Annotated in this window: 64 protein-coding genes and 3 pseudogenes; 24 read left to right on the forward strand and 43 right to left on the reverse strand. The window is 66.4% G+C overall.

From position 1 onward, the window contains the following. Nucleotides 1-1,003: tetratricopeptide repeat protein (locus RM479_RS23700; protein ID WP_311513919.1), on the forward strand; the 1,003-nt coding region annotated here is incomplete at its 5' end. A gap of 3,106 nt (nucleotides 1,004-4,109) precedes the next feature. Here the strand turns inward: RM479_RS23700 and RM479_RS23705 are convergent. Beyond that, nucleotides 4,110-5,000: a hypothetical protein gene (locus tag RM479_RS23705; RefSeq protein ID WP_311513920.1), complete on the reverse strand. Its 891-nt coding sequence runs from the start codon at nucleotides 4,998-5,000 to the stop codon at nucleotides 4,110-4,112. 403 nt (nucleotides 5,001-5,403) lie between these two features. On the opposite strand from RM479_RS23705, the gene RM479_RS23710 reads away from it, so the two are divergent. After that, on the forward strand, nucleotides 5,404-6,726 hold the full coding sequence (locus tag RM479_RS23710; protein ID WP_311513921.1) for a hypothetical protein: 1,323 nt from the start codon (nucleotides 5,404-5,406) through the stop codon (nucleotides 6,724-6,726). Here the strand turns inward: RM479_RS23710 and RM479_RS23715 are convergent. The 14 genes from RM479_RS23715 to RM479_RS23780 form a co-directional block, all read right to left on the reverse strand. Further along, nucleotides 6,720-7,616: a phosphotransferase enzyme family protein gene (locus tag RM479_RS23715; protein ID WP_311513922.1), complete on the reverse strand. Its 897-nt coding sequence runs from the start codon at nucleotides 7,614-7,616 to the stop codon at nucleotides 6,720-6,722. The two genes, RM479_RS23710 and RM479_RS23715, sit on opposite strands and share 7 nt — an antisense overlap. 77 nt (nucleotides 7,617-7,693) lie before the next feature. Then, nucleotides 7,694-8,368, reverse strand: a complete 675-nt coding sequence (locus RM479_RS23720; RefSeq protein ID WP_311513923.1) for an HIT domain-containing protein — start codon at nucleotides 8,366-8,368, stop codon at nucleotides 7,694-7,696. 13 nt (nucleotides 8,369-8,381) lie between these two features. Further along, entirely contained in the window at nucleotides 8,382-9,314 is a 933-nt protein-coding gene (locus RM479_RS23725) for a DUF2797 domain-containing protein (protein ID WP_311513924.1), read from the reverse strand. Beyond that, nucleotides 9,311-10,342, reverse strand: a complete 1,032-nt coding sequence (locus RM479_RS23730; RefSeq protein ID WP_311513925.1) for a hypothetical protein — start codon at nucleotides 10,340-10,342, stop codon at nucleotides 9,311-9,313. Before RM479_RS23730 ends, RM479_RS23725 begins: the two co-directional genes overlap by 4 nt. Next, complete coding sequence (locus tag RM479_RS23735) at nucleotides 10,339-11,007, reverse strand: thymidylate kinase (RefSeq protein WP_311513926.1); 669 nt, start codon at nucleotides 11,005-11,007, stop codon at nucleotides 10,339-10,341. The genes RM479_RS23730 and RM479_RS23735 overlap by 4 nt, the downstream gene beginning before the upstream one ends. Further along, on the reverse strand, nucleotides 11,000-11,896 hold the full coding sequence (locus tag RM479_RS23740) for a hypothetical protein (RefSeq protein ID WP_311513927.1): 897 nt from the start codon (nucleotides 11,894-11,896) through the stop codon (nucleotides 11,000-11,002). Before RM479_RS23740 ends, RM479_RS23735 begins: the two co-directional genes overlap by 8 nt. Next, entirely contained in the window at nucleotides 11,893-12,585 is a 693-nt protein-coding gene (locus tag RM479_RS23745) for a pyruvate phosphate dikinase (RefSeq protein WP_311513928.1), read from the reverse strand. The genes RM479_RS23740 and RM479_RS23745 overlap by 4 nt, the downstream gene beginning before the upstream one ends. A gap of 209 nt (nucleotides 12,586-12,794) precedes the next feature. Continuing rightward, nucleotides 12,795-13,415, reverse strand: coding sequence for a type I-E CRISPR-associated protein Cas6/Cse3/CasE (gene cas6e, locus RM479_RS23750; RefSeq protein ID WP_311513929.1), 621 nt, complete (start codon nucleotides 13,413-13,415; stop codon nucleotides 12,795-12,797). Between the two features lie 53 nt (nucleotides 13,416-13,468). Continuing rightward, on the reverse strand, nucleotides 13,469-14,197 hold the full coding sequence (gene cas5e, locus RM479_RS23755; protein WP_311513930.1) for a type I-E CRISPR-associated protein Cas5/CasD: 729 nt from the start codon (nucleotides 14,195-14,197) through the stop codon (nucleotides 13,469-13,471). Then, nucleotides 14,190-15,377 (reverse strand): type I-E CRISPR-associated protein Cas7/Cse4/CasC, encoded by a 1,188-nt coding sequence (gene cas7e, locus RM479_RS23760; protein WP_311513931.1) that lies wholly within the window; start codon nucleotides 15,375-15,377, stop codon nucleotides 14,190-14,192. Before cas7e ends, cas5e begins: the two co-directional genes overlap by 8 nt. Before the next feature lie 18 nt (nucleotides 15,378-15,395). Beyond that, nucleotides 15,396-15,959, reverse strand: a complete 564-nt coding sequence (gene casB / locus RM479_RS23765) for a type I-E CRISPR-associated protein Cse2/CasB (RefSeq protein WP_311513932.1) — start codon at nucleotides 15,957-15,959, stop codon at nucleotides 15,396-15,398. A gap of 11 nt (nucleotides 15,960-15,970) precedes the next feature. Further along, entirely contained in the window at nucleotides 15,971-17,629 is a 1,659-nt protein-coding gene (gene casA / locus RM479_RS23770; RefSeq protein ID WP_311513981.1) for a type I-E CRISPR-associated protein Cse1/CasA, read from the reverse strand. Between the two features lie 412 nt (nucleotides 17,630-18,041). Beyond that, the gene (cas3, locus tag RM479_RS23775) at nucleotides 18,042-20,543 is read right to left on the reverse strand and encodes a CRISPR-associated helicase Cas3' (RefSeq protein WP_311513933.1); all 2,502 of its coding nucleotides are present in this window, start codon (nucleotides 20,541-20,543) and stop codon (nucleotides 18,042-18,044) included. A 348-nt stretch (nucleotides 20,544-20,891) separates the two neighbouring features. After that, complete coding sequence (locus tag RM479_RS23780; protein ID WP_311513934.1) at nucleotides 20,892-21,638, reverse strand: transposase family protein; 747 nt, start codon at nucleotides 21,636-21,638, stop codon at nucleotides 20,892-20,894. 282 nt (nucleotides 21,639-21,920) lie between these two features. On the opposite strand from RM479_RS23780, the gene RM479_RS23785 reads away from it, so the two are divergent. The 3 genes from RM479_RS23785 (at nucleotide 21,921) to RM479_RS23795 (ending at nucleotide 28,835) form a co-directional block, all read left to right on the forward strand. Beyond that, nucleotides 21,921-22,976, forward strand: coding sequence for a hypothetical protein (locus RM479_RS23785; RefSeq protein ID WP_311513935.1), 1,056 nt, complete (start codon nucleotides 21,921-21,923; stop codon nucleotides 22,974-22,976). A 665-nt stretch (nucleotides 22,977-23,641) separates the two neighbouring features. Further along, nucleotides 23,642-24,505, forward strand: coding sequence for a hypothetical protein (locus RM479_RS23790; protein WP_311513936.1), 864 nt, complete (start codon nucleotides 23,642-23,644; stop codon nucleotides 24,503-24,505). Continuing rightward, complete coding sequence (locus RM479_RS23795) at nucleotides 24,498-28,835, forward strand: WD40 repeat domain-containing protein (RefSeq protein ID WP_311513937.1); 4,338 nt, start codon at nucleotides 24,498-24,500, stop codon at nucleotides 28,833-28,835. The genes RM479_RS23790 and RM479_RS23795 overlap by 8 nt, the downstream gene beginning before the upstream one ends. A 137-nt stretch (nucleotides 28,836-28,972) precedes the next feature. Here RM479_RS23795 and RM479_RS23800 read toward each other — a convergent pair whose 3' ends face one another. Further along, nucleotides 28,973-30,088 (reverse strand): ISAs1 family transposase, encoded by a 1,116-nt coding sequence (locus tag RM479_RS23800; RefSeq protein WP_311513938.1) that lies wholly within the window; start codon nucleotides 30,086-30,088, stop codon nucleotides 28,973-28,975. A 248-nt stretch (nucleotides 30,089-30,336) separates the two neighbouring features. On the opposite strand from RM479_RS23800, the gene RM479_RS23805 reads away from it, so the two are divergent. From RM479_RS23805 to RM479_RS23835, 7 genes are all read left to right on the forward strand, one after another. After that, nucleotides 30,337-30,993, forward strand: coding sequence for an SMI1/KNR4 family protein (locus tag RM479_RS23805; protein ID WP_311513939.1), 657 nt, complete (start codon nucleotides 30,337-30,339; stop codon nucleotides 30,991-30,993). A 141-nt stretch (nucleotides 30,994-31,134) separates the two neighbouring features. Beyond that, nucleotides 31,135-31,329 carry a transposase gene (locus RM479_RS23810; RefSeq protein WP_311513940.1) on the forward strand — a complete coding sequence of 65 codons (195 nt, stop codon included), beginning with the start codon at nucleotides 31,135-31,137 and terminating at the stop codon, nucleotides 31,327-31,329. A gap of 3 nt (nucleotides 31,330-31,332) precedes the next feature. Then, nucleotides 31,333-31,968 (forward strand): IS5 family transposase, encoded by a 636-nt coding sequence (locus RM479_RS23815; RefSeq protein ID WP_311513941.1) that lies wholly within the window; start codon nucleotides 31,333-31,335, stop codon nucleotides 31,966-31,968. Nucleotides 31,969-32,048: 80 nt separating this feature from the next. Next, nucleotides 32,049-32,402 carry a hypothetical protein gene (locus tag RM479_RS23820; RefSeq protein WP_311513942.1) on the forward strand — a complete coding sequence of 118 codons (354 nt, stop codon included), beginning with the start codon at nucleotides 32,049-32,051 and terminating at the stop codon, nucleotides 32,400-32,402. 431 nt (nucleotides 32,403-32,833) lie between these two features. After that, a complete protein-coding gene (locus tag RM479_RS23825) occupies nucleotides 32,834-33,157 on the forward strand; it encodes a hypothetical protein (protein ID WP_311513943.1) in 324 nt (107 codons plus the stop codon). 12 nt (nucleotides 33,158-33,169) lie between these two features. Further along, nucleotides 33,170-34,837, forward strand: coding sequence for an alpha/beta hydrolase (locus tag RM479_RS23830; protein WP_311513944.1), 1,668 nt, complete (start codon nucleotides 33,170-33,172; stop codon nucleotides 34,835-34,837). A gap of 13 nt (nucleotides 34,838-34,850) precedes the next feature. Continuing rightward, on the forward strand, nucleotides 34,851-35,351 hold the full coding sequence (locus RM479_RS23835) for a hypothetical protein (RefSeq protein WP_311513945.1): 501 nt from the start codon (nucleotides 34,851-34,853) through the stop codon (nucleotides 35,349-35,351). Between the two features lie 193 nt (nucleotides 35,352-35,544). On the opposite strand, the gene RM479_RS23840 is transcribed toward RM479_RS23835, so the two are convergent. From RM479_RS23840 to RM479_RS23855, 4 genes are all read right to left on the reverse strand, one after another. Beyond that, a complete protein-coding gene (locus RM479_RS23840) occupies nucleotides 35,545-37,020 on the reverse strand; it encodes a tyrosine-type recombinase/integrase (protein WP_311513946.1) in 1,476 nt (491 codons plus the stop codon). Between the two features lie 8 nt (nucleotides 37,021-37,028). Then, a complete protein-coding gene (locus RM479_RS23845) occupies nucleotides 37,029-37,313 on the reverse strand; it encodes a helix-turn-helix transcriptional regulator (RefSeq protein ID WP_311513947.1) in 285 nt (94 codons plus the stop codon). A gap of 1,709 nt (nucleotides 37,314-39,022) precedes the next feature. Further along, nucleotides 39,023-39,535 (reverse strand): hypothetical protein, encoded by a 513-nt coding sequence (locus RM479_RS23850; protein ID WP_311513948.1) that lies wholly within the window; start codon nucleotides 39,533-39,535, stop codon nucleotides 39,023-39,025. Nucleotides 39,536-39,732: 197 nt separating this feature from the next. Continuing rightward, nucleotides 39,733-40,326 carry an ATP-binding protein gene (locus RM479_RS23855; protein ID WP_311513949.1) on the reverse strand — a complete coding sequence of 198 codons (594 nt, stop codon included), beginning with the start codon at nucleotides 40,324-40,326 and terminating at the stop codon, nucleotides 39,733-39,735. Nucleotides 40,327-40,597: 271 nt separating this feature from the next. Here RM479_RS23855 and RM479_RS23860 point away from each other — a divergent pair, with 271 nt between their 5' ends. Further along, nucleotides 40,598-41,455, forward strand: coding sequence for a helix-turn-helix domain-containing protein (locus tag RM479_RS23860; RefSeq protein ID WP_311513950.1), 858 nt, complete (start codon nucleotides 40,598-40,600; stop codon nucleotides 41,453-41,455). Between the two features lie 31 nt (nucleotides 41,456-41,486). After that, entirely contained in the window at nucleotides 41,487-41,681 is a 195-nt protein-coding gene (locus tag RM479_RS23865; RefSeq protein WP_311513951.1) for a DUF397 domain-containing protein, read from the forward strand. 12 nt (nucleotides 41,682-41,693) lie between these two features. Here RM479_RS23865 and RM479_RS23870 read toward each other — a convergent pair whose 3' ends face one another. The 7 genes and pseudogenes from RM479_RS23870 to RM479_RS23900 all read right to left on the reverse strand — a co-directional run. Next, a complete protein-coding gene (locus RM479_RS23870) occupies nucleotides 41,694-42,833 on the reverse strand; it encodes a lanthionine synthetase C family protein (protein WP_311513952.1) in 1,140 nt (379 codons plus the stop codon). Beyond that, nucleotides 42,820-45,624, reverse strand: coding sequence for a lantibiotic dehydratase (locus RM479_RS23875; protein ID WP_311513953.1), 2,805 nt, complete (start codon nucleotides 45,622-45,624; stop codon nucleotides 42,820-42,822). Before RM479_RS23875 ends, RM479_RS23870 begins: the two co-directional genes overlap by 14 nt. 69 nt (nucleotides 45,625-45,693) lie before the next feature. Further along, the gene (locus RM479_RS23880) at nucleotides 45,694-45,903 is read right to left on the reverse strand and encodes an FxLD family lanthipeptide (protein ID WP_311513954.1); all 210 of its coding nucleotides are present in this window, start codon (nucleotides 45,901-45,903) and stop codon (nucleotides 45,694-45,696) included. Nucleotides 45,904-45,931: 28 nt separating this feature from the next. Then, on the reverse strand, nucleotides 45,932-47,179 hold the full coding sequence (fxlM, locus tag RM479_RS23885; protein ID WP_311513955.1) for a methyltransferase, FxLD system: 1,248 nt from the start codon (nucleotides 47,177-47,179) through the stop codon (nucleotides 45,932-45,934). A gap of 239 nt (nucleotides 47,180-47,418) precedes the next feature. Continuing rightward, entirely contained in the window at nucleotides 47,419-47,946 is a 528-nt protein-coding gene (locus RM479_RS23890; protein ID WP_311513956.1) for an NUDIX hydrolase, read from the reverse strand. A gap of 19 nt (nucleotides 47,947-47,965) precedes the next feature. Beyond that, nucleotides 47,966-48,874, reverse strand: coding sequence for a tetratricopeptide repeat protein (locus RM479_RS23895; protein WP_311513982.1), 909 nt, complete (start codon nucleotides 48,872-48,874; stop codon nucleotides 47,966-47,968). A 147-nt stretch (nucleotides 48,875-49,021) separates the two neighbouring features. Then, nucleotides 49,022-49,432: pseudogene (locus RM479_RS23900) on the reverse strand (helix-turn-helix domain-containing protein); the annotation flags it as partial. Between RM479_RS23900 and RM479_RS23905 the strand changes: the two are divergent. Next, entirely contained in the window at nucleotides 49,431-49,916 is a 486-nt protein-coding gene (locus RM479_RS23905; RefSeq protein WP_311513957.1) for a hypothetical protein, read from the forward strand. The pseudogene RM479_RS23900 and the gene RM479_RS23905 overlap by 2 nt on opposite strands. Then, nucleotides 49,913-50,842 (forward strand): aminoglycoside phosphotransferase family protein, encoded by a 930-nt coding sequence (locus RM479_RS23910; RefSeq protein ID WP_311513958.1) that lies wholly within the window; start codon nucleotides 49,913-49,915, stop codon nucleotides 50,840-50,842. Before RM479_RS23905 ends, RM479_RS23910 begins: the two co-directional genes overlap by 4 nt. A gap of 85 nt (nucleotides 50,843-50,927) precedes the next feature. Here RM479_RS23910 and RM479_RS23915 read toward each other — a convergent pair whose 3' ends face one another. Next, nucleotides 50,928-51,191, reverse strand: coding sequence for a hypothetical protein (locus RM479_RS23915; protein ID WP_311513959.1), 264 nt, complete (start codon nucleotides 51,189-51,191; stop codon nucleotides 50,928-50,930). Nucleotides 51,192-51,294: 103 nt separating this feature from the next. Here RM479_RS23915 and RM479_RS23920 point away from each other — a divergent pair, with 103 nt between their 5' ends. Beyond that, nucleotides 51,295-51,786, forward strand: coding sequence for a hypothetical protein (locus RM479_RS23920; RefSeq protein WP_311513960.1), 492 nt, complete (start codon nucleotides 51,295-51,297; stop codon nucleotides 51,784-51,786). Between the two features lie 590 nt (nucleotides 51,787-52,376). Continuing rightward, nucleotides 52,377-53,123 (forward strand): DUF429 domain-containing protein, encoded by a 747-nt coding sequence (locus RM479_RS23925; protein WP_311513961.1) that lies wholly within the window; start codon nucleotides 52,377-52,379, stop codon nucleotides 53,121-53,123. Between the two features lie 89 nt (nucleotides 53,124-53,212). On the opposite strand, the gene RM479_RS23930 is transcribed toward RM479_RS23925, so the two are convergent. From RM479_RS23930 to RM479_RS23955, 6 genes are all read right to left on the reverse strand, one after another. After that, complete coding sequence (locus tag RM479_RS23930; RefSeq protein WP_311513962.1) at nucleotides 53,213-53,830, reverse strand: hypothetical protein; 618 nt, start codon at nucleotides 53,828-53,830, stop codon at nucleotides 53,213-53,215. Between the two features lie 936 nt (nucleotides 53,831-54,766). Further along, nucleotides 54,767-61,933, reverse strand: coding sequence for an RHS repeat-associated core domain-containing protein (locus RM479_RS23935; RefSeq protein WP_311513963.1), 7,167 nt, complete (start codon nucleotides 61,931-61,933; stop codon nucleotides 54,767-54,769). An 82-nt stretch (nucleotides 61,934-62,015) separates the two neighbouring features. Next, on the reverse strand, nucleotides 62,016-65,528 hold the full coding sequence (locus RM479_RS23940) for a LamG-like jellyroll fold domain-containing protein (RefSeq protein WP_311513964.1): 3,513 nt from the start codon (nucleotides 65,526-65,528) through the stop codon (nucleotides 62,016-62,018). A 975-nt stretch (nucleotides 65,529-66,503) separates the two neighbouring features. Then, nucleotides 66,504-66,890: a hypothetical protein gene (locus RM479_RS23945; protein WP_311513965.1), complete on the reverse strand. Its 387-nt coding sequence runs from the start codon at nucleotides 66,888-66,890 to the stop codon at nucleotides 66,504-66,506. A gap of 204 nt (nucleotides 66,891-67,094) precedes the next feature. Next, on the reverse strand, nucleotides 67,095-68,570 hold the full coding sequence (locus RM479_RS23950; RefSeq protein WP_311513966.1) for a tyrosine-type recombinase/integrase: 1,476 nt from the start codon (nucleotides 68,568-68,570) through the stop codon (nucleotides 67,095-67,097). 8 nt (nucleotides 68,571-68,578) lie between these two features. Then, complete coding sequence (locus RM479_RS23955) at nucleotides 68,579-69,277, reverse strand: helix-turn-helix transcriptional regulator (protein ID WP_311513967.1); 699 nt, start codon at nucleotides 69,275-69,277, stop codon at nucleotides 68,579-68,581. Nucleotides 69,278-70,380: 1,103 nt separating this feature from the next. On the opposite strand from RM479_RS23955, the pseudogene RM479_RS23960 reads away from it, so the two are divergent. Beyond that, a pseudogene (locus RM479_RS23960) lies at nucleotides 70,381-71,405 on the forward strand (IS5 family transposase). A 282-nt stretch (nucleotides 71,406-71,687) separates the two neighbouring features. Here RM479_RS23960 and RM479_RS23965 read toward each other — a convergent pair. From RM479_RS23965 to RM479_RS23975, 3 genes are all read right to left on the reverse strand, one after another. Then, entirely contained in the window at nucleotides 71,688-71,966 is a 279-nt protein-coding gene (locus RM479_RS23965) for a hypothetical protein (RefSeq protein ID WP_311513968.1), read from the reverse strand. Nucleotides 71,967-72,490: 524 nt separating this feature from the next. Further along, nucleotides 72,491-72,973 carry an ATP-binding protein gene (locus tag RM479_RS23970; RefSeq protein WP_311513969.1) on the reverse strand — a complete coding sequence of 161 codons (483 nt, stop codon included), beginning with the start codon at nucleotides 72,971-72,973 and terminating at the stop codon, nucleotides 72,491-72,493. A gap of 139 nt (nucleotides 72,974-73,112) precedes the next feature. Further along, on the reverse strand, nucleotides 73,113-73,397 hold the full coding sequence (locus RM479_RS23975) for a hypothetical protein (protein ID WP_311513970.1): 285 nt from the start codon (nucleotides 73,395-73,397) through the stop codon (nucleotides 73,113-73,115). Nucleotides 73,398-73,495: 98 nt separating this feature from the next. Between RM479_RS23975 and RM479_RS23980 the strand changes: the two genes are divergently transcribed. Together RM479_RS23980 and RM479_RS23985 are read left to right on the forward strand one after the other, a co-directional pair. Further along, nucleotides 73,496-74,257: a helix-turn-helix domain-containing protein gene (locus RM479_RS23980; protein ID WP_311513971.1), complete on the forward strand. Its 762-nt coding sequence runs from the start codon at nucleotides 73,496-73,498 to the stop codon at nucleotides 74,255-74,257. Next, on the forward strand, nucleotides 74,254-74,433 hold the full coding sequence (locus RM479_RS23985) for a DUF397 domain-containing protein (RefSeq protein ID WP_311513972.1): 180 nt from the start codon (nucleotides 74,254-74,256) through the stop codon (nucleotides 74,431-74,433). Before RM479_RS23980 ends, RM479_RS23985 begins: the two co-directional genes overlap by 4 nt. Before the next feature lie 303 nt (nucleotides 74,434-74,736). On the opposite strand, the gene RM479_RS23990 is transcribed toward RM479_RS23985, so the two are convergent. Both RM479_RS23990 and RM479_RS23995 read right to left on the reverse strand, forming a co-directional pair. Further along, nucleotides 74,737-75,471 (reverse strand): PaeR7I family type II restriction endonuclease, encoded by a 735-nt coding sequence (locus tag RM479_RS23990; RefSeq protein WP_311513973.1) that lies wholly within the window; start codon nucleotides 75,469-75,471, stop codon nucleotides 74,737-74,739. A gap of 9 nt (nucleotides 75,472-75,480) precedes the next feature. After that, nucleotides 75,481-77,154, reverse strand: coding sequence for an Eco57I restriction-modification methylase domain-containing protein (locus RM479_RS23995; protein WP_311513974.1), 1,674 nt, complete (start codon nucleotides 77,152-77,154; stop codon nucleotides 75,481-75,483). A gap of 242 nt (nucleotides 77,155-77,396) precedes the next feature. Here RM479_RS23995 and RM479_RS24000 point away from each other — a divergent pair, with 242 nt between their 5' ends. Then, complete coding sequence (locus RM479_RS24000; protein WP_311513975.1) at nucleotides 77,397-79,520, forward strand: GmrSD restriction endonuclease domain-containing protein; 2,124 nt, start codon at nucleotides 77,397-77,399, stop codon at nucleotides 79,518-79,520. 857 nt (nucleotides 79,521-80,377) lie between these two features. Further along, complete coding sequence (locus RM479_RS24005) at nucleotides 80,378-80,905, forward strand: hypothetical protein (protein WP_311513976.1); 528 nt, start codon at nucleotides 80,378-80,380, stop codon at nucleotides 80,903-80,905. Between the two features lie 199 nt (nucleotides 80,906-81,104). Here the strand turns inward: RM479_RS24005 and RM479_RS27705 are convergent. Continuing rightward, nucleotides 81,105-81,541 (reverse strand): annotated as a pseudogene (locus RM479_RS27705) (tyrosine-type recombinase/integrase); the annotation flags it as partial. Between the two features lie 239 nt (nucleotides 81,542-81,780). After that, on the reverse strand, nucleotides 81,781-82,011 hold the full coding sequence (locus RM479_RS27640; protein ID WP_397223021.1) for a KTSC domain-containing protein: 231 nt from the start codon (nucleotides 82,009-82,011) through the stop codon (nucleotides 81,781-81,783). A gap of 336 nt (nucleotides 82,012-82,347) precedes the next feature. Between RM479_RS27640 and RM479_RS24020 the strand changes: the two genes are divergently transcribed. Then, complete coding sequence (locus RM479_RS24020; protein ID WP_311513978.1) at nucleotides 82,348-84,273, forward strand: ATP-dependent nuclease; 1,926 nt, start codon at nucleotides 82,348-82,350, stop codon at nucleotides 84,271-84,273. A gap of 644 nt (nucleotides 84,274-84,917) precedes the next feature. Here the strand turns inward: RM479_RS24020 and RM479_RS24025 are convergent. After that, the gene (locus tag RM479_RS24025; protein WP_311513979.1) at nucleotides 84,918-86,393 is read right to left on the reverse strand and encodes a tyrosine-type recombinase/integrase; all 1,476 of its coding nucleotides are present in this window, start codon (nucleotides 86,391-86,393) and stop codon (nucleotides 84,918-84,920) included. Beyond that, nucleotides 86,380-86,679, reverse strand: coding sequence for a helix-turn-helix domain-containing protein (locus tag RM479_RS24030; RefSeq protein ID WP_311513980.1), 300 nt, complete (start codon nucleotides 86,677-86,679; stop codon nucleotides 86,380-86,382). The genes RM479_RS24025 and RM479_RS24030 overlap by 14 nt, the downstream gene beginning before the upstream one ends. Nucleotides 86,680-86,771: the final 92 nt, after the last annotated feature.

The raw sequence follows: 86,771 nt of genomic DNA on the forward strand, positions 1-86,771 counted from the left end.
CGCCACCGCCTACACCGAACTCCTCACCGAGATGCTGCGGGTCCTGGGACCCGACCACCCCCACACCCTCACCACCCGCAACAACCTCGCCGCATGGCTGGGCCAGGCAGGAAACCCCCAAGCAGCCGCCACCGCCCACAGCGAACTCCTCACCGAGATGCTGCGGGTCCTGGGACCCGACCACCCCGACACCCTCACCACCCGCAACAACCTCGCCGCATGGCTGGGTGAAGCAGGAAACCCTCAAGCAGCCGCCACTGCCTACGCCGAACTCCTCACCGACCGCCTGCGGGTCCTGGGACCCGACCACCCCGACACCCTCACCACCCGAAGCAACCTCGCTCGCTGGCTGGGCCAGGCAGGAAACCCCCAAGCAGCCACAGACGCATTCCGGGAACTCCTCACCGAGATGCTGCGGGTCCTGGGACCCGACCACCCCGACACCCTCATCGCTCGAAGCAACCTCGCCTACATGCTGGGCGAAGCAGGAAACCCCCAAGCAGCCGCCACCGCCTACGCCGAACTCCTCACCGACCAACTACAGGTACTGGGACCCGACCACCCCCACACCCTCACCACCCGAGGCAACCTCGCCGCATGGCTGGGCCAGGCAGGAAACCCCCAAGCAGCCACAGACGCATTCCGGGAACTCCTCACCGACCAACTACAGGTACTGGGACCCGACCACCCCCACACCCTCACCACCCGCAACAACCTCGCCTACATGCTGGGCGAAGCAGGAAACCCCCAAGCAGCCGCCACCGCCTACGCCGAACTCCTCACCGACCAACTACAGGTACTGGGACCCGACCACCCCGACACCCTCACCACCCGCAACAACCTCGCCCACCGGACCTATGAGTCCGGTGACACCACCCAAGCGGTGAAACTCCGGTCCACCCTGGCAAGAGAACAGGAACGAGTACTCGGTCCCGACCACCCCGACACACAGGCCAGCCACCGAATCCTGCAACGTTGGCGGAATGAACAGCTCAACGAATGACCCGGCCAGGGGACCTTTGATCCGATGGCCCTCGCGCCCTGGGTGCAAGGAAACCGCAGGTCAGGACGGGTGAACTTTCGTCCTCACTCGGGGCCAGCGGCCCTGCGGTGCTCCTGGTGTGCTCCCCTGAACCGGCTACCGCACCGGTACCAAACCACGCGCCTCAGCCAGCGCCACGACTTCCGCCCAGCAGGGCAGCCGTGACCTCGGCCGCTGCCCTGACCTCCTCCGGGAACACACTCACCCCAAGCGTGGCCAGGCAAGACACACCTACGCTCGGCCTCACCGAGGCGATCAAGCGGGTTCGCTGACAACAACCCAACCGCCCCCTTGCCCGATACGGGCGTTATGTCGCATTCCCTGTTCGCGGCCACCAACGCCCCCGCGTGGGGCCCGAACCCCGGGCTCGCCCCCTGGGGCGGGGCCGGGTGTGGTGGGGGCGGCATGGGGGCGCTGGTGGCCCCACACCGCCCCCACCGTCCGGGCAGACCGGGAACCGTCCGACCCGCCACCCCACGCCAGTCCCGAACCACGAACACGGCCCCGGACACGAAGGGCCACCCACGCCCCGTGCTCACCCCTCACACCCATACGCTCCTTGGGTTTTCTCCCTCGCCCAGTAGGAGAGCTGCTCCCACACCGGGACTTCGACACCCCGAACCTCACCCGTCGAAGAAGACACGCCCGCAGAACGGCGCCAGCAGCCCCAACAGACCTTGAACGGCGAAGGTCCCAGCAAGCTCGAACGCATCTCCTGCTACGGCCATGACCTTCTCGACCAGAGCGCTTCGCCGCGCATCGGATCCGTCTGCGGTTCCTCAGCCGTGCCCCGCCTCCGCTGCTGCCCGCCCACCTCACGGCGGCGCACCAGAGCACACGGCTGCGGCAGGGTCGTGCTCGGCGCGCACCCGCACGATCATTCCTTTAACGCGCGCACCGATTTTGGATGGCCGTCCAATCCCAAAATAATGGGTTTAGTGAGGTGAGTTAATAACATTTTCATAAGTGATAATGAAAGGCGAGGGGTGGGAGATGACGGGCAGGCCAGAGCGGAAGAAAGGGGTCGGGGTCGCCGGTCGGCCGACCCGTCAGCAGGCCGGGGCCGCCGCCCCCTACGTGAAGGTGACTACCCTCTGGGTATAAGTCTGGCCCCGCGAGTCAAGCTCAAACCCCCGCTGAACTGCAAGGATGCGGGATTTCAGCCTGATCGCACCACCAGGGGAATCGGCATAGTCACAGGTAGGCCTATCGGCATAGTCACAGGCATAGTCACAGGCATAGTCACTGGTAGGGCTATCGGCATAGTCACTGGAACCCCCTGTTTTCGCCCCCTTCCCGACCCGAGGGCTGGGTAGCCGCGCAAGAAAGGCCTCCTCTGATTCACCGAGCATTCTTTTATCTATCACTCAAACCGCCACACTGCACCGGGGCCAACCAGCAAGCCTCCGCACGCACGTACCGCGCGTGAAGCGTCCCAGGCCTCGTGCTCGCTCTGCGCCGTGATTCCTCACACCTGAGAACACATTATTGGCCACTCTATTATTCATCAGGGAATCGAATGTAAACAAGGATGAACTGATCAGGCCTCCACCCGGACCGAGGTCGAAGCATGCACTCTTGAACACCTAGAGGAATTGAGTAATGCAGGGACACTCAGGGGAGCGGAGGGGCGGGCCGGGGAGGAGACAGGAGGGGCACGTGGGGCGAGCGGGCGAGGGGTCACCGTAGGGGTCGCCGCCCCTATGTGAAGGTGACTACCCACTGGGTATAAGTCTGGCTTTGAGTCACACCCCTTAAACATACTCTGACCTGAGAAAACGAGTGTTTCATGGGGGCCCACAGGCGTGGAGAGGGTGTTGGAGTGATCGGTGGAGGGGGCGTTGGAGTACTGATTCACTGCCTCTCACCTACCCCTCAGCGCGGACCTGGGGCCGGAGACGGAGGGTGTGGCACGGCCCAGTGAGACCTCCGTGATTGACGGTGATAAGTTGGGCTTCTTTGAGCTCTTTCCAGCGCGGAAGCGTGGCGTCGAGTCGCTGAATAAGAAAACCCACAACCATTCTTCGAGATTCTTGTTATCGCACACAATCAGCGCCATCGCTTCATCGCCGTCGCAGGCCGCCCTCAGCCCGTGTGGGTGATGACCGAGTGGGTCTCGCTCACCGGCACCGCCTCGGTCGACGACCTCGACCGGTCCCCACGAGCCCACTGGCCCGGTGCAGGTGGGCCAGGGCATCGAACCAGGGCCGCTCCCTCGAAGGGAACGGCCCTGGATGCTTCTGTGCGAGGTCAGGCCACGGGCTGCCGCAGTGCCTGCCACTGACGTACCACTGCGGCCAAGTCGCTCATATCCAAGGGCGGCTCACCACCGCCTGCTTCTGTGCCCCCGGGCACCGAGCCCCCTCGGCGATGCACGGGTGGCACCGTCTTCGCACGACGCCGGGCGTGCTGGTTCTTCTCGTGCACGGCCAGGTACAGGCGTACCCCGCGCACCCCGTCATCGTCCTCACACCACCCACGCCGCCCCGTGTACAACTCACGCTGGTGGGGCGGCGGCCCGGCTGTGTACGTGCTCGTAGGTGCTTGCCCAGCTTGGGGCCGAGGAACCTCCACACCCATCTTGCACGCAGTCCTGCCCGGGCCAGGTTCACGGCCTTGGGCCGAACGCCGCGCCGGCAGCGGTTGATGCACCTCCACCACCGGGCGAGTGCTCTGCCCGGTCGGGCTGCAGAAGACGGCGGCGAGCGCCACCCCCAGGACCCAACGCAGGTGCTCGCCCCAGCCCTGTCGGCGCTTGCGGTGCCGCCCGCTATGCTTTTCCACGATCTCCTCCTGCTTACTCAGGTGGGGATTCAGCCCCGGCGCGGTGTTCACAGCACCGTGTCGGGGCGCCTCCACTTCTTCGTTCTCCATCAAGGTGTGGCCTGGTCGGGTGTCAATGGCCCCGGGGCCGTACGCCACCCGGAACTGCGCTTCCCACCCACACCACACAAAGGGCACAAAAGCCCCTAAAGCCCGCAAGGAATGCGCTGTTCCCGCAGGGCTGGTCGATGTTCGCTTTGGTGATCGAGGTTCTTCAACCCCGTACGAAAAAGGTCGGATTTCCTCAGCCCAGCACCGAGATCGCCCGATTGTCGGAGGATAGTCCCTTTTCCGTGCGGGCTTTGTTCACGCGGGCCCTGATGAGGTCCGCGTTGACGCTGAGTTCCCGGGCCAGAGAGGCGTAGGTCTCCCCTCCCTCAAAGCGGGCCAGGAGCTCGCTGTTGGGCACCCCCAACTCCTTGGGCGGGCGATGTCCCTGGTGGGGCACCATGCCTGCGGCCTTGCGCTTCGAGGCGCGCTGCTTGCGCAGCCGCACCAGGTACATCACGTTCTGGTGGCGCGCCCCGGGCCGGTCATAGCCCCACATCTTCGAGGGGGTTTCTCCCTCGTGCCACAGTGCGAAGAACGCCCGTCTGGCTCGGCCCAAGGTCCGGGTGAAAGCCGCCGTGTCCATGTTCACCGCGCGCTCGGCTCGGCGGCGGTCGTCGTGTTCGGCCAGCGCGGTCAGCACCTGGCGATGGGCCGGTGTGAGGGCGGCCCAGATCTGGACCAGGGCGATGCGGTCCACGAGCAGGTCCTCGTGGGAGTGAGCGGGTGCTGAGGCGCTGGTCCAGTAGCGCAGGAACGCCCGGGAGACCAGGGCTTTGTCCTTGCCGCCCAGTCCGTGGGCTTTGAGGTCCTGGTAGTGCTGGGCCTTCATCGCCTTCCACCCGATGGCGATCAGCTCGGTCTCCTGCGGACGGGCCGCGACCAGTTGCAGGTGCTCGGTGATCGCTTCCCAGGCGGTCTCGGCTCGGTGGACCATGTCCATGCCGTTCACCCAGCGGCACTCCCGCGCCGCCCACACCGCCAACCGCACCACTTGGAGGGCCGTGTAGCCGTGCCCGACCGGGTCATCGGCCCTGGGCCGGGGCAACAACGGTCCGAACTCGTTCGAGCCGCGCGGAGATCTCACAGCGCCCCTGGCGAGGTTGTGGTCGCCTGTTTCGGAGGAATCGGGTTCTGCCCTCGAAAGTGCCGGGGAATCGCAGTGTCCATCAGGGTCGGTGCTGTGTGCGGGCCCCTTACGAGTGCGGTGTGAGCTTCTCGCCACCACGGGGCCGGTCTCGGACGTTGTCGCTGGGGTCATAGAGCCACTGTCCGGAGAAACCGCTGACATCCCCATGACCGTGCGGGCATGGTGGTCATGACAAGCCGGTCATGGCGGAGCTGGAGTTGGCGCCCGTAGTCTTCTGTGCCACCCACCCGCCCCGAGGTTTCGAGTGGAAGGCACCCCCGTGTTCTGCGGAAACTGTGGTCGATGCCGAGGCAGTGGCGCCTGCTCGTGTGTTCCCGCGCGGTTCTGGCGCATCCCCCAGGTGCGGCGGGCCGCGGCCGAAGGGGACGCCAACGCGCTGATCCGCCTGTTGCTCCGGCACACCGACCTGGCCCAGGACGCCATCGCGCGGATGTGCGACTTGTCCCAGACGATGGTCTCCCGGGTCCTGAGCGGCCAGCGGGAGCTACGGAAGCAGGAGACCGTCCGACGGGTGGTCGAGGGCATCACGCACGGGTACGAGATTCCCTCCCCCGCGATGGAGCGCGTCCCACCGGAGCTGGGCCTTGCGCTGAACGGCTCCCCGCAGAAGACCGCCGAAGTCCTGGGGCAGGTGGCCGGTGTGGACGTGGAGGACGTCCCAGGTGTGGAGGAGCAGCCACCGGCCTCGGCGGTCAGTTCCGCGGTGCTTTCCTGGCTGGTGTCAGGGCCCGCCTCCGGTGGGGCCGAGGCTCACGTGGCAGAGGGTCCGGTCGCGGCGATCCGCAGCGCGTCAGCGACGTTCTCCGCCTTGGACAACCGCTTCGGCGGTGACAACGCGCGAGCGGCGGCGGTGCACTACCTCAACGGCACGGTGGTTCCGCTGCTTCGGAAGTCCCATGCGGAGAAGGTCGGCCGGACTCTGTTCGCGGTGTCCGCGGAGTTCGTGCTCTCGCTGGCGTGGATGTCCTACGACGCCCAGCGCAACGGCGCTGCCCGGCGCTACTTTGTTCAGGCTCTGGACCTGGCCGCGCATGCGGGCGACCGGCTGCTCGGGGCGAGTGTGCTCTCGGCGATGAGTCACCAGGCCAACTACGTCGGTGCGCACGCCGAGGCGCGGGACCTGGCCCGGGCGGCGTTGGCCGGTGCCGGGGAGCGGGCGACACAGACCATGCGGGCGCAGTTCCTGATGATGGAGGCACGTGCCCACGCCGCCGGACAGGACAAGTCCGCGTGTTTCCAGGCGATGAGCGAGGCGGAGCGGGCTTTCGGTCGACGTGACCCGGGGGCCGATCCGGAGTGGATCGGCTACTTCGACCATGCGGAGTACTCCGACGAGGTCGCCCACTGCCATCGCGATCTGGGCCATGCCCATGTGGCGCGGCGGTTGGCGGAGCAGAGCCTGGCGTCCTCGATCGGGGAGGAGTACGCGCGCAGCCGGGTCTTCACCCGTCTGGTGTTGGCGGCTGCCGTGCTGGGGCAGGGCGAGGTCGAGGAGGCCTGCCATCTGGGCTCCGTGGTGCTGCCGCAGGTGCGGGCGACGTCCTCGGCCCGGTGCGTGGGCTACCTCGACGCGTTCGCCCGGAGTGTGCGGCCCTACCGCGGGCAGCCGACGGCGGACCGGTTCCTGAACCAGGCACGGGCCGTGGTGTCGGCTGCTCAGTAGGGGTTCCACTCCCGTAGGCGTCGCGGGTCGGCCAAGTCGCTGATGCGCCGGTCGATCTCGGCGTCGATCTCGGCGCTCTCCCCGCGCTTTTGGGCGAGCCAGGTGGTCATGCGCAGTTCCCGGATCTGCTTGTAGAGGGGGTAGCCCTCCCAGGCGGTGACGTCGAACCTGTAGGCCTCGCAGAAGTCGGTGTACTCGGCTTCGCTGTGCCAGCCCAGGTCCCGGTAGAGAGCGGCCAGGACCAGGTCCCACTCGGGTGGACCCCAGCAGATGCCGTCCAGGTCGAAGAGCACGACACCGTTCGGGGTGGCCAGGACGTTGCCGATGTTGGCGTCGCCGTGGATGACGTGTATGCCCAGCACCGGCGTGGTGGTCGGGAACCGGGCAGCCAGGTCGCGATGGGTCTGACGTAGTTGGTCGCGTTGGGTGGAGCTGAGCCCGGGGGCGGTGTCGATGCGTTCGGCCACACGGTCGAAAGGGTCCAGCTCGGGGAGATCGAGTTCGGGTGGCGGGATGAGGCCGTGCAGCGCGTGTAGGAGCTTGGCCAACTCCCGGGGGACAGTCCACTCCCCTTGGACCCCCTCCCAGAGCGTGACGGCGGTGCCTTCGGCCAGAACGGGTTGTTCGCCGGGCAGGGGGCGGCTCACCGGCAGGCCCTGTTCGGCCAGCCATCGGGCGGCCCGCACCTCCCGGTCGGCCTCCGCCCATCTGGCCGCGGAGCGTTCGACCCGGGCGATGACGGCTCCGTCGCGCAGACGGAACACCGCACGCTCCCCCATGCGGATCAGTTCGGGCCCCCCGTGAGCCGATGTCTCGGGGGCGCCCAGGGCCTGGGCGGCGGTGTGGACGGCGCGCAGGGCGCGCTCGGTGAAGTCCTCGGTGTGGGCCACGGGCCCCAGCCTATGCCGGGGCCGTGCACCCGCCCCGCGTTCGAGCGGAGCATCCCGTGGTGAGGGGGCGAGACGGGTCACCTGGTGCTGAGGGCCGTGCCCATGCGGTGGACCCGGTCGGTCTGGGGGAAGGTGAGCCAGTCCCACTCCCCCTCTTCAGCACCCATCCAGGTGGCCAGGCAGCGGCGGAAGAACTGGGAGGGCGCTCCGGTGGCGGTGCCGATCCAGTCCTGGTCGGGTGTGCCCAGGGCGAGGTAGGAGCGTTGTTCCTCCTCAACCAGTCGGCGGGAGGCGCTGATCCAGTCCGTGCAGGGTCGCATGGTGACGGGTGCCGGAATGTGGTCGAGGAAGCGCCGGTGGTCGTGGTCGGTGGCCACGACGTGGATGTGGGTGTGGTCGTAGCAGGCACCGCCCTTGTCACGGAAGTCGAGGCTGCCGTGTTCGAAGACGAGGCTGTCCAGACCGCTGCGTCGGCGGATGAGGCCGGTGACCTGTGGGATGACGGTGCGCAGGTCGGCGTGTTCGTCCTCGTCCAGCCAGCCCACGGAGAGGGTGTGGCGTTTGGAGACGATGAGCAGGTACCAGTCGGTGAGTGCGCCGATGCAGGGCATGACGACGAAGTGTTCGCTCTCCAGGAGCACGTAGTCGGTGCGGGTCCGGGCCAGGCCCAGGTCGTAGAAGAGGTTGGAGTCGTCGCCGCCTTCCACCTCGCAGCAGAAGGTGCAGATCTCGCTCAGGGTGGTCTCGTGCACGGGGTCCTCCGGGTCAGAACAGGGTGGGCGCGCCGGTGGGAGCATCCTCGGCGGTGGCCGGGGCGAGGGATCGGCCGATGAGCCTGCTCAGGTCGGCGCAGTGGCGGGGCGCGTCGGGTTCGGGTTCGGTGGAGAACACGGCGACGGGGCCGGCGGCCCCGTCGATGTGCAGCCGGTGTGTGCCCTGGGTGAGATCGTCGGGGTGGGCGAGCACGGGGGCGGATTCGAAGACGGCGGTGGAGCAGGCGGGGCGTATCCAGGGTTCGGGGGCGGCGAGCACTTCGGTGCCGGGCTGTTCGTCGGCGATCTTGTTCAGGTAGGGGGTGACCTGGGCTGCGAGGTCGGTCAGCTTCGTGATGAGGGCGGTGGTGTCGATGCTGTTCTGCAGGCCGAGCACCTTGCGTCGGGTTTGGACTTGTTGGGGCAGCGCGAAGTGCTGGGAGACGGCGGACTCCAGGGTGCGGACCGTGGCCCCGTCCTTGGTACGGGCCAGGTAGAGGGCGGCGACGGGTCCCTGCTCGGCCAATCGACTGCGGCGGCGTGAGTCGGCTGCGGTGCCGACCTTGGTCGTGCCGTTGGTGAAGACGTCGAGGTAGAGCCAGTGCGGTTGCCGGAGGTAGTCGCGGATGTTCTCGGGCAGCGCCTCGGGGGTGCGGTGGGCCTGGTGGGCGGCGATGAACCCTTCCTTGTACTGGCAGCGTCGGCACTGTTTGCCCCGGGTGACGACCTCGTCGGTGCGGCAGCGCACGTGCCTGCCCTCGGCTCCGGTGAGGTCGAACCATCCGATGCAGCGCCGCTGCTCGCCGTCGACACGGAAGGCGTGCTTACCCAGGAGGGGGTGGAGCAGGCTGTGTTCGGGGTGGTCGGGGTCGGTGGTGCGCAAGCGCGGGGTGTCGAGGTCGCTCCAGTCCAAGCCGAGAAGGGTGACGGGTGCGGTCGGGTTCATGCCAGGCTCCGGTGCAGGATCGTTTCGATGTGGTGCAGGCAGCGGCGGCGCCGGGTGGCGACCGGGGTGCTGCGTTCGGCGTACAGGCCGTGGTCGTGGGTGCCGTTGAGGTTGTCGGTGACGATGTGCAGGTAGTCGAAGGGCACCTGGGCAGTGGTGGCGGCGAGGGCCATGTGCCCGATCTCGGGGTCCACCACGTCGAAGTGTGCACGGTGTTGCTCGAGCCAGGTACGGGTTTCGTCCAGGACGCTGGGGACCGTGATGTGCCGGGCCCGGTCGTGCAGTCCGGGCAGTGCCGGGTCGAGGTCCAGGGCGCTCTTCCAGGAGAGGGGGCGGCCCTTCACCTGGCTGGTGGTGCCGGTGACGATGACGGTATTGGGCTCCATGTCGGACTGGAGGCCGCCGAGTTTGCCGACGTAGAGCACCCCCGAGGTGTGACCGCGGGCGATCAGCGCGGTGACCAGGTCACCGGCGAGATCACCCCAGAAGCTGAACTCGCATCCCAGCAGAAGCGCGGTGGAGCGGCCGACGCGGGCGGTGCGCCAGCCGAAGCCGGGGCGGTGGTCCCAGCCGGTGCCGAAGGCCGGTGGCCGGGTGAGGAGGGGTTCGACGTAACCGAGGATCGCCAAGTCGTGTGCGGGCAGATTTCGTGGGAGCCAGTGGTCGACGAACACCAGCCCCTGTCCGGGGACGGGCTGCTCGACGGTGATCTCGGCCGGTAGGTCCGTCATGGCGCAGGCCGCGCGTAGAAGCTCCGCGTAGTGGTGGGTGTAGTCCTGGCCGGGAGGGACCACACAGTGCAGGACTCCATCGGCGAGGGTGAAGTAAGGGCGGCGCCAGTTGAAGCGTTTGCCCACGCGTTTGTCGCCGCCGAGGAGGAAGCTCAGGGAGCGGTTGGGGTAGACCCATGCCCGGCCACGGGCGGCGGTGAGCAGGTCCAGGGGGATCTTGGGGAGGACGTAATCGGGGAGGCGTTCGCCCATGGTGTGTTCGCTGGCCAGGACGGCGCTGGTCGCGGTGGTGTTCACGCGTTGACCTCTCCGCGCAGGAGGGGCAGGAGGGGCAGGAGATCCGTTTCGTCTGAGGTGCTCGGCAGGGTGTGCACGGGTGCCGGGTGTGTGCTGAGCAGTACCTCCAGGGCGCGGGCGGTACGGGTCTGGTAGTCGGTGAAGGCAGCGGAGGAGGTCGTGGCTCGCTTGGTGGTGAAGGCGCCGTGTTCGGAGGGCTTGGAGGTTCCGGCCCTGCGGGTGGTGGCCACCTCCGCCGTGGTGGTGAGCAGGACGACTCGGTCGGGCTGCGGCAGGGCCGAGAACACGTCTTCGGCCTGGGACACAAGGATTTCGTCGCCGGACAGGGCCATGCGGGCCTGGTGTTTGAAGTACCAGCCGTCGACCACCACCGGCCGGTCCCGGTCGAGTGCGGGTGCCACGTAGGCGTGGTGGAAGAGCGTGTACCAGGCCGCGAGGGAGTGCAGCCAGTAGTGCGCCGGGTAGTCCCAGACCGGTTCGGCGTGGTCGTAACCCCAGGTGAGGTCGTGCATGAGGGCAAGGCGCCGGTCCAGCCATGTGTTCCCGGTGTGGGGCGGATCGTCCTTGCTCAGGGCGGTGGCATGCGAGGGGACGGTGGTCAGGCGGGACAGCAGGTGGCTCTTGCCCGCTCCGTCGATGCCCTCAATAGTCCAGAACTCAGCCATGGGCGCTCCTGACGGTGATTCCGGCTTCGCGAAGGTTGATGGCCAGGTGCGAGAGCAGGCCTGAACGCAGGTACACCTCTTGTGTCCCGGCCCGGTGGAGCCGGTCGATGAACGCGGCCAGGCGGGTGTGCTCCTCGCGAGCAACGGACACGTCGAGCAGAACGGGGCCGTCGGGTAGAGGTGCGTCGGTCGAGGAGAGCAAGGCCGTGTTGACCGGAGGTGCGGGGGTGTCCTGTTGCCAGGTGTCGGGCTCGGGCACACTGCTGCGGATGTTCTGGGCGGAGAGCCCGTAGCGGCTGGAGTGGTGCAGCTTGAGACCGAACGGCCGGCCCAGGTCGTCGAAAAGGGCTGTCAGGTGGCGACGGTGTTCACGAACCCAAACCACCAGGGTGGCGATCTGCCAGTCATCAACACGGGCCGGTCGTTGTCGGGTTCCGTGGTGGGGGTCGTGGAAGCGAGCCTCCTGGAGACGGGTGTCCGGGATGGTGAGTTCGAGGCCATCGTCCTTCACCACCAGGACGGCGGGAGTGAGACGGCTGTCCAGCTCCCAGATTCCAGGAACGATCTCGGCCACCACCACTGACTCGTAGACCGCGAGTTCAACGGAGAAGAGCACCTGCTCATAGGGCTGCACCAGTACAGACAGCCCCGGAGCGAGATCAATGATCCACTTCGCCGCGGCTGCGGGTGTGGCACCGACCAGGCGAGGCAGGTTCCGTTCCTCGGACGTGGCCGCGGTGCGCAACACCAGGAGTCGGTGCTCGCTGAAGCTGTCGCGCAGGGCCCGAGTACTCATCTGGTGCGGTCGCCGCACGACACGGATCGGTACACGCAGTAGCCCGTGGGCTTCGAGGGCGTTGACGGCCTCGATCTTGTCCCAGTCGCTCATGAGGCCCACTCCAGGGCAGCCTGTGTGATCGGGCGTACCTGGAGCACCAGGACCATCGCGCCGTTCCAGGCCCACTCCACGTCGACATCGAACCCGAAGTGAGCGCTGAGCTGTTGGCACAAGGGGTGGAGCTGCGCGGTGAGGGCGAGGCTCGGGACCTGCTCGGGTCCGGTCGATGCCCTGAACCGGCGGGCGTCACGCCGAGCTCGCATACGCAACGGCATCCCGGCGGTGGCTCCGTCCGGATAGGGGGATGCTTCGACCAGCAGGCGATCCTTGCTGATGAAGGCCACACCGTACAGGGACGCTTCAGCCTGTTCCTGGACCAGAACGCACCCGCCCGGGACGGCCTCCAGCTCCTCCCGTGGGAGGAGATCTTGGTCGATGACCCGGGCCAGCGCTGAGGCATCGGGCGGACAGTTCAGCAGCGACACCGATCGCCCCGCGTGTGCGCGCTCCAGCCCGTCCTCCAGGGTCGAGCTCGTGCGCACCACGACTCGGCGGGGCCGGTAGAGCTTCAGCCAAGTGCAGATCGAGGTGATCGCCTCGCTGGTTCCGTGCGCCAGGCTGGCAGAACTGAGGCAGAGCCCCGGGGGCACGGGGAGCCCGAGGTCAGCGACCTGGCTCAACCGCGCCGCCTTGTGCCCCCACATGTCGGGGTCCAACCGCTGAGAGAGCAGGTCAGCCACCAAGGCGCCACCTGCTCTCGACGCGGATCGTCAGGCTGAATGCCGCTTCCTTGAATCCATCCATGCGCCCACTGTGGCCAGCCCAGAGGAGCGGTCCCATGACCAGCCAGTCATAGATTCACCGACGTGGGGCAGCGGCTCCATCGTGAGTGACGGGAGGCGATCCCGACACACACCACAGCCTCCACCACATCCGGCACGAAACATGGTCACCTAGAGAGAACGGATGCCAGGCTTACCAGTCCGCACCCGTAAGCCTTCGCCCGTCCGATCCCTGTCCGGACCGCCTCTACGAAGGTTTCGGCGTCCGTCACTACCAGTCGTCCATCGAACTGGGCAGGTGACACGGTGATCTTTGTGCGCCCCGAGGAAGAGAACTTGTACCCGGTCATGGGCGGTAGGGGGACCACGTCGACCGCCATAGCACCGTCAGTGGTCGCTGGGATCACGAACCCGTGCTGTTCCCCCTTACGGGCGATCCAGCCGAGGCGGCTCTTCTCGTCGTGCAAGGCCACCCGCCGCCCCCGGTCGGTCTTCGGGGCGGCCGGGTCGCGCACGATGCGCGTGGGGTTGGCTGTGCAGCGGAAGGACAGTATCCGCCCGGGAGTGATCGCCTCGAACACACCCCCCATGTCCCTGGTCTCGGCAGGGACGGCCAGGTAGTCGGAGGGCAACTTCCCCCAGTCGGGTTCGACAGCGCTCTGCACCAAGAGCACGTGGCCGGAGTCGGTCCTGTCCAGGCGCCACAGCAACCCGTTCTTCTGACGCGCAGACCCGTCAGAGGCGACCTCGGGGAACGCCGACATGAGGGTGCGGTGCATGTGCTGCACGTCAACGTGGTCGCGCCGGTAGGCACGTGAACGGAGGTACGGACGCAATCGGCTCAGGTACACGGTGCGGACCCTCCCTCTCTCGTCTCGGGGACGGCGACATGGCAAACACGCACGTACCGCTGGCGGAACTCACGGTTCCCCGACTCGAACGTCACAGGCACGTCGTAGCGGGACTCTGCGTCGGCTTCCGCCGCGGGAACCTCAACGACGGCACGCAGCATCGGGGCATCCTCTGCCCTATCCCACAGCTCTCGGTGCTCCTCCTGCCAGGGGTGCTCCGCCAAGGCCTCCTCCAGAGTGTTCTCCCGGCGAATCCCCGTCCCAAGTCCTCGGCTCTCGGCGAGGATCAACGGGGACGCTGGCACGTGGGCCTTGCGCCCGAAGAACAGGGGCCACCGGGGGTGGCACACCGCCGCAGCCACCTGCTCCAGAAACACACGCTCTCCTTGCAGCAGCACGAGAAAGAGCGCATCAGCCAAGTAGTAGCGGTGGCTAACGACGTTGCGGTGGCCAGCGCCTTTGGTCGTGGGGACGTCGGTGGTCACCTGGTAGTCGCGCTCGACGATGCCCTCGCGATCGACTCGCACGGCCATGCGCAGGCCTGCCAACTCCGCGATCCGGCCCCGGTCGGTGCGTTCGGTCCCCAGCGCGGCACCCAGCAGTCCCACCACCCCGGACTTGGAGGGTTCCCGCATGGTGTCACGGTGGGTGAAACGCGAGCGCATGCCCCAGGACTGCATCGGCGCGTCGAAACGCAACGCCAAGACCGCCTCAGTCACGGACCTCTCCCAGGACCTTTCCGGTAAACTCAGGTAGGCTTCCGGCACGCTCATCCTCCGGGACCCCCATCTGGCCGAGATCGCTGGACAGGGAGGCCACCGCGACCGCACGAAGCTCTTCGTCGCCGTAGAAGCCGCGTAGCTGCTGGAAATGCTGCCACATCCGCTTCGTCGATTCCCCCATGACCCCTTGACCGGGGACCGGGTCGAGAAATGCGTTGGCCAGGTTCCAGGAGCCGCTGTCGCGCACAACGGCAAGGAGCGTGTCGGGCATGGTGAGGGCGGCCATGGAGTTCTGCTTGCCGCTGGGAACGGCCCGGATGAACGCGTTGAGCCACGCGCTGGTGGCCCGCCTCAGCAGGTCCTCGTCGTCCTCGTCCGGTTTCGCTTGCTTACCGAACAGGTTGCGGCGCAACTGACCCAGGTCGAGATTGGCGTAGCGGTAGTAGCAGGCGGCGTTGAAGTCGACTGTACCGATCATGTCCGCTCCGGCCTCGCCCTCGGGTTTGAGGTCGTCAACGGCGGTGTAGAAGTCGAACTCGTTCGCCACCGAGTGGGTGGAGATAGCGTGGGCGACCTGGGAGGCCGCATCGACGTTGAAGTCCTTGTTGTCGGTGACCATGCGGCCGAAGAGAGCGATGTCGACCGCACGCCGGGCATCGAGGATCCTCTCGGCGACCTTCTTCGCGTCGTCGGTGGCCTTCTTCTTGGCTGTTCCCTTGTCCTTCTTGGCCTTCTTCTCCTTCTCTCGGGCCTCGGCATCCGCGAGTAGTTTCGTGCGGTTGTCCCGACAGAATGTGGCGAGGTCGTCGACAGCTCTGGTACCGACGAACAGCAGGTACTGGGTCAAGTCGTTGGCGTCCAACTCGAACCCCATCTGACGGAGAGCCTCCCGCACAATGGTGCGCTCCTCGTCACCGGGCTCCTGGGCCCCGCCCTCCCCAATGCCTGGGGTCAGTTCCCGTGCCGCCTTCAGTAGCAGCCGTTTGGTGCGCCAGGCGGTCTCCCCTTCAGCGAGACCGACCTCGGGGAAGAGTGAGCGCGCGGCCTTCTTGAGGCTTTGGCTGGAGACGCGTCCCCTCAGGGCTCCACCGAAGGTGACTGACTTGGGTTGGCCCAGGTCATCGCGGTTGAGGTTGCTCGCCGGGAAGGACTGGAGGAGGTGCAGCTCGATGATCATGGTCGTCAGGTCGCTTCCTTACTCACTGGAGGTCTGGCTCGTATGCACCTGATGGCGGAAATCCCGTGCCCACCGACGACGGACGGTACGCGCCTTGGTTTCATCATGGCCCTGAAGGTTGATCAGGTCCCACAGGAGTTGTTCGTAGTCAAGCGGGCGTGGTACCGGAGCGGTACCAAGGAGCCGAACCGCTTGACGCAGGTAGTGTTCCAACCCATCGGTTGGGGAGGCGCCGATGAGCTGACGCACCCTGGCGTCCGCAGCTGAGACAGACCCTGTCTCGGCCAGCGCCGCACACAACCGCCACCGCCGCCGCTGGTCTGTCTCGTTGTCGGGGTTGAGCGCGAAGAGCCCGGCGACGAGCAGACACTGGTCCTCGTGATCCTTGGGGACCTCGCACGGCAGAAGGATCTCGTACACGTCCCCTACGAACCGTTCGTCGGTGAGGCTGCGCTGCCACCGTGCCCGCTGCCGCCGCGCCCGTGCGAGCACGTGTCGGTTCGGTGAGTGCAGTGCCCTCCCCAAGGCGTAGAGCTCGCGCACGAACGCCCGGTGGGGGGACTCGGGTTTCTTGTTCTCCACAGCTGTGTCTTTCACCCGATGTGCTGATCGGTCTCGTGTTCGTACACCTTGAACACCTTCTTCAGGTTCGACTGCGCGATCATCTCGACCCTGGCCACGGCGAAAATCTGGCGGGGTGATCCTCCGGGAAACCGGTCCACCCACGTGTGGAGGGCATCGTCAACCGTGTTCCGCACGTACTCACCCCACGTGGCGAAGAGCCGACGGAGTTCGTCCTGAGCCCCAGGCTCGTCCGGTTCACGATCGGCCACGAGGTCGCCGACATCATGGAGCAGGCGCGTGAACCCGGTTTCGAGGTGCGGCCAATAGCGTTCGGCGAGGAAGCTCCAGTGCTTGTGAGGCTCAAACTTGGCACGAAGTTCCTCGCGGTAGGTGCGCAGCATCCGTTGGAGCTCGGTCCCGATGTCGTCGGCCAGCTTCACCGCCTGTCCGAAAAGCTGGTCCAGCGTCCAGCCATGGTCCTGCGCCACCAAAAGGGCGAGCTTGACGGGGAGGGTCTCCTCCGACCAGTACTCGACAGCGCCGGGGTTGGACATGAGCTTCTGACCGAAAACGCGGAGCGTGACCTCCTTGTCCTCGCTCAGCGCGTCGTGCACGACGTGTCTATGGACGTCGTCGATGGTCACAGGCCTCCGGCGCCCGCTTGTACTACCGGTCGATATGAGAAGGTCGGCGGCATGGCGCCACACCCCGCGCAGCATCTCCAACCTCACAGGTGTGGAGGCCCCCTTCTTCCCTCCGCTTTCTCGGAAGGCCGCCATGGGTTCCTCGGACAGGCGGTCTTTGTCGAGCTGCTCCCCCGGTGAGATCACCACCCCATCCACGTGTGGCACGCCATCCTTGTCCACGGCACGGAGGAGGACATTACGCGAAGGCAGGGTGAGCAGCCGGGCCCATCCCCGCGCACGCGCGTTCTCATCGGGTTCCGGGCCAGGCGGATGTTCACGTTCCCAGACGGCGCAGTCACGGGGATCCCCCAGCCCCTTCGGCATACCCGCGCCAGGATCGTAGATGACTGCGTTGAGCATTAGCGTCTCCCACAGCGTCGCCCCCTCAAGAAGGACGGTGCCGAACAGGTTCCCGTGGGAGGGTCTGGCACTCTTGCGCCCCTGTCCCCGGTAGAAGGTCTTGATGCCTCCGGTGTCGTAAAACTGCACCGCCACCAGCCACCGGGCCGCCGCATCGGCCGGCAGCAGCGGGCGATCAGAGTCCACGGTGTGGTCGAACAGCGTCGTGTTGTTGCCCTTGGACCTGTGCAGGAGCAAGTGGGAGGCGGGTTTCGGCTCTACCTCGGACAGGCCGGGGCACTGGAAGAAGGGGCGTTTGCCTCCCAAAAGCCAGAAGGCCTCTCGGTAGTTCTCCTCGTAGTCCGACAGGCGCGCGATGTGGGCCCCGTTAGTCCACAGGTGCTCCCATTGTCTCTCAGTGGTGGGGCCCTCGTGGACCCGGTGCAGGAACGCCAGAAGCAGACGGTAGAGGGCGGCGGTCACCACGGGGGACTCTCCGCGGATACAGCGCAGCTCGCGCGCGTTCCGGAAGACGTCGCTGATGCCGAGCAGTTTCGACTCACCCGTGGTCGTGACCACGGGGACCCATGGTTCGTCGAGCAGGTTGAAGCAGCAGGAGGACACCAACACTCCGAGGGGGTAGGGGATACCGACTCTAACCACTGGGGGGACAAGAAGCGGCGACAACGCTGAAACGTTGCCGCCGCTGGCGCATCCCCGCCTGCGCGGGGCGTTCGTCGTCCAATGCGAAACACAGGGACCACCCCAGGATGAGCCCGGGATCATCGGCGACAGTACCGGATAGGGCTCCGGGAGGTTGTAGTTGTGAGAGGTGACCTATCAAGTAGCCTTTGCAAGACACACTTCATGTAGTCTACAAGCCACCAACAGCCAGCGAGCGGAAGGACCCCCTGTGATCTCGATCGACGGCCAGCCGGCGCTTCCCGACCGGCTCACCCTGTGCCTCTCGGGCCGTGTGAGTGTAAGCACCGTCTGCCTGATGATCATCATCCTGGTCGTGCTTCTCCCCTGAACCGGAGGCCCACCGGTGGGTCTCCGGACCGGAGACCCACCGTCATCGGCCTCGGCGCTCAGCGAAGGGATCGCTCCCCGACGACCGGCGGGTGCTACCCGCGGGCGCGCGCCAGTTGGTCAGGCGGTCGATTCCCGCAGGTTCCTTGAGCACGGGAACCAAGACCTTACGGGCCTCGTCCTCCATTGCCTCGAGCTCCTGCTCATACCCTCGTTCAGCAGCCTCCCAGGCTCTCTCCCACCCCTCTTCGACGAAGGACTCCGAACTCACGTAGACCCGGTGGATCTGCTTCCCGATCTCACGCAGAGGGTTCCACTTCCCCTTCCGGAGGGTCCCCTGTAGAAGAACGCGAGTACGCCCGAGGATCCACGGCTTGTAGACGCTCGCCACCCCCGCGGTGAAGCCGAGGCTCGTCCGTCGGCTCGGTGTCCGAGCCTGACGCTCGGCCGGATCAACGTCCGCGACGAACAACTTCGGTGCGCTCAGGTGGGAGGGACGACCAATACGCTCGTGCCGGTGCAGTCGTCCAGCCCGTTGGAAGAGCAAGTCGATCGGGCACAGGTCCGAGATCAGCACATCCGCGTCGAGGTCCATCCCGTGTTCCAACACCTGTGTCCCCACCACGACAACGTGCCGGGTCTCCGGCGAGTCCTTCCCAAGGTGCGCGTCGATCCGCTCCTTGATCGCCCGGCGTTCCGCTCCCTGGTGGTCGCCGTCGAAGTGGATCAGCTCAGGACGGCGGTCGGCGTTGGCGAAGTGGGCCTTGAGCTCGTCGCGGACCGCTTTCGCCCGTTCTCTGGTGTTGAGTACGACCAGGGCCGTACCGCTCTGTCCCACGAGACCCGCTACCCGGACCGCGATCACCGCGGGTGCGTCCCCGATGTGTTCGACCCGCAGCGGCCCCCTCCCCCTCGTAACCGGCGAGAGCTCAACCTCCCGAGGCCCCACGGTGTCCTGGCTCCAGGTCACGTTCCACGACATCGGGGAGGTCACCGCCGAGACCTCGGGGTCCGCCACACGGCCCTCCGCGCCCGCGTGCCAGTGCTCGATCAGCTCGGCACGCTGGTCAGCGGTCAGGGTGGCGGACATCAGCACCACCGGGGAGCCCCACCACCCGCAGAACCACAGGAGCTGCTTGACGATGCGGGTCGTGTAGGCGTCATAGGCGTGCACCTCGTCGATCAGCACGACCTTGTTACTCAGGGCCGCCATACCGAGAAAGTTGTGGCCGCTTCGGATGACCGCCTTGAGCGCCTGGTCGACGGTACCCGCGCCCACGGGGAAGGCAAGCCCCTTCTTTCGGGCGAACCAGTCCTCGGGATCCAGCGCGCACCCCTCGCTTCCCGCATCGTCCTCGGCCCCCACGTTGCTCGGAGTGATGGTGGACGGCGCCTTCGCCTTCTCCTGATCCTTGAGCTGCCTCTGCTCCTTCGCGGCGCCACCGAAGACGAGGTTGACGTCGAGATCAGGGTCGGTTCCGTCAAGCAGGACCCGCACGTCGTCGTAGGCCTGCCTGCTGAGTTCCTTGGTCGGGGTGGAGTAGTAAAGACCGCCCAGCCCCAGTCGGTGGGCGAGCCGTGCCGCAGCTTGAAGACCAGCCTTGGTCTTGCCCTCACCGGTAGGCGCCTCGATCACCAGGACACCCGGCTCTTCGCAGGCTGCGACCGCCTTCTCCACCTCGCGTTGGAGGGGGCGTGGCTCGGCACCGAAAATCTGGGCGAACCTGGTCCGCTCACCGGGGTCCCATGGGCGCCACCCGGTCAAGCGCAGAGCCTTTTCCGCGCACATCTCGGCACTGGAGCGGTACGCTTCCAAGGAACCGGGGTTCTTCGCGTACGGGAAGAACTGCGTGTCGGAGGCGATCCAGTCAGAGATCGTGGTCAGGCCCGCCAGTCCGATCATGGCGCGCGAAGACACGCGCACCTTGTCCCAACCGGAGTCGTCGAAGTTCAGCCCGGCGAGTCGGGCCAGTTCACGCACCACGGCGGACCGTCCCCTCTGCCAGAGCCCGTCCCCGATGTCTTTCTTGTGACGGTGGTTCCTCGATCGGCCCAACGTCCTGATCTCGGAGCCCGACGGAATATACCCGTGGTGTCCAGCCAGCACCTGGCTGAGTACGATGCTGTCGGATGTTGGGACACCGCGCTCACGAAGCATCAGATCGAGATGCACCCCGGTGGTCAGTCCATGCTTGGTGTCCAGGTTCGCCAGCGTGCGGGCGGGCGCACACTTCTTCAACAGTTCGTGCTCACTCTGTGGAAAGCGCTCCTGGGCCACGTCCAAGACCAGGGACTGGAACGCGGGCGAGTACTTGCCCAGGTCGTGCAGGCCGCACAGCAGGGCCACCCACCGCTCGGCGCTCCCGGTTAGCGGAGCGAAGACACGCTCCAGCTCCTCACGCACCCTGGGGCCGAGGAAGCGACCATAGAGGAGCCGCGCAACCTCCGTGGTGTCGATCAGGTGGCAGACGAGCGGATGCGCCCCGATCTTCGAACTGTGTTTCGCCCAGGGCATCAGCAGCGGGTCATCGTGAGACGTGCTCACACACTCACCTCTCCGGGACCGGTTCAGGGGGTCGAACAACATCGAAGCACCTGACAGCGACATTCTGAACGCCCCCAGTCACAGGCCCAAGGCACCGACCCTGGCCCCGTGCGATGACGCTGCCGAAATGGTTAGGAAAGCCCCGGGTTTCGCTCTCGCCCTCCTCAGCGGTAGCCAGCTCAATCTCGCCGAGCGTGCGTCGAGGGCAACGGGTTTTGGTCTCCTAGTCAAAAAGCAGCCCTGTGGAAACGCGCCCCCCCAGGGCCATCCCCACTTGCGCGGGGAGTAGATTTTCTGACCTGGAATTTTACTCTCTCCAGTGAGCCTTTTTCATCCTGTTTCTCGGATCTAAAGGACGAGCACGGCGCGGGTGATCTGGCCGGCGCGTTGTGGGCAGCAGCGTAGGCGGCGCAGGATGTCCCACTGCTTGAGCTGAGCGATCGCGCGCTCGCCGGGTGAGCGGAGCCTGGCGTGGACGGAGTTGGCGTCCTTCTTCCACTGCGGCTTGCCCCGGCCCTTGAAGGGGCAGAACACCACGTCAGAGAGCCCGACGTAGCCCTTGTCCCCCAGTCCGATCAGCCCGGCGGCCTCGATGCGCTCGGCGATCGTCCAGACCCGGGCGGCCTTGGTGTCGTGCACCGCACCGGGCAGCGACCACGATGTCCAGAGGGGTTCTCCGTCGGATGCGGACACGACCTGGATGTTCATGCCGTGGTGCTTGTGCTTGCCGGAGTAGAAGGGCCGATCGGCCGCCAGGCGGTCGCAGGCGATGAGGGTGCCGTCCACGATCACGTACGCCCAGCCCTTGCGGCGGGCGCGGCGCAGCCCCTGTTCCAGGGTGGGTGCTTGGGCGGCGAGTAGGGCCGTGGTCTCGCGCACGTACCGCCAGGCGGTGGTGGTGCCGACACCGAAACCGGCCGCCACTTGGGCGAACGGTTCGCCCTTGTACAGGTGGACCAGCACGAGCAGGGCCTGGGTTGCCGGGTCCAGGCGCCGCCATCGGGACCCGGCCGTGGCGCGGTGGGAGCGGATGGTGCGGGCGGCCAGGTTCAGGGTCCGGCGTGACAGGGGCAGCACGGCACGGTAGAACAGCATGTGGAGCCTCTGGTGGGGCGGGTTTTCTTGGTCGTTAATCCATCTACCAGGGGCTTCTTGCTGTCAGGGGTGCTCACGACGAGCTACTACGGGGCTGTGACCTGCACGTTCAGGATGAAAGAGACTCAGTCGACCCGGTCCTGTCCGGGCCTCCCGTCATCCGGCCGGAGTCGCGGAAGACCAGCAGCGCCGACCCTGACGTCCCGCTCCAGCAACCAGCGGAACCGTGTGCGCATCCCACCCCGAGCGCACCCACATCCACCGACGAGAGGCCGCCCCACCGTGGACTCCCCTCAGCCCGAAACATCCTCCTCCGACGAGCCCGCCTCCACCGACAACTCCGCATCGCCCCCGCGCCCCGCCCCTTTCCTGGGCTGTGGCGCGATCGCCGCCCTGCTCCTCGGCGGAGGGCTGTACATGCTCATCCTCTTCGTCGGCCCTGGCCTGGCTGCGCTCCTGGTCGGGATCGAGGCCTCCTACACGAACCCCTCCGACTCGGACCCGGTGGCCACCGTGTTCGGATCCACCGCCGTCCTGCTGATCTGTGCCGGGTTCGCCCTCCTCTGGCCGCTGTTCCGGTACATGGGCCTGCCCCGCCCAGTCGCCACCCTGTGCCTGCTGACCGCGGTCGTGGGCGTGGTCTACCTCCAACTGTTCATCACGGTCTCCCTGTTCGACGTCTCCTCCATCGACTGGCCCCTCTGGTCCGCCGGGTGGGCGACCGCGCTCAGCGGCCTCGCCGTCCTGGCCGTGCTCGTATGGACACAGGGGCACGGGTTCCGGTGGGCGGCCACGGCCATCATCATCGTGGCCGTGCTGCGGGCCCTGGCGGACCAGAGCACGTCCATCCGGGAGGAGCGGGAGGAGTTCGACAACGTGGCGCAGACGGTCTCCGGCTACCCCGGTCACATCGCCCTCGTGGAGTCCGAAGAGTGGTCGGCCGTCCAGGCATGGAACTTCCAGGACGAGTACCTCAGCCTCGACTACGAGACCTCCGATGGCGACAGGATCGAGGTCACCACCTGGATGGACTTCACCGCCGACGCCCCCGGTGACCCGGACCCCGCGGACCCGATCCGACACCGCTGCGACTCCGAGCACCTCACCTGCGAGATGACCGAGGAGACCGGACTCACCGTCGTGACCGTCCAGGACAAGGACCACCTGGAGAGAGACCTCGTGCGCGTGCAATGGCGCCCGGGGGTCTACGTCGAGATCCGCTCACGTGAGGGCGCCGGGCTGGAGGACCTGCGCGCGCTGGTCGGCCGACTGCGTCCTTCCGAGGAAGGTGACGCCGTCGCGCTGGCCGAGGAGATCACCGGAGGACCCCGCCGGTAGAGCTCGGGCAAGGCGCACACGAGAACCTCGCGAGGTGCCATCGGACGCCACCGTCGGTCCGCGCGTGCTCCGTTCGTGCTCCGCGGTTTTGGACCAGGGCGACACCGCGCGGCATGACACAGCACAGGGCGGCAGATCGGATCGGATGGGGTGGCATGAAACGGTAAGTAGTGACACGTGACGGTACACAACCAGGGCACTTCTAATCCGATGGCCGCAGGTTCGAATCCTGCCGGGTGCGCCACAAAACCCCAGTTCAAAGGGGTTCCACGAGGACCTCGCAAGAGGTCCTCGCCGCATTCAGGGCCCCTGCGTGCTCCAAGCGTGCTCCCCAGTACAAGGCCAGTACAGGTGGACACCCACCTCGCGGAGCATTCTGCCCTCCCGTGACCCTGCCGTCCCCGGTCGGGGACGGCCCGTGTCCGCCCACCAGCGCCCCACAGCCGCTCTGACCCCCGCGCTGGCGGTCCTGTGGCGCTGCACGCGCCCGCAGGCCACAAGCGGCCGTTTCCGCTGAAACCCCTTACCCCACAGGGCTCCAAGCGCCACAATCGGATTGCATGACAGGGCAAGGTGGACCCGGTCAGCAACAGCGACATGCTGCGATCTCAAGCATCTTCCGCGAGGGAGACGGCTCCCCCAACAGAAACCAGGAGAGGGCCCAGATGGCACGATTGGTGATGGTGCATGGCATCGGCCAGCAACACAAGGGCGAGCACGCGCTACTCACTACTTGGTACCCCGCCCTCCTGGACGGGCTCGCACACGCCCGCAGCGGCCTGGCACTTGCACGCGACGATGTCGCGATGGGCTTCTATGGTGACCTGTTCCGGCCTCCCGGCCGACGTCTCGCCGCCGCAGATCCGCACTACACCCACCGCGACATCTCTGAAGGCCTGGAGACCGATCTACTCATGGAGTGGTGGGAGGCCGCCGCACATGCAGACGATCGAGTAGTCCCGCCCTCCGCGGCCACACTGGCTCGCAGTCCCCGCTCAGTACAGAACGCGCTTCGCGCATTGAACGGTTCGGCCTTCTTCAGCGGCATCGCACAGCGCGCACTGATCTTCGACCTCAAACAGGTCAGCCGCTACCTCTCCGATACCGATCTACGCCAATCCGCTCGCAAGCGGATACTGGAGCGCATCACCCCGGATACGCAAGTTGTCATTGCGCACTCACTTGGTTCGGTAGTGGCATATGAGGCCCTGTGCTCAATACCCGACCACTCCGTTCGAGCGCTCGTTACTCTCGGATCACCACTTGGATTGCGGTTGATCTTCGACCGCCTTGACCCCGCACCGAATCCTCAGGGAGCCTGGCCCAGCGGGGCTTGGCCAGGGTTTGCCTGGACGAATGTGGCCGATCCCGGGGATGTTGTAGCAGTCGTCGCCGATCTGAAGCCTCAGTTCGGTTCTCAGGTGAGCAGCGTGCAAGTGCACAACGGGCCGCACGCTCACAAGGTCGTTAATTATCTGACTGATGCCGCCACTGGCAACGCGATCGCCAACAACCTCGCCCATGGCTGAGTCCACCGAGCAACCTCGACGACTCCTACTGACCACCGCCGTCTCACGCTATCTGCACGCCCCGGAGTGGGACCGGCCGGAACTGATTGACGCACAGCAAAGCATCGTCAGCCTGTTTACTGAGACACTGGGATACGAGCATGTCGACGTGCTGGGTAACAACCCGACTACCAACAAGCTTCGGCAGCGCCTCAACACATTCATCCGCTCACCCGAGCGGCATGAGGAAGATCTGATCGTCGTCTACATCAGCTGCCACGGCGAGGTTGTCGAGAGCACCGGGGAGCACGTGCTCCTCGTAGGAGACACTGATCCCGAGGACCTGAACGATCCTGAAAACACGATCGCTACCGCTGATCTAGCGAAGGTGCTACTCGACGGCACACGGGTACGGAATCTACTACTGCTCCTGGACACCTGCCACTCCGGCCAGGGCGCCCGAGACCTGGTCGCTGCGGCAGCCCAGCGAATGGACCGGTGGTGGGGCCGCCGCAGCGGCGGAGGATTCGTCATGATGCACTCGGCTCAACCTTTCGAGCAAGCCGAGGCCGGTGCCTTCCCCCGCCTACTAATTGAGGCTGTCGACGACATCTCTACCGCCGGTCATGCGCCTGAAACCATCGCACTCGGAGCAGTGGCAGCGCATATAAATACCAACAAATCCAAACCCGGCCACCAGACCATCGGTTGGGACTCGGTTGGCCTCACCGGCGAGCCCCCGCCCTTTCTGGCCAATCCTCGACACGACACCCGATTGACCGAAGTAGATCTGGCCTTGCAGCAGGCCTCTCTCTGGGACGAGCACACTCAACGCCGTCACACCGAATTCCTTAACCGGTTCCTCGTCCGGGCCATGGCCGACCACCGTAGGGCGGGTTCCCCCGGCTGGTGGTTCGAAGGCCGCACCAAGGCCATCAGCGATATCCATATCTGGCTCGCCGGCCAAGACTCACCATCCACGAGTCCACTGCTCGCAGTCACGGCCAACCCTGGATCAGGAAAGACGGCTCTGCTCGGACTCACCGCTGCGCTCTCCCACCCCGAACACCGCTTAACCGTCCCTCTTCATACTCTCGGACTGGTCGCCGATGAGGTACCTGCGGTGGAATCAGTGGACGTCGCGATCTATGCCCAGCGTTTGAGCGATCAGCAGGTGCTGGACGGCATCGCCGCAGCGGCAGAAGTGCCGTCCTCCACCATCGGTGAACTCCTCGATGGGCTCGGGAAACGAGGCTACGGCGAGGAACAGCCGTTCACCGTACTCATCGACGCGCTTGATGAGGCCATGACCCCTCGAACATTGTGTGCGCATGTCCTACGTCCACTCATCGACCATGCGGCGGGGCGGATACGTTTCCTCGTGGGCACTCGCCCCTTTCTCCTCCCGCATCTTGGCCTGAAACGTCAAGCTTGCATCGACCTGGACGACACGCGCTACGCCGATCCCCAAGCCCTACGGGCGTACGCCGTCCGCAACCTTCTCGGCGCCCACCAATACTCCCCCTACCTTCACCAGCCCTTCGAATACGTCCGCGCGGTCGCCGAGGCAGTCAGCGAAGCCTCAGACACTTCCTTCCTCGTCGCAAGGATCGCCGCGAGCACTCTGGCGGCATCACCAACGCTCCCTGACCCCACCGACCGACAGTGGCGCGATAACCTGCCCAGCCATGCAGGCGAGGCCATGGCCACCGACTTGGCCACGCGCCTGGGCGATGAAGTCCAGCGTGCCCAGGACCTGCTCCGGCCTCTAGCCTTCGCCGAGGGCCAAGGGTTGCCTTGGGAAGACATCTGGGCAGCACTGGCCAGCGACATATCAGGGCGCACGTACACCGACACCGACTTGCATTGGCTGCGGAACAACGCAGGATCGTACGTCGTCGAGGCCGTGGAGTTCGGCCGCTCGACCTACCGGCTCTACCACCAGGCCCTCGTCGAACACCTATGCGAGGGGGTCGACGAGCGGGTTGCCCATCAGGCATTCCACGACGTACTCACCGACCGGGTGCCCTACAGTGCTTCCGGTAAGCGCGACTGGGCGCGCGCCCATCCTTATGCTCTGCGCTATCTGTCCCAGCACGCGGTTCATGCTGGCTGGTTCGACCGCGTACTCACCGATCCAGGTCTGATGGCGCACGCGTCCCCTGACGGACTCTCCCCGCACCTTCGACGTGCTTCGTCCGAGGAGGCGCGGTTGGCCGCAGCCGTTTATCGTGCATCCATCGATGTCCACCGCCCGCTGGATGCCCCTCAGCGGGAGCGGCTTTTGGCCGTAGACGCAGCACGCTACGGCGCTGCGCGCTTGCGTCAAGCTCACACTGTCAACGCATCGGGTTACCAGCCTGAGTGGGCAACCGGTTCAGGACTGCCCTCGCCCGCCCTCATCACCACGTTGACAGGACACACCAATTGGGTTCGCGCCAGCGCTGTCACCACACTCGCCGACGGCACACCCATCGCTATCACGACCAGCGACGACGGCACCGTGCGCCTATGGGACCTGAACACCCACCGCTCCATCGGTGAGCCCCTCACCGGACACACCGGCTGGGTACGAGCCGCCGCTGCGACCGCGTTTCCCAACGGCACACCGGTTGCGGTTACAGGTGGAAACGACGGCACCGTGCGCCTATGGGACCTGAACACCCACCGCTCCATCGGTGAGCCCCTCACCGGACACACCGGCTGGGTACGAGCCGCCGCTGCGACCGCGTTTCCCAACGGCACACCGGTTGCGGTTACAGGTGGAAACGACGGCACCGTGCGCCTATGGGACCTGAACACCCACCGCTCCATCGGTGAGCCCCTCACCGGACACACCGACTGGGTCAACGCTGTTGCCACCACCACACTTCCCGACGGCACACCCATCGCCATCACAAGCGGAAGCGACGGCACCATCCGACTGTGGGACTTGCACGCTCGCCAACCTATTGGCGAACCCCTCACTGGACACATCAGCCGAGTGGACGCTATTGCCACCACTAAACTCCCCGACGGCACACCCATGGCAGTTACAGGAGGAAACGACGGCACTGTGCGCCTATGGGACCTGAACACCCACCGCTCCATCGGTGAGCCCCTCACCGGACACACCGACTGGATAAACAGTGTCGCCACCACCACACTCCCCGACGGCACACCCATGGCAGTTACAGGAGGAAGCCACGGCACACTCCGCCTCTGGGATCTACACAACCGCCAGTCAATCGGCGAACCCCTCTCCGGGCACACCAGTCAAGTAAACGCTATCGCTACCGCCACCCCTGCCGGCGGCACACCGATCGCCATTACTACAAGCGATGATCACACCATTCGACTGTGGGATTTGCATAACCACCAGCCCATCGGAAAACCCCTCACCGGGCACACCAGTCAAGTGAACGCTGTTGCCACCACCACACTCCCCGACGGCACACCCATCGCCATCACAGGAGGAAGCCACGCCGTCCGGCTGTGGGGCCTGGACAATCACCAGCCCATCGGGAAACCCCTCACCGGGCACACCAGTCGAATACGTACTATCGCCGTCATTACATTTCCTGGCAGCGCTGCCATCGCCATCACTGGTGACGATGGCAGCGTCTATCTGTGGGACCTGCACACCCACAAACCGATCGAACATCCCTTCAAGGGGCACACGGGATGGGCGAACGCTATCTCCGCCACCACACTCCCCGACGGCACACCCATCGCAATCACTACGAGCGATGACCACACTGTCCGACTGTGGGACCTGCACAACCACCAGCCCATCGGAAAACCCCTCACCGGGCACACCAGTCAGGTGAACGCTGTTGCCACCACCACACTCCCCGACGGCACACCCATCGCCATCACAGGAGCAGGCGACAACACCATCCGCCTATGGGACCTGGATAATCACAGTGCTCTTGGCGATCCTCTCACGGGACACACCGGCCGGGTGGACGTTATCGCCGCCACCACACTCCCCGACGGCACACCCATCGCCATCACAGGAGCAGGCGACAACACCATCCGCCTATGGGACCTGGATAATCACAGTGCTCTTGGCGATCCTCTCACGGGACACACCGGATGGGTACACGCTATCGCCGCCACCACACTCCCCGACGGCACACCCATCGCCATCACAGGAGCAGGCGACAACACCATCCGCCTATGGGACCTAAGCAGCCGTTCATGCTTGGATGTAATATACTTCCCCGATTCAATCTCTGCGCTAGCCCTCCAGGGCAGAGACATCGTCTGCGCCTGCAATAAAGATTTTGTCGTTCTCCGCTTCAGTGACAGCGCACCCTGCGCGAAATTTGCGAATTTCGAGCAACAAGAAGATTTTCATTTAAGATGAGCGAATGAATCAAATATCTCTGGCAGACTTCAGGAAGAATCCCACATTCTTCCAATCAATCTGCAGGGATATATGCAACCAGAGGACCTTTGATCCAGGGCTGTTTCATTCTCGGCGAGTGGTGATGTTGGCGCTGGTCAGCGAAGCCCGATCACGTCCAGCGGGCGGGTGAACGCCTCGTACGGCACCCACCGGATCGCGTCGGGCACCGTGTCCTGACCCAACCGGCCCAAGAACACCAAGGCGAGCGCTCGCAACACCGCCAGGTTGTCGGGGCCGTGGCCGGAGCGGACCTTGTAGGCGTCCTCGCCCATCGATACGTCCTTGACGTGGTGCCAGGCCTCGATGTTCCAGTGCCCCCGCACCAGAGCACTGATCCGGGCCGCGTCCGCCTGCCCGACCTCCAACGAGGTCACCGCATAAGCCACGGTCCACGACACCTTCCCTGTGCGCAGATCCCTCACGTAACGGCGCACGCGCACCGCCTGGACCGCGTGCGGGAAACCGGTCCTGCCCTCAAGGTCGATGGCCTTGACCGTACGGGTCTCGGCCCGCCCGTGGCCACAGGCCCGAGTGGTGCCCAGTGCGGGAGCCTGCGCCCGGGGCAGGGTCCTGAGCTGGTCGAACAGCGTCCGCTGGTTGCGTTTGACGGTCAACACGTAGTCGGCGTGCAGGTCCTGGACCAGGTGGGTGACGGTGTCGGCCTGAGTGTGCAGGGCATCGGCCGTGACCACCACTCCAGCCAGATTCACGCCCGCCAGCAGGACGGCCAAGGCGTCGATCTCGCTGGTGCCGGCAGGGACCCGCACCTGGGCCGCCAGGTGCCGGTCCGGGGTCAGGGCGGCGAGCAGGTGCACCGCCGCCTCGGTGGCCGTGGCCGATCCGCGCAGGGTCTTGCCGTCCACCGCCACCACCTGGAGGGTGCCGGGTCTGGTCAGGGCGGCCAGGGTCTCGGGGGCCAGGGCGAGCAGGACCCGGCGGATGGTCACCGGGGACGGAGCAGAGCGCGCCCCCAAGGCCGGACAGGAGATCCGGCATCCCAACCGGGCCAGGGTGTGCTGTGGTGCGGCGTCGGCCCACTGGCCGACCGCCCGCAGGTGGCGGGCCCCGGCGACCATCGCACACAGGGCGCACAGCAGGACGCTGGCCAGGCTGTGACGGCGGCCCCGCGGCGAGCGGGGATCGGCCAGGTGGGCGAGCTTGCCGAGAAGGTCAACAGAGGCGGTGACGGGCATGGCAGACTGGGAGCGCAACGGAGTCCCTTGGAAGTCAGAGATGTGAGAGTCCCTGATCTTCTAGCGGGCTCCGTTGCTCGTTGGTGCGGGTTTCGACCGGATCGCTACAGGGCTGTGATCAGCGCCGATGGGTCGGAATCCTGACTTTGAAACAGCCCTGGGTCGCCGGTGGGTGTCGGGGTACGGTCCACGGAGTCTGGCCGCCAACGCTTGTCGGAGGAAGTCAGGGGAACGTGTTCGTCACGGCTTGCGGGCACACTGGGCGCGTGACACATGATGACGACGCGGTGTTCGAGGCCGTACGCGCACGCGTGCTCTCCGGTGAGTACCTGGACCACCGGCTCGGCCTGCCGGAGGACGACAGCGATGGTGCGGTTCGGTGCTGTGCCGACCAGGGCTCGTGGCGAACGGTCTACTTCAGGGGCACACCGGAGTACGACACCGCGCTCGCCGCGGGGCGGCTCGACTTGCCGCCGCCGTTGAGGCCTGTGGCTGAGGATGTGGTCAACGAGTGCGAGGAGCTTCTCGGTCGCCCTTTGCCACCACTCCTGCGGCGCTGCTACCTCGAGCTTGGCGACGGGGGATTCGGTCCGGGCTACGGCCTGTTGCCGCTGTGGGATCCGGAGAACGGTGTCTCCGTCATGGACGCCTTTCGGCGGCGGGAGGGGTGGCCCCAGGAGTGGCGGCCGATGGCGGACTCATTCCTGACGCTGTGCGACTGGGGCTGTGGTGTCGAGTCGCTGATCGACTTCCGGAACCCGTCCGGCGGGATGTGGGCCATCGACCCCAACTCGACAGCCGGGGACGACCCGGGCGTCATGCTGTTCCCCCAGGAGTTCACTTTTCCCGAGTGGATGCGTCGGTGGGCGGACGGAAAACTTCGACAGCCTCAACTGCTTCTGGGAAAGGGCGCAGGAGGTTAGCGGGTCTGTTTCGTGCTGTGAGCGGCGGAAGCTGCGGTGCGTGCCGGGATCGCCTCCCGGCACTCAGAGCGTGTTTGAGAAGGGGTAACGGTCCGGGCATTTCGCCCACGCTGCTGCCATCAGGTCGCGAACATGGCCACCATGCCGCGACGCCCGACCTACCCCTCTGACCTGACCGATGAACAGTGGGCCCTGATCGAGCCCCTGCTCCCACCGGCCAACACCGGCGGCAGACCCGAGAAGCACCCCCGCCGTGACGTGGTGGACGCGATCCTCTATGTGGTGCGCACCGGCTGCTCCTGGCGGCACCCGCCCGTGGACTTCCCGCCCTGGTAGACCGTGTACCGGTACTTCTCCCGCTGGGAGGAAGCCACGGTGACCGAGCAGGTCATGGCCGTGTTGCGCCGCCGGGTGCGCACCGCGCAAGGACGTGGGGGCGAGCCCTCGGCCGGGATCATCGACTCCCAGAGCACGAAGGGCGCCGACACCGTCGGCGAGCAGACCAGGGGCTATGACGTGGGCAAGAAGGTCAACGGCCGCAAGCGGTTCATCGTCACCCTGGGGCTGTTGCTGGTGGTGTGCGTCATGGCCGCCTCTGTCCAGGACCGGGACGGGGCCAGGACCACGTTGTTGAGCCTGTACCTGTGTACGCCGGTGCGATTCGTGTTCGCCGATGCGGGGTTCGCGGGACGGCTGGTGGCCTGGGCCGAGAGGTTCGTGGCCACAACGGTGCACATCGTGCGCAAGGCTCCTGACCAGGTGGGGTTCGCGGTGATCCCGCGCCGGTGGGTGGTCGAGCGCTCGCTGGCGTGGTTGACCTCCCACCGGCGTCTGGCCAGGGACTACGAGCGCAACCCCGCGGTGTCCGAGGCCATGGTGCGCTGGGCCGCGATCGGCCAGATGGCCTGCCGCCTCGCACGAGGACGTGACGCCCTTCGTCAGCGTGCTTGGACTGGCCAGGGCCTCATTTCCTGACCCTTCTCAAACACGCTCTTACGAGTTTGGTGCGTGATAGCGGGTGAGGCTCCGCTGAGAAGTCGTGGCATGCTCTGGCCGTGGCGATCAAGCTAAACCGCGCGGCCCTGGCCCACCCCTGGCTCACCGGCATCTCCCGACACCATCTGGCCGCGCTCGTCGAAGAGTTGGCCCGCCCCTGGGAAGTGGCCGTGGAGGACCACCGGGACCAGGTCCGGGGCGGGGCGAGGAAACGGGCCGCCGGGACCGGCGCCCGGCACCGGCTGGTCTTCGTCGACCGTCTGGTGGCCGCCCTGATCCACCTGCGCCATGACCTGCCGCACGCCGTCCTGGGGAGTTCCGCGAGCGGTGGAAGCACCACCGCCACACGCATTCCTCAGATCGGATCACCATCGAGAACGCCTTGGCCGACCACAAACGCTGGAAACAACTGATGCGTTGGACCCATCGGCGGGAGAACCTTCCGGCGACCTACCGCGCCATCGCCGGACTGGTCTCCGACCGCACCGCGAACATCTGACAAGCACCACGAGCGGGACCACCATGCCTCACCCGCTATCACGCACCAACTCGTTAGCGGCGTTACTTCTTGACCACTTGCGGTCACCATCGAGAAGCCTTCGGCCGGCAGGAGGAACCCGCGCCGCTCACGGGCCGGAAAAGAAGCAGGTCGAAGACCCCAAGAATCATGAATACCGTTGTCATTTATTCGTTTTAACAAGAACTTGCTGTTCGCATAGCAGATACCCACACAGCGTGGAAACACAGCGGAGCCAAACCCCAACCCAGTGCTTCCTTGCCCTTTCCAGGTGCCTTACCATCCTTGGTCGTCCCTCATCCTTGCTTTTCTCCCCTAGGAGCCCGCATGTCCGTAGCAGGTGTGAACCTCCCGGAAGCCATTGCGGGGAGCCGGTCCGCCGAAGAGATGGCGGAGACCATGTCGGGTCTGTCCGGGCCGCTCTTCGAGGCTTTCAGCGATCTGGTGCACGGCGCCTGGGAGATCGAGTCGGCGCTGTACGACTTCGAGGCCGAAGCCAGCAGGCAGATCAAGACCGCCGCCGCCAACGCCAACGCCCTTGCGGAGAACACCGGCGGCGCGGCCGGTGAGATCGGACAAACCGACAGGACCGCGGGCGACGATTTCGCTTCGACCACGGCCGTTCCCTCACTTGAGATCAACTTCTTCTAGAGAGGCTCTTTCGTGTCGATCGCCGGACTGAAGTTGGGCCTGCCCGAAGACATCGAATCCGATGCCGAAGAGGTCAGGGGCGGCGCCGAGCAGCTGTACGAGCTCAGGAACACGATGCTCGGCCATACGGGAGAGTTGGACGGAACGTTACAGTCCACCGCCACCGAGTTCGCCGGGGCCGTCGCCTGGGACATCAGCGACGCTTCCCAAACGGACATCCAGTCCTGGCAGGACCTGGCCGAACTGCTCACCGGTACAGGCCTGGCACTCGGCTTCTACGCGGACGCGGTGGAAACGTACAAGGAGGTACGCGAGGACCTGGAACGGCGCTGGGAGGAGCACAAGGCCGCCGCCCTGCTGCGCATCGAAGAGGCGGACGGCATGCTGACCGCCGCAGGCACCTCTGCGGAGACCGCTGAAATGACGCACGCGCTGACCGTGCGAGCGGGCCTGCTGAAGGAGCACGACACGGCCCGCGAGGAGTTCAACGAGGAGAAGGAGAGGACCGAGAAGGTCCTCACCAACAGCCCCGACCAGGCCCTGTGGGAGCGTGCGGTGGACCGTGGCCTCATCAGCGGCCGGGACGTTCACCTCCTGGGCGGCGAGATACCTGCCGAGATCGAGTTCGGCCCGGCCGAGGACTGGACCCCGCAGGAGGTCGCCGACTGGTGGCGCGACCTCGCCCCGCACCAGCAGGAATGGGCTATGGAGGACTACCCCGAACTTCTGCGCGACCTCGACGGCATTCCTGTCGTCGTGCGCGACCAGCTCAACCGGGACCACCTCGATGACGAGATCGCCCGGTTGGAGGAGGAGATCGAGGCCCTGGAACAGGATCGCCAAGAGGCCCTGGATGCCCTCGCCTCCGATGGGTCTGATGAGGACGTGGACATCCCCACGACCAACCCGGCCGACCTCGAAGAGGAACTCGACACGCTCATCGAACTGCGCAACGACCTCAACGACGAGGACGCCGACCGGTATCTGCTCGCTCTGGACACCGAGAACCGGGGACGCGCCATCGTGTCCACCGGCAACCCCGATACCGCCGACAACGTCGCCACCCTCGTGCCAGGGACCACGACAACCTGGCAGAGCATCGACGAACAGATGAACCGGGCCGAGGCACTGCGTCAATCGGCAGTGGCCGCGGACGAGGACGGCGAGCATGCCGTCATCAGCTGGATCGGCTACGACGCGCCCAACGTGGCCGAAGCAGCATTCCCGGGACGGGCCGAGGGTGCGGTCGACGAGTTGAGCAGTTTCCAGGACGGGCTTCGCGCCACACATGAGAACACGACCGCGTCGCACAACACCGTCATCGGGCACAGCTACGGATCCACCGTCGTCGGGCACACCGCGCAGAGCGAGGCCGGTCTCAACGCCGACGAGATCGTCCTGGTCGGCAGCCCCGGAGCGGACGCCGATCATGTGTCCGAACTCGGATTCGCCCCCGAGAACGTGCACGCTTCAACGGCTGGGAACGACAAAATCACCGACTTCACCGGGTTGACACACGGCGCCGACCCCACCAGCCCCGACTTCGGAGCAAGTGTATTCACATCCGATAAGGGCAGCCAAGGAGGCAATTGGCCCCTCGGAGACGCACACTCGGAATACTTCAACCGCGGCACCGCCTCCTTGGAACACATGGGCGAAGTCATCGCCGGAAAGCACTAGGACCTATCAAGACATGAAACGACTGAAACAGGTGGCCTGTCTGGCCTTGGCCGTCTTCGCGATGACCGCCTGCAACCCCGACACCGATCAGGAAACGGCGATGGAAGAAACGATGACCGAGGACGAAGCGGCTGCCAAGGTCGACCAGCACATCACCAACGCCGCATCTGCCCTGCCAGAAACCGTCGAACTCGAACCCCTCGGTCCGGTTACCTTCGCTTCCTGCGACGACCCCACCGACGGTGGCCCCCGGGGCCGTGTCACTGTCGGTCAGGATCAGTGGCTGCGTGGGCTGCCGATGGAGGAGAACGAACAGAACGCCGAACTGCTTTACGAGTACTGGACCACCAACGGCTACCGTGTCATCCGCGACGAACGCCCCGACAAACTGTCGATCGCGGTCGAGAACGAGGAGGACGGCTTCCTCATGTCCCTGCGCGTCAGTATTCAGGGAAGCCTTTCCATCGGCGCGTCCTCCCCCTGTGTGTGGCCGGAGGGCATCCCGGAAGCCTGACGTTGCGAGAACGCCCGGTCCGGCTCTCCCGCATGAGATGGCCTCTCGGACGGGGTACCAGGCATCCAGGAGACCTTTGATCCGATGGCCGACCGCCTCCGCCCACGGCGAAGCCCCAGGCCGGGCGGGGTGAACCCGCCATAGGCCCGGGGCCCGGGGTGTCCAGGTGCTCCCGGTGTGCTCCCCCGTCCCGCTACCCGACCGAGACCGGGGTGCCGCGCAGCAGCGCGGCGGTCGCCTCGGCCGCGGCCTTGGCGACGTCGGGGTACACCGATTGGTAGGTGTCCTGGGTGAAGTGCGTGGTCGCGTGGCCCAGCTCGGCGGACACCACCTTCACGTCCGTTCCTGCTGCCAGCGCCAGGGAGGCGGCACCGTGGCGGAGCCCGTGCAAGGTGATGGGCGGGAGCCCGGCGGCTTTGGCGATGCGGCAGAACCAGTCACTGACCTGCCCCGGGTGCCACCCCGACCCGTCCTGGCGGGTGAACACCAGCCCCGTACCGGTCCAAGCGGATCCCGCTGCGAGGCGTTGTTCGTTCTGGAACCTCTTCCACCCGCGCAGGATCTTGATCGTGTCGGCGTCCAAGGTGATCGTGCGCTGGCCCGCCGCGCTCTTGGGGGTCGAGGTGACGGTCTCCCAGGCCAGTTGCACGACCTGGACGCGGATGTCGATCTGGCCGTCCACCAGCCTCGTGTTCGCCCACGGCAACCCCACCGCCTCACCCCGGCGCAGCCCCTTGACGGCGATGAGGTGGAACATCGGGAACAACCACGTGTACCTCCTCGCATGTTGGAGGAACGTCCGGGTCTGCTCGGGGGTCCAGACCATCACCTCGCCGGGTACGGTCCCGCCCTTCTCCCACTGGCGCACCCGGTCGGCGGTCCACACCAGGGGGCGTTTCCTCGGGCAGGACGGAAGCCGTACGTGGGAGGCGATGTTCACCGTGACGGGCAGGTCCGGGGAGCGGACCGCGTCCGACAGCGCGCTGCGCAGCGTGGCCCGGATCCGGTGCTTGGTCGACAGCGAGATCACCCGCCTCCCCCGCACCGACCTCTTCACTTCCGGGTCCTCGGAGTCGCGGCATTCCAGGATGTGCACGTTGGCCTCCTCCACCGCTGCGAACATCGCCTCGACCTGTCGGGCCTGCAATCGGTCCACCCGGACCTTCCCCAGGTGTGGGACCAGGTACTTGCGGATGTGGCCGTCGTAGGAGGCACGGGTACCCTCCGCGAGATCGGGCTTGCCGTCCAACCATTCCCTCAACCACACCCCCACAGGCGGCGGCTCCCGCCGAACATCGACTCCCCCACCGATCCTCTTGCGCACCTCCTCCACCTCCGGCAGAGGCCGGCGGCCCTTGAGCGCGGTCTGGATCAAGTCCGCGACCTGGACTTCAAGCTCCGGCTCCCCCTCGGCCAGGGCCAGCAGCGTCTTCACGTGGTCGAGCTGGCGCCGGGCCTCCTCCTGCGAGGCCAGGCCACCCCTGCGCGCCTGGCGACGCTTGCCCTCAACCGTGCGCGGCAGTTCGAGCTGGAACCACCAGTTCCCGTGCCGGGGATTCCACGCCCCATCCTCCCGCCGCAACCGCGAGCACTTCACCCCCAACGCCCGGCCACTGTTCTCCTCCCGGCACCCGCACCGCTTGAACACCGACCCCTCGTACGCACCCATACAGTCACTCACCCCTCTTCCGTGGTGTTCATACGCGCACCGCACCCGCACCCGCCGCTGGCGGCGGTGAAGGTGTCCGGAGTGTCCAGGCCGAGGTAGGTCAGCACCCCGGCGGTCGGAACCACCCACGCCTTCCCCACCCTCCGGACAGGGACCGGGAAGGTTCCCCCGCGGAGCAGCCGGTAGACGGTGGTGCGGCCCAGGCCGAGCATCCGCCCCGCCTGAACCGGGCCCAGCACCACCGGCAGCGAGGCGACATCGGCCAGCACGACCGGAGCATCCCGCTTCACCACACCCAACCTCCCCACCACCTCTGAACTGCACGAACACGGCACGCGACCCCGCCGACGGCGGGACACTGTGCATCCACGCTCGACCTCGCCGAGCAATGCAAGCGGATTCACCGAAACATCCACCGGACCCGCGCTCCACCCCGCGAGCACACCCACAAAAGGGCGCAATGCCCGATTCCGCGGACACGGCCCACAGCGGCCACGTCCGTACCCGAAACCACGGCACCGCCCCCACGGGGTCAGCGCCGGGCATCCGGGCCGTGTGGGTGCGTTGAACGCCCCACAGCCGCCCCGCACCGATTTCGGGCGCGAGCCCGCAAACGACCCCGTCCCCAGCAGGGAGCTGCCCCTGGACGCCCCCGGCGAAGCCGTGCCGGGCACCCCCGGAGGCGGGCTCGGCTTCTCTCTTTCTCTTCATGTCCCTTCAGGAGGACGTCCCGCCCCGTCGATGCGACACCGCGCGAGGAGCAGTCCAGCGACACGCTCCCGTCCGCCAGGAGCAGCACCCCGGCGCACCGACCAGGTGGCGGCCGGCGCACCGCCTCGGTGGATCCATGAACCAACTCGACCTGCCAGGTCGGCCACCGCCCCGAACCGGTCGCTTTGAAGCCTTTGCGGGGGTGTTCTTCCAAGAGACCGAGAGCAGAAGTGCGGAGCAAGGACGGCAATCACGCGGGGGAGAGGCGTGACCCGCACGGCGGAGGGCCGTCCAGGACACGGGCGAAGGCCCGCCGCCCGGGCGGGGGTACCCGCCGCCCTACGTGAAGTGGACTACCCACTGGATATAAGTCTGGGCCCGCGAGACGGGCTCAAACGCGCTGTGAGCTGCAAGGATGCGCGAGATGCGGGTGGTCGTGCCCGAGGGGGCATCGGCGTGGCCACAGGAGTAGGCAAGGGAGGAGTCACAGGCATAGTCACAGGCACGGCCATTGGCGTAGTCACAGGAACCCCCTCTTCAAGCGGGGATGTCACCACGCTCGAGAACCCGACGCAGCACCCCTGCTGCCGCTGGATCCGACCAGACCGACGGTCTCCGTACGCTCGCCATCTTCCGCTCCCGGACCGCGTCAGCGAGAAGCCCTCGCACAGCCCGCCCCGATCCGCCAGGAGGATCACCCCGGCGCGCGGACCAGGTGACGGCCCGCGCATCGCCTCGTGTGTGCATCAACCACCTCGACCTGGCAGTCACCACCCCGGAACGGTCGTTTTCCAGCGTTCTCGAGAATATGTTTTCAGAGAATGAAGACCAGGGAATCCAGAGCGCTGGAGAAAACAGCACAAGGGGAGGCGACCCGCATGGAAGTGCGCCGCCGAGGGGCGCGGGCCGAGACCCGCCGCCCTCGGGGCCGCCCCGCCCCACGTGAAGAGGAACTGCCCCCTTGGGTATGAGTCTGGATTGCGAAAGGCCCACCCGGAGCGGCTTCGACCTGCACTGATAACGCGCACAGGGTGGGCCGTTCTAATAGGCCCACCCATCGGCCCGGTCACAGGCCCCCCGAAGGGCCCAGTCACAGGCCCACCCCACAAAAGCCACAAAACCGACACACCGAGAAGCCCAACCACCGCCCCGACTTCCCGAAAAGCAACCAGGAATGCTTTCCTCGCAGCCATTGATCGAGAAATCCTGGAGGGCACTCGAGGGACACAGAAAAGCACTGAGGGGCGTCCCCTCCCGCAGGAGAAGACACCCCAGTCCGTTCAGGGCGTTCTCAGCCCCGCAGCGCCAGGTAGGCGCGGATACGGTCGGTCAGTTCGGCGAACTCCTCCTCCACCGGCTCAGGCTCGACACCCGAAGGTGTGGCCGGGTAGTCCTCCGGTTCGTCCGGGCGGGGATGAGGAACGGACCCGAGGTCGAGGTAGGGGCGCACCAGAGCACCCGCGACCAGGTCGGGTTCGGCGTCCACCCTGTCCTCAAACTCGAACGAGGCGGAGCGGTCGCGGTAGGCCTGCTTCCAGCGGGCCGAGGCGGTCCAGGCGCCGGCCGCCCAGGTGTGCTGTTCGGGGAAACCGAGCTGGTCGGCGAGCAGGTCGCCTTGCCTGAAAGTGGTGGGTGCCGGGGGTGCTGCGGGCAGCGCGCGCGGGACCCGACGGGGCAACGGGGTCGGTCGAGGGCTGAAGAGTACGGCCAGGGCGGCGGCCAACAGCGCGGCGGTCAGCGCCCACACACGCCCGGCCATGCTGTCGCAGGGCCGCCGGTGACGGCCGGTAGTAGGGTGTTCCACGGTCTCCTCCTGGAGCTATCAGGTGGTGATCGCGCCCCGGTCCGGTGTTCGCGCACCGGTCGGGGCACCTCTATGTTTTCAGTTTTTGAAGCGGCTTCTCGTGCGGGTGTCCTTGGCCCCGAAGGGCTGCGCTTCCCGCGTTGCCGAGCGCCTCGAGAGGTCCTCGCCCCGTTTTCCGGGGTGCCCGAGGGCCCTCTTCAGGGGGCCTGGGTCCACCGGCTGTCGGTGAGGTCGTAGGCGAGGAAGAACCACACCTGCCGCAGCTCCGCGATGCCGCTGTCCCCCCACCCGGTGGCCAGGGCATCGAGCATGGCCAGCCCACGACCGCGCTCAGCGCCGGGGTCCAACCCGTGCGGGTCGGGAACCAGGTGGTGGGTCTCCCCCGCCGGGGTGGTCCGGCCCGAGGCGTCGCCCTGGTCGGCGCAGGTCAGGTGGAGCCCGTTGCCTCGGCGTCGGCAGGTGAGGGCGTAGCGGCCGTGGGGGTGCCCGGAGCGGGAATGGGTCAGGGCGTTGTTGACCAGCTCCGAGCCGAGCAGGGTGAACAGGTACCGGTAGTCGGCGTCGCGGTGGGCCGCGCAGGTGTTGAGGAATGCGCGCACCAGCGGCAGGAGTTCGAGGCTGGACCCGAACTCGTAGCGGCGGGTGGTGTAGGCGCCCCGGTCGGGGGCGTGGTGGAAGTAGTGCCGGGCCCGGGCGGGGACCACGTCCCACAGCGGCAGGGTGGCCTGCGGCAGCGGCGGGAGTTCAGTGGCGCCCGGGTCATGGGGGCCTACGGCGCTCATGGGAACCATGGCGCGATTCCTTTCTCAGAGAAGAACGTTCAGGTCGGCCCATCGGGGCCGGCCAACGCAAGCGGTGGGCAACCCGGCATCCGCTCCCCCAACAGTGGGAGCGACCCGGCGGGCTCAGTCGCCGCACCACCAGCATGCACGACTCAATTACGTTCAGCAATATTTTCTGAGAGAAAAATTTACGAACAGGAACTATGGCATTCTGGGGCCAAGCCACCTGCGGCCCGACCAGAGAGGGCCGTCTCCGCGATCATGACCACCAGGAGCTTTCGTGCCCGACGAACCGTCCCTGCGCCAACGCTGGTTGGGAACCCGCCTGGAAGCCCTGCGCCGCGAAGCGGGCTTCTCTCTCCAGGAGGCCTCGCGCGCGGCCCAGCGGTCGACGGCTTCTCTCAGCCGCATCGAGAACGGTGTCGTCGCTCTCCCCGCGCGCGATGTGCGTCCCTTGCTCGACGCCTACGGGGTGGAGGACCGTGACGCCCGGGAGACCCTGATCGCCGTCGCGGGCGAGGTGGAGGCCGAGCGCAGGGGCTGGTGGGTCGCGCACAGCGACACCCTGTCCCCCTCCTACCTCGACCTGCTCCGTCTGGAGGCGACGGCGTCGGAGGTGCGCACCTACGAGACCAGCGTGATCCCGGGCCTGCTTCAGCACGAGGACTACGCCAGGCGAGCCGTGGCCCTCACCAGCAGCACGGCGCTGAGCGAGGACGCCTTGGAGCGGTTCATCGCCGTGCGCAGGCAGAGGCAGCAGATCCTCCACCGGGACGAGGAGCCGACCGCCCTGCACGCGGTCATCCACGAAGCCGCGCTCCACCAGACCCTGGACGCCCCCGAGGCGCTGGCGCAGCAGCTGGAGCTGCTGCGGGAGTTGATGTCCCACCCTCTGATCACCGTGCAGGTCCTGCCCCTGTCCGCTCCCCACCCGGCCTTGGCCGGCGCGTTCACCCTGGTGGAGACGCACCGTCTGACCTGGGTACACGTGGAGTTGCAGACCAGCGACGTCTACTTGGAGGCGCCGCAGAGCGTCGTCCCCTACATGGCCTGCTTCAAGGTGCTCTCCGAGCGAGCGCTTTCGCCCACCGAGTCCGTCAAGGCGATCAACGCGAGGCTCGACGCCCTGACACCCTGACGTCCACCGGCTCTACCGCAGAATGATGATCATGAACAGCACACTCCGTTCTTCCTGGTACAAGAGCAGCTACAGCACAGCGCAGTCGAACTGCGTCGAGGTGGCCGAGAGCGTGGCGGGGAACGCTGTACGGGACTCCCAGCACCCCGAACTCGGACATCTGGACTTCCCCGCCGAGGAGTGGTTCGGGCTGCTCGCCCCGCTCAAGCAGCGAGTGAACCCGTAGCCCCTACCGCGTTCAGACGAGGAGCATGCAGCGGTCCCAAGCCAGGGCCGATGCTCTGCCCGCCAGCGCCATGGTGGTCCCCTCTTTTCCTTCCAGCAGCCCCGATTCCCGGTGCGGGAACGGGGCCGCGGCGTGTTCGCGTACGGCCGTTAGATGCCGTTCCAACCGCTGCTCCGGTCGAACTGCGGGCTGGTCTTCGGACATGCGGCGAAGGACTTGGAGCAGTCCGGCGGGGCCGTGGCACAGGCCGCCGTAGGTGAAGTGGTTCACGAGGCGGGGGTCGGACAGGCAGGTGTCCATGGCCTGTTCGGCGTGGAGGCGGCGAGGGGTGTCCCCGAGGGCCAGGGCGGCGAGCTGCCGGGCTCGGGCGATGCCCGGGGTGCCGTAGCACCAAGAGGGCGGACCTGGCGTGGTGAGCGGCGCGGGGTGGCCGGTGGAGACCCATCCAGGCCACCAGGTGCGCTCTCCGTCGTGGTGCTCGTGCTCGTCCAGCGCGGCGCACAGCCGCTCCAGCGCTTCGGTGTGTCCGTCGACGGTGCGTCCGTCTCGGTGGGTGAGGGCGAGGAAGCCCAGTACTCCGCTGATGCCGTGGGCCAGGCCCAGGTTGGCGTGCCCCTCGGGAAAGTCCGGGTCCGGGTGTGCCTGGGGTCCGTGGTGGACCCACCATCCGGGTCGTTCGTGGTGCTCGTGGCGGATCGGGCGGGTGAGCCGCACCAGGTAGCGCAGAAGGTCATCAAGAAGGTCGCCGTCAGGGTCGATGCTGCGGAGGGCGACGCCGATGCCGGTGAGTCCGGTGATGAGGTCGTACTCGGCGAAGGAGGTGAGACGTCCGTCCTCGATGCGCCGGGTCGCGGCCGCCAGGCGGTGGCGGGTGAGGGCGATCAGGTGCTCGCGGACGGTGGTGCGGGCGCTGCGGTAACCCTCGGGAGGGGTCAGGGAAAGAAGGAAGGCGACCGCGGGCAGCCCGTGGAACAGGGTGTTGCGGCTGGCTGGGTCGATGGGGCCGTCGGCCAGCGCCGTGCGTAGGAGGGTGTGCACGGTTTCGGGTGGGGAGCCGGTGGCCAGGTACAGCAGGGCCGTTCCCAGCGTTCCGCCGTTCAGGGACAGCGGCGACGTGTCCGTGGCGGTGAGGATGCTGTCAGGTGCGGTCATCGTCGGGGTGCTCCAGGTGACGGCGGGCCAGGCCGAGGGATCGGGTGAGGGCGAGCAGGTCGTGTTCGTCATCGCGGTCGGGGCCGTGGGCACGGTTGTGGTGCATGTGCCACAGGGACGACACGACCCGCAGCGGGTGATCCAACCGCTTTCGGTAGGCGGCCAGGACGTGGTCGCGTTCACCCCAAGTGGCAGTGACCGGGGCGGGAAGGTCTTCGGGGTGGGTGAGCAGGTGTCGGGCGATGGCCAGGGTCGCGCGGTCCACGGGGTTTCGGGGGCGGGGCAGGGCAGCGACGGTCCATTTGGTGTCGGCGCCCATGGCGTCGGCGATGCGCAGCAGGGACAGGGCCGCCAAGGCTCGACCCTGGGAAGGGTCGCCGTACGTGGTGTGGTGTTGCGCGATGGCTGCGCGACTGTCGTGGACGAAGGCGTTCTCGGCGACCTTCATGACGGGGCCGTGGCCGTAGCGGTCGTATTCGGGGCGGTAGGTGTGCAGGGCCAGGTCGTGGAGCAGTCCGGCACCGACCAGGTCGTGGCCCCAGGAGGTAACGGCCTGGTGGAGGGCGGTGTGGCCGGTGGAGTGCAGGCGGAGTCGTAGGTGCGGGCCGTGGTGGTCGCGGTAGCGCACGAACCAGAAGCGGAGTTCGTCCCCGGTGCGGTGTTCCAGAGCGGGGAGTTCGGCCAGGATCTGGGGGAACAGGGACGGGTCGGCGTACAGGTGCGCGGAGACCCATGCGTTTCCGGTGGCCTCGCGTTCTACTGCGGTGCGAACGGTAACGGTGGCCGGGAGTCGTGTGGGTGGTGTGGTGGTGCCGATGGGAAGGACGAGTTCGTGTGCGTGCCCGTCACACCAGGCGAAGTCTTCGGGGGACGGTGTCTCGGTGAGGATCACGTGGCCGTGTCGGTAGAGGTGAGTGTCCACGAGGGAGCGGTGGGCGGCGTCTTCCAGGTCCAGGGGCAGGTGGCGTTCGCCTTCGACCAGTGCCGCGTAACGGGGTAGCGGCAGGTGGGTACGAGTGCGGGCGGTCGACCAGGTGGCGGGGGTCAGGCGCCAGCGGGCCGGTGCCAGGACGGTGCGGCCGGCGCGGAGCCGGGGAAGGAACGGCAGCCGACGCAGCGGTTCGGGCCAAGGATCGCAGGTCAAATAGAGCGCAGTGCGAGCGCGCGGTAGTTCGGTGACGAACCGGGCCAACGGGTGGGTGTAACCCAGGACGTTCAACGCGGTGGGGTGGAACGGCTCCAGCACCCGTCCGGTGGGGGCGTGGACCAGCCGCAGGTGATCCGGATCGATGCGAACGGCGAGATCCTCGGGGTGGAGGACCTCGGTGTCGGGGTCGGTGGGCGGGTGGACGTCGATGGGCAGCACCGTAGGGGCGAGAACAGGTGTCCTGCACAGGTGGGCGGCGGTGTCGGCCATGGGCGGGGCGAGTACCTGGACCGGGAGAGCGCCCTGGGTGAGGGTCGGCAGGCCGGAACCGGCAACAGTGGTGTCCATGCCGTCGAGGTGGGCGAAGCGTCCGGTGAGAGTGCCCGCCCCTTTGGAGATACCGGTGACCCACAGCCGGTAGCGGCCTTGGTCCACGTCGGCCGGTGAGGCGGCGGCCAGGTGAGAACGGATCTCGGCGTGGGCGGGGACGTCTTTCGGTGTGCGCGCCATCAGGTGTGCCCAGGTCGGGTCGTCCAGGTCCAGTTCAGTTTGACCGTGGAGTGCGGCGGTGGCCGCGGCTTCCACAAAGGCCGCGTCGAGTTTCCCGGACGCCGGAGGTGGTGCGGGAAGGCGCGTGTGCCGGTAGGAGGAGGGGTAGCCCAGGCCCGCCGGGCCGGTCAGGGTGAGCAGGTCGACCCGGGCGTTCTGGCCGTAGGTCTCCAGACAGCGCCGGTGGTAGTCGGCCCAGGCGGGCGGGCCTTCGGGATGTGGAGACAGTCGGGCGGCAACGGCGGTGGCGCGGGCCGCTTCCTGTGCCACGTTCCGGTGAACGGTGACGGTGGCGCGGATACGGACATCGACCGCCTCCGCGTCCGAGTCACCGTGGGACAAGGCGCTCTGAGGTGAAGGCGGTGCTGTCGCCGAGTCGAGGAGCAGGCGCTGGTCGAGGAGGTGCTCCACCAGAGCGGTCGTCTTCTCCTCGGGAGCATCGGGGAAGGCTGTGGCGAGTGTCTTGTGCAGGTGTGCGAGCGGGACCGGCGTGTGCGCTGTTTTCGCCAGCAGGGAGACGGCCGAGGTCAGCCGCAGTGAGACGGCAGCGGCCTGGTCAGGGGCGTTCGGGTGGGGGCGATGGTCCAGGCACAGGCGTTCCCCATGGACGCGGACGGTCTGCGCCAGCACCACGGATCGCTCCACTTCCCCACTGGCTTGCGAGAACTGGCCCCGTGCCTTCCCTGTCCCGAGCCGGGGTACCTCCTGGTGATGTCCGCACCAGGTCACGGAGGTCTCAGCTCCCAAGGTGAGAGGGGCGACTCCGGCGAACAGCCCGAACGGTGTCGCCCGGCAGTGGGCGCGCAGCAGGTACCGCACCAATGCGAAAGCGGTGCGCCGTACCCGCGTCTCCTCCATCCGGTCGGAGTCGACCAGGCGCTGTAAGGCCTCGGTCAGGGAGGGGCTGGCGATGCTCAGCGCTCTCATCAGTTCGCGGTCGCCAAGGAGGCCGACGGCCCAGGTGCGCAGCTCGGCCGACGAACCGGTGGCGGGGTCGGGACACGCGGGAAGGCGGGTCCGCGGTCGGGTCGCCGCACGCAGGGAAGGCGCGATCGTGGTGAGGGGGACGTACACCGGCACTCCGTTCCACGTCATAGAGGGTGAAAAGTGGGGCGCGCCCCACTCCGCTGGAGTGGAAGGGCGCGCCCCGGTGCGCGGGGTGGTTCAGCCGTTGTCGGTGCAGCTGGGAGCGCAGGCGGACTGGCAGGTCTGGCCGCAGCCGTCGTTGGTCATCGACCACAGGGACTGGTCCACGACCGGGACCTCCACCCGCAGGTCCAGGTCGAACGGGTCGGTCGTCGTGGTGCGCAGGGCGCGGTCGCGTCCGAGGGGCACCAGTCCGGTGTCGGTGCGGCCAGCGAGGAGGGTGCTCATCAAGGGCTCCTTACGTGTCGTTCGAGGGTCAGCGGTCCCAGTTCAGGACCGTGTGGGTGTGGCGTTTGGTCACGACCCGCCCTGGGGGCAGGTCGGCGGCGGGAGTGGAGGCGGGAAACAGTTCGATGTGCGGGCCGGGGCCGCCCCGGTGGTCGCCGTCCCAGCGGCTGATCAGGTCGGTCAGTTGCTGGGCGACCCGGGTGGCGTGGGGGCCCTGGCCCACGGCGCCGAACTCCCACCTCTCCTGGCCGGGGATCCGACGCAGGATGCGATAGGCGAAGCTCGCCCCGGCGGTGTCGACCAGGGCCGGGGTGCCGGTCAGGACGATGGGGCGGATCAACCCGGCCTGGATCGCCCCGCGCTGGGCGGTCAGCAGCGCCCAACCATCGGCCGCCGAGGCCAGGAACAGGTCCAGGCCGTCGGTGGCCTCCTCGGCTCCGACCGTCACCCCGGACCAGGCCTCGGCCAGGTCGGTGTTCAGCGCGGTGCACAGCGCGTCGATGTCGGGCCGGGGCCCGTCCTCCAGGCGCAGGCCCACCTGGGCGCCGTCGGGTTCGTGGAGCAGGGGCATGGGTTCCCAGTGCTCGCCCGCGCCCTGCATGCGAACGAACCCGCACGGGTCCACGGCCAAGGCTCGCCAGTGGCCGTAGGCGGCGGTGCGTTCCAGGGTGAGGCAGCGGGTGAGTCCGCGTACTCGCATCGGGACGACCAGGCGCCCGTCGGGGGCGAGCTGGGCGTCCCAGGCTGGGGACAGGTCCCAGGCCCCGACGGTGACGATGATGCGGTCGAACGGGGCACGGACCGCGAAGCCGTGTTCTCCGTCGGCGACCGCCAGGTGCACGCTTTCGACAGCAGCGTCGGCCAGGCACTGTGCGGCGCGGGCGATGACGTCCGGGTCGATGTCGATGGAGGTGACCTGACCGGTGGGACCGACGAGTTCGCGGATCAGGGCGGCGTTGTAGCCGCCGGAGCCGATCTCCAGGACGCGCTGGCCCGGGTGCAGGTCGGCCCGGTGCAGCATGGTCGCGATGATCGAGGGTGCCGAGACCGAGCTGAGGGCCAGCCCGTTCTCCTCCTTGGTGACCACCGCCTGCTCGTGGTCGTAGGCCTCAGCTGAGGGAAGCCCCGGCAGGAACGTGTGCCGGGGCACGGTCCGCAGCGCCTGCTCCACGGCCCAGGACAGGGATCGCTGCCCGAGCCGGGTGTGGTCGGCGACGATGGCGTCGACCATCGCCTCACGCGCCCGGGTCGTATCGGTCGTGGAGGTGGCGGACACAGAGGTCTCCCAACGATCGGCGGCTGCCGACGACCGACCACAAGGGCCGTGCCGTTCGGCGGGACAGGGACGGTTGCAGTGTCCCGCGCCGGAGGGTGACGACCTATGCGCACGCGCATATTCTCTGTGTTCGATTTATGCGCGATGTTCGATTCAGGGGACCCCACTTGGGGAGATGGCCTGATCGGCGCAGTCGGAGTGCGGACCACCGATCGGGTTGAACCCGGTGGTGGAGGTGCTCATCTGTCGGGGGTGAGATAGACGGTGGTCCTGTTCTCCAACGCGAACAGGGCCCGGCGTGTGCGGGCCCAGACGTCTTCGCGAAGGCACTGGGACGCCTGCTCGGGGGTGAACCATCCGATGTCACCGACCTCGGGATCCACCGGGTGCAGGTCCGCTGCGCGCTCGGGGGTCAGTGTTCCACCGTCGAAGACGAACATGAGCAGGTCATCCCAGGGGTCGCGGGGCGGGGCCCACTCCACGCACAGCAGATCCCCCAGGACGAGGTCCAGACCGAGTTCCTCGCGCACCTCGCGCAGGGCGGCCTCATGAGGGGACTCGTTGGCCTCGGCCATGCCACCGGGAAGGTCCCAGAAGGGTTTGTAGGTGGGATCGACCAACAGCAAGCGTCCCTGTTCGTCGTGCAGGACGACTTTGGCGGCGACCCGCTTTCGGGCCTGGAACCGGTTGCCCTCAGCCAGCGTGCGGCGCCAGGCCGCCGGGTCGCGAACGTAGAGGGGTTCTTCTTCTCTACCGTCGTCGGCCATCGTGTACCCCTTCGCCTGTTCACCCGCTCCGGTTCAAGGTCGGTGCCGGCGACCCGTGTGGAGCTTTCCCCGTCTGGGACAGCACGGTAGCGACCGCAGGAACGTTGCGATAAGAGGCCAACGCCGCACGCACCTCCTGGAATCGGGCGCTGGCCACGGCCGACCCCACCTCGGCGATCGCGGTCCCCGCTTCAGCGACGAGGCCGGCCGCCTCATCCACTTTGTGCTGGCCGATCAAAGCTCGGGCCAGGGTCAGGGAGGCGAGCACGCGGGCTCGAACCCGTTCGGGGGAACGCAGGTTCAAAGCGTGATGGGCGTGTTCGACGGCGGCGGTGTGGTCGTCCAGGTCGCACATGCTCCGGGCCGTTTCACTGGCCAACGATGCCAGGTCGAAGGGGCTGGTCCATTCCGAAGCGGGTGGGGAGATCGGTACGGACAGCAGGTGCTCTCCTTGACGGAGAAAGGTTCGGGCGGTGGTCGCGTCTCCGCGGGCGGCGTGGGCACGGGTGAGCATGGCCAATGCCCTGCCGCGTAGCGCGGTGTCCTCGGTGCCATCGAGTTGTCGCCAGGCTTGTTCGGCGGCGAGCAGCGCGTTCTCAGTGTCATCGCGATGCAGTGCCAGGTGGGCGCGACTGGCCCAGATCTGTGCGGTGAGGGAACCCGCTTCTCCGGCTCGGGCAAGGTTCAACGCCCGTTGGAAGTGGTTGGCGGCGACGTCATCGCGGCCTGCGTCGTGGGCCATCCACCCGGCCATCTCCGTCAGCCCCGCCGCAGCGACGAAGGTGGTGGGGGTACCGCTTTCCGAGACCAAGGCAGGACCGACCCGGGAGGAGAGATAGCGCATGACCAGCGCGTAGAGGTGGCCGCCGCCCGCGCGCCGGTCCGCCAGCCGGAAAGCGGTGACGGCTTCGGCGGTGGTTCCCTCCACAACGTTCCGCCACAGAGAACCGAGAGCAGCGGAACCGTCAACACCAGCCCCTGCACCGATGTCCGTCTCCAGCGTTGGCGACTCGGTAGAGCTGATGGCTCGGGGCTGAGGAAGGTGAGGTCCTTCCGTTTTCAACGGTGCCCCGAGTCCTCGAAGGGCCTCGATGGCTTTGCGTCGGTCGGTCAGCCCGTGGCCCGCTTCAGCTCGGGCGATCGTGCTCTGGGCCACCCCGCACATCCGGGCCAGCGCTTCCTGTGATAGGTCCTCAACGTGGTGTCGCAGGAAGCGGATCACACTCCGAGCATCACGGTCTCGAACAGCGGCAACGACCTCAGGGTCACGCCACATCAAGGACGGGATACAGGTGCAGCCTCCTTGTCCTTCGCCGCGTGGACGACCGCAGTTACCGCACACAGGGGGCTCCTTTGGAAGGAGAAGCGCAGGGATGACCACAGTAACCAAACTCCAGCGAACTCTCCGGAGCTGAGCACTCCGGTTCCTGTAACTGGGACAGATCGCCGCCCAGGACTCCGGATGCGAGCGCACCGTGGCACTCATGTGCGCCAACGCGGCATGGGCCTACGCCGTTCTCGATGACGAGAAACGTTCCCTGGACTCCCTCGCCCGGGCCCACGACGCCTTCGCCCGCGCCGATTCGGACACCACACCGTGGGTGCGGTTCTTCCACGAAGCCGACCTGGACGCCCTGTCCGGCGTCGTCAACGCCGCGCTCCCCTCACCCTCGCCCCGCACGTACACGGCCACGACCGAGCACCTGTACCGGGCCGTGGAGGCCCGCAGCCCGGACATGGGGCGCAGCCAGGCCTTCGAGCTGACCACCCTGGCCACCGCGCACCTGCGCAACGGCGACCCCGACCAAGGAGTCCGCATCGGCCACAGGGCCGTCGACCTCGCCCGCCGCGTCCGCTCCGTGCGCGTCATCGACCGCCTCGCCCCGCTCCAGCAGGCAGCCCTGGACTACCGGACCCGAGGAGAAACCGCCGATCTGGCCGCCGACATTGCTACCCTTCGCACATCATGAGCACCACTCCCGCCCCCTCCGCCGGCCCCCGCTTCGCCCTCACTCGCGACCGCGTCCACGAGGTCCTCGCCGCTTTGTGCGAGGAGGCCGGGATCGGCTCCCGTGCGGCCGATGACGCCGAGCTGATCAAGTTCACCAACAACGCCGTCTACCGCCTGCCCCGGGCGGGGCTGGTGGTGCGCATCGCCGGATCGGCGACCGTCGCCGAACGCGTCCCCGTGGTCATCGAGGCGGCCCAGTGGCTCGCCCGGCACGACGCCCCAGCGGTGCGGCTGGTCGAGGAGATCCCCCAACCAGTCCGGGCCGCCGGGGCCACGGCGACCTTCTGGCACCTGGTGCCCTCCACCGGGCCCGAACCGACCGGCGGCGACCTCGGGCACATCCTCCAACGCATCCACGCCCTGCCCGCCCCAAGGTTCGCACTGCCGTCGTGGGAACCGTTCGACCGCATCCGCAGCCGCATCGCCGACGCCGAAGGACTGGCCGAAGCCGACCGGGCCTTCCTCACCGAGCGCACCGACCACCTCGAACTCCAAGTCCAGGACCTGGAGTTCGAGCTCCCCGCCGGGGTGCTGCACGGAGACCCGTTCATGGGCAACCTCATCCCCGGCCCCCAAAGGCCGGTGATCTGCGACTTCGACAGCCTCAGCCACGGCCCCCGCGAATGGGACCTGACCCCCGCCGCGGTCGGCAAGGTCCGCATGGACTACCCCGTAGACCACCACACCCCGCTCGCGGCCGAGTACGGCTTCGACGTCCTCACCTGGCCCGGATTCCCCGTCCTGCGCCGACTTCGCGAACTCCGACTCGTCACCAGCGTCCTACCGGTCCTCAATACCAGCCCCGGCCTGCGCACCCAGTGGCAACACCGCATGAACACCCTCCGGCACGGCGACACCACCACCCGCTGGTCCACCTACCGGTAGGCAGCAACGGATGCGTCGGGTGACAGGAGGCGATTCCGACACACGCCACAGCCTCTACCAAAACCGCCACAAAACACCCCCCACGTCACGGTGACTGCGCCAACAAAATCCCCTGGTCCGTCAACTTCCCGAACGTGGTCACGCGCAGTTGGCCATCAGCGTTGATCGCCTGCACCTCCTCGATCAGATCCCCTTCTCCAAGCCTGAGCACGCATTCGTGCACCTGATCCGCTGTCAGGCTAGTTTGGGAAACGATGTCGTTCGGGTTCAGCCTGCGCCACTGGCCCGTCTCGTCGTGATCGGCGAGCATGAATCGAGCGACTTCCTGATCCGTCCTGGTGTAGTTCATGCCGCCTATCCTGCCGTGCCCGACGCCTGCACGGGGCAAGGAAACCACCGTAGCCGGAAGCGGACACCGAACACGGCACCCCGAACACCGCTACCTTGGTGCCATGGACTTCCCCGAAGCCCTTAGAGACCCTGCCTGGTGGAGCGTAGCCATTTCGGCAGCAGCGTTCTTCGTCTCTGCCTATGCCGTTCTGCACGCGAGGTCTTCTTCCAGATCAGCGAAGATCTCTGCCTCTGCAGCCAAGGAGCAACTACGCCTCGAGCACGGCAAAGCCCTGAGCGACATCGCACGCTGGGACTTCAAAGAACTCCCTGAGCCAGAAAACCAGCACCCGGACCAGCCCCGCCGAAAGGGCATCCTTACCAACATCGGAAAGGAGGTCGCCGTCAACGTCCGCGTCACCTGGACTGGGCAAGCCCTCGGGATGCGCCCAAAATCAGTTCACGCGGGCGATTCGATCAACGTCACACGCTGGTGGGATGGGCACGACCCACTGTTCGACAAGGTGATTGTGACTTGGAATCGCCCCGACGGTCTTAGCGAGGAGGACCAGGTGCAGGTGATACCCCACGTGCGGCCGGGACTTCTAGAGTGAGCTCTCATCCGATGGCCGCAGGTTCAAATCCTGCCATACGGCGCCAGCGGGACGCCCTGCAGAGCGGTTAACACGAACCCCCTCGTCCCACCCCTGCTTGCGGTCCTCAGCTTCCTTCTGCTTGCACCACTGGTCGAGGCACAATAAAGCCCGTAGTGTGGCGTGGGCCAGCACAGCCATGCAGCGGCTCGCGGCGCTCTTGGGCGCCAACTCCACCAACCCAACCATATGGGCTTGGAGTTGGCGCTCACTGCTCAACGTGCCCTTGATCAGATCGCTGTCGAGCCAGCGCAGGGCCACCACCCCCACAGCCAGTCTGATCCCCAGGGTCGTACTCGGAGGCGGGAGGAATGAGGAACGACGACGGGCGGTCTTCGGCGCGCCTGAGGCTCGCCCTCAGACAGTCCGTGGATCGATGACGCCTTGACCCGGATCTGTCATGCGGGGGCTGTAATGGAAGCCCTGGCGTGAGCCGAGGCCGGACCAAAACCGGTTCCGGGTCGTGGCCGGCAGGCACGGTTCGTGGTCTGCGTGCCATGCTCACGCGCGGCCCCTCGGCCGATGAACATCGAAAACTTCCCGGAGGGCCGATGCGCACAATCGGAATCGACCTGGCCGTCGCGGACCTCAACACCGCGGCCGCCACCATCACCTGGCACGAACACCGCGCGACCCTCGACCACCCGCACACGGGGTGCACCGACACCGAACTCCTACGCCTGCTGACCAACCTGACCCCCGGGGACCAAGCGGGGATCGACTGCCCCTTCGGCTGGCCAATCACCTTCACCCGGGCCGTGCACGCCCACGCCCACCTGCAGCCCTGGCCCGGGCGCGGGCTCGACCACAGGTCCCACTACCAGGCCATGCGGTTGCGTCTGACCGACCAGCGCGTGCACCGGGTGTCGGGGGTTCGTCCTCTGTCGGTGTCCTTCGACAAGCTGGGGGCCGTCGCCGCACGCTGGGCGTACCTGGCCGACGCCCTGGCCGCGGCGGGCACACCCGTGGACCGCAGCGGAGTCACCGGTCGGGTGGTGGAGGTGTATCCGGCGGCCTCGCGCACCATGTGGGGACTGGGCAAGAACCGCGACATGGCCGTGCTCTTGGACGCGGCGCCGTGGCTGGAGTGCTCTGCGCAGGTCCGGCACGCCTACGAGGCCAGTGAGCACGCCTTCGACGCGCTGATCGCGGCGCTGACCGCCCGGGCCGCAGCGGTGGGGCTCACCGCCCTGCCCGAGGGTGAGGAGGCCGGGTTCGCCCGCGAGGAGGGATGGATCCACCTCCCAGAACACGGAACCCTCGAAGCCTTGAAGGACCCAGGCCCGGTGAAGGATTGAAGGCGCGGACCACCTGCGACCAGTTGCAGCTTCGGTGTTCGTGACGGCGTCGAACAGCAGCGGGGGTCATCGGTCCTGGACCGGGAAGGTCAGCAGCCGGAACTCGCCCCGGAGCCCTTCCAGGCGCGAGTAGGTCGTCCACCCGCACCGGTAGGGGCCGCGCAGCCGGATGGGCTCGGTGCGTTTGCGCATGGTGCCCCGGCCGGTGCCGGGCCCCAGGCCTGGACCCCGGAAAGGTGGGTGCCCTCATAGAGGCGGAAGGCGTCGGCGTTGGTGGCCCGGCCGTGTCCGGGGCGGTTCCAGTAGCCGGGGTCGTTGGACACCACCAGCACGCCCCCGCTCCAGCCCGGTGACGGTGCGGTCAGCTGCTCCACGCGGGCGATGTCCTTGACGACGTCGTAGCCGCGGATGTCCTGGGCGCCCTGGTCGGCGAGGTCGAAGCGTTCGCCGGCCAACGTGCCGGTCCAGGCGGCCTTGAGGTACTTCAGCTCCAGCGCCAGGTGGCGGTTCTGCTCGGGGCGGGAGATCAGCACGTCCAGGTGCCCCACCGCGGTCTTGACCTCCAGCTGGACCCGCAGGGACGGCTCGAACAGGTGCGCCGTCCAGGCCAGGGCGTGCTGGAAGTCCGCCTCGGAGTGGAACACCGGCCGCGCCCGCCGCAACCCGCCCAGCCACGCCGCCACCCGCGGCCCCCAGTAACCCGCCATACACAAAAACTAGCGGGGCTACGGGCACCCACAGAAGGCTCCTCCGGCACCGGGGACACACCCTGACGATGGCGCGCCGACCATGCGGGATCGTCGCTCCCGTCTGAGTGACGGGAGGCAATCCCGGCACACGCCGCATGCTCCAGCTCAAGTACGGAACACCCCCGACGACCTGGCCAAGCTGCGGACTCTCACCCTGGCGTTCTTAAGCCGGTTGGACCAGGACACGGTGCCCGAAGCGATCCGGTGGGTTTCGTATGAAGCGTTCACTCACCCGCTGGACGTGATCGGTCTTCGCTGACCAGCGTCAACTCCACTGCTCACCGAGAATAAAACAGCCCTGTGCATCCAAAGGGCTCCTCCGGACGACGCACGAAGTAAGAAAACTTATGAATTAATTAGTCCTGCGACCGCACCCTGATCTCCTTCGCGAATGGCGACCATTGGGCGTTAGCCGCAGCGGTGATCCTGCATGGGACAACCTGCATTCCCACCACAGCAGGAGGATAAAGACAGGGATCAAGAACCGGGAGCGACTGGAGGAAAGTAACTTCCCGCCTGAACCCCGGAGCCAAACGAAGCCGTCCAGTCAAATCTGAGTCATCTACAGTACCAACCTGACCCTTTGGACAATTTCCTTGCTCACATCGGACTTCAATCCAAAACTAAATAACTAAATATCAAATTCATCCAAAGGAATAGTCAACCCAGAGGAATCCTTCAACTGTTCAATTCCAGCCTCCAAACATTCGGCCAAACTTACACCCTCAATGCGAACAAAATAAGCACTCCCCACCCCAGGGCCAGAGAAAACCAAGGTCCACGGCTTAAATCCAGCACCCCTTCTCTCATGGTCAAATTTAAGAATAACGGTGATCCCATAACTCCCCAAGCACTCCAACAAGCCTTCGATATTAGGCCGGCGAGGAGATCCCACTAGTAACCCCTCAACCTCGAAGCAATCCCGTCCACATCCATCGTGTGGCCAGGCTTTCTCGAATCACTCACAGTAGCAATCACCCTCCAAAGATCATCATTAGTGGGGCCGCTGATGATGTTATTTCGCTCCATGAGATTTGTGACGACAGCGTGAGCAGTACGCTTGTTTCCATTGTCGAACATGTGGCCACCTGCGACATCTCGAATAATCACAGCAGATTTCCGCCAAAAACCCGTGTACCTACTTGCATTGGCCAAGGTCCCCTCGGGGGATCCATGCAATAGAGTTCTTCCCCCGAAACTCTCATTGATATCGCTTATCTCACTGGCTGTGACTGGGTTTTTAAAACCACCATCATCACAGTTGTGGTTGAGGACGTCGAGGGACCCCGCAGCAACATGGTAGGTGTGAACACCCTGGACGGTCAGGTTGTGAACCGTGGCGGGCAGGGACCAGGTCTGGATCGCGTTGATCTGGACCCAGGTACCGGCCGAGGTCTGCAACCACATGCCCGGGGCGAGGTCGATCGCGTCGACCCAGGCCTTCAGGTCAGGGACCCAGAAGGGGTGACCGTCGGTCGCGACGATAACGTCCCCGGCCGCCACCGGACCCGGGATACCCGCGCTCTCGGTGTCGACCTGCACCGCACCTTGGGCAACGGTCTCGTCCCCGGGGGCGTCACGTTCGGTGGTCGGATCGATGGTGATCTCCACCAACGCCTTCGCACCCGAACCGACGATCGTGGCCAACACCGTGCGCGCGGTCTGCTCGCCGGTTTCCGGGTCAGTGGCCAGGACCTCGTCCCCGATCTCGACGTTCTCAATGGGCTTGGTCGATCCGTCGGCCATCACCACACGGGTCCCCGGCACGAAACTGTTCCCGATGGGACAGGACGTCGGCTCTGGTAGGGCGTCGAGTTTCTTCTTCGCCCCGATCAAACCCTTGATCCCGTCGACGAGCTCACCGCCCAGCTCCGCGATCTTGCGACCCAGCTCCACCGCCTTGCCCCACCGCAGCCCGTACTTCGCCGCGATCTTCGCCGGCAACCCGCCCACGAACATCAACGCGATGTTCAGCGCCGTCTCACCACACGCCGCCAGGTTCCCCGTCGTGAAGCACTCCAGCCCCGCCGTGATCCCCAGCTCGTCGGCCACCAGCTGCGCCAGACCCGTCGCGGCCTTGATCAGCTTCTGCTTGGCCTCCTGGATCTCACGCTGCGCCGCCAGATGCTCAGGCGAGGCCTGCGACTGGTACGACGACCCGCCCGACCCGCCGCCGCGCGAGACGACGTTCGGCTTGGAGTACCACTTCGTCCACCCCGTCTGCGGGCTGTGGTACTTGATCTGCTGGTTGGAGTAGTCGTACATCGAACCCGGCCGGTTCCCGGTCGGCGGGCTGATCAGATACCCGCCCGGACCGCACACGTCGATGCACAGCATCAGCCCCGAGGAGTCCTCGAACGTGGCCGGGTTGTTGTTGGCATAGCTGTAGCCGTGCATCTGCTGGTGGTCGGTCACGTCCATCAGCGGGTCCACCGAGATGAACCGACCCAGAGATGCGTCGTAGGCCCGAGCGCCCAGCTGGGTCAGTCCCGTGGACTCGTCGACGGTGCCGCCGACGAAGCCCTTCTCAGACGGCCAAGCCCCCTGCGCCATCCGGTCCTGGCCGAACACCGTCATGTATCGGTGCGTCTCCGCGCCGGTCCGGGCGTCAACGGCCACCTGGCCGGTGCCGTGGTGGTCCGAGTGCAGCCACGACAGAGTGGCATCGTTGTTGCGGACCGCGACCCCTTCACCCGCGAAGCTGTAGAACCGGGTCGCCTCCTTGATCAGCGAGGTCTTGTCCAACCGCAGCTCCATCCCCGGCAGGTACAGGGTGGAGGCGTCCGGGGCGTGCCGGATCAGCCGGCCGCCGTCCGCGTCGTAAACGTAGGAGGTGACTCCCCCGTCCTCCTCGGTCACCGACGCCAGCTTGCCCTCGGCGTCCCACTCCAGCTCCTGGTCCCGGGCCGGTGTCGTCCGGCCGGTCATGTTGCCGGAGGCGTCGTAGGCGTAGGTCTCCAGCGCGGTCCCCGCCGGCCCCGATTCCTGCACCTGGGTCAGTGTCTGCGGGCGCAGCCCCGCGGCGTCGCCGTGGGTGTAAGTGCGCACCGTGTTCCCGACCGGGTCGTGGCGGGTCTCGGTGGTGCGGTTGCCCAGGGTGTCGTAGGTGTAGGAGTGCCAGTACGGGGACGCCCCGCCCAGGTTCTGCTCCGACGGCGCCGCCTGGCAGGCGTTCTCACCGGTGGCGTCGGGCGTCCACACGTCGGTGAGGCGCCGCATGTGGTCGTAGTCGTAGCACTGCACGTCCGCTTGGAGGTGGGCGGCGGTGGGCTCGTTGCGCAGGTTGAGGATGTTCCCCGCGTCGTCGTAGGCGTAGAACTGGTGGGCCAGGGAGCCGGTGACACCGAGCTGCGGGACCATGCTGGTCTCCGACATGCGTCCCGTGGTCGGGTCGTAGTGCCGGGTGATCCAGGTGGCGTGGGTGCTGGTCTGGTCGGTGTCCAGTTCGATCTGGCGCAGCTCGCCGAGCTGGCTGTAGACGGTGTCGGTGACGACTTCGTCGTAACCGCCCGCGGTGAGGGGCAGGCCCAGATCGTTGTAGGTGTAGGTGAAGGTCTCCTGCCCCAGGCCGCCCGCGGCGGGGTAGGTCTGGGACTTGAGGGTCCCGTCGAGGTTGTAGCGGGACACGAACCGATAGCGTCCCGCCAGTCCCACCTCGCTGGAGGGGATCAGGACCTCGGTGGTGGTGGGCCGGTAGAACGTGTCATAGGTGACGACACGGTTGGTGTAGGCGTTGCCGTCGGCGTACCGGGTGGCCGAGGTCAGGTGTCCCTTGGCCAGGGTGTCGTACACCCACGAGGCCCGCAGCGTCCCCTGGGGGCTGTCGTCGCGCAGCTCGGTCTGGCGGCCGACGGCGTCGTAGACGTAGGCCAGCGTCTCACCGCGGGCGTCGGTCTTGGTGACCATCTGGTCGAGCCGGTCGTAGGTCATCGTGGTGGTGCCGGCGACCGGGTCCTCGGTCTCCACCAGGCGACCGCGCAGGTCGTAGCCGTGGCTCCAGGTGTTGCCCTCGGGGTCGGTGACCGTCTCCAGCCGGCCCTGCGGGGTGTACGCGTAGGTGATGGCGTCGAAGTCCCCCTCGGGGGTGCCCCCGGTGTAGGTGCGCGACTCCACCAGACGCCCGTGGGCGTCGCTGATGGACGCGGTGGCGATACCACCGTCGGCCGGGGTGAGCAGGGAGATCTCTCCCCGGTACTCGGTGCTGACCCGCCAGCGCTCCTCACCGAACGCGACGTGGAGGACGTCGGTGACGCGCCCGTGCCCGTCGTAGACCGTCTCGCTCTGCTGGGGGATGTGGGCGTCGTTGGCGACGACGAAGAGCGTGTCGGAGGGCTCCGCCGCGTTGTGGTAGCTGCTCCGGACCTTGACGACCTGGCCGCGGCTGTCATGGAAGGTGTCGGTGATCAGACGACCGTCGTTGACCGCGGGCGCCTGGGTCTGCCGGAGCCGCAGGTGCGCGTCGAAGATCTCGTAGCCCGTGGTGTACCCGCCCTGGGCGTTGAGGGTGTGGGTGACGATCGAGGTGGGCGCGTCCTGGCGGATGTGGTACTCGAACTTGGCCGTGGGGGTGTCGAGGTCCCTCCTGCGGTCCGGCAGCCACACGGAGGTCAGACGGCCCAGCGGGTCGTAGGCCATGTGCATGGTGCGGCCGTTGGCGTCGGTCTGGGACAGCGGCAGACCGCGGGCGGGGTCGATGACGCTGCTGTTGACGTGTCCCAGCGGGTTGGTCTCGGTGACGCCGTTGGGCAGCCCGGCGGCGGTGAACGAGTAGGCGGTGGTGCTCACCCCGCCGTTGGCGTCGGTCTCGGAGACGGTGTTGCCGCGGGCGTCGAAGGCGGCCTGGGAGACGGTCTGGTAGACCGGGTTCCCGCTCGTGTAGGTGTCGAGCTTCTCGGTCTTGGTGGGCAGGCCGCGGGTCGGGGCGGCCCCGTGGGCTCCGCCGTCGTAGAACACCCGCTCGTCGGTGACCACGTCCCCAGGACGCTGGGCGGTCTGCTGGCAGTCGATGGCGAGGGTCTCACTGCGTGAGACCAGGTTGAGGATCCACTTGTCGGTGTTGTGGACGTAGGTGGTGTTGACGCACTTCTCGTCGCCGGTGACGTCCACGTCACCGAAGTCCCGGACACGTGTGACCGCGCCCCGGTCGTTGATGGTGTTGTCGAAGCGGGTGTGGAACCAGGTGCCGTCGGACTTGACGGCGAAGCGGTCCACCCGCTGTGTCTGGATCATGTGGGCGGACTGCGAGCCCCAGGAGTGGGTGACCTCCGCGGTCTTCTTCAGCCACGGGGTGCTGATCTCCCGGGAGATCACCTCGCCGCCCGCACCGTCGCGGACGATGGTCTCGCGCAGGGTGCCGTTGAGCTCCTTGTGGTCGGTGTGCGAGACACCCCGGGAGTCGGTGACCGACACGCTGCGGGTACCGCTGGGCTGCTTGTCGCCGTCCATGCCCTGGAAGTACAGGTACTCGGTCTCACTGATGGGGTCCTCACCGCGGCCGGTGCGGACGATGACCCGGTCGTAGCCGCGCCAGTCCCCCCAGGTACGGTACTTGTCCTTGACCATCCCGTCGGCCTCGGTGTACCGCCAGGCCGGGGTGCCCACGTAGTCGTAGCTGGTGGTCATCGCGGGCTGGTCGGTGACCAGGTCGAGTTCGTTCACCTGGGTGACGACGTACTTGTGGAACCAGTCGGTCAGCTCCACCCCGCCCTCGGGGGTCCACTTGACCGGGTAGCAGCGTTTGGTGTTGTTGTGAGGTTGCGGCGTCTTGCCCGGTTCGCACTCCGGTTCGGAGTAGGTGATGTCCAGGTGGCCGCCGGTCTCGGTGTAGATCGAGGTGATGCGCCAGCGCAGCATCGGCGCGATGTCGTCGGTGGGCGAGTCGACGCGGTTGGGCAACTGGGTGCCCGCGAAGGTCACCTTGGGCAGGGTCGCGGTGCCGCCCACGTGGCCGGTGTGCTCGATGGAGTCCAGCCACAGGGTGGGCCCGGTGCCGTCCCCGGCCTCGGGGAAGGAGTGCTCGAAGGCCCAGGTGTCGACCTTGGTGTACTCGCTACCCTCGCGGATCTGGGTGGTGATTCCGTCCAGCTTCTTGGTGGACCAGAAGGTGGGCGTGTGCCGTCCCGCGCAGGAGGTCCCCGACTTGCAGTCGAGGTCCAGGGGGACGTCGGGCCAGTGCCGGGCCTGACCGGAGGTGCGCTTGTCGGCGGCGCAGTCGAAGGAGGAGGTCGGCAGGCAGCGCTCGGAGGTGGAGAACACCACGCGGGCCGGGGCGGTGGCGTACACGTCGCTGCTGCGCAGCCCGTACTCGATGCGGGCGATGTTGGCCGCCCGCACGTACGGGGTGGCCGTGGTGGTGAGGTTGCGGCCGTAGTTGTTGGTCTCGGCGGTGTAGTAGAACGTCATGACGTTGCCGTGCACGTCGACGACGTAGTCGAGGTTCCACTTGTAGGCCTGCTGGCACCAGGACTGGGAGAACGTGGAGTTGTAGCAGGGCTGGCCGGACTTGGTCGAGTAGACCGGCATGGTCTGTGCCGACTTCGTCTCCGGGTCGCCGCTGGCCCACCCGGGCAGGCGGTTGCGGCCGAAGAAGTACTGGGTGCCGTCGGGGGTGGTGACCTTCCAGTACTCGCCCTGGTGGGCGCCGTTGGTGGCGCCGGTGAGGCGCTCGACCTTGGTGCCGTCGTCGTTGGAGAGCCGGTAGGTGCCGTCGGAGTGCTTGATGAGGGCGCCGGAGTGGCCGCTCATCGACAGGGTGACGTTGTCGGTGTTCCAGCACAGGTCGCCGGTGTCGTGGCCGGCGTCGGAGCAGGCGGCGTAGCGGCGCTCGATGGCGCCTGGGGCGTAGGCGAAGCCGTCGCCGATCCAGGAGGTCTGGTTGTTGGAGGTGGCGATGCGGCCGTCGATGCCGCCGGAGGAGTAGCCCACCCCCAGTGACGGGGTCAGCTGGCTGGGGGCGGGGGGCACGTTCAGACCGTAGGACCAGGAGAAGTCGCCGGCCTGGGCGTTGACGTTCCAGGTGGAGGACGCCGACAGCTGGGTGGCGCCGTAGTCGCCGTTGCCGCCCGCCGGGGCGGCGGCCAGGGCGAACAGGGCACCCTGGGCGGGTGCGGCGGTGACCACGGCGGACAGGTTCTGCTCACCGACGTTGTTGTCGATCAATTCCGTGGAGTCGAAGGCGACGGTGTCGTCTGCGGCGCAGGAGTCGTCGAGCACGCAGGGGTCGAGTTCGACGACGTGCAGGCGGGAGGCGTAGTCGCCGCCGAACGCGGCGGCGAAGTCGGAGTAGTCGACGTCCATCCGCACCGGGGCCAGGGAGGCGGAGTCGTCGGTGCGGGTCACGTGCACCAGCAGACCGTTGACCCCGACCTCCTCGGCCGTCTCCCGGTCCAGGACCTCGACCTGGACCGCTTCGACCGGTTCGGGCTCCAGAGTGGGGTCGAGGGCGGGCTCGGACTCGTCAGGGGTGAGCGGCTCGCGGCGGTTCTCCTCACGCGACGGCGAGGGGTCCGCACTCGGAGAAGGTTCGGCGTCACCGTCACCGCTTTCACCCCGAACCGGGGAGTCGGCGTCGGGCTCGGTACGGGCCCCCTCCTCCCCGCCGGTGTCCGGTGTGGTGGGCTCCGGCGTCTCCTCGGCCTCCGGGCCGGGTTCGTCCTCCTCGGGTGCGGGGGCGAACTCCTCCCAGTGCTCGGGAACCTCCCAGTCAGCGAGTTCCTCCCCCGTCAGCGCGGTGATCGTGACCGGGGACTCCTCCTGGACGGCGAACGTGCGCGCACGGTCCCCCGCCAGGTCGACGTCGAGCACCGCTTCCTCGGGCCAGTCGACGCTCTCCGGCTCCGTGACCGCGGCCTCGGCCACCGCGTCATCCTGCGCGATGGCTTCGGACACCAGGTCGGAACCCGCTACGGAGGCGAGATCCTCGACCTCGGGGCGCGGGTTGTACGCCAGGGCGGAGGCCGGGAGCGCATTGAGCAGTCCGGCCACCACGATCAGGGCGGTGGTGTAGGTCAGACCCTTGCGGATCCGGCCGGGGCGGGCGGGGGAGTCACCGTGCGGGGTCACAGCGTTGTCCGTTTCCTTCCGTCCCCCGCGCTCGTGGGCGCGGGGGACGATCACAGGGGGTGAAGGGGGATGTGTGGAGGGCTCAGATCTGGATGTTGGGGAACTCACCCAGGTACACCCGGTCTCTGTCCCGTTCGTTCAGAACACCCTGATAGGCGTGGACGTCGTCGACGTCACCGCTCCAGTGGTAGGTGTTGGTGCCGGTGTGCTGGGCGCTGCCGATCCGTAGCGGTCCGTCGGCGTGCCAGGCGTGGTCGACGGGTGTTCGGGACTCCTCGAAACCGTTGACGTACAGGATCAGTTCGCCGCGGGTGTGGTCGTAGACGCCCACCAGGTGGGTCCACTCCCCCAACCGGGCGGGAGAGGCCGAGTAGGCGTAGGTCCATCCGGTCGAACCGGAGGTCGGGCCGTCGTCGTGGGGCGCCATCTTGAACGTCCAGGCGTTGCGCGACCCCTGGTAGCCCAGGTGGAAGCCGCTCTGGAAGGTTCCGGCCTGGCTGACGGCAGAGGTGTTGAGTCCCTGGCCGGTCTCGTCCAGGCGCACCCAGGCCGCGACGCTGAAGCTGCGGTCGCTGCGCAGAGCGGGCCCGGGGGCCTCGATGTACTCGTCGGTGCCGTTGAGCCGTACGCCCGGTGATCCGGTGGCGCTGTTCTCCGCGAGGTTCCACGCGGTGAGCGGGTCGCCGTAAAGAGTGGCGTCCAGCCCGTGGTCGGTGGAGTCGGCGATCTCGGTTCCGTCGTACTCGTCCAACTGCCAGCGCCCTTGCGGGGCGACGGGGCGGTTGGCCAGACGCCAGACCTCGTTCTCGAACTCGCGGTCGGAGACGGCCTGGTCGTAGACCATGCGGTCCCACACGCGGACGTCGTCGATCGAGCCGGGCCAGTAGTAGTTGCCGACGCCCTGGAACAGGCCCCGGCCCACGGTCAGCGGCCCGGTGGCGTTCCATCCGCCGGTGTGGGTGGCCTGCCCCTGCTCGACGCCGTCGACGTACAGGGTGAGCTTGCGGGTGACCTCGTGATAGGTCCCGACCAGGTGGGTCCACACCCCGATCTCGGCGGGCTCGGTGGACATCACCGAGGCCCACGGGCGCGAGCCGTCCCAGTACTCGTCCTCCGGGGACATCTTGAACACCCACTGGCCGGTGTTGCCCTGGTATCCGAGGTGGAAGGCGCTCTGCTGCGTGCCCTCCTGTGCGACCGCGGTGTGGTGGGCGTAGGCGCGGTCCAGCTTGACCCACACCGACACCGAGAACGTGCCGGAGGTGTCCACGGCCGGGTAGTCGGCGTTGATCTGGTCGTAGGGGCCGGGGTCGCCGTCGGTGTACCCACTGGTGTGCACGGCGGTGCCGTTCATCCGCGGCGTCGGGTTGGAGCCGGGGTTGTCGGTGGTGCCCACGCGGCCGCGCACCCAGTCGACGCCGTCGGAGAGGGTGGCGCCGCGGTCGGGGTCGATGGCGTCGGCGGCACGGTCGCCCTGGCCCTCGTCGAAGCCGATGTGGGCGACGGGGTCGCTGGGCGGAGCCACGAGGAAGGAGTACACCAGCACGCAGTCGGAGGAGTTGCCGAAGCCGTCCACCGTGCGGGCGTAGATCCAGTTCGGGCCCTCCTGGCGGGGGGTGAGGGTCAGTGTGACCGAGCCGCCCTGCGTGGACGGGGTGGCCTTGGTGGTGCAGGAGTCGTCGTTGAACCCGTAGTGGTACTCCTGGGCCGTGTCCACCCCGTTGTTGCTGAAGGTGAACTCGCCCGGCAGGCCCGGGGAGCCGTGGAAGTCCTCACCGGCCGGGTAGTCCGTGGAGGCCACCGCCGGGCCCTGGTCGGGGCGCGAGGTGTTGACCATCAGGTAGCACGACCCGGTCCACCCCGACCAGGAGGTGCCGTCGTTGGCGTTGGCCTTGTAGGTGATCAGGACGTTCTCGGGCAGGGCGGTGGCCCGCGCCGACTGGAAGGACCCGGAGTTCCACACGGCCACGTCGGTGGAGGGGCTGTCGACGTCGTCGATGCGCACGCCGTCCACCCACCAGGCGAAGCGGGTCTTGACCTTCTGGCGGCTGGCGGAGGTGGAGTCGCGGTCGCGGACGTAGGCGGTGAACGTGGGGCGGGTCTCGTTGATCAGCCGCGGCTTGGCCGGGTCGGGGGAGCAGGCGCCGCCGTGGGAGTCCGAGACCTGGACGGGCACCTCGGGCGGGTTGTTGTAGTCGACCTGGAGCGTGGGGTTGTGGTCGAAGCGCCGCCAGTCGTAGTTGCCGGAGGACTTGGTCTCGTTGCCGCGCAGGCCCAGGGTGGTGGTCTTGTTCCCCGCGTCGCGGCTCCACACGTACCCGGCGGTGGCGTTGAACTCCACCGTCGGCGAGGCGCCGCCCGGGCAGGTGGAGCGGCCGGCGTTGATGGTCTCGGTGTCGAGCTTGGTCTTCCAGGCGGTGGTCTGGGAGTTCCAGGTGGTGGAGGAGGTGATGGCGTTGGTGCGCCACAGCTCCACCTTGGCGTTGCCGCAGCCGTAGGCGTGGGTGACCCTGGCGCGGAAGGTGACGTCGGTGATGGTGGCGTTGACGGTGCGCGAGTCGACGGAGAACCGCCAGAAGGCGCGCTTGGTGGTGCCGTCCTGGGGTTCGTAGCCCACGCCGGGGTCGTGCGAGGTCGGGTAGTTCCAGTACGACTGGCTGGGGTACTTGGCGTCGACGTAGGTGCGGCCGACCCGGCTGACCGCGACCGAGGGGTCGATGTAGACCGGGTACTCGGTGGCGGTGTCGGTGAGCATGGCCCGGTCGGGGACCAGGCGGATGGCGTCGGGGGTGACGTCGACGTCGAGGAGTTCGGTGCGGGCCGAGGCCGGGGCCATCAGGGTGGGGTCCTCGCCGGTGTCCTCGACGCCTGCGGAGTCCCACATGGCCGGGGCCACGGCGGTGAACACGCTCTGTCCGCCCTGGTCGCCGACGGCGTCGAGGTTGCCGTTGGCGCCCTGGTGGACGGTGACGCCCTCGGAGGACAGGGCCAGTTGGAGTTCGGCCAGGTCCGGGTGCTCGGCGGCCTCGGGGGTGTGCACGACCAGGACCTGGCCGAAACCGTCCACCCCGGCGGTCATGACCAGGTCGACGTCGGGGAGCACGTCGGGGTAGGTGGCCTGGTCGCCGTCGACGACCGGTGCGGGCAGGTCCTCGTGCCAGCCCAGGGCGACGCTGTTGGAGCCCAGGCCGATGCTCACCAGGTCCCGGTCGCCGCCGCCGGAGAAGACGATGTCGGCGACCGCCGCTTTGGGGCGCAGGGCCCCGTCGGCGCCGGCCACCAGGCCGGTGTCGACCGGGGTCCAGCCGTCCTCGTCGCGGACCCGCACCGGGAGGGCGCTCTGCTCCATGGTGAAGCCGCCGTCGGGGTTGGCCAGGTGCCGGGTGGTCTCGGTGGTGGCCGCGGTGATCTCGACCGGCTCGCCGGTCTCGGCGGCCAGGGTGAGGGCGGCCTGGTCGTCGATCAGCCCGGTGGTGGAAACGGCCGGGGTGTCGGAGTCCGGTTCCTGATCCGCGTGGGCGGGGGTGGACATGGCGGGCAGCAGGAGCACAGGGGCCAGTACGGCGGCGCCCCACGCCCGAGCACGGCGGGGCATGGCGGGGCTCTTCCTCGTCCCAGGGTCGGGGGATCACCGAGCAGGGGTGCCGCGCCATCGGGGCGCGACCGGTGGCGGTCGTCCTGGGACAGAACGGGACATTAGCAACCAGGAGTGAACACATGGATAGTGATACAGTTCACATCCGTGACGAGACTGCGCCGCTGACATGTGGTTTCCGCGAACCAGATGGAACGAGATCCCACCCTGTCCCATTGAGGACACGTCCGAAGGGTTTGAAGCCCCACAAGATCAGGAAGAAAAATTGTCCGTTTTCGGGCGCTTCCAAGCGAGACCGTTCACATCCACCGCCCCGCCCAGACGCACGATTCAAAATCGCGGGACGACCATTCGACCCACATCTCACACCCGAAGCCTCGCCCTCATACCGAACCCAGCCGAAGAAAACCGGCAACAAGAGCGCTTCGACCCACAAGAACGTGGAGGCACCACCGGACGCCGCCGACAGGGCATACGTGCTCCGTTCGTGCTCCGCGGCTTTGGACCGGGGCGACACCAGGCGGCATGACATGACACCAAACGGCACGGCGGATTGGATGGGGTGGCATGAAACGGTACGTATCGACACGTGAAGGCACGCAACCAGGGCACTTCTAATCCGATGGCCGCAGGTTCGAATCCTGCCGGGTGCGCCACAAATCCCCAGGTCAGATGGGGTACCCGAGGACCTCGCAAGAGGTCCTCGCCGCGTTCCGGGGCCATGTGTGCTCCTGGTGTGCTCCCCAGTACAAGGTCCGTACAGGCAGGACACCCACCTCCCGAGCACTTTGCCATCCCGTGACCCTGCGGGCCAGTGCTGGGGCTCCCCCGTGTCCGCCCACCAGCGCCCCACAGCCGTCCCGACGCCCTGTGTAGGCATGTATCCGCCAGCGCCCCGACCGGGGCGACCAGGAGCCGAAACGACCACGTCCACACCGAACACCCCATCCTGTCCCAGGCGGCAGGGTTCCCAGGTCAACGGATCACCTGGATATCCGGCAGAGGATGGTCCCACCTACCAGTCAACTCAATGAGGACATGGCGAGCGAGCCGTCGGGCCTGGTTCCATCCCTTATCGCTGGACAGGGCACTCCTCGTCCACCGGTCGCTGTTCCCCTGCCCACTCATGATCATGAACAGCGTGTCGATCTCACGTAGTGCGTCTCCGACGCTTTCATCGATCTGCCGTTGCTCGATCGGTATCTCAAGCATGCGAAAGACATCGTCGAAGTTCAGCGCGATCTCATCCACCACGACTTCGTGTCGATCCACCCAGGCTGTTTGATCCGAAGCGTCAGCCGCGACCACTGCCAGTGCATCGATGAGCAGTTGTTGAAGGGGCGAAGGAGCTGGGTAGTCCATCCCCTGATTGTGTCGCACACGCGCCGCCCTTCAACGACATCAAGACCACAGAAGCACTTGTTTGAGTCCTCACTCCCATCAGACCTTTGATCCGATGGCCGACCGCCCCCGCCCATGAGGAAGCCCCAGGCCGGGCGGGGTGAACCCGCCGCACGGCCCGGGGCACGGGGTGTTCAATCGCTCCTGGTGTGCTCCCCCGTCCCGCTACCCGACCGACACCGGTGTCCCGCGCAGCAGCGCGGCCGTCGCCTCCGCAGCGGCCTTGGCCACGTCGGGGTACACCGTCTGGTAGGTGTCCTGGGTGAAGTGCGTCGTGGCGTGGCCGAGCTCGGTGGAGACCACCTTCACGTCCGTACCCGCCGCGAGCGCCAGGGAGGCCGCCCCGTGGCGGAGCCCGTGCAAGGTGATGGGCGGGAGCCCTACGGCTTTGGCGATACGGCAGAACCAGTCACTGACCTGCCCCGGATGCCACCCCGACCCGTCCTGACGGGTGAACACCAACCCCGTACCGGTCCAAGCGGATCCTGCTGCAAGGCGGTGTTCGTTCTGGAACCTCTTCCATGCCCGCAGGATCTTGACGGTGTCGGCGTCCAAGGTGATCGTGCGCTGGCCCGCCGCGCTCTTGGGGGTGGAGGTGATCGTCTCCCACGCCAGTTGCACGACCTGGACGCGGATGTCGATCTGGCCGTCCACCAGACGGGTGTTCGCCCACGGCAACCCCACCGCCTCACCCCGGCGCAGCCCCTTGACCGCGATGAGGTGAAACAGAGGATGCAGCCACGTGTACCGCCTCGCGTGCTGCAGGAACGTCCGGGTCTGCTCCGGAGTCCACACCATCACCTCCCCCGGCACCGTCCCGTCCTTCTCCCACAGGCGCACCCGATCCGCAGTCCACACCAGGGGCCGCTTCCGGGGGTAGGAGGGAAGGCGCACGTGGGAGGCGATGTTCACCGTGACGGGCAGGTCCGGGGAGCGGACCGCGTCCGACAACGCGCTGCGCAACGTGGCACGGATCCGGTGCTTCGTCGACAGCGAGATCACCCGCCTCCCCCGCACCGAAGCCCGCACCTGCGGATCGGAGGATTCGCGGCACTCCAGGACGTGCACGTTCTCCTCCTCCACTACCGCGAACATCGCCTCCACATGACGCGCTTGAAGCCGATCCACCCGGATCTTCCCCAAGTGTGGGGTCAGGTATTTGCGGATGTGCCCGTCATAGGAAGCCCGGGTCCCCTCCGCGAGATCGGGCTTGCCGTCCAGCCACTGGCGCAACCACTCCTCCACCAGCGGCGGCTCGCGCCGGATGTCTGTCCCCGCGCCGATGCGTTTACGGACCTCCTCCACCTCCGGCAGAGGCCAGCGGCCCTTGAGCGCGGTCTGGATCAAGTCCGCGACCTGGACTTCAAGATCCTGCTCGCCCTCGGCCAGGGCCAGCAGTGTCTTCACGTGGTCGAGCTGCCGCCTGGCCTCCTCCTGCGAGGCCAGACCGCCCCTTCGGGCTTGGCGACGCTTGCCCTGGTCGGTTCGGGGCAGTTCGAGCTGGAACCACCAGTTCCCGTGCCTGGGGTTCCACGCCCCGTCCTCCCGCCGCAATCGCGGGCACTTCACCCCCAATGCCCGGCCGCTGTCCTCCTCCCGACACCCGCACCGTTTGAACACCGACCCCTCGTACGCGGTCATCGATGCCCTCACCTTTCTTCCGTGGCATTCACGCGCGCACCGCACCCGCACCCACTCGCTGGGGTGACCGAGGCGGGGGTGGCCAGGCCGAGGTAGGTCAGCACCCCGGCGGTCGGAACCACCCAGCTGCGGCCGACCCTCCGAACCGGGACCGGGAAGGTTCCCCCGCGGAGCAGCCGGTAGACGGTGGTGCGCCCAAGCCCGAGCAACCGCCCCGCCTGAACCGGGCCCAGCACCACCGGCAACGAGGCGACCTCGGCCACCGTCACCGGAGCATCCCACTTCACCACACCCACCTCCCCACCACCTCTGAACTGCACGAACACGGCACGCGACCCCGCCGACGGCGGGACACTGTGCATCCACGCTCGACCTCGCCGAGCAATGCAAGCGGATTCACCGAAACACCCACCGGACACGCGCTCCACCCCGCGAGCACACCCACAAAAGGGCGCAATGCCCGATTCCGCGGACACGGCCCACAGCGGCCACGTCCGTACCCGAAACCACGGCACCGCCCCCACGGGGTCAGCGCCGGGCATCCGGGCCGTGTGGGTGCGTTGAACGCCCCACAGCCGCCCCGCACCGATTTCGGGCGCGAGCCCGCAAACGACCCCGTCCCCAGCAGGGAGCTGCCCCTGGACGCCCCCGGCGAAGCCGTGCCGGGCACCCCCGGAGGCGGGCTCGGCTTCTCTCTTTCTCTTCATGTCCCTTCAGGAGGACGTCCCGCCCCGTCGATGCGACACCGAACGAGAAGCAGTCCAGCGACACGCTCCCGTCCGCCAGGAGCAGCACCCCAGCGTGCAGACCAGGTGGAGGCCAGCGCACCGCCTCGGCGTATGCATCAGCCTCCTCGACCTGCCAGGTCGGCCACCGCCCCGAACCGGTCGCTTTGAAGCGGGAGTGTTCTTCCAAGAGACCGAGGACGGGGCGCGGAGCGACGAAGGCAACAGGAGGGAAGGGCGACCCGCACGGCGCAGCGCCGTCGAGGACACCGGCCGATCCGCCGTCCTGTCGGGGGTGCCCGCCGCCCTACGTGAAGTCGACCACCCACTGGGTAGGAGTCTGGACCCGTGAGACACACTCAAAAGCGCTGTGAGCTGCAAGAATGCGCGAGATCCGGGCGGTTGTGCCCCTGGGGGCACCGGCGTGGCCACACGCGCAGGCAGGGGCGTAGTCACAGGCGTAGTCACACGCACGGCCACCGGCGTAGTCACAGGAACCCCCTTCAAGCGGGGATGTCACCACGCCGGAGAACCCGACGCACCACCCCTCTTGTCGCTCGGTCCGACCAGACCGGCGGCTTCCCTACGCTCGGGATCTTCCGCCCCCGAGCCGCGTCAGCGAGAAGCCCTCGCACAGCCCGCCCCGATCCGCCAGGAGGATCACCCCGGCGCGCGGACCAGGTGACGGCCAGCGCATCGCCTCGTGTGTGCATCAACCACCTCGACCTGGCACGCCACCACCCCGGAACGGTCGTTTTCCAGCGTTCTCGAGAATATGTTTTCGAGAGACCAAGTCCAGGGAATCCAGAGGGCTGGAGAAAACAGCACAAGGGGAGGCGACCCGCATGGAAGTGCGCCGCCGAGGGGCGCGGTCCGAGGCCCGCCGCCCTCGGGGCCGCCCCGCCCCACGTGAAGAGGAACTGCCCACTTGGGTATGTGTCTGGATTACGAAAGGCCCACCCGGAGCGGCTGCGACCTGCACTGATAACGCGCACAGGGTGGGCCGTTCTAGGGCCTGTATCGAGTCGTGATCAATCTGCTGGATCCGCCCCGGCGACCAGGGCGGATCCGGTAGTCCAAAGCGCATGACACGCGCGCAGTTGACCGATGAGGAATGGGCGTACATCCAGCCGTTCCTGCCGATCGGCGAGTACGGCCCCTACCCCACCCGGCTGCGGCAGCAGTTCGAGGGCGTCATCTGGCGGTTCCGCACCGGAGCGCAGTGGCGGGAGATGCCCGCCGAGTTCGGCGCCTGGCCCACCGTGCACAACCGGTTCCGACAGTGGCGGGACGCCGGGGTCTTCGACACCCTGCTGGAAGGACTGATCGCGACGGCGGCCGAGCGGGGCCGGGCGGACCTGTCGCTGGTCAGCGTGGACTCCACCACCGTGCGGGCCCACCACGACGCGGCCGGGATGCACCTGGACGCCACCACGCTCGCCGCCCTGACCAAGGCCGCCGCCCACGAGGAGAGGACCCGCTCAAAGGGGGCGGCGAAGAGGGACGAACCGGGCGGGGCGCCCCGGACGGAACCGGACACGACACCGACGACGAGGCCCGGGCCGAGCGCGGGCGCCTGCGGCGGCGCCACCGGGGTCGGCTGAAGGCCGCCCTGCTGGGCCGCTCACGGGGCGGGCAGACCAGCAAGATCCACATCGCGGGTGAGCGCGGATGCCGCCCGCTCGTGCTCACACTGACCGCGGGGCAGGCGGGCGACAGCCCGCAGTTCATCCCCGTGCTGGACCGGGTACGGGTGCGCGGACCGGTGGGCCGTCCCCGCACCCGGCCCGACGCGGTCGCCGCCGACAAGGCGTACTCCTCCCGCAAGAACCGCGCCTATCTGCGCAGACGGGGCATCAAAGCGGTCATCCCGGAGAAGCGGGACCAGGCCGCCAACCGGAAGAGGAAGGGCCGCCGGGGCGGCCGTCCCGTCTCCTGCGACGCCGATCTGTACAAGGAGCGCAACACCGTGGAGCGGCTGATCAACAAGCTCAAGGCCTGGCGCGGTATCGCCACCCGCTACGACAAGACCCCCGAGAGTTACCTGGCCGGTCTCCATCTGCGTGCCTGCATGATCTGGATCAAGGACCTCATCCGAGCCGATCAATGATCACGACTCGATACAGGCCCTAATAGGCCCACCCATCGGCCCGGTCACAGGCCCCCCGAAGGGCCCAGTCACAGGCCCAGTCACAGGCCCACCCCGAAAAAGCCACAAAACCGACACCCCGAGAAGCCCAACCACCGCACCGACTTCCCGGAAAGCAACCAGGAATGCTTTCCTCGCAGCCATTGATCGACGAATACGAGAGGGCACTCGAGGGGGCAAAGAAAAGCACTGAGGGGCGTCCCCTCCCGCAGGAGAAGACACCCCAGTCCGTTCAGGGCGTTCTCAGCCCCGCAGCGCCAGGTAGGCGCGGATACGGTCGGTCAGCTCCGCGAGCTCCTCCTCCACCGGCTCAGGCTCGACACCCGAAGGTGTGGCCGGGTAGTCCTCCGGTTCGGCCGGGCGGGGGCGAGGAACGGACCCGAGGTTGAGGTAGGGGCGCACCAGGGCCCCGGCGATCTGGGCGGGTTCGGCGTCCACCCTGTCCTCGAACTCGAACTCGAACTCGAACGGGGCGGAGCGGTCGCGGTAGGCCTGCTCCCAGCGGGCCGAGGCGGCGGACACTCCGCTCTCCCAAACGTGCTGTTCGGGGAAACCGAGGTGGTCGGCGAGCAGGTCGCCCTTCCTGGAGGCGGTGACGGACGGGGGTGTTGCGGGCAGTGCGCGCGCGGGACCCGGCGGGGCAGCCGGGGTGGGCGGGGGTCGAAGAGTGCGGCCAGGGCGGTGGCCAGCAGCGCGGCGGTCAGCGCCCACACACGCCCGGCCATGCTGGGGCAGGGCCGCCGGTGGCGACCGGTAGTAGGGTGTTCCACGGTCTCCTCCTGGTTGGATCAGGTGGTGATCGCGCCCCGGTCCGGTGTTCCAGCACCGGTCGGGGCACCTGTCTTCTGTTGGTCGTTCAGCGTGTTCATGCAGGTCAGGTGAGTGTCATTGGCCCCGGCGGCGTCTACCGCCAGAGACTGCGCTTCCCACCCGAGTCCCCCGCGCACACGGCTTCCCCCACCCGCCGGGTACGTGCTTCCTACGGCGGGCTGGTCGATGGTCGCTCTGCCTCGCGAGGTCCTTCAAGCCCGTTGGGGGATGGGGCCCTACCGGTTGTGGTCGCGGATGTGTCCTGATCGGGCGAAGGCCGCCCGCACCGTCAAAGCCTCGCCCGGATCTCCCACGAAGTCCCAGTACAGGGCCATGGACTCCACCAGTGCCAACCCGTAACCGCCCTCAGCGGCAAAGCCTCCTCCTGTCGCTGTTTCCGGGTGGTGGATCACCTCCGGCAGGGCTGGGGCCTGTGTCCCGGGTCGAGGCCCGTCGTCGGTCACCTTCAGCAGGAACAGCGCGGGGCAGCGTTCGATCTCGATGCGCACCCGGCCTCCCGGCAGTCCCGAGGCGGTGTGCGCCAGCGCGTTCGCGTGGAGCTCGGCCAAGGCCGCGACCAGGGGCCGGGATGCGCACGGTGTGCTGCGCAGGGCCTGGGTCGCCCAGCGCCGCGCCGGGCTCAGGTGGGAGGGGTGGTGCCCGCACAGCAGACCCGAGGCGTTCGGGTCGTCCAGGCGCAGACGCCGGGGCGGGGGCAACGCTTGTTGGTCGGGGTGTGGGGGCGGTGCGGCCGCCATCAGTCCGCCTCCCGGGATCGTGAACCGGGGCAGGAGAAGAGGGTGGTGTTCCCGCGCTCGACCCCCTGCCACAGGTCGAGGGCACTCGGGCCGTACCCCTTCATGCCGACCCGCTGATGCGCCCGGCGCGTTCCCTGACCAGCCGGTTGACGCACTCTGCCGGGTCGGTGACGGGAACCCGCACCCGGGGTGTGGTGATGTCGAGGAAGGTGTACTGGTCGTCTTGGACCCGCACGGCGGCCTGGCCCAGGTACGGGTCACAGCATAGCGTGGGGGTCAACTCGCCCTGGTACACGGTGACGGCGAGCCTGCTGCCCAACTGCCGGGCGGCCAGGGCGTTCTGGAGATCCCGCAGATAGATGACGCGTTCGTCTTCAAGTTCCATGACGTCAGCGTCTCCCCAACAGGGCTTCTTACCTCAGTACGTGCGCCATTCTCGTAACTTCCTGACAGCACGCGGGAGCTGCGCGTAATATCACGCGTATGAGCGAACCCCCCTTCCATGAAGTGCTCACCACCTACCGCGAGCTTGCGGGGCTGACCCAGCAACAGGTGGCCGGCCACCTGGGGTGCTCGGCAGCGTCGGTGTCCCGGTGGGTGTGCGGGCACGCGCTGCCGTTCCGGGAGACCGCCGAGCAGCTGGACCGGCTCTTGGACGCCGAGGGCAAGATCATCTCCGCGTGGCGGATGGGAAAGTCCGGCAAGTCCACCCCCGAGTGGGCCCGCCCGCTCATGAACATCGAGACCCGGGCGCGGCACGTCCAGGCCGCCTCCCCCGCCCTGGTGCCCGGATACCTACAGAGCCCTCTGTACGCGGGGGCGGTGTTCCGGGCCTGGCACCCGGCGGCCTCGGACGCGGAGATCGCGCGTCTGGCGCAGATCCGCACCCAGCGGCTGGGCCAGTTGCCCGAGCTGCGCATCACCGCGGTCTTCCCCGTGTACGGGATCACCGGCTTCGACGACGCCGCGCGCACCGAGCAGGCGCGCCACCTGGTCGAATTGGTCGAACAGGGGCGGGTCCGCGTTCATCTGGTCCCGGAGGGGTCGATCCTGTTGAGCGTCACCTCGCCGGTGCTGGTGTTCCGTCTGGATTCGGGGGAGATGGTTATTTCCAGCGATCACATGGACGGTAACGTCATCTACGACGCCGACCGCAATGACCGGCTCGCCGCACTGGTCACGGGGGCCATGGCCGACGCACTTCCCGCCCGGCTCTCCCTCCAAGCCCTGAAGGAACTCGCATGAACACCGACTGGCACAAGAGCACCTACAGCAACACCGGGGGCAACTGCGTAGAGGTCCGCGAGCTGGCCACCAGCGCCCTGGTACGCGACACCCAGAACCGGGACGCGGGCCACCTGGAATTCCCCGCCAACCAGTGGGCCGGCTTACTGGCCGGGGTACGTGCCGACCAGTCCTGAGCGGAAGCGACCGCTCTGCCTGGGCCGATACCGCACGGGCTGAGGCCAAGCGCAAGCGCGCCCACCGAACAAAAGAAAGCGGCCCCGGAAACCTCTGCAGAGCGTCTCCGGGGCTTTCGTGTGCGGCTTGGTAGGCCGCTGACCGGGCTCGTGCCTGAGGCGATCGCAAACACTACGAGTCCACGCGTGACGGAAGGTGATCCCGACACACGCCGCAGACTCAACCAACCCCGGTATGAGACACCCGTGGCTTCCGCCTTCAGATCAGCATGTGACGGTCTTTGAATCTCCCCCTGGTCAATTTCACCCCTCGTTGGGATATCCCAGCTCGCCCAGGTAGGAAATCCTGCTGCGCACCCCGGCTGCAAAGTGCGCCCAGTCAAGCTGTTCCACCGGCTCAGATGGAGCCGGAGAATTTTTTGAGGATGTAACGTAGCAGACCGAATCATACAGAGACTCATCAATGAGCCTCTGACAGAAAATACCGAATCTATCCTGATAGGAGGTATTATCCCAGATGGATTCAGGCGGAAGAGCCGCACCCTTTGCTATTCTCACTGGACCCTGGGAACCTTTGGCATCTTCCATGATGAAAAAATACCCCAACCATGGCTTCTCACCTGGATACAGCTTCGCCAGGGCCGCGTGTCGAAGGTCCACAGCGCTACCCAGGGCCTCTTCAACACGGTTATTGTAGTTGTTGCCGAACGAGGGCCCACCGAGCCCTTTGAGCTCAAAAGCCGCCACGAGAGTATTGCGCATACTGACGACCACATCCCATTGTTTCTGTGGACGAAAGTACCCAGGAAGCTCCAATCCTTGCTTCTTCTCAACTCGAATATAATCTTTGGGGTAACCGGCTTCGAGAAAGAACTTTGCTATCAGCCCCGCGACGCTATCGAAGTGTTTACCGGCTCGTACGGAACTGGCGGTTCCAGCACCGACGGCGTCTTTGATCTTGGAGAGATCGTTCTGTGTGCTTTTCACACCCCAGTACTGGGCGATGGCATCCTCGAAGTCCTGACGAGTAACCGCCAACCTGTCCTCCTAGTCGGGAAGATGATCCAGACCGTAGGCGTCCAGCGCCGCTCGTGTTGCTGCGTCCACGTCACGGTTCCTGAAGGCCTCGGCCAGTTGCAGCCGGACCTTATCGCTCAGGCCGGACGGTTGGGGAACCCGGATCTTGCGCAAGTACTGGGCTTGGAACCTCAGGGTGCCACCACGCATCTTGACCGCGTAGGCCTGAACGAAGGCCTGCGCGATCTTGGAGATCAACAGCCCTCCCAAAACCTCCAGGTCCCAGACATCGGAGACGATGTAATAGAGGTTGTGGTGAGGGTAGACGCCCTCCTTGTCGAGGACCGGATGGATGGTGGTCTTCATGTCCGGGAGCAACAGCTTCGGTTTGCCCACCAGGGCATGATCGACCTTGTCGATGGTCTTGTACCAGCGCTCGGGCTGTTGGACCGCGACGTAGCGTTTGCGAAGTAGGTGGGCGTTTTGTGCGAGATAAGTCCGCAAGCGCGGGAACCGGTCCAGGTCAACCAGTTCCCCGTTACGGGTCCAGGGGTTGACCAGGTAGTACCCCTGCCATTGGTAGGTGCCGGTCTTGGTGTCCCGGACCATGGCCAACGGCAGTAGCCGGTCTTCCTCCACCAGGTGGGCATCGGTGGTGATGAAGACCTTGTCCGCGCCGGTGGCCACCCCGATGCCCACCCGTGTGCCGGCCGTACGGTCTTCTAGGACACTGAACCGGTCGTTGAGGTCTTCCAGCATGGCCAGACGCGCTGGTGAAGCTGTAGGCCAGAGTTCGTCTCCGGAGAACCAGTGCGGCAGCCGAGCTGCTTGGTAGGTCGGTTTCTCGATGACCTGGCTCTTGGGTTCCAGACTCCAGTCGTAGAGCTCCCGCGCCTCAGCCTGAGAGAAGCCCTTCCTGGTATCAGCCGCCACCGCGCTGCCTTGCTGTTCCTTGCTGATGATGGTGATGGCGGGGTAAGCGGAGACCTGTTCTTCGAAGGCATCCACGTCATGCATGGTCAGTACGAAGTCAACGCTGAAGCCTGAGGTCACGAGCTCGCGAAGACGTGCCCCGTACTGGTTGTGCATCCATCGGTCTGCACAGATGAATCCCAGCCGCCCCTGTTCCCGGAGGGTGCGCAAGGCTGCCTCGTAGAAGCCGACGTAGATGTCAGCTCGGCCGCCCATGGTGGGGCATGCTGCCCGGTATCGCGCCATGCGCTCGCGGGGGACGTCTTCGAGGCGGATGTAGGGCGGGTTGCCGACGACGAAATCCACAGCCTGGCCGCGGTGATGCATAAGGAGGTAGTCGCCTTGGGTGACCCAGGCTTGAACAGCACTCTCAACCGTTGGTTCGTCCCACCCTTGAGCCTGCACCTGGGACCGGACCAAGTTTCGGCTGGCCTTGACGTTCGCTTCGAGAAGGTCGAAGGCTCGTAGCGCTTGCCTGGCTTCGCCCAGGTCGCGATTGTGGAGCTTGCAGGATGCGCTGAGCCGTTGCACGATTGGGCCGAGGAACGCCCCGCTTCCGCACGCGGGCTCCACGATCGTGAACGTGGCGAGGTCACGCTCTGGGGTGTAACCCACCAGGTCCAGGATGAGCTCAACGACCCATCCCCGGGTGAAGACCTCCCCATGGGTGATGGCTTCACGCATCGAGGAAGGAAGTCGTTCGGCGGCATCTCGCAGGTCAACGGTAGTCACGAGCCGACCCTATAGCGTTACTATCCCTTCCCGCCCCCGGCAGAAACCATGGCTTCGACGTATGCCTCAGGGGCGAGAGCGACAGGAGGCGATACCGGCGTAAGCCGCAGCCTCTACCGCCCCCGATACGAGACTCCCTGGGTGGGCTCCACCCTCCAGGCAGGAGCCGACACACCACCCGCTTCGATACGCCCGAGGGACTTCGACCCAAAATGTCGGGCGGGTGCGGAATGATGGGAGGCGTGGAGACTTTCAAACGGACGCCGCAGCAACTATTCAACCTGCCGCAGCATTTCGTGATCCCGCTGTTCCAGCGCCCCTACGTCTGGAAGGAGGACGAGCAGTGGGAGCCGCTGTGGAAGGACATCCGGCGCATCGCCGAACTCCGGATCGAAGAGCCCCATCGGAACGCCACTCACTTTCTCGGCGCGGTGGTCATCCAGTCCCATGAAGCTCAAACCGAGCAGCTGACGACGTGGAACGTGATCGACGGCCAGCAGCGGCTGACGACCTTGCAGATCTTCTCGGACGCCACGTGCGCACTCCTGGCACAGACGGGCAACACTCAGCTCGCCGGCCAACTCGAACGTCTCACCCACAACGACGATGTCTACGTCGAAGAGGGCCGCATCCGGCTGAAGGTGCGCCACCTCAACAAGGACCAGGCGGCGTTCGACGAGGTGATGTCGGCTGAGCCGCCGGTCGACCACACCGCCCTGGCCCACTCGGAATCCCAGATCGTCGCCGCGCACGCCTACTTCTCCACGGTCGTCGAACAGTGGCTCGGCCCGCCCGAGTCGGACCAGTACACCGCCAAGGCCAAGAACCTCACCGACGTACTGCTCAAGGGCCTTCAGCTGGTCTCCATCGAGTTGGACGCCTCGGAGAACTCCCAGGAGATCTTCGAGACGCTCAACGCTCGCGGTACCCCGCTGACCGCGGCCGACCTTGTGCGCAACTTCGTGTTCCAGCGGCTTGAAGCCGAAGGCGCGGACACGAAGAAGGCCTACCGGGAAGACTGGCCCTTCGAGACCAAGTTCTGGACGAAGGAGGTCAGCGTCGGGCGCAACCTCATCAGCCGCAGCTCGCTGTTCCTCAACCAGTGGCTCGTATCGCGCACCGGCGAGGAGATCAGCCCGCAGGCGACGTTCAGCCGATTCAAGTCCTACGTGGAGCTCGAGTCCGGTCACAAGATGACCGGCCTGCTGCCTGTGATCAAACGGCAGGCACAGCAATACGAGGCCTGGACCGAAGCCGCTGCCCACCCCGGGGGAAGTCTCGGCTCCGCCGAGATGGCGGTGTACCGCATGCAGGCCGGCGGCGTCGAGGTCCTCAAGCCGCTGCTCATCTGGTTGCACGAGCCGGGCCGCGACCTCCCGCGGGAGTCCGTCGACCAGATCATCCGGGTGGCCGAGAGCTGGGTCGTCCGCCGTCAGCTGCTTCGTCTGTCCGGCAGCGATCTGGGGCGCATCGTCGCCGACCTCATCGCCGCGAACTCCGCCGTGCCCGCCGATGAACTCGTGGAACGCATCACCGGGCACCTTGCCCGGCTGAACGTCACGAGCACCTATTGGCCGGGAGATGAGGAAGTTCGTAGGACGCTCACCACGGAATCGGCATATTCACGGTTCCCGCGGGGACGGCTCCGCATGATCCTCGAAGCGGTGGAGGACCTCTACCGGGCGGAGACGGGCCAGCCGCAGATCGAGCGGATGGGTTACCCGATCGAGCATCTGCTTCCCCGGAAGTGGCACGACAACTGGGCCGTACCGGCGCAGGACATCGAGGAGCGGCAGCTGCGTGTCCACCGTCTGGGCAACCTGACGCTCCTGACACAGAAGCTCAACGCGAAGGTGTCCAACGGAGCGTGGTCGGCGAAGCGGTCGGCGCTGATGGACCACAACACGATCACGCTCACGGGTCGGGTGATCAAGCGGACCGAGCACCATGCCTGGGACGAGGAGCTGATCGACGAGCGGACAACAGAGCTCATCGATCGGATCCTTCAGGTGTGGCCGGTCCCGGAGGGCCATCACGGCAAGGTGATCGATCCGCAGACGAAGGCCGGTGACTGGGTCGAGTTGAAGCACCTCATCGATGCAGGGCTTCTCGCGCCTGGTGACAAGCTGATGGCAACACACAAGGATTTCAAGGGAAGGGAAGCCACCCTGACCGGCGACGGCGCCATCGAGCTGGCCGGCAAGCGCTACACGTCACCGTCGGCCGCCGGACGCGCATTGCGCAAGAGGGCCACGAACGGGTGGTATTTCTGGTCCGTGGCGGACGGCCGCCGATTGAGGGACGTTCGCACACAGTTCCAGAACTCCATGCCGGAAGACGAAGAGTTGAAGCCCCAAGATAGGTAGCAAGGCACGAACGTTCCCTCTGAGGTGCTGTGAGGTTTCCGGGCGCAGATCCGGTCTCAAAGGCCACGCAGTGAGGACCTCGCGAGGTGCCATCGGACGCCACCGACAGGGCGTGCGTGCTCCGTTGGTGCTCCGCAGTTTTGGAACGGGGCGACACCGGGCGGTACGACATGGCACCAGACGGCACGGCCGGCCGGATGGGGTGGCATGAAACGGTACGTAGCGACTCGTGACGGTACGCGACCAGGGCACTTCTAATCCGATGGCCGCAGGTTCGAATCCTGCCGGGTGCGCCACAAAACCCCAGTTCACAGGGGTTACACGAGGACCTCGCAAGAGGTCCTCGCCGCGTTCCGGGCCCCTGCGTGCTCCAAGCGTGCTCCCCAGTCCAAGGTCAGTACAGGTACGGCACCCGTCTCCGGAGCACTTCGCCATCCCGTGACCCTGACAACCTCGCCCCCTGCACACGGCTGCCCCCACAGACGGCGAACAGGCCCTGCAACGCGGCACCCGCCCACCAGCGTCAGGCCGTCACAGAACACCCGCCCTCCCTCTGGGAACCGCATCACCCCCGACTGCCCCACACCACCGCCCATAGCCCGGACCCGCCAAGCGGCCGGGCGGGGGAATCACCATGATCCATCGCTGGTCTCGCTGCAATCGTCAGCACGAAAATCTTTCTAGTTCCGATGATCGGTTCATAGGATCATCTCCAGAAAAATGGATCCCCCTAGACATAGGGGTGTCGCCATTCACCTGGCACTAGATGTAGTATCTGACTCGACTCAGTACCAGGATGCCGAGTCGAGTCGACAATCGGGGGATTTCGACTTCAAGTCTGATTGGGGGGATTTTGCATGGCATCGAAGCGAGTTCAGGTCAAGGCAACAGTCCGGACAACAGTTCAGCGCACTCGCCGGGTGCAGCACCGGCAGACATTCAACTCGGGACCGGCCATGCGACCGATGATCATCGAGGAGGGCGACACCTTCAACGGTCCCGTCTTCGGAGAAGGGGCGACGGTCGAGAACACCGTCATCGCCTGGGATCACGCCCAGGTACGCCAGGCCACCTACCGGTCTGCGGGGGTGGCTCCAGGGTACGAGGACCTTGCACGCTCCCTCACCCGGGTTCTAGAACACCTTCCCTCTTCTGGCCTGGATACGGAGGAAAACGAGGACGCTGCGCACTCCGCTACAGAAATCCTGGAAGAGGTCGCGCAAGACGAGCCGAACCAAGGGCGGCTACGCCGTGCTCGACGTTCGTTGCTTCAAATCCTTTCTCCCATATCCAGAGGAGCGGTATCCGGTGCAGAGGCCGGAGCACATACATGGGCGCAGGAAGCGGTAGAGCAACTGTCGAAGCTTCCTCAGCTTGGCGGCTAACGGTTCCATCCACGGAGCCATCGCCTAAATTCTCCGAAGTCTGTCCATAGCACAGCCATAAGCATCCGGCAGAACGGGCCCCACCAAAGTCACCACCTCATAAACCGAGAAAACCCCAGGCCAGACAAGCAACCTTCATTCTGGTCTGGGGTCGAGGGCCGGTGATGTCGTGTGACTCCTGGGGCGCTCCCCGGTTCGGCTACAACGCCGGGCCCTTCACCCCGGTTGGTGTACCGCGCAGCAGCGCAGCGGTCGCCCCCGCCGCTGCCCTGGCCACATCGGGGAACACCAGTTGGTAGGTGTCCTGTGTGAAGTGCGCGGTCACGTGACCGAACTCGACGGAGACCACCTTCACGTCCGCGCCCGCCGCCAGCGCCAGAGAAGCCGCCCCGTGGCGGAGCCCGTGCAGCGTGACCGGTGGGAGTTCCGCGGCTTTGGTTACGCGGCAGAACCAGTCACTGAACTGCCCGGATACCGCCCCGTCCCGTCCTGACAGGTGAACACCAACCCTGTACCGTTCCAGCCCTCCCCGGCCGCAAGGCGCTGCTCCCTCTGGAACCTCTTCCAGCCCAGCGGGATCTTAATGGTATCGGCGTCCAGGGTGATCGTGCACTGGCCCGCCGCGCTCCTGGGGGTTTCGGGACTGTGGCCGGAGCGGACCCTGCAGGCGTCCTCGCCCGACTACACGTCCTTAACGTGATGCCAGGCCTCGATGCCCCCGTACCAGCGCACCGATCCGAGCCGCGTCCGCCTACTGGACCTCCGGCGAAGTCACCGCATAAGCCACGGTCCACGGCACCTTCGCATCTTCACCAACGGGCCCCTTGGTTCTTTGCAACTCGAGCCAGGGATACCACTTTTGAGCGTCAAGACGATTATGCGATCCGGGAGACCTTGTAGCCAGCTTTCTTAACGAAGGAATCCAGGAAACTCCCCTTGCTAGGCGAGTTCATCAGTCCACGGTGCACCGACGCCGGGACATCTGCGTACTGATATAGCGAGCCGTTCCTGAACCGCACTTCGAGCGTACGCGAATGCGGATCGTAACCGACAGACGACAAGTTCATTGAAGACACGGTTTCGTGTTTCATGAAACTCCTTGGCATACCACGAAAACTAGACGGGAGACAAAAAATTGAATCCACCCATGAGCGCCAGCCAGGAGTCTAATACACTCACCCTTGGCCCCGTAACCGAACCAAGGATCTATGCACCAACTTAAACCTGAATCATCCGTTATGCCCCCCAAGGTCTCATTCACACAGCGGGGATCACACCAGCAACTTGATGTCACCACAAGAAGTAGTGCGACTACTCAGGGTGACAAATTTGCTCAAGCGGGCATGGCTGCAACAGGGCCATCAAAGGCTTAGAATGGTGCACCCGAGACTCCTGCCGTTGGCGTTCTCGGGGCTGCCACTGCATTTGCCAGCACCTTCCACATGGTTGTTGAAAAGAAGACACAGAGAGGTCGACCTTCTGTGCAATTGAACTCCTTCTCAGTGAGCGGATTCCGGTCACTACAGGACGTTTCGGGCATTCCCGTCAGCAAGCCAACCATCCTGGCTGGCCATAACGATGGCGGAAAAAGCGCAGTCCTAGATGCCCTCGGCTTCCTCGTTGGGTCCCTGAAAGCCGTTGAAGATGACCGAAGCTACCTCAGCAGCTCGGACTCCAGCGAGGGAAGCGCGGCCAAGCGGTGCAGTGAAACCTTCGTTACTGGAGAGTTCACTCTGGACGAGTGGGAGCAGGAGGTGTTCGATCTTCCATCCGAAGTCAAAGTTCGTCGATGGGTGGACTCAGACCTGCTGCCGAAGTGGGAAATTTGGGGCCCTCTCCCGGACGATGAAAGGCTAAGGAACCTTTCTCAGTACCAATTGCCCCAGCTAAAGTCGCTTGCAGCTGAACTCGAAATTAAGCCCTCCTCGAACAACCCAAGAAAAGCTGACTTCGAGAGTTGCTTGCGTGATCATGGTCGCAAGAATTCGACTACAGAAGGCTGGCTATCGGCACCTTCAGGGCTAAATCAACGCATGCCCAAGATTCTTCTTTTCGATGGAAAAGAAAATCGACCAGATGATTCAGTGAAAACTGCACTGAGTGGGAAATTTCATTCCCACATGCAGGATCCAGAACTTAAAGGCCGCCTGCAAAACGTCGAAGATGACATCAAAGAACGCCTGAGCATCGATGCAAAGTCACTATGTGATCACATCAGGGAACGCTGCCCAGAGCTTTCTGAAGTCTTCGTTGAACCTGATGTCTCATTCCAACATGGATTTCGAGGCGCGCCCCTTCGAATCGCTCGAGTAGCCGGAGAATCGGTTAGCCTCGACCGCTCAGGCTTGGGTAGCAATAGGCGAGTCTCACTTGCTGTATGGGAATGGACAAGTGAACTTCTGGCAGAAGAAGAAATCGACACAAAAGAGCAATCAAAAGAAAATTCGGAAGAGGTTGAATCGGAACCCCCTCCTGTGCAAACTATCGTAGTTTACGATGAGCCAGATACACACCTCGACTACTATCATCAACGCAAGGTGATGCAGCTCATTCGCAATCAGGCCGCCATTCCCCACGTCAGCGTCATGGTCGCGACTCACTCGATGAACTTGATTGACGGCGTCGATATCTCTGACGTAGTCCACCTCAAACTGGAAAATCACCGTACAGCAACAGAGCGAATTGGCGCTGATGAGGTTGGCGATGCCATCGACCTACATCTGGGGAGGATCGCTGCAGCACTGGGCCTAAGGAATTCTGTCCTCCTGCATGAGCGTTGTTTCTTGGCAGTAGAGGGAGACACCGAGCAGCGAGCTTTCCCTCTGCTTTTTCGGCTCTGCGAAGGACTATCCCTTCAGGCGGCAGGCATCGCCCTCTGGGCCTGCTTCAACAACGAGGGAGCACTGCACCTGGCACGATACCTAATCAAGCACAAGCGCATGTTCATGCTAGTAGTGGATGCAGATAGCCGAGATATCCCCAGGAGCATGTTCAAAGATAGGAAACTTCGGGAATACTTTGGAGAAAAAGTAGATGACCATGTCACATTCATCGGGGAAACTGGAGACGACGGAAGCGAGAATTATCCCGAACTAGAAGCACTCTTCGCAGATGAGACATGGACAGCAATTTCAAACGAAATATGGCCCAAGAACGAAGGAACCTGGAGTGCAGCCGACTTTGCCGCTTGCAGGAAAGAAAAAAAGTTTAGTCAATCCGTACTAGAAATGCTTCAGACGGGTAGCGACATCGGCCCCGGAGGCAAGCCAGACATGATGTACAGGTTCTCACTCGCTCTAAAGGATCCGCGAGACGTTCCACAACAACTCAGGGAAGTGTTCGCGCAGGTCAGAGAGATGGCCTCATGACCTCACGTCACCGTTCCAGACTGGAAAGAATCCAAGGTTCTACGTCGCCGAGCTAGCATCCTTTCTTTTCGTTGCTTCAATGTCGGCGGTGTCCACTTGTGCCACCCAACTGGCGGCTTCCATCGCCGCATGTGTTCGCGAGCATTCACTCCGCACCAGCGGCATCCGCTGGGCTCGGGGAAGAGCAGGTCAGAATCCTTGCCCGATGTGGACATCATCCCTCCCTCACATGCACTCATTCTCCCTCTAGCCAACGACATTTTCTCTTGTACCCGCCCACGTGCCTGAGCAGTCCTAGTGCAGGGACATACCGTTGGCGACAGTGATCGCTGCTACATACGTACACCACAGTGAGTGAAGGGACCGTCTCGGAAGGGCTAGCTGTGGGCCATGCCAGGGATGGGACTGGGGAGAAGCAGTCGTGTGAGCGAGGTGATGGCTTACTGGCAGCAGACGGTCAAGGTCTACCGAAACCACCAGTGAACGAGTCGGAGGACAAGCAACCAGAGAACTGACTATAGAACCTTTGATCCGATGGCCGACCGCCCCCGCCCACGAGGAAACCCCAGGCCGGGCGGGGTGAACCCGCCGCACGGCCCGGGGCTCGGGGTGTTCAATCGCTCCTGGTGTGCTCCCCCGTTCCGCTACCCGGCCGACACCGGCTCCCCGCGCAGCAGCGCGGCGGTCGCCTCGGCCGCCGCTTTGGCGACGTCGGGGTACACCGACTGGTAGGTGTCCTGGGTGAAGTGCGTCGTCGCGTGGCCGAGCTCGGTCGAGACCACCTTCACGTCCGTGCCCGCCGCCAGGGCGAGCGAGGCCGCCCCGTGGCGGAGCCCGTGCAAGGTGATGGGCGGGAGCCCGGCGGCTTTGGCGATGCGGCAGAACCAGTCACTGACCTGACCCGGATGCCACCCCGAACCGTCCTGACGGGTGAACACCAACCCCGTTATCTGCCAGTTCTTACCCGCTTGGAGTCGGGCCTCGTTCTGGAACCTCTTCCACCCGCGCAGGATCTTGATGGTGTCGGCGTCCAGGGTGATGGTGCGCTGGCCCGCCGCGCTCTTGGGGGTCGAGGTGATCGTCTCCCAGGCGAGCTGGACGACCTGAACACGGATGTCGATCTGGCCGTCCACCAGCCGGGTGTTCGCCCACGGCAACCCCACCGCCTCACCCCGGCGCAGGCCCTTGACGGCGATGAGGTGGAACATCGGGAACAACCACGTGTACCTCTTCGCGTATTGGAGGAAGGTCCGGGTCTGTTCCGGGGTCCACACCATCACCTCCCCCGGCACCGTGCCGTCCTTCTCCCACCGGCGCACCCGGTCGGCGGTCCAGACCAGGGGCCGTTTGCGGGGGCAGGAGGGCAGGCGCACGTGGGAGGCGATGTTCACCGTGACGGGCAGGTCCGGGGAGCGGACCGCGTCCGACAACGCGCTGCGCAACGTGGCCCGGATCCGATGCTTGGTCGACAACGAGATCACCCGCCGCCCCCGCACCGACCTCTTCACCTCCGGGTCCTCGGATTCGCGGCACTCCAGGATGCGGGCGTTGGCTTCCTCCACCTTGGCGAACATCGCCTCCACATGACGCGCCTGCAACCGGTCCAGACGGATCCGACCCAGGTGCGGGACCAGGTACTTGCGGATGTGGCCGTTGTAGGAGGCCCGGGTGCCTTCGGCGAGGTCGGGCTTGCCGTCCAACCACTCCCTCAACCACTCTTCTACTGAGGGCGGCTCCCGCCGGACGTCCGTCCCCGCGCCGATCCGCTTGCGGACCTCCTCTACCTCCGGCAGGGGCCGGCGACCCTTGAGGGAGGTCTGGATGAGGTCGGCGATTTGCACCTCGGCCTCCGCCTCTCCGGATGCCAATGCCATCAGCGCCTTGACCCGCTCCAACCCCTGGGCGGCCTCGGTGTGCGTGGCCAGCCCGACCCTGCGGGCCTGGCGGCGCTTGCCGTCGGTGGTGCGGGGAAGCTCGTACTGGAACGCCCACGCCCCATGGGACGGGCTCCACCCGCCGCCTTTGCGCTTGAGCTGGGGACACTTCACCCCCAACGCCCTGCCGGTTGTCTTGTCGCGGCACCCGCACCGTTTGAACGTGGACCCCTCACGTGCTGTCATCTACGGTCCTCGCCTTCTCCTCGGTGTTCACACGCGCACCGCACCCGCACCCACCAGTCGTCGTGGTCGAGGTGGCCGGGGGTTCCAGGCCGAGGTAGGCCAGCACCCCTGCGGTGGGGATCACCCAGCTGCGGCCCGCCCTCCGGGCGGGTACTGGGAAGCCCCCTTCTCGGAGCAGCCGGTAGACGGTGGTGCGACCCAGTCCGAGCAACCGCCCCGCCTGAACCGGACCGAGCACCACAGGCAGCGATTCTCTGTGAAGCCGCCACGCTCTGTCATGGCGCATCGAGGATGCGGCGGCGCAGCAGCTCGAACCCGGCACGGCCGTACCCGGCCCTCTTGAGCACCTTGATCCGGCACACGTTGCCTTCCACACGG

This window comes from Nocardiopsis lambiniae (assembly GCF_031845465.1).
Taxonomy (GTDB): domain Bacteria; phylum Actinomycetota; class Actinomycetes; order Streptosporangiales; family Streptosporangiaceae; genus Nocardiopsis; species Nocardiopsis lambiniae.

Excerpts from the sequence above, each read along its gene's own strand:
- RM479_RS23725 (WP_311513924.1), bottom strand. The coding sequence starts at position 9,314 with ATGAACCCGACCGCACCCGTCACCCTTCTCGGCTTGGACTGGAGCGAC.
- RM479_RS23735 (WP_311513926.1), bottom strand. The coding sequence starts at position 11,007 with ATGGCTGAGTTCTGGACTATTGAGGGCATCGACGGAGCGGGCAAGAGC.
- RM479_RS23740 (WP_311513927.1), bottom strand. The coding sequence starts at position 11,896 with ATGAGCGACTGGGACAAGATCGAGGCCGTCAACGCCCTCGAAGCCCAC.
- cas7e (WP_311513931.1), bottom strand. The coding sequence starts at position 15,377 with ATGATCATCGAGCTGCACCTCCTCCAGTCCTTCCCGGCGAGCAACCTC.
- RM479_RS23780 (WP_311513934.1), bottom strand. The coding sequence starts at position 21,638 with ATGCTGTTCTACCGTGCCGTGCTGCCCCTGTCACGCCGGACCCTGAAC.
- RM479_RS23790 (WP_311513936.1), top strand. The coding sequence starts at position 23,642 with ATGGCACGATTGGTGATGGTGCATGGCATCGGCCAGCAACACAAGGGC.
- RM479_RS23795 (WP_311513937.1), top strand. The coding sequence starts at position 24,498 with ATGGCTGAGTCCACCGAGCAACCTCGACGACTCCTACTGACCACCGCC.
- RM479_RS23810 (WP_311513940.1), top strand. The coding sequence starts at position 31,135 with ATGCCGCGACGCCCGACCTACCCCTCTGACCTGACCGATGAACAGTGG.
- RM479_RS23825 (WP_311513943.1), top strand. The coding sequence starts at position 32,834 with ATGTCCGTAGCAGGTGTGAACCTCCCGGAAGCCATTGCGGGGAGCCGG.
- RM479_RS23835 (WP_311513945.1), top strand. The coding sequence starts at position 34,851 with ATGAAACGACTGAAACAGGTGGCCTGTCTGGCCTTGGCCGTCTTCGCG.
- RM479_RS23840 (WP_311513946.1), bottom strand. The coding sequence starts at position 37,020 with ATGGGTGCGTACGAGGGGTCGGTGTTCAAGCGGTGCGGGTGCCGGGAG.
- RM479_RS23855 (WP_311513949.1), bottom strand. The coding sequence starts at position 40,326 with ATGGTTCCCATGAGCGCCGTAGGCCCCCATGACCCGGGCGCCACTGAA.
- RM479_RS23865 (WP_311513951.1), top strand. The coding sequence starts at position 41,487 with ATGAACAGCACACTCCGTTCTTCCTGGTACAAGAGCAGCTACAGCACA.
- RM479_RS23870 (WP_311513952.1), bottom strand. The coding sequence starts at position 42,833 with ATGACCGCACCTGACAGCATCCTCACCGCCACGGACACGTCGCCGCTG.
- RM479_RS23875 (WP_311513953.1), bottom strand. The coding sequence starts at position 45,624 with ATGACGTGGAACGGAGTGCCGGTGTACGTCCCCCTCACCACGATCGCG.
- RM479_RS23880 (WP_311513954.1), bottom strand. The coding sequence starts at position 45,903 with ATGAGCACCCTCCTCGCTGGCCGCACCGACACCGGACTGGTGCCCCTC.
- RM479_RS23890 (WP_311513956.1), bottom strand. The coding sequence starts at position 47,946 with ATGGCCGACGACGGTAGAGAAGAAGAACCCCTCTACGTTCGCGACCCG.
- RM479_RS23905 (WP_311513957.1), top strand. The coding sequence starts at position 49,431 with ATGTGCGCCAACGCGGCATGGGCCTACGCCGTTCTCGATGACGAGAAA.
- RM479_RS23910 (WP_311513958.1), top strand. The coding sequence starts at position 49,913 with ATGAGCACCACTCCCGCCCCCTCCGCCGGCCCCCGCTTCGCCCTCACT.
- RM479_RS23915 (WP_311513959.1), bottom strand. The coding sequence starts at position 51,191 with ATGAACTACACCAGGACGGATCAGGAAGTCGCTCGATTCATGCTCGCC.
- RM479_RS23920 (WP_311513960.1), top strand. The coding sequence starts at position 51,295 with ATGGACTTCCCCGAAGCCCTTAGAGACCCTGCCTGGTGGAGCGTAGCC.
- RM479_RS23925 (WP_311513961.1), top strand. The coding sequence starts at position 52,377 with ATGCGCACAATCGGAATCGACCTGGCCGTCGCGGACCTCAACACCGCG.
- RM479_RS23930 (WP_311513962.1), bottom strand. The coding sequence starts at position 53,830 with ATGGCGGGTTACTGGGGGCCGCGGGTGGCGGCGTGGCTGGGCGGGTTG.
- RM479_RS23940 (WP_311513964.1), bottom strand. The coding sequence starts at position 65,528 with ATGCCCCGCCGTGCTCGGGCGTGGGGCGCCGCCGTACTGGCCCCTGTG.
- RM479_RS23945 (WP_311513965.1), bottom strand. The coding sequence starts at position 66,890 with ATGGACTACCCAGCTCCTTCGCCCCTTCAACAACTGCTCATCGATGCA.
- RM479_RS23950 (WP_311513966.1), bottom strand. The coding sequence starts at position 68,570 with ATGACCGCGTACGAGGGGTCGGTGTTCAAACGGTGCGGGTGTCGGGAG.
- RM479_RS23955 (WP_311513967.1), bottom strand. The coding sequence starts at position 69,277 with ATGAAGAGAAAGAGAGAAGCCGAGCCCGCCTCCGGGGGTGCCCGGCAC.
- RM479_RS23975 (WP_311513970.1), bottom strand. The coding sequence starts at position 73,397 with ATGGAACTTGAAGACGAACGCGTCATCTATCTGCGGGATCTCCAGAAC.
- RM479_RS23980 (WP_311513971.1), top strand. The coding sequence starts at position 73,496 with ATGAGCGAACCCCCCTTCCATGAAGTGCTCACCACCTACCGCGAGCTT.
- RM479_RS23985 (WP_311513972.1), top strand. The coding sequence starts at position 74,254 with ATGAACACCGACTGGCACAAGAGCACCTACAGCAACACCGGGGGCAAC.
- RM479_RS24005 (WP_311513976.1), top strand. The coding sequence starts at position 80,378 with ATGGCATCGAAGCGAGTTCAGGTCAAGGCAACAGTCCGGACAACAGTT.
- RM479_RS27640 (WP_397223021.1), bottom strand. The coding sequence starts at position 82,011 with ATGCCAAGGAGTTTCATGAAACACGAAACCGTGTCTTCAATGAACTTG.
- RM479_RS24020 (WP_311513978.1), top strand. The coding sequence starts at position 82,348 with ATGGTTGTTGAAAAGAAGACACAGAGAGGTCGACCTTCTGTGCAATTG.
- RM479_RS24025 (WP_311513979.1), bottom strand. The coding sequence starts at position 86,393 with ATGACAGCACGTGAGGGGTCCACGTTCAAACGGTGCGGGTGCCGCGAC.
- RM479_RS24030 (WP_311513980.1), bottom strand. The coding sequence starts at position 86,679 with ATGCGCCATGACAGAGCGTGGCGGCTTCACAGAGAATCGCTGCCTGTG.